This is a genomic window from Rhizobium tumorigenes, assembly GCF_003240565.2.
Lineage (GTDB): Bacteria > Pseudomonadota > Alphaproteobacteria > Rhizobiales > Rhizobiaceae > Rhizobium > Rhizobium tumorigenes.
The window spans coordinates 1,238,494-1,353,422 of the sequence record NZ_CP117255.1; the positions used below are offsets into that span (position 1 = coordinate 1,238,494).

The window sequence follows — 114,929 nt, forward strand, 5'->3', positions numbered from 1 at the left end:
GCCCGACAGGCAGGCGAAAACCCTGTAATCGTCGTATTGAAGGACGAGGTTCTCCGCGACTGGAGCGGCTACGACCACGCGCTGCTCGGCGTCGGCGATTTCAAGGGCTTCGAGGCGCTGTTCGATCGCTACGATGTGCGCCGTATCGTGATGTCGGGAAGCGTGGCTCGGCGCCCGGAATGGCGCGAGATCCGGCCAACCTGGCAGTCGATGGTGAAAATGCCGGGCGTCGTCAAGACGCTTCTGTCCGGCGGCGACGATACCGTGCTGAAGATGGTGATCGGCCTGCTCGAGGTCAAAGGCCGCAAGGTCATCGGCGCGCACGACATCGCACCGGATCTGCTGGCAACAACCGGCACGCTTGGCAGCCATGTGCCGTCCGAGGATGACATGCGGGACATAAGACAGGCAGCCAGGGCCGCCGATGCGCTCGGCATGCTGGATGTCGGACAGGGCGCCGTCAGCGTCGGCGGACGCATCGTCGCGCTCGAGGGCGTCGAGGGCACGGACCAGATGATCGAGCGCGTCGCAGGCCTGCGAGCAGCGGGGCGCATATCGCACCGCCGCCGGGGCGTGCTGGTGAAGCTCTGCAAGCCGCAGCAGGACCTGCGTGCCGATCTGCCCTCCATAGGCGTATCGACCATCCTCAACGCCAAGGCTGCTGGCCTTGGTGGCGTCGCTGTCGAGGCCGGGCGTGCGCTTATACTGGAGCGCAAGGCAACCATCGATGCAGCCAACGAAGCCGGCCTGTTTTTGTACGGCATCGACCGCGGCCTGCCTGCCGGAGGCCTCCAGTGAATACATCGCCCCTCAAGGTCGCCATCATTGCCGGTGAAGTCTCCGGCGATCTGCTGGGCGCCGATCTCGTTGCCGCCCTGCGCCTGCAGACGACGCGACCGCTCGAACTCGTCGGCGTCGGTGGCGACGGACTGGAGGCGCAAGGGTTGAAGTCGCTTTACGATTTCTCCGAACTGTCGCTGATGGGGTTCACCCAGGTGATCGCCAAGTTGCCCCGCCTGATTGCCCTTATCGGCGAAACGGCAAAGGCCATCATCACTTCACGGCCCGATGTCCTGATCATCGTCGACAGTCCCGATTTTACCCACCGGGTCGCCAAGCGGGTTCGCAAGGCGCTGCCCGGCTTGCTGATCGTTAATTATGTATGCCCGAGCGTCTGGGCCTGGAAAGAATATCGCGCCACAGCGATGCTTGGCTACGTCGATCACGTGCTGGCCGTCCTGCCGTTCGAGCCGGAAGTCATGAAACGTCTTGGCGGGCCACCGACGACCTATGTCGGTCACCGGCTGGTGACGGATGCCGGTCTAGTCGATGCGCGCCGGCAGCGGGCAGCTCGTCCACCCCTCGATGCGAACGACACGCGGACCATAGTATTATTACCCGGCTCACGGTCGTCCGAAATAAATCACCTGATGCCGTTCTTTCGTCGAACTGTCGATGAACTTAGCCGGCGTAATAAATCCATGCGATTCGTAATGCCGACGGTTGCCCGGCGCGAAGATCTGGTTCGCACGCTGGTTGCCGAATGGGAGATCAAGCCCGAAATAGTCGTCGGGACTGCTGCGAAGTGGCAGGCCTTCGCGATATCGGATGCGGCGATGGCGGCGTCGGGGACGGTGATTCTGGAACTCGGTTTGACGGGCGTGCCGGTCATTTCGACCTACAGCACGGATTTCATCGTCAAGCTGCTGCACAAGCGGATAAAGACCTGGACCGCTGCGCTGCCCAATCTGATTGCCGATTATGTCATCGTGCCGGAGCAGATCAACGAGATGCTTCTGCCTGGCCTGCTGTCCCGCTGGCTGGAGCGCTTGTCGAGCGCCACCCAGCAGCGCCGTGCGATGATCGAGGGTTTCGACCTCGTCTGGCAGCGAATGCAGACCGAGATACCGCCCGGCGAAAAAGCAGCTTCCATCGTGCTTGAACTTCTGGACAACAAAAAACCCGCCCATTCCTGAGCGGGTTTTTTTATGAAGTCGAAGGCGCTTTAGCGGCCGTCGACCGATGTGTAGTCGCGCTTTGGTTCGCCGGTGTAGAGCTGACGAGGACGGCCGATGCGCTGCTGCGGATCTTCGATCATCTCGTTCCACTGGGCGATCCAGCCGACGGTACGCGCGAGTGCGAACAGGACGGTGAACATTTCCGTCGGGAAACCGAGTGCCCGCAGGGTAATGCCCGAATAGAAATCGACGTTCGGATACAGCTTCTTTTCGATAAAGTAGGGGTCGTTCAGAGCGATCTTTTCAAGCTCCAGGGCAACCTGCATCAGCGGATCGCCGGCATTGCCGGTGGCTTCCAGCACTTCATACATCGTCTTCTGCATGATCTTGGCGCGCGGATCGTAGTTCTTGTAGACGCGGTGGCCAAAGCCCATCAGGCGGAAAGGATCGTTCTTGTCCTTGGCGCGGGCGATGTACTCAGGGATACGATCGACGGTGCCGATTTCCTGCAGCATCATCAGTGCAGCTTCGTTGGCGCCGCCATGGGCAGGGCCCCAGAGGCAGGCGATGCCGGCCGCGATACAGGCAAACGGGTTTGCGCCCGAAGAGCCGGCAAGGCGGACCGTCGATGTCGAGGCATTCTGCTCGTGGTCGGCGTGCAGGATGAAGATACGGTCCATGGCGCGGGCGAGAACCGGATTGACTTCGAACTCTTCGCAAGGAACCGCAAAACACATGCGCAGAAAATTCGACGCATAGTCGAGATCGTTCTTCGGATACACGAAAGGCTGGCCGATATGATACTTGTATGCCATCGCGGCAAGCGTCGGCATCTTTGCGATCATCCGAAGGCTCGCCACCATGCGCTGGTGCGGATCCGTGATGTCAGTCGAATCGTGATAGAAGGCCGACAGCGCGCCAACGCAACCGCACATCACAGCCATGGGATGTGCATCGCGACGGAAGCCGGTAAAGAAACGCGTCATCTGTTCATGCACCATAGTGTGGTGAACGACGCGGTCGTCGAAATCCTTCTTCTGCGCAGCTGTCGGCAGTTCGCCGTAGAGAAGCAGGTAGCAGACTTCCAGGAAGTCACCCTTTTCGGCCAGTTGCTCGATAGGGTAGCCGCGATGCAGCAGAACGCCTTCGTCACCGTCGATATAGGTGATCTTGGATTCGCACGATGCGGTAGAGGTGAAGCCCGGGTCGTAGGTGAAGGAAGCGGTATTTTTGTAGAGTGCGCCAATGTCGAGGACGCTCGGGCCGATGGTACCGACCTTCACCGGCAGATCGACAGTCTTATCACCCCAGGTCAGTTTCGCGCTTTGTTCCGTCATGAGAGCCTCCAAGATTTGGCGGGTTGGTGCCTTAAAAAAGCACCAAAGGGTTAAGCGTCTAAAGATTAGCTATATGATCAAGAGGCTAATGCCAAGTTACCCTGACCGGTATTTGTGCATCGCGGTATCAACTTTTGGGCAGCGCCTCCGCCGTGACTGCCATGCCTTTGAAGCACGATCTGCGGCATTCCAGAAGCGACCTTCCCACGACAGCCATTTCAATCGATTTTAGTTGAACTATTCGATCAAAGGTTGCAAAAATACCGGGAGCTTGACGATTGCGGGCGGGGCTGACGGGCGAATGGCAGAGTTGGACGCGCGAGAGAGGCAAGGTCACCGCCAGGCATTTCTTGGCCTCGCCGAGCGTTCGCGCGCCACGGTCAACGCCGTTGCCAAGCTTGCGCGAATGCCTGCCCGCACTCAACACGCCGTGCCGTTGCCAAAGCGCGCTGCCCTTGCGTTCGAGAGGTGGCGAATCGTCACCGCCGGCATGCTTGCAGAAGAAGCAGCCCACGGTCGCGCAACGCTGTTTGCCCCCATCTACATCGGCTGCGGCGCCATAGTCTGGTTCGAGCTTCCGGGCAATCCGCCAGTGACGGGCATTGCGGCGAGCTTCCTCGTGCTTGCCGCCGTCTGCGTCCTGAAACACAATTTAAGCCCGGCGCTCCGGCACCTGTCTTTCGCTGTGGCGCTGGGCCTGCTCGGCATGCTTCTCGCCGAATGCGAGACGTGGCGGGCCTCGACGATCATGCTGGACACCCCGGTGACCACCACCATTACCGGCCAAGTTCAGCGCCGTGAAGTGGACGCCAAGGGGCGGTGGCGCTACGTGCTCGATCTGCTGGCGACAGACGCTCCAGTCGTTCGCCGGCCACCGGAGCAGATATCGGTGCTCGTGCGCGGCCAGGATGTGCCGTTCGAACTCGGAGATGTCGTGGAAGGCAGGGCGCGGTTGAGCCCGCCAGCTGGTCCTGCGCTGCCCGGCCTCCACGATTTTGCCTTCACTGCCTATTTCGAAGGCACCGGCGCCAACGGTTTTTTCTACGGCACGCCGCAACTGATAATGGCCAGCGCCGACGACACCAGCGAGCGAACCACGCTCCAAAAGATCGACCGCTGGCTGACCGGGCTGCGAGGCAGTATCGGCGACCGCATCCGCTCGATCCTGCCAGGCGACACCGGCGCCTTCGCAGCTTCGCTGGTCAACGACGAACGTCGGGCAATTTCGCCGGAAACCACGGATGCCCTAAGGGTTTCCGGTCTCGCCCATATCATCGCCATCTCGGGACTGAACATGGCCTTGTCCGCCGGCATCTTCTATGTCGGCCTCCGGCATGCGCTGAGCCTGTTTCCCGGGCTGGCGCAGGCTTTTCCGACCAAGAAAATTGCAGCTGTCGGTGCGCTGATCACGGTCACCGCCTATTATTTCATTTCCGGCTTCGGTGTATCGGCCGAGCGGGCCTTCATAATGATGGCAATCATGCTGGTCGCGGTGCTGTTCGACAGACCATCCTTCAGCCTGCGAAATGTGGCCCTGTCGGCCATCGCCATCCTGGTGCTCTCGCCGTCGCAGATCCTCGGCCCGAGTTTCCAGATGTCCTATGCGGCCACCATCGCACTTGTTTCAGGCTATTCGCTGTGGAAGCGGCGTCCGCCCCGGGAGCGGCGGTTTGCAGCTTTCCGGGCACCGATGCCGGTGCGGGCGGTCAGCCGCTTTTTCACAGGCATCGCCATGACGTCGTTTATCGGCGGCGCGTCGACGGCGATCTTTTCGATCGAGCATTTTCACAGACTGGCGACCTATGGCCTCGTTGCCAATCTTGCCGCCATGCCGGTGGTGTCATTCATTGTCATGCCGGTCGGCATGCTCGCCATGCTGATGATGCCCTTCGGCCTGGACGGCGTATTCTGGCTTATCACCGGCTGGGGACTCGATATCGTGATGGTCATCGCGAAGACGGTGGCGGCATGGGGCGGCAATGTCCCGTTCGCGCGCCTGCCTGCCGGGCTTTTCCAGACCATCATTGCCGGATTCCTGCTGATGACGGTGCTGCGAACGCCCATGCGCCATGCCGGCGCGCTGCTGATCGCAGCCTCTGTGACTTTTGCCGCCTTGCAGCCTTCTCCCCAGAGATCGGAATTGCTGATTTCAGAGGATGGCGAACTCGTAGCCCTGTTCCGGAAAGGTCGTCTCGAGCGCAACCGCGAACGCCCCCCGGATTTCATCTATCAGCAATGGCAGCGAGCCCTGCCGGTGTCCGAAGATACGCCGCCGCAAATGCTGCCGCCGGACAATTCGACCCCGCCCCACTCCGTTCGTGGCCAGCCCTTGAACCGTATGGATGCGGAGCACCAGGCAACGCTGCGACTGGCAATGGAGACGGCGCTGGACAGTGCCGTCGACGGCGGCTTTGCCTGCCATGGTCGCGATTGGTGCGTTGCCATGCTCGAAACGGGCGCAATGCTCGTGACTATATCCGATGCCGCCTATCTGGGTCCGGCCTGCGATACCGCCGATATCGTCATCACGCCGGTAAGGATTCGCCTCGATCGATGTCGGTCCGGTGCGGCCCTCTATACGGGTGCATCGCTGCGCAAAACAGGCTCCATCGAGGTCGACCTGAGCGCTCCTCAGCCCGAGGTCATCACTGCGTTCAGCGCCCTTGATCGTCCGTGGGAAAGGCATCGAGCCTACGACTGGCGAAAGCCGGCTTTCATCGGTACCGACGCCACGTCACCGGTCAGTGATACCGGCGGATGAGCCCGACAAGCCGCCCCTGGATCTTAACCCTGTCCGGGCCGAAGATGCGGGTCTCGTACGCCGGGTTGGCTGCCTCGAGCGCAATGGAGGCACCCTTGCGTCGAAAGCGCTTGAGCGTTGCCTCCTCGTCATCGACGAGGGCGACGATGATGTCGCCGGGGCTCGCCGTACTGGCATTGCGGATGATGACGGTATCGCCGTCGAAGATGCCGGCCTCGATCATCGAGTCGCCTCGCACTTCGAGCGCGTAATGCTCGCCGGCGCCGACCATGTCGGCGGGAACCATGATGTCGTGGGTATTGTTCTGGATTGCGGCGATGGGAACACCGGCGGCGATGCGGCCCATGACCGGCAGCGAGACTGAGCCGCTGCGGTCCTCGACTGCGGGCTTTGTCGGCGCTGCGGCAATAGCCGGCGTCTTGCCGAGGCTGCCTTCGATGACGCTGGGCGAAAAGCCGCGCCGTGGCTGTGCATTGGGGTTATAGGCCTCTGGAAGCTTGATGACCTCGATAGCGCGTGCCCGGTTCGGCAGGCGGCGGATGAAGCCGCGTTCCTCCAGCGCCGTGATCAGCCGATGGATGCCTGATTTGGACGCAAGGTCCAGCGCATCCTTCATTTCATCGAAAGAAGGCGGGACGCCGGACTCTTTCATTCGTTCGTGAATGAAGAGAAGCAGTTCCTGTTGCTTGCGCGTCAACATCGTTTTTCGTGCTCCAAGTGCGAAACAAAGCCAGAACGGACACTATATGTTCCATATGTGTTCCGCAAGTGACTAAATCTTTGTGAACGCCGTTGGAATAATCGCTTTTTTGGAAGATCATGTCGCGTTGCCGTCGCTGACGGTGTTGCAGGACGGAGTCAAACCATGACAGCAGCCTACCCGATCGACCATCTGGTTCTGCCGACCTGCGATATAGCCTCTGCGCGCCAGCGGCTGAGCAAGCTCGGCTTTACTGTCGCCGCCGATGCACGGCATCCCTTTGGTACTGAAAATGCTTGCGTTTTCTTCGCCGACAAGACCTATCTAGAGCCGCTCGGCATTGCCAGTCTCTCGGAGTGCGAGGCATCTGCGCTGGCCGGCAATGTCTTCGTTGCGCGCGACCAGGCCTTCCGGTTTCGCGTCGGTGACGATGGATTTTCCTCCGTTGCCTTTGCAACCGGCAATGCTGAAAGCGACCAGCAGCGCTTTCGAGACAGCGGGGTCTCGGCCGGGAAGATTCTCGAGTTCGAAAGACCGATGCGCATGCCGGACGGGTCCGAATCGATCGCCGGCTTTCGACTTGCCTTCGCTGCAGATTCGCGTGCCCCGGATTTCTTCGTTTTCACCTGCGAGCGCATCAATGCGATGCCGACGGATCGCAGCGCGCTGGAGAGGCATCCGAACGGCGTGCTCGGCATCTCGCGTCTCGTGCTGTCCTGCGCCAGTCCCAAGGCGTTTTCCGGGCTCATCAGCCAAGTTGGCAATGGTGCCGCAATCGTTCCGCATTCCTTTGGCATCACAGCATCGGCGGCCAATGTCGAAATCGACATCTTGAGCGGCGAGGGGATGGAGGCCTTCTATGAGGCGGCGCCATCTGGTGAGGATGCGGGCCTGCGGGGTCGGGCGATCGTCTTTGCCGTTCGCGATCTTTCCGTGACAGAAGCGCATTTGGCTGGTAACGGCGTGACCTACACGCGCAAGAGCAACACTATTCTGGTGAAGGCCGCTCCCGGGCAGGGGGCATTGTTCGCCTTCGAGGAGACAGCATGAGCCATTCGACAAATTCGGACGTGGTCGCCGGCGAAGGCCCCGGCAGGGTCACTTTCTCCAACAGCAAACGCCTCTCGCTGATTGCCGGCCCCTGCCAGATGGAGAGCCGCGATCATGCCTTCACGATAGCCGGCAAGCTCAAGGAGCTCTGCGCCTCGCTTGGCATCGGGCTCGTCTACAAGTCATCCTTCGACAAGGCAAACCGCACGTCGCTCTCAGCCCAGCGCGGCCTGGGGCTGGAAGCGGCTCTGGAGATATTTGGCGACCTGAAGAAGGAATACGGTTTCCCGGTGCTCACCGACATCCACACGGAAGAGCAGTGCGCCCTTGTCGCCAAGACCGTGGATGTGCTGCAGATCCCTGCCTTCCTGTCGCGCCAGACCGATCTTCTGGTTGCTGCCGCCAAGACCGGCCGCATCATCAACGTCAAGAAGGGTCAATTCCTCGCCCCCTGGGACATGAAGAACGTGCTGGCCAAGCTCAACGACAGCGGTAACCCGAACATCCTGCTCTGCGAACGCGGTGCCTCCTTCGGTTACAACACGCTGGTCTCCGACATGCGCTCGCTGCCGATCATGGCGGCGATGGGCGCTCCCGTGATCTTCGATGCTACCCACTCCGTTCAGCAGCCCGGCGGCCAGGGCGGATCGTCCGGCGGCCAGCGCGAATTCGTGGAAACCCTTGCCCGCGCGGCCGTTGCCGTCGGCGTCGCCGGCGTGTTTATCGAAACCCACGAGGATCCCGACCATGCGCCGTCCGATGGCCCGAACATGGTGCATCTGAAAGACATGCCGCAGCTGCTCGAAAAGCTGCTGGCATTCGATGCCATCGCCAAGGCCTAGCATCTGCGGGAGCGTTAACAGGCTGACATGATCTTGGTTTAGTCGGCTGTGACGTTCCCTCATTCGAAGCGCGTGATGGCATTGTAATTGTCACGCCTTCGATTTAGAGATTTCAATCGATTATAACCAGCGAGCAGGAACCAGCCATGACCGCAATCACCGACATTATCGCCCGCGAGATTCTCGACAGCCGCGGCAACCCGACTGTCGAAGTCGACGTATATCTTGAAGACGGCAGCATGGGTCGTGCCGCAGTCCCGTCGGGCGCCTCGACAGGTGCCCATGAGGCAGTCGAATTGCGCGATGGTGGCTCGCGTTACCATGGCAAGGGCGTCGAAAAGGCAGTTGAAGCCGTCGATACCGAAATCTTCGAAGCCATCGGCGGTCTCGATGCCGAAAACCAGATCCAGATCGACAACCTGATGATCGAGCTGGACGGGACGGCCAACAAGTCGCGCCTCGGTGCCAACGCTATCCTCGGCGTATCGCTCGCAGTCGCCAAGGCAGCCGCCCAGAGCGCTGACCTGCCGCTGTATCGCTATGTCGGCGGCGCCTATGCCAGCCTTCTGCCGGTTCCGATGATGAACATCATCAATGGCGGTGCCCATGCCGACAACCCGATCGACTTCCAGGAATTCATGATTCTTCCAGTCGGCGCCGAAACATTCTCCGATGCCGTCCGCATGGGCTCTGAAGTTTTCCACGTGCTGAAGAAAGAATTGTCTGCCCAGGGTCATAACACCAATGTCGGCGACGAAGGCGGTTTTGCACCGGGCTTGAAGAGTGCGCCGGAAGCCCTGGACTTCATCATGAAGTCGATCGAGAAGGCCGGCTATCGCCCAGGCGAAGACATCTACCTCGGCCTCGATTGCGCCGCGACAGAGTTCTTCAAGGACGGCAAGTACGTTCTCGAAGGCGAAGGCCGCACGCTGGAATCAGGCGCCATGGCCGAATACCTTGCCGAGCTCGCTGCCAAGTATCCGATCCTGTCGATCGAGGACGGCATGTCCGAAGACGATTGGGAAGGCTGGAAGACGCTGACCGAGCTTGCCGGCAAGACCACCCAGCTGGTCGGCGACGACCTGTTCGTCACCAACTCCTCGCGCCTTCGCGACGGCATCAAGATGGGCGTTGCCAACTCCATCCTCGTCAAGGTCAACCAGATCGGCACGCTGACCGAAACGCTCGACGCCGTCGAAACGGCCCACAAGGCCGGCTACACCGCCGTCATGTCGCACCGCTCCGGCGAAACCGAAGATTCGACGATTGCCGATCTCGCGGTTGCCACCAACTGCGGCCAGATCAAAACCGGCTCGCTGTCGCGCTCAGACCGTCTTGCCAAGTACAACCAGCTGATCCGCATCGAGGAAATGCTCGGTCCCCAGGCCCGCTACGCCGGCACGTCCATCCTGCGCGGCTGATACCAGACGCATCCGCTTTTCTAGCAACCGCGCCTTCGGGCGCGGTTTTTTAATGGATCCTGCAACAAGGTCAACGGACGGTTAATCTCTACCAACTAGTCTGGTTCACACGGGTAGAGCGTATGGGCAAACGGCATGTGGACAAAATATCATAAGAAGAAGCGACTCGGTCACCTGGTGCTTCCAGCCATCACCGTCGCTTTCGTATCTTATTTCGGCTACCACTGCGTCCATGGCGACTACGGCCTGCGGGCGACCGAAGTCTTCGAGCAGCAGCGACTGGCTCGCTCCAAGGATCTGGCCGATCTCGTCGCCAAGCGACAGCACCTTGAAAAGGAGGTTGCCCTGCTCAGCGACGGATCGCTCGACAAGGACATGCTGGATGAAAAGGCCCGCTACCAGCTTGATTATTCCAAGGCCGACGAAATCGTGATCTTCAATAAATGAGGTGATTAACTGAATTTCAGTTAATCAAAAATTTTATTTGTTTTTCAGTGACTTATATCGAATACTAGCCATGCGTTTATGGCATTGCTGCATCTGTTAATCTTCCCTATGTTACGCGTCACCATTGATCGATGCTTATCACACAGGGGAGGGTTGAATGGCGCCGAAAATCGCGTCCGTTTCCAACCGGAAAACGTCCAAGTCAGCACGTATTGAAACCAACGGCGGTCCTATCGCCGATTTCGATCGCGACGAAGAGCTGAAAGCCTACCGCGAAATGCTGCTCATCCGGCGTTTCGAGGAAAAGGCCGGACAGTTGTACGGCATGGGGTTCATCGGCGGATTCTGTCACCTCTACATCGGCCAGGAAGCTGTCGTCGTCGGCATGCAGATGGCCCAGAAGGAAGGCGATCAGGTTATAACAGCCTATCGCGACCACGGACATATGCTTGCTTGCGGCATGGAAGCGCGTGGCGTCATGGCCGAACTGACTGGTCGCAGCAGCGGCTATTCGCACGGCAAGGGCGGCTCGATGCACATGTTCTCGAAAGAGAAGCATTTCTACGGTGGTCACGGTATCGTCGGTGCGCAGGTTTCGCTCGGTACCGGGCTCGCTTTCGCCAACAAATACCGTGGCAATGACAGCGTCTCTGTCGCCTATTTCGGCGACGGTGCGGCCAATCAGGGCCAGGTCTACGAGAGCTTCAACATGGCTGCTCTCTGGAAGCTTCCAATCGTCTATATCATCGAGAACAACCACTACGCCATGGGCACCTCCTCGGCGCGCGCGACGGCGCAGTCCAACTACTCGCTGCGCGGTTCGGGCTTCGGCATTCCCGGTATTCAGGTCGATGGCATGGACGTGCGCGCTGTCAAGGCGGCAGCCGACGAGGCGCTCCAGCATTGCCGTTCTGGCAAGGGCCCGATCATTCTCGAAATGCTGACCTACCGCTATCGCGGCCATTCGATGTCCGACCCGGCGAAGTATCGCTCCAAGGACGAAGTGCAGAAGATGCGCTCAGAACATGATCCGATCGAGCAGGTGCGCTTGCGCCTGGTCGGAAAAGGCTGGGCATCCGAAGACGATCTGAAGGCGATCGACAAGGATGTTCGCGATATCGTTGCTGACAGTGCCGATTTCGCCCAGTCCGAGCCGGAGCCGGATGCATCCGCGCTCTACACAGACATTCTGCTCTGATCGGGGAGGGAACCCATGCCTATCGATATCCTGATGCCCGCCCTCTCTCCGACGATGGAAGAAGGCACACTCTCCAAATGGCTGAAGAAGGAAGGTGACAAGGTCACTTCCGGCGACGTCATTGCCGAAATAGAGACCGACAAGGCGACGATGGAAGTCGAAGCCGTCGACGAAGGCACGATTGGCAAGCTCCTGGTCGCCGAAGGCACCCAGGGCGTCAAGGTCAATGCCAAGATCGCGATCCTGCTGGCCGAAGGCGAAAGCGCCGACGCCATGAACGCCGGTCCGGACGCCGAAAAGGCTGCCGCCCCCAAGGCCGATGCCGATACGCCGGCTGCGGCCAGCAACGACGCTGGCGGCAAGGCGCGCCAATCTGCCGACGAGCCGACAGCCCGCGCCGACAGCAAGGTACCGGCCCAGCCGAAGGCCCACATCGCTGCCGATCCGGACATCCCGGCCGGCACCGAAATGGTCTCGACGACCGTGCGCGACGCACTCCGCGACGCCATGGCGGAAGAAATGCGCGCTGACGACAACGTCTTCGTCATGGGCGAGGAAGTGGCCGAGTACCAAGGCGCCTACAAGGTGACGCAAGGGCTGCTTCAGGAATTCGGCGCCCGCCGCGTGATCGATACCCCGATCACCGAGCACGGCTTTGCCGGTATCGGCGTCGGTGCCGCCATGTCCGGCCTGAAGCCGATCGTCGAGTTCATGACGTTCAACTTCGCCATGCAGGCCATCGACCAGATCATCAACTCTGCCGCCAAGACGCTCTACATGTCCGGCGGCCAGATGGGTGCGCCGATCGTCTTCCGCGGCCCGAATGGCGCTGCGGCCCGCGTTGGCGCCCAGCACAGTCAGGACTACTCGGCCTGGTACAGCCAGATCCCCGGCCTCAAGGTCGTCATGCCGTACACGGCTGCCGACGCCAAGGGCCTGCTGAAGGCTGCGATCCGCGATCCGAACCCGGTGGTCTTCCTTGAGAACGAAATCCTCTATGGCCAGCATTTCGATGTGCCGAAGATGGACAACTTCGTGCTGCCTATCGGCAAGGCCCGCATTCATCGCACCGGCAAGGACGTGACGATCGTCTCGTTCGGCATCGGCATGACCTACGCGGTCAAGGCTGTCGCCGAACTCGAACAGCTCGGCATCGACGTCGAACTGATCGACCTGCGCACGCTGCGTCCGATGGACCTGCCGACCGTCATCGAATCGGTGAAGAAGACCGGTCGCCTCGTCACCGTCGAGGAAGGCTATCCGCAGAACTCGGTCGGCACCGAAATCGCCACCCGCGTCATGCAGCAGGCTTTCGACTACCTCGATGCGCCGATCCTGACGATCGCCGGCAAGGACGTTCCGATGCCCTACGCCGCCAATCTCGAAAAGCTGGCCCTTCCGAACGTCGGCGAAGTCGTCGATGCGGTGAAAGCCGTCTGCTACAAATAAGGGGAAGGTCTTTCGATGCCTATCAACATCACCATGCCTGCCCTGTCGCCGACCATGGAAGAGGGTACGCTCTCCAAGTGGCTGGTCAAGGAAGGCGATCAGGTCAAGTCCGGCGACGTGCTGGCCGAGATTGAAACCGACAAGGCCACCATGGAAGTCGAGGCAATCGACGAGGGCACTGTTGCCAAGCTCGTCGTTGCCGCCGGTACCCAGGGCGTCAAGGTCAACGCGTTGATCGCCGTGCTTGCCGCCGATGGCGAGGATGTCGGTGCTGCTGCCAGCGGTGCCGGATCCGCCGCTTCGGCTGCAGAACCTGCAGCCAAGCCTGAAGCAGCGCCCGCTGGCAAGGCAGAGGAACAGGTCAAGGCGGATGCGCCGGCCGTGGCCCCCGCAGCACCTGCCGCGCCAAAAGCAGCGCCGGTCTCTGCCAGTGGGAACAAGACCTTCTCTTCGCCGCTCGCCCGTCGCCTTGCCAAGGAAGCCGGAATCGATGTGTCGGCAGTGGCCGGCTCCGGCCCGCATGGTCGTGTCGTCAAGAGCGATATCGAGGCTGCGGTTGCCGGTGGTGGTGTCAAGGCGGCATCCGCGCCTTCGGCAACCCCTGCATCTGCACCGGCCGCAAGCGCCCCCAAGGGTGCGTCGGACGAAGCGGTCATGAAGCTGTTCGAAGCCGGCTCCTACGATCTCGTGCCGCATGACAACATGCGCAAGATCATCGCCAAGCGTCTGGTCGAATCCAAGCAGACCATTCCGCATTTCTATGTGACGGTGGATTGCAATCTCGATGCCCTGATGACGTTGCGCGCGCAGCTCAACGATGCCGCACCGCGCAAGGACAGCGCGCCGGCCTACAAGCTGTCGGTCAACGACATGATCATCAAGGCCATGGCGCTTGCGCTCCGCGATGTGCCGGATGCCAACGTGTCGTGGACCGAGAACGCCATGGTCAAGCACAAGCACGTGGACGTGGGCGTCGCCGTCTCCATCCCGGGCGGCCTGATCACGCCGATCATTCGCAAGGCCGAGCTGAAGACGTTGTCTGCCATCTCCAACGAGATGAAGGACCTCGGCAAGCGGGCCAAGGAACGCAAGCTGAAGCCGGAAGAGTTCCAGGGCGGCACGACGTCGGTCTCGAACATGGGCATGATGGGCGTCAAGGAATTTGCCGCCGTCATCAACCCGCCGCACTCGACCATCCTGGCCGTGGGCGCAGGCGAGCAGCGCGTAATCGTCAAGAAAGGCGAAATGGCTGTTGCCACCGTGATGAGCGTGACGCTGTCGACCGACCACCGCAGCGTCGACGGTGCCCTTGGGGCGCAGCTGCTGGGCGCCTTCAAGGGCTACATCGAGAACCCGATGGGGATGCTGGTGTGAGCGAATTCCCTCCCCCTTGCGGGGAGGGTGTCCGCGTCAGCGGACGGGTGGGGGTGGTTCCATAGTGGGGGCTTTGAATGGCATGGAATCGGGACAAGCCAAATTCACCCAGCGCCTCAGCTGCTCGGAATGCTCACAAGCTGCGCAAGCTCATGACCGACGCAGAGCGCCGTCTTTGGACCGCCCTTCGCCGAGAGATGACGGAATTAAAAGATACACATTTCCGTAGGCAAATGGCTATCGGGCCCTACGTCGCGGATTTTGTATGTCTCGGACGCCGATTGATAATCGAGGTTGACGGCAAGATTCATGACGATAGGGATCAGCGCTTGCGTGATGCCGTACGTGATACTTATCTACGAGGCGAAGGCTTTCGCGTGATGCGGTTCTCGAATACGGACGTGATGTTGGACATGCCATTGGTGCTGAGACGAATCGTAGCGGCGATTGCCACCCCCACCCCTAGCCCCTCCCCGCAAGGGGTAGGGGAACCGGAGGCATTGCCATGAAAACTGTTCTTTGCTACGGCGACTCCCTGACCTGGGGCTACGATGCAGACACGCTCGGTCGGCATGAATTCGAAAACCGCTGGCCGAGCGTGCTGCAGGAAGCACTCGGCGGCAAGGTTCGCGTCATTGCGGAAGGTCTGAATGGCCGCACCACGGCCTTCGACGATCATCTGGCCGACGGCGATCGCAATGGAGCGCGGATCCTGCCGACCATCCTCGAGACGCATGCGCCGGTCGATCTCGTCGTCATCCTGCTCGGTTCCAACGACATGAAGCCAGTGCTGTCGGGGTCCGCCTTTGCCGCCTGCCAGGGAATGGCGCGGCTCGTGGGCCTGATCCGACACCACGACTGGGCGTTTGACTACGACGCCCCGGAAATTTTAATCGTCGCGCCGCCGATCATCTGTGACACGGCGAATGCGCCATTCGCTGCAATGTTTGCCGGTGGCGTGGAAGAATCGCCGAAGCTGGCGACGATCTACCGCGACCTGGCGGACGAGATGGGCTGCGGCTTCTTCGACGGTGCCTCGGTTGCGGTCACCACACCGCTCGACGGTGTTCATCTCGACGTTGAAAATACCCGGGCACTCGGGCGCGGCCTTGAGCCGATGGTGCGGATGATGCTCGGGCTTTGATTGATCTCTCGGCTGGCCCTGGTGTTCGTGAGGCCGGCAACGACAAGAAACGACAAGACAGGAATTAAAATGGCAGACAACTACGACGTCATTATCATCGGCTCCGGTCCCGGCGGTTACGTGGCGGCGATACGCGCGGCCCAGCTTGGCCTCAAGACGGCGATCGTCGAGCGCGAGCATCTCGGCGGCATCTGCCTGAACTGGGGCTGTATCCCGACCAAGGCGCTGCTGCGCTCGGCCGAGGTGATGGACCACGCCAACCATTTCAAGGATTACGGCCTTGTGCTCGAAGGTACCGTCAAGCCAGACGTGACCGCTGTCGTCGCCCGCTCGCGCGGCGTTTCTGCGCGGCTGACCGGCGGCGTCGCCTTCCTGATGAAGAAGAACAATATCGACGTTATCTGGGGTGAAGCGAAAATCACCAAGCCGGGCGAGATCGTCGTCGCCAAGTCGAAGAAGCCTGCCGTTCAGCCGCAGAACCCGCTGCCGAAGAACATAAAGAGCGAAGACGGCACCTATAACGCCAAGCACATCATCGTCGCCACCGGCGCCCGTCCGCGTGCGTTGCCTGGCATCGAGCCGGATGGCAAGCTGATCTGGACCTATTTCGAGGCAATGAAGCCCCAGGCTCTGCCGAAGACGCTTCTCGTTATGGGTTCCGGCGCCATCGGCATCGAGTTCGCCAGCTTCTACCGCTCCATGGGCGTAGACGTCACCGTCGTCGAGGTCATGTCGTCGATCATGCCGGTCGAAGATGTCGAGATCTCCGCCATTGCCAAGAAGCAGCTCGAGAAGCGCGGCCTCAAGTTCATCCTTGACGCCAAGGTCACCAAGGTCGAAAAATCGGCCGACAGCATCACCGCCACCATCGAGACCAAGGATGGCAAGAGCCAGCAGATCACTGCCGACCGGATGATTTCGGCAGTCGGCGTCGTCGGCAATATCGACAATCTCGGCCTCGAAGCGCTCGGCGTGAAGACCGATCGCGGCTGCGTTGTCATCGACGGCTACGGCAAGACAAACGTCCCAGGCATCTATGCGATCGGCGATGTCGCGGGTGCTCCGATGCTTGCCCATAAGGCCGAGCATGAAGGCGTCGTCTGCGTCGAAAAGATCGCCGGCCTGCCGAACGTGCATGCCACCGACAAGAGCAAGGTTCCCGGCTGCACCTATTGCAATCCGCAGGTAGCCTCTGTCGGCCTTACCGAAGTTAAGGCCAAGGAACTCGGCCGCGACATTCGCGTCGGCCGCTTTCCTTTCGCTGCCAACGGCAAGGCCATTGCGCTCGGCGAAGACCAAGGGCTATGCAAGGTCATCTTCGACAACAAGACGGGCGAATTGCTTGGCGCGCACATGGTCGGCACCGAGGTCACCGAACTGATCCAGGGCTTTGTCATCGCGATGAACCTGGAGACGACGGAAGAAGAGCTGATGCACACCATCTTCCCGCATCCGACCGTGTCGGAGACGATGAAGGAAGCATCGCTGGACGCCTACGGTCGCGCGCTGAACGCTTGATAGACCGCTGAGCCGCGCTCTATTGGAGCGGATCAATGCAAAGGAGATTATCATGGAACTTCTATCGCAGCCTTGGGTCGTATTCCTGCTGATCGGCCTCGTCGCCGGCTTTCTCGCCAGTCTGGTTGTCGGCGGCGGCGGTCTCCTCAGCTGCCTGCTGAGCGGCGTCATCGGTGCATTCGTCGGTGGGTTTCTGTTTCACGCGCTGGGCATCTCGCTCGGCATCCAAAATCTGCTGGTCGTGCAGATCATTCATGCGACCGTCGGCGCCATCATTGTGGTGTTGCTGGCGCGAGCGATAGCCTGGGGCTAAGGGCAAATCATGGGCGTAGGTTGGATTGGCGCTATCATCATCGGCGGACTTGCCGGCTGGCTGGCCGGCAAGCTGATGGAGGCGCGTTATGGCATCCTCTTGAATATCGTGCTCGGCATTGTCGGATCGGTTGTGGCGAACGCCATCCTGACCCAGTTCCACATCGCCGTGGCGGACACGCGCATGGGCTTTTTCATCACCGGTTTCCTCGGTGCCTGCATACTGATATTTCTCGCCCGGCTCGTCCAGCGATAGCTTTGTCGCTCTAGGCGGCAGAAAGAACGTTATGGTCACGATTCTCGACACCATCAATCCATCTGCCTTGCGCATCCGTCACCCGGAAAAGGCCCACAAGCCCGATACCGAAGTGCTGCGCAAGCCGGACTGGATCCGCGTCAAGGCCCCGACCTCGAGGGGCTACGCGGAAACGCGCGCCATCGTCAAGGAACACAAGCTGGTCACCGTCTGCGAAGAAGCAGGCTGCCCGAACATCGGCGAGTGCTGGGACAAGAAGCACGCGACCTTCATGATCATGGGCGAGATCTGCACCCGCGCCTGCGCCTTCTGCAACGTCTCGACCGGCAAGCCAAATGCCCTCGACATGGCCGAGCCTGAAAATGTCGCCAAGGCCGTCAAGGAAATGGGCCTCAGCCATGTCGTCATCACCTCCGTCGACCGCGACGACCTCGCGGATGGCGGCGCCGAGCATTTCGAGAAGGTGATCTGGGCGATCCGCGCCTCGTCTCCGCTGACCACCATCGAGATCCTGACGCCTGACTTTTTGAAGAAGCCCGGTGCGCTCGAGCGCGTCGTCGCCGCCAAGCCTGACGTCTTCAACCACAATATGGAAACGGTGCCCGGCAACTACCTGACGGTGCGCCCAGGTGCGCGCTATTTCCACTCTATCCGCCTGCTACAGCGCGTGAAGGAACTCGACCCGACGATGTTCACAAAGTCCGGTATCATGGTCGGCCTCGGCGAAGAGCGCAACGAAGTGCTGCAGCTGATGGACGACCTGCGCACCGCCGATGTCGACTTCCTGACCATCGGCCAATATCTGCAGCCGACCCGCAAGCACCATGCCGTGATGAGCTTCGTCACGCCGGACGAGTTCAAGTCCTATGAGACAGTTGCCTACACCAAGGGCTTCCTGATGGTGGCGTCCAGCCCCTTGACGCGGTCCTCCCATCACGCCGGCGATGATTTCGCGCGGCTTCGTGCGGCACGCGAGCGAAAGGTGCTGATGGCGGCCGAGTAGGCGGCATTACAGGAGTGAGGCTGTTCTGTCCGACCAACTGTTGTTTGGAATGGTGATCTCCCGCTGTCATCCGCCGGTCATCGAAGCGGTTTAGGGCGTCGTCCGCGAATAACAGCCCCGGTCTCTGAGGTTCGATGAGGGCAGGGCAATCAACGCGGAGGCAGGCGATGACTGCATTAACGAAGCCCGAGGCCCCGAACTACCTGACTGATATCGCAGATGTGGCCGAGCGCATTGGGAAAGCCAGTCGCATCATGGTGATCGGTTGCTCCGGCGGCGGCAAATCGACCTTGTCGCAATATCTGGCCGCACGCTTCGGCCTCACCTATGTCTCGATCGATCGTGATATTCTCTGGCTCCCTGGCTGGGCTCAGCGCGACAGGCAGGAACAGCGGCGGCTGATGGCCGAAAAGGCGCAGGAAGAAAGATGGGTCTTCGACGGCACCGGTCCGTCCACATTCGATATCCGCCTTCCACGCACCGATCTCGTCATCTGGGTGCGCATGCCTCGCCTACTGTGTATTTGGGGTGTGACGCAACGCTGGCTCCGCTGGATCGGCCGGACGCGACCCGAGATGGCACCTGGTTGCCCCGAGAAGATCGATTGGGAGTTCCTGCGCTATGTCTGGACGTTCGATGATCGCTTTGCGCCCCAGGTCGTTGCTTCACTCGTCAAGAACGGCCCCGATGTTCCCGTTTTCCAACTAAATTCGCGCCGCCAGATGCGCAGGCTTCTTGATCTTCTGGGCCCGCCCGCTTAATTGCGGCTCATGCCAAAATTCGAAACCCATCGTCCGGTTCCCCACACGCCCGATCAGATGTTCGACCTCGTCGCCGATGTCGTGCGCTATCCGGAATTCCTGCCGCTCTGCAACGGCCTCGTGGTGCGCAGCCGCAAGGAGCGCGATGGCAAGACCTTGCTGGTTGCCGACATGACGGTGGGCTACAAGGCCATCCGCGAAACCTTTACAACGCAGGTGCTGCTGAACAGGGCGGAGCACGCCATCGACGTGCAGTACATCGACGGCCCGTTCAAATATCTCGACAACCGCTGGCGCTTCCAGCCGACCGCCGACGGCGGTTGCACAATCGATTTTTTCATCGACTACGAATTCAAGAGCCGCATCCTCGGTGCGCTGATGGGGTCGATGTTTGACCGCGCCTTCCGCATGTTCACGGAAGCCTTCGAGACCCGGGCCGGCAAGATCTACGCCTGAGCCAGGTCCAGCAGCATCTCCAGCGCAGTCGCCACCGTTCCAAGCCGTACGGCATCACGGCCAAGATCGCCATAACGCATCTCACGATGAACGATCGCGCCGCTGCGGGCACGGGCGGCGAGGTGAACGAGCCCGACCGGTTTTTCGGCAGAACCGCCTCCCGGACCGGCAATACCGGTGACAGCAACGGCAAGCGCCGCATTTGACCGGAAGAGGGCACCCTGAACCATCTGCAGCGCGGTCTCTGCAGATACCGCGCCATAGGCCACAAGCGTCGCTTCCTGCACCCCTAGCATCTCCATCTTCGCAGTGTTGGTATAAGTGACGAAGCCGCGGTCTACCACTGCAGACGACCCGGCGACATCGGTGAGCGAGCCGGCAATCAGGCCGCCCGTACAGGATTCCGCCGTGGCCACCATCAAGCCGCGCGACTTGCAAAGCGTGACAAGCCGGGCCGCGAGCGTCGCGATCGGATCCGTAAAGGTGTTCATGGCTTGCTACTCCTGTAGACCACTGTTGCCGTCGCAATCGCCGCAATGCCCTCGCGGCGGCCGATAAAGCCGATTTCCTCGTTCGTGGTCGCCTTGACCGAGCAGCGGTCGAGACTGATGCCGAGGCATTCCGAGAGCTTCTGGCGCATTTCGAGCCGGTGAGGGCCGATCTTCGGCGCTTCGGCGATCAGCGTCACATCGGCGTTCATGATCGTCCCGCCCGCATCGCGGACGATCCTTGCGGCATGCTCGATGAAGATCCGTGACGCGGCCCCCCGCCACTGCGGGTCGCTTGGCGGGAAGTGATCGCCGATGTCGCCGGCACCGCAGGTAGCAAGCAGGGCGTCTGTGAGGGCATGCAGCGCCACGTCGGCGTCCGAATGGCCTTTCAGCCGCTGGTCGTGGGGCAGGAATATGCCGCAGAGAGTGACACCGTCGCCGGCCTCCAGTTGGTGCACGTCGTAACCGTTGCCTGTCCGCACGTCGGGAAGGTTTGCCGACATTCGCTCATCTGCCATGCTGATATCCCTTGCGATCGTCAGTTTGATGTTGTCCGGGCTGCCGGCCACGAGTTGGACCGGCAGGCCTGCCCATTCGGCAATCGATGCATCGTCGGTGAAATCCGACCTGCCGTCGAGCGCGGCCTTTTCATGGGCGGCAAGAATAGCGGTAAGCTCGAAGGCCTGCGGCGTCTGGGCAGCGTAGAGCCCGACGCGGGCAACGGTTTCAACCACGAGACCCTCAGACCCGAGCCGCTTCAGGGTATCGGCGACCTGTATCGCAGGCAGAACGGCCGCGGCGCCGTTGTCGAGCGCGGTCATGATCTCGTCGAGTAGGGTATGGTTAAAAAACGGGCGGACCGCATCGTGGATCAGCACATGGGTGACGTCGGCAGCCTCCAGCGACCTCAGGCCGGCCAGCACGGATTGCTGGCGCGTCTCGCCGCCAAATACGGTGGCGACCGATGCCGCTTCGCTGGTTTCCCCAAGCGCCTTCGCCAGCAGCACTTCGTCATCGCGATGAATAACCACGACTATTTGCAAAGGTTGGCGCCACGTCATAAAGCCTTCAAGCGTATGGGCGATAATCGCCCTGCCGCCGATCGGACGATACTGCTTCGGCCCCTCTTCCGGTGAACCTGCCCGCTCGCCCCGCCCGGCCGCAACGACGATAATTCCGATCCTGATCGGTTGCTTTGCGTGCATTTGCGTCCTAAACCCCGGATTGTCAGTCAAGTTCTGAAAGCGGGTCTATCGTCTCCCCCCGGGCTTTTCCAGCATTTGCCCAAAAAATATCGAGCACCTCCGAAAGCGCTTGGCAAGCATCGTAATTGTGGCTAAAAATAGTGCAAATTCCTCGCGTGCCCGAAAGATAACCGATTGTCAGCCATCGACATTGCATCCCCTTTGTCCATCGGGCCTGTCCAGATTAGAAACCGGGTGGTCCTTGCGCCGATGTCCGGGGTCACGGATCTGCCCTTTCGCCAACTGGCAATGCGCTTCGGTGCGGGCCTTGTCGTAACTGAAATGGTGGCGAGCCGCGAGCTCGTTCAGGACACGGCAGAATCCTGGTCGCGCCTCAAGCATGCAGGTTTGAAGCCCCATATGGTGCAACTTGCCGGTCGCGATGCCTACTGGTTGGCGGAGGCTGCGAAGATTGCCGCCGGAAACGGCGCAGATATCATCGACATCAACATGGGTTGCCCGGCCAAGAAGGTGATCGGCGGCTATGCCGGTTCGGCCCTGATGCGCGAGCCCGATCATGCTCTTGCTCTGATCGAGGCAACAGTGAAAGCCGTCGACGTGCCAGTGACGCTGAAAATGCGCCTTGGATGGGACGAGAATTCCATCAACGCTCCCGATATCGCACGTCGTGCCGAGCAGGCCGGCATCAAGCTGGTCACCATTCACGGCCGAACGCGCATGCAGTTCTATCAGGGTCGCGCCGACTGGGATGCGATCCGCGCAGTGCGCGACACTGTCTCCATTCCTCTGGTTGCCAACGGCGATGTCGAGACATCCGAGGACGTTGCCGAGATACTCCGCCGCTCTGGCGCCGACGCTGTCATGGTGGGACGCGGATGCCAGGGGCGACCCTGGCATGCCGGGTTCCTTGCCGGCCATGCAGCCCCTGCAGCAAGTGAGATCGCCGACATCGCTGTAGACCATTATCACGCCATGCTCGAATTCCATGGTGCTCAGGTCGGCTTGCGTCATGCGCGCAAGCACCTGGGCTGGTATCTCGATCGCCATGCGCCGGGTTTCGACAAATCGGGCATCATGACATCGACAGATGCCGGGCAGGTGGCATCGCTTTTACACGAGGCGCTGTCCGGTCAATCGGGCGGCTCCCAACTGACGCAGGAGGCAGCATGACTTCCGGGTCAAAACACGAGCCCGCCGGCCATACGGTTGCCATGGCGGTGCTCAACGCCATCCAGAACCCCGTCGTCATGGTCAGTGAGGCCGGCTTGATGGTGTTTGCCAACTGGGAGGCCGAAGCATTCTTCGGTGCCAGTGCCTCGCATCTGGCGCGCTACAATATCTCGACCTTCATTCCTTTCGGCAGCCCTTTGATCGGACTGATAGACCAGGTGCGCGAACGCCGCGCGCCGGTCAGTGAATACCGCGTCGATCTGAGTTCGCCGCGCCTCGGCCAGGACAAGCTTGTCGACATCTACGTGGCGCCGGTGGTGAGCGAGCCCGGCTGCGTCGTGATTGTCTTCCAGGAACGCTCGATGGCCGACAAGATCGATCGTCAGCTGACGCACAGGGCCGCAGCCCGTTCCGTTACCGGTCTCGCCTCGATGCTCGCCCATGAAATAAAGAACCCGCTTTCCGGTATTCGCGGCGCCGCACAGTTGCTCGAGCAATCGGCTGCGGATGACGACCGCGCTCTGACCCGGCTGATTTGCGACGAGACCGACCGGATCGTCTCGCTGGTCGACCGCATGGAAGTGTTCTCCGACGAGCGTCCGGTCGACCGGACGCCGGTTAACATCCACTCCGTGCTCGACCGGGTGAAGGCCGTCGCCAAGGCGGGCTTCGGGCGCAACATCAAGATCACCGAGAACTATGATCCGTCGTTGCCGGCCGTCTACGCCAACCGGGACCAGCTTGTGCAGGTCTTTCTCAACCTCATCAAGAATGCCGCTGAGGCCGTTGCCGACCGCCCCGATGGCGAGATCGTGCTGACCACTGCCTATCGGCCGGGCATCCGCCTGTCGGTCGCAGGCTCGCGCGAGAAGATTTCGCTTCCGCTGGAGTTCTGCGTCATCGACAATGGACCGGGTGTGCCGGCCGATCTGCTGCCGCACCTGTTCGATCCGTTCATCACCACCAAGACCAACGGCACCGGCCTCGGACTTGCGCTGGTCGCCAAGATCATCGGCGATCACGGTGGCATCGTCGAATGCGACAGCCAGAACCACAAGACCACCTTCCGCGTTTTGATGCCGGCTTCCAAGGGTACTACTCCCGAAGACTCCCTTCCCGCGAACACCACAGGATCTTCCAGATGACTGCTACGATACTTGTCGCTGACGACGATGCGGCCATTCGCACAGTTCTCAACCAGGCCCTCAGCCGGGCAGGGTACGATGTGCGCATCACGTCCAATGCCGCCACGCTGTGGCGCTGGATTTCCGCCGGGGAGGGCGATCTCGTGGTCACCGACGTGGTGATGCCCGACGAGAACGCCTTCGACCTGCTGCCGCGCATCAAGAAGGCAAGGCCTGAACTGCCTGTTCTGGTGATGAGCGCCCAGAATACGTTCATGACGGCGATCAAGGCCTCGGAGAAGGGTGCCTACGACTACCTGCCGAAGCCGTTCGACCTGACCGAACTGATCGCCATCATCGGCCGCGCGCTGGCAGAACCGAAGCGTCGCCCGATGAAGATCGAGGACGACATGCAGGACGGAATGCCACTCGTCGGCCGTTCGGCGGCGATGCAGGAAATCTACCGGGTGCTCGCACGCCTGATGCAGACCGACCTGACGCTGATGATCACCGGCGAATCGGGCACCGGCAAGGAGCTCGTCGCCCGCGCGCTTCACGACTACGGCAAGCGCCGCAACGGCCCCTTCGTTGCCATCAACATGGCAGCTATTCCGCGGGACCTGATCGAATCGGAACTGTTCGGCCATGAAAAGGGAGCCTTCACCGGCGCCCAGAATCGCTCGACAGGTCGCTTCGAGCAGGCCGAGGGCGGCACTTTGTTCCTGGACGAAATCGGCGACATGCCGATGGATGCCCAGACCCGATTGCTGCGCGTTCTGCAGCAGGGGGAGTACACCACAGTCGGTGGTCGCACGCCGATCCGCACCGATGTTCGCATTGTCGCGGCCACCAACAAGGATCTGAAGCAGGCGATCAACCAGGGCGTTTTCCGTGAAGACCTGTATTACCGCCTCAACGTCGTGCCGCTGCGCCTGCCGCCGCTGCGCGACCGCGCCGAGGACATTCCCGATCTGGTCCGCCACTTCATCCAGCAGGCCGAAAAAGAAGGCCTCGGTACCAAGCGATTCGACACCGAAGCGCTGGAGCTGATGAAAGCCTATCCGTGGCCCGGCAATGTCCGCGAGCTGGAAAACCTCATCCGACGCCTGATGGCGCTCTATCCGCAGGAAGTCATCACCCGCGAGATCATCGATTCGGAACTCCGCGCCGATGTGGCCGACAGCCCGATCGACAAGGGTCCCGTGCGCACGGGAACGATGACCATCGCCCAGGCGGTGGAAGAAAACATGCGCGCCTATTTCACCAGCTTCGGCGAGAACCTGCCGCCGCCCGGCCTCTACGATCGCGTCCTCACGGAGCTCGAATATCCGCTGATTCTGGCCGCACTGACGGCCACCCGGGGTAACCAGATCAAGGCGGCCGATCTCCTCGGTCTCAACCGCAATACTTTGCGCAAGAAGATCCGGGAACTGGGCGTCTCCGTGTACCGCAGTTCGCGCACGGCTTGACAACCGCCTCGCAACCGTTGCATTTTCGCCACAATGCGTTGCTTAAAGGTCACGCAGCCGGTGGAGGATTTTCCAAGGCGGTCTTGCGACAATCGCTATGCATCGAAGCTGTCTGAAGGTTGACGCACTCACGAGTGTGCTGAAACTTCGCCAGTTCGATGTTGTGACGGGTGGTTTACCCTCGTGGTTGCAGATTGCCGAACGCTGCGTCCTGCAAACCCGGTTTATCCAGTGGGCCAAGCGCTTCCGAGCGCCGGTGCCGGGAGACGAATGTATGAACGAGGACGCTGTAGCGCCGTCTGCCAGCGGCCAGGCGATCGTCAAGGTCACCGACCGCCGTGCGAGCTTTGCCTTGCCCGGCCTAGTACTGGCAGGCGGAGCTTTGCTCTGCGCCGGCGTGACGCTGTTCATATTGCTCGGCCTTACACCCGTTCCGCCCACCTCCCATGTCGTCGTCGCCTCCGTTATCGTCAATTCGCTGTTCGTGGCGGCGCTGATCATCCTGATCGGTCGCGAAGTGTTCCGGCTTTTCAAGGCGCGCAGCCGCGGTCGTGCCGCAGCCCGGCTGCATATCCGCATCGTCGTGCTGTTCTCCATCGTCGCCATAACGCCCGCCATCCTCGTGGCGATATTTGCCAGCCTTACGCTGAATGTCGGTCTCGATCGCTGGTTTGCGTTACGAACCCAGCAGATCATCCGCTCGTCGCAGAACGTCGCGCAGGCCTATCTCATGGAAAATGCGAGCTACCTGCAGGGGCAGACTGCGTCGATGGGCAATGACCTCGAGCGCAACCACACGCTCTACAGCCTGGACAGGACGGGCTTTGCCGACCTGATGACCCGTCAGGCAAAGGGGCGCGGTCTGCTCGGCGCCTTCCTGGTGCGTGGCGACGGTTCGGCCATCGTGCAGGCAGACATCAAGACGGAGAGGCCGCTGCCGGCCATTCCCAAGGATGCGCTGGAAGCCTCGGCCGGCGGACAGCCGACACTCATTCCCCCGGGCGTAACCAACCTCGTCGGCGCCATCATCAAGCTCGACGAAATTCCCGGCGCTTTCCTGTACACCGTTCGGGCCGTCGATCCGCGCGTGATGAATGCCATGCGCATGGTCGAGGAAAACACCGCGGAGTACAAAGGCATGGAAGAGGGGCGCATGTCCCTCCAGATTGCCTTTGCGGTTCTCTACATCGGCTTTGCCCTGATCGTCCTGCTGGCGGCAATCTGGACCGCCATCGCGGTGGCGGACCGGATCGTCCGGCCGATCCGGCTGCTGATCAGCGCTGCCGACAACGTCGCCTCCGGCAACATGAATGTGCTGGTGCCGGTGCGTGCGGCCGATGGCGACGTCGGCAGCCTTTCGCGGACGTTTAACAAGATGATTTCCGAGATACGCACCCAGCGTGACGAGATCCTCGAGGCCAAGGACGAGGTCGACGACCGTCGCCGCTTTATCGAGGCCGTACTGTCGGGCGTTACCGCAGCCGTCATCGGCGTCGAGCACGATCGCCGCATTACCATCGTCAACCTTTCCGCAGAAGTGCTGCTGACGCTTTCAAGCAACGAACTGCTAGGCAAGAGCCTTGCCGAGATTGCCCCCGAAGTCGATCAGGTCGTGACGGAAGCGACCGCCCGCCATCGCAACGATTTCCGCAAGCAGATCAGCCTGGTGCGCGGTGGAACCGTGCGCACGCTGAGTGTCCAGGTGACGCGCGAGGAAACGCGCGACATGAAGGAGTCCTATGTCATCACGCTCGATGACATCACCGACCTCGTCATCGCCCAGCGCTCGACGGCCTGGGCGGATGTCGCCCGCCGCATTGCCCACGAGATCAAGAACCCGCTGACGCCGATCCAGCTTTCCGCCGAGCGTATTCGCCGGCGCTACGGCAAGCAGATCGACGAGAACGACCGGGCGGTGTTCGACCAGTGTACCGACACGATCATTCGCCAGGTCGGCGACATCGGCCGTATGGTCGACGAATTCTCCTCCTTTGCCCGCATGCCGAAGCCCACCATGGAGCCCACGGATCTGCGCAGCATCATCCGCGATGCCGCCTTCCTGCGGGAAATGGGCAACAACCACGTCAAGTTCAAACGCGAACTCGGCAGCGAACCGCTAGTCGGCATGTTCGATACCCGCATGCTCGGACAGGCGTTCGGCAATATCATCAAGAATGCCGTCGAGGCGATCGATGCGGTTGGTGCCGGGGAGGAACGGGGCGAGCCGACCATCCTCGTCAGGGCGTCGCTGGATCGGGAGCGCGACCGCTTCACCGTCGATGTCATCGACAACGGTCGCGGCCTGCCGGTGGAAAACCGCCACAGCATCCTTGAGCCCTATATGACGATGCGGGAAAAGGGCACGGGCCTCGGCCTGGCAATCGTCAAGAAGATTATAGAAGACCATGGCGGGCAGCTCGAACTGCACGATGCTCCCGCCGAATTCGACCAGGGAAGGGGAGCCATGATCCGCGTGCATCTGCCACGCCGCGAACTGGCGACCATCGCTCCCGAGGCAAACGACAAGGAAGCAGCTTATGGCATCTGATATTCTGGTGGTAGACGACGAGGAAGACATTCGCGAGATTGTTTCCGGCATTCTCTCCGACGAGGGCCACGAGACCCGCACGGCGCATGACAGCGACAGTGCGCTTGCGACCATCGCCGAGCGCGTGCCGCGCCTGATATTTCTCGATATCTGGATGCAGGGGAGCAAGCTCGACGGGCTGGCGCTGCTGGACGAGATCAAGATCCGTCACCCGGATCTGCCGGTGGTGATGATCTCGGGTCATGGCAACGTCGAGACCGCCGTTTCCGCCATCAAGCGCGGCGCCTTCGACTTTATCGAGAAGCCGTTCAAGGCGGACCGCCTTATCCTGATCGCCGAGCGGGCGCTCGAAAACTCCAAGCTCAAGAAGGAAGTTGTCGACCTGAAGCGGCGCACCGGCGACACGATCGAGTTGATCGGTACCTCGGTCGCTGTGTCGCAGTTGCGCCAGACCATCGACAAGGTGGCGCCGACCAACAGCCGCGTCATGATCTTCGGCCCGTCCGGCTCCGGCAAGGAACTTGTCGCGCGCATGGTGCACAAGAAATCGACCCGTGCCAACGGCCCGTTCGTCGCCCTCAACGCGGCCAATATTACCCCGGACCGCATGGAAGTGGCGCTGTTCGGCACCGAAGGGTCGCCCGGGCAGGCGCGCAAGATCGGCGCCCTCGAGGAAGCCCATCGCGGCATGCTCTATCTGGACGAAGTCGGCGAAATGCCGCGCGAGACGCAGAATAAGATCCTGCGGGTTCTGGTCGATCAGCAGTTCGAGCGCGTCGGCGGCTCCAAACGCGTCAAGGTCGATGTCCGTATCATTTCGTCAACGGCCTACAATCTCGAAAGCCGGATTGCCGAAAACCTGTTCCGCGAGGACCTCTATCACCGGCTCGCCGTGGTGCCCGTCCGCGTTCCGGCGCTTGCCGAGCGGCGCGAGGACATTCCGTTCCTCGTAGACCAGCTGATGCGGCAGATCTCCGAGCAGGCCGGTATCCGCCAACGCCGCATCGGCGACGACGCCATGGCGGTGCTGCAGGCCCATGACTGGCCAGGCAATATTCGCCAGCTGCGCAACAACATCGAGCGGCTGATGATTCTCGCCCGCACCGACGGACCGGACACGCCGATCACCGCAGAGATGCTGCCGACCGATCTCGGCGATATGCTGCCGAAGGTGTCGGCGCAGAACGACTATCACATCATGACGTTGCCACTGCGCGAGGCCCGCGAAATGTTCGAACGCGATTACCTGATCGCCCAGATCAACCGTTTCGGCGGCAACATCTCGCGGACTGCCGAGTTTGTCGGCATGGAGCGATCTGCGCTGCATCGCAAGCTGAAGTCTCTGGGCGTGTGAGTCGCCGGGCAGGCAGACGGTAGCCGGCTGGGGCCACATGCTGCGAGGGAGAGATGTCTTTTTATCGGTCTCTGGCGGGATATATAAGCAATTGCCAGCGGTTAGGGGGTGACGTCTGCCGAAATTCCGGCATAGCCTTTTCGACATTGCGGAAAAGACTGCGATTTGATACCAAGATTTGCTGGAGGAGAGGCGAGGGTATCTCCTGCCGCATCCCATAGTCTATGATGATATTGCACCGGCCGAAATGGTCGGCAAGAAAGAAAGAAGCGGCGCCATGGCGGAACGTTCTCAGAATTTGCAGGACTTATTTCTCAATACGGTTCGCAAACAAAAGATTTCACTGACGATTTTTTTGATTAACGGTGTAAAACTCACGGGCGTTGTTACGTCCTTCGACAATTTCTGCGTCCTGTTGCGTCGTGACGGCCATTCTCAGCTTGTCTACAAGCACGCTATCTCTACGATTATGCCAGGCCAGCCCATGCAGATGTTCGAAAGCGAAGAAGCCGCTTCCTGACTGCATCCCCGATAGGATTTCTGACATCACAACACGCGATACCAAAAATGACAGCATCATCCCGGAAGCTGAAAAGCACAGGGATGACATGCGGGCCGTCGTCATCGTTCCTGTTCTGAAGCAGGCGCGCGGCAGGGCTTCCAAACCCGATGGCACCGTTACCACGACACGCACGCCGGAAAGCCGGCTGGAGGAAGGCAGGGGTTTGGCCCATGCCATCGACCTCGAAGTCATGTATGGCGCCATCGTTCCGGTCAACGAACCCCGTCCTGGGACGTTGCTCGGCAGCGGCAAGATCGAGGAGATCGGCGCACTGCTCGACGAGTTCAATGCGGGCCTGGTCATCGTCGACCATCCGCTGACGCCGGTGCAGCAGCGCAATCTGGAAAAGGAATGGGGCGCCAAGGTCATCGACCGCACAGGTCTCATTCTCGAAATCTTCGGCCGCCGCGCTTCCACCAAGGAAGGCACGCTGCAGGTCGATCTCGCTCACCTCAACTACCAGAAGGGCCGCCTGGTCCGCAGCTGGACCCACCTTGAACGCCAGCGCGGTGGCGCGGGCTTCATGGGCGGCCCCGGCGAAACCCAGATCGAAGCCGACCGTCGGCAACTACAGGACCGGATCATCAAGCTCGAGAAAGAACTCGAGCAGGTGGTGCGGACGCGCCAGCTGCATCGCGCCAAGCGCCGCAAGGTGCCGCATCCGATCGTAGCACTGGTCGGCTACACCAATGCCGGCAAGTCGACGCTGTTCAACCGCATCACTGGCGCCGGCGTGCTGGCCGAGGACATGCTGTTTGCGACGCTTGACCCGACGCTGCGCCGCATGAAGCTGCCGCAGGGCCGCACCGTCATCATGTCCGACACCGTCGGCTTCATCTCCGACCTGCCTACCCATCTCGTGGCAGCCTTCCGCGCCACGCTGGAAGAGGTCCTCGAGGCCGACCTGATCCTCCACGTCCGCGACATGGCGGATGAGGACAATGCTGCCCAGAGCGTCGACGTCATGCGCATCCTGGCCGACCTCGGTATCGACGAGGCCGAGGGCGAAAAGCGTATCATCGAGGTCTGGAACAAGATCGACCGGCTCGAGCCCGAAGCCCATGACGCGATAATGCAGAAGGCCTCGACGGCGAAAAACGTCATCGCCGTGTCGGCAATCACCGGCGAGGGCGTCGACACGCTGATGGACGACATCAGCGGCCGGCTCTCGGGCGTGCTGGTCGAGGCAACGATCACGCTGCCGCTCGACAAGCTGGCCCTTTTGCCCTGGCTCTACAGTCACGGCATCGTCGACGGCCGCGAAGATCATGAGGACGGGACCGTGTCGCTCGACGTCCGCCTTTCGGAAGCCGAAACCGCAGAACTAGAACGGCGCATGGGTAACGGCCAGAAGGCGCAAAACGCCGACTGGTGAACTATTCGGGACGGCAGCTCAGGTCAGCTGCCGCTCGATTGCCTTCGCCGCTTCCCAGAGTTCTTCCATTCTCTCCAGGGTCGCTGCCTCCAGCGTTTCGCCTTCTGCCTGAAGCGTGCGCTCGATATGGCCGAAGCGGCGGCGGAATTTGGCGTTGGTGCCGCGCAGCGCCTGCTCCGGATCGGCATCGACATGCCGACCGACATTGACGACGGCAAAGATGAGATCGCCGAGCTCGTCGCGGACCTTGGCCTGATCGCCCTCTCTCAGCGCCTCGCGCAATTCTCCGATTTCCTCCTCGATCTTGTCGAGGATAGGTTCTGCCGTAGACCAGTCGAAGCCGACCTTGGCGGAGCGTTCCTGCAGCTTGAGGGCCTCCGTCAGGGCCGGAAAGCTGCGCTGCACCGAACCGAGATAACCGGCGTCCGGATCGGCCTTCGATCCGCGCTTGGCGCGCCGTTCTGCCCGGAGCCGCTTCTCCTCGGTCTTGATCTGATCCCATTGCAGCTTTACGGCGCCGGGCGTGGATGCGTCGGACACGGCAAAGACATGCGGATGGCGCCGCACCATCTTGGCCGTGATGGCTTCGACCACGTCTCCGAACGAAAACTCCCCGGCTTCTTCCGCCATGCGGGCGTGAAACACGACCTGCAGCAGGAGGTCGCCGAGCTCGTCGCAGAGATCGTCCATATCGTTGCGCTCGATCGCGTCCGATACTTCGTAGGCCTCTTCGATAGTGTAGGGCTTGATGCTCTCGAACGTCTGGACGATATCCCACGGGCAGCCAATCTGCGGGTCGCGCAGTGCTGCCATGATCTCGATCAGGCGCGAAATGTCCTTGGAAGCTTCCATCACGATGTCTCGGTCACTTTTCGGTCGTCAGTTGAGGGGAATGGCGTTGTCGTCTTTCGTCGCCTGATAGCTGTCCGAAAGTTGATCGTAGACGGCTTTGATCCTCGCTGTCTGTGCCTCGAGCGCCGCCTTGACTGGCTCCGGTTCGATGGTGACGAGGTCGGCGATGGCAAAGGAATTCCAGAAGGCGTTCTGCTTGCGGTAACCGCCGGGTTCGAGACCGAAAACCTCGCTCAGGATCTTCAAGTCGTGGGGTATGGCGAAGGCATCGCGCGAATCCTCGTGGCTGAAGAAATAGTAGAAATTGTCGAACCCCGCCCACGTGATTGCCGACATGCACATACTGCAGGGTTCGTGAGTCGACAGGAAGATCAGATCCTTGGTGTCAGGTGTCTCACCCATCTCGTAGAACCGCTTCAGCGTGTGCACCTCGCCGTGCCAGAGCGGGTTTTCCAACTCGTTATTGGTGGCGGCAACGACGAGCGATAGGTCGGACTTGCGCAGAATGGCCGCGCCGAACACCTTGTTGCCGTCGGCAACGCCTTTTTCCGTCAGGGGAAGGATGCTCTGCTCGATGACGTCGAGGAGACGGGCGACAATAGTGGGTGACACGCGGGGGATCTCCTTGGGCGATGTTTCCGGACCTTAGCCGCACAAAACCCCCGGATGAAAGCGAAAATGGCGAATGGACATTCTTTGTCACAGAGAATAAAAATCGCCGATCTGGTCAGGGCGGCCGGTGAGTTTTACTCCAAGGCGGTGCTTGTCTGGTAAAAGAATACGCAGGGCTTCCGCTATTGGAATTTCTGTTTCTTCAATTTCCCGCTGACAAGAGCCATATTCGGGCACTCTCGAAGTGGATTGATAATGCTTTCCTGGAATGAGCAGCTTTCGGTGTTTCCGGCTTTCATGCGCGTGGAAGGACGGATTACGGCCGTGTTTGGCAATGGTGACGAGGCTTTCGCCAAGGCGAGGCTTCTATCGAACACCCGTGCCAAGATCGTCGCCTATGCCGACGATCCGGCGGAAGACTATGCCGCCTTTCTCGAATCGAACGCCATCGAAACCCATCGGAAGCCCTTTGCGCCAGAATTGATGGAGGGGGCCGTGCTCGTCTTTGCGGCCACCGGCGATGCCGCGCTCGACAGACACATCGTTGCTGCCGCGCGTGCGGCAAGAATTGTGGTAAACGCCGTCGACCAGCCGGATCAGTGCGACTTCTATACGCCGGCCATCGTCAATCGTGCCCCGCTTGCCGTTGCCATAGGCACGGAAGGGGCGGGTCCGGTGCTGGCGCAGATGGTCCGTGCCCAGGTCGACCAGCTGCTGTCCCCATCTCTCGGCCGGCTCGCCCAACTGGCGATAAGCTATCGCAAGGCTGTGGAAGAACGCATCCCGAAGGGCGTGGCGCGCCGCATCTTCTGGCGTCGTTTCTTTTCAGGCGGCGTCGCCGATGCCATGGTCACCGGCGATGTCACGCAGGCACAGCATGCCGCCGACGGGCTGCTCGCACAATCCGGGCGCGCCGAGGGGCACGTCTGGCTGGTTGGCGCAGGACCCGGTGCCGAAGACCTGCTGACGCTGCGTGCCCAGCGAGTGATGATGGAAGCCGATGTGCTGGTCTATGACGCACTTGTTCCGCAGGCCATCGTCGACATGGGCCGCCGCGATGCAGAGCGCCTGTCGGTGGGCAAGCGCAAGGGCTGCCATTCGAAGTCGCAAGCCGAAATCAACGATCTGCTGGTACAGCTCGGTCGCGATGGCAAGCGGGTCGTCCGCTTGAAATCGGGCGATCCGCTGATCTACGGACGTGCCGCCGAAGAAATGGGAGCACTTCGAGCAGCAGGCATTTCCTATGAAATTATTCCCGGCATCACCTCGGCTTTGGCTGCGGCTGCAGATTTCCAGCTGCCGCTGACATTGCGCGGCGTTGCCTCGTCGCTGGTCTTCACGACAGGCCACGACCTCACCGGCGACACCCTGCCGGATTGGGCGAGCCTGGCGATATCGGGCGCCACCATCGCCGTCTACATGGGACGCACCGTGGCCGCCTCGGTCGCAGGCCGGCTGATGGAAGCGGGACTTCCGGCGGAGACGACGGTCGCCGTCATCGAGAACGCCAGCCGCGTCGATCGCCGCCTGTTGCACGGAACGCTGAAGGATCTTCCGGATCTGGAGTTCCGAGACGAACTTACCGGTCCGGTCATGGTCATCATCGGCGAAGCCGTGGCGGGCGCCAATTTCGATCACTCCGAGCCGCTGGTGCACCGGCAGTCCGTGGCTCAAGAACGTGCGAGGAACTGAGATGGCAGACAAGGTCCTGACCGCTAACCGCCTGACTGACGGCATTTCCGTCTGGCTTGACGCCAACGGCCAATGGGCCACGTCTCTGCAGGAAGCGCTTGTTGCACGCCATGCCGAGGCTGTCGCTGCCCTCGAGGCGATCGGCAAGCAGTCCTACGCGGATAACAAGGTCGTTGACGTGAATGTCATCGACGTCCAAGAAACGGACGGTGTCCTGTGGCCGCTGCGCCTTCGCGAGCGCATTCGGGCTGAAGGTCCGACCATGGAATACGCGCCGGGCTATCCGGTCGCCGATCCCAAATTTATTGATGCCTGAGGAAGACGATGTATCGCTACGACGAATTTGACCATGCCTTTGTCGCCGAACGCGTCGCCCAGTTTCGCGATCAGGTCGAGCGCCGGCTGTCCGGCGAGCTGACCGAGGATGCCTTCAAGCCCCTGCGCCTGATGAACGGCGTCTATCTGCAGCTCCACGCCTACATGCTGCGCATCGCCATTCCCTACGGCACGCTGAGTTCGAAGCAAATGCGCATGCTCGCCCATGTGGCGCGCACCTATGACCGCGGCTATGGCCACTTCACCACGCGCCAGAACCTGCAGTTTAACTGGCCGAAGCTTTCCGACATGCCGGCGGTGCTCGACGACCTGTCGAAGGTTGAGATGCATGCCATCCAGACATCCGGCAACTGTATTCGCAACGTCACGGCAGACCATTTTGCCGGTGCCGCGGCCGACGAAGTTGCCGATCCGCGGCCCTATGCGGAGATCCTAAGGCAGTGGTCGTCGGTTCACCCGGAATTCTCGCTGCTGCCGCGAAAGTTTAAGATTGCTGTGACCGGCGCAGAGCGCGACCGCGCCGCCATCCAGGTGCACGACATCGGCCTGCATCTGAAGAAGAACGAACAGGGCGAGATCGGTTTCGCGGTCTATGTCGGCGGTGGCCAGGGCCGCACGCCGATGATCGCCAAGCTGATCCGCGAATTCCTGCCGGAAGAGGACCTGCTGTCCTACACGACCGCCATCATGCGCGTTTACAATCTGCACGGTCGTCGCGACAACAAGTACAAGGCGCGCATCAAGATCCTGGTGCACGAGACCGGTGCCGAGGAGCTTGCCCGCCAGGTGGAGGTCGAGTTCGCGCAGTTGAAGGACACGGAACTGAGACTTCCGGAAGCGGACGTACAGGCAATAACATCCTATTTCGCACTCCCTGACATGCCGGAGCGGTCCGAGGGGTGGGAAAGCCTGGCGCGCTGGAAGAAGGCCGACCCGGATTTTGCCCGCTGGGTCCAGCAGAACGTCCAGCCGCACAAGAACCCCGACTATGGCATGGTGACGATCTCGTTGAAGCCGATCGGCGGCATACCGGGCGATGCGACGGACGCACAGATGGAAATCGTCGCTGACATCGCAGAGGAATTCGCCTTCGACGAGATCCGTGTCAGCCATGAGCAGAACCTGATCCTGCCGCACGTGGCGCTTGCCGATCTGGAATCCGTCTATCGCCGACTGCAGGGCACCGGTCTCGAGACCGCCAATGCAGGGTTGATCACCGATATCATTGCGTGTCCCGGGCTAGACTACTGCGCGCTGGCAAATGCCCGTTCGATCCCGCTGGCGCAGGAGATCTCGACGCGCTTCGGCTCGTTCGAGCGTCAGGCGGAAATCGGTGAATTGAAGATCAAGATTTCCGGTTGCATCAACGCCTGCGGCCATCACCACGTCGGTCATATCGGCTTGCTTGGAGTCGAGAAGAAGGGCGCGGAGCTCTACCAGATCACGCTCGGCGGCTCCGGCGACGAAAACACATCCATCGGAGAAATCATCGGTCGCGGTTTCGATCCGGACAAGGTGACCGACGCCATCGAGACGCTGGTCAATACCTATCTCGGTCTGAGGCTGGATCCGTCAGAGATCTTCCTCGCCGCCTACAGGCGTGTCGGGCCGCAGCCCTTCAAGGATGCGCTTTACGGCTCGGCAGCGGAAGCCGCATAGGGGATGACCATGACACGTATCTGGAAAGAGACCGGCTTTGTCGACAACGATCCCTGGGTCGTCGAAACCGAAGAAGTCCAAGCGACGGAAAGCCAGACCCGGTTGCTCGATATCGACACCCTGGTGGCACGGGCAGAGGAAAGCAATGACGTCGGTCTCGGCGTGCTGCTGAAGCCTGCCGATGACGTCCTGCGGCTGGAGCCGTATCTCGATCGTCTGGACATCGTTGCGGTATCGTTTCCGGCGTTCAACGATGGCCGTGGCTTCAGCCAGGCCTCGCTGCTTCGCCAGCGACTGGGTTACGCCGGCGAGGTTCGCGCCATCGGAGACGTGCTGATCGACCAGGTGCCGCTGATGCTGCGTTGCGGCTTCGACAGCTTTGCCGTGACGAATGCGACTGCCTTGAAGCGCCTCTCGGAAAACAGGCTGCCCGGGATCCAGTACCACTACCAGCCCACGGCCCAGCCGGCAGAGGCAGGGCAGGGCTACAGCTGGCGCCGGATTTCGCCGAAGACGGCCTGATATTGGTCTCGGTTCACCGTATCGCGGTATCCTGCAGGCTTGAAACCTGACAAGTAGGTGCATATTTCCGTTCCTCGCTGCATTGCGGAACGGCATGCCTTCAAATTGCGGGCATTGTGGAATATCAGCCTGCGATCGATAGAAGTCGCACACGCATTATGGGATCTGAAATCGCATGAACGCCCCCACGACGACAGATGAATTTGCCTCAACCGTACCCGCCGGCGTCTTCGCCGAGACGGTTTTGAGTGTCACTCACTACACCGATCGCCTGTTCCGCTTCACCATGACGAGGCCGCAGGGCTTCCGCTTTCGCTCCGGCGAGTTTGCGATGATCGGTCTGATGGTCAACGGCAAGCCGATTTACCGGGCCTATTCGATCGCCAGCCCTGCTTGGGCCGACGAACTCGAATTCTTCTCCATCAAGGTACCGGACGGTCCCCTGACGTCGCACCTGCAGGGCATTAAGCCGGGCGACCAGGTGCTCATGCGCAAGAAGCCAACGGGCACGCTGGTGCTGGACGCGCTCACCCCCGGAAAACGCCTCTACATGTTTTCCACCGGTACCGGCATCGCGCCGTTCGCGAGCCTCATCCGCGATCCCGAGACCTACGAAAAGTTCGACGAAGTCATCCTGACGCACACCTGCCGCGAAATCTCGGAGCTGAAATACGGCTTCGATCTCGTCCATGAGATTCAACACGACGAGTTGCTGAGCGAGATCGTCGGGTCGAAGCTTCGCCACTACGCGACCGTCACGCGCGAAGATTTCGAGTATCGCGGCCGGATAACGGATCTCATTTCTTCCGGCAAGCTATTCACCGACCTCGGCGTGCCGCCCATCGATCGCGCCATCGACCGCGGTATGATTTGCGGATCTTCGGAGATGTTGAAAGAGACGAAGGAAATTCTGGAGAGGGCCGGTCTCGACGAAGGCGCCAACAACAAGCCGGGCGAATTCGTCATCGAAAGGGCATTCGTCGGCTGATGCTGGCGTAACCGCACAGCAAAGGGCCGTGCGACGAACGCACGGCCCTTTCTAGGACGCAAAACGCTATACGTTCAATCCCTTAGCGATCTACCGTCGTATCGGTAGCCGGCGGCCGTCTCTTGGCTGCCATCAGCAGGTCCAGTTCCGTGGAAGAAGGACCGAACTTGGTGAAGAGGCGTTCCGCCTCTTCTGCTTCGAGACTGTACTTCTCTGCAAACTCACCGACACTGTAAGGGCGACCTCTGGTGACTTTGCGGTTGGTTGAAGCGAGCGATATTTCCGTCATTTCGTTCTCCCCACAAAACGAAGTGCGTCAGATTAGCGGCGAATAAGACGTCCAACAGCGATCAGAATGCATGCGCCGATGAAGCCGGCAATCAAGTATGCGATCCAGCCGGTGCCGAGGCTGATGTGAAGTGCGCCGAGGATAAAGTTCGCGACGATTGCGCCGACGATACCCAGAATGATGTTCATGATAATGCCGGTGTTGCTCTTCATGAACATTTCGGCCAGCCAGCCTGCGAGGCCACCGATAACAATCGCTGCGATCCAACCAATTTGTGCGTCTTGCATAATATTCTCTCCGGTTAAGTAAAATCCCACATAGAATGCACTTCACGCAGATTTGTTCCAGGAGCCGGGCGAATAAAATGCGTTTATTCAACTCTGTAGCCGAATATATTTGTTACATCGCCAACGCCGATGCAGCGACACCTCGCGTGACCGACTCGGAGATCGATTGCGGCGATCAAGCAGGATCGATAGATCGCTTCATCACTTGTTTCGGCGGCCAAGCGAAGTGCCACTTCTCGGAATGTAAATTTGCTGGGGTGGTGGGCGGGATGGGACTCGAACCCATGACCATTCGATTAAAAGTCGAATGCTCTACCAGCTGAGCTACCCGCCCCACCGTTGGCCTTGGGTCTCTGAAACGACCCTGCCGGAAGTGCGCGGAACATAGGCAGACGTCCCGATGCGGTCAACCCGGAAAATCGTGCTTTTTCGTCGCACAAACCGGTTTTCTTTTCCCGTCCTCAAAAGGTGATTGGCTTTGGGGTAATGCCAGCGATAGGTAAGCGATCTCGCTGGATCTGGAGTGTTTCGTGTCGATTGCCGATATTTCGCTGCTCAGTGCTCTGCTGGCTGGTGCGTTGTCCTTCCTGTCGCCTTGCGTCCTGCCGCTGGTGCCGCCGTACCTCTGCTACATGGCGGGCATCTCGGTCGAGCAGTTTCGTGGCGGCGGTGCGGTTGTCACGGATAAGTCGCAGGTGCGCGGCGGCGTGTTGCTGTCGGCGCTGTTTTTCACGCTGGGTTTTTCCACCGTCTTCGTGGCCCTCGGCGCCGGGGCCTCGACTGTCGGCCTGATGCTGCGTCAGCATCTTGATCTGCTGGCCCAGGTCGGTGGCTTCATCATTATCGTCATGGGCCTGAATTTCCTGGGCATCCTGCGGTTCGGCCTGCTGTCGCGGGAGGCGCGGTTCCAGGGGGGCGGCAAGCCTGCGACCTGGACCGGCGCCTATGTCATGGGTCTGGCCTTCGCCTTCGGCTGGACGCCATGTATCGGCCCGGTGCTCGGCGCCATCCTCGGAGTTGCCGCCTCGCGCGAAACAGTCGGTGCCGGAGCAGGGCTACTTGCCGTCTATTCGCTAGGCCTTGCCGTGCCATTCTGGATTGCCGCAGGATTTTCCGGCGCCTTTATGGGCTTTCTGGCACGCTTCCGTCGTCATCTCGGCCTGGTCGAAAAGGTGATGGGAGCTTTCCTGGTGCTGACCGGGCTGGCCTTCATGTTCGGTTTTGTCAGTCAAGCCGCAATCTGGTTCCAGCAGACCTTTCCCATCCTCATGCAAATCGGGTAGCAAGGCGAACTAATATTCTCCCGCTTTTCGAATCGGAAATGCCTGATGGCTGACATTGTCGGTCTGCTTTTACCGTTTTTCGGCCTGATCCTGATCGGCGCGATTGCGGCGCGCATCACGAAGCAGCCGGCCGAGGCGCTTGGCTGGCTCAACACCTTCATCGTTTATGCCGCGCTCCCGGCGCTTTTCTTCAAACTGGTGTCGCAGACGCCGATCGAACAATTGACGCGCCTGGGATTCATCGGCACCGATCTGGCTGCGACCTACTCAATCTTTGTTATGCTTCTTTTAGTCGGGCGTTTCGTGCGACGGAACTCGCTGCCGGAAAGTACGATGCAGGCCTTCGCCGGTGCCTATGGCAATATCGGCTATATGGGGCCTGCCTTGGCGCTGCTGGCCCTTGGCGAGAAGGCTGCCGTCCCGGTGGCACTGATCGTCTGCCTGGAAAATGCGCTGCATTTCATCGTCGCGCCGGCGCTGATGGCAATCGAGGGGAAGGACGATAGAACGAAGCGGCGTCTTGCTTTCGACGTCGCACGAAAGGTCCTGCTGCACCCCTTTATCCTGTCCACGGCGCTAGGGTTTGTCGCTGCCGCGACGGCTATGGATCAGCCATTGGCGTTCCGCCGCTTCGTCGACTATCTCGCGCAGGCTGCAGCGCCTTGCGCCCTGTTTGCGATGGGTGTCACCCTGGCGTTGCGGCCACTGCGACGTATTCCGGCAGAGATCGGCTACATCGTGCCGGCCAAGCTCATTCTTCACCCGCTTGTCGTATACCTGGCACTGGAGGCGGTCGGCGGCATCGAGCCGATCTGGATCTATTCCGCGGTGCTGCTCGCCGCGTTGCCGACGGCCACCAACGTCTTCGTCATGAGCCAGCAATATGGTGTCTGGCAGGAGCGAGCATCGGCGACCATCCTTATCAGCACGGCAGCCTCTATCGTATCGGTCTCGGCAATACTCTACGTGATCCGCTCAGGAAGCCTGCCGGCGCAGCTTTTCCATTAGGAACGAGGGGATAAAGCGCAACCCTTTGCCGGGCTCGATCCCTTCGCGCATAACGATGTTGCGCAGTGGAGTCAGCGAGGCGAGCACGTGCAATCCGGCTGCGCGAAGCACTTGCACCGGAAGAAAATCCGACAGCAGCGACCGGTTCAGCAAATCGACGCTTGCCGTCCGGCTAAGGATGTCGGCACGCCGCTTGCGGTCGAAGCGGTCACCCGAAAGCGCAGAGATAGCCTGCTGCGGATTGTCGCAAAGAATGTCGGCGAGCGCCATGATATCGCGCAGGCTGAGGTTGAGGCCCTGCGCGCCGATGGGCGGAAACACATGGGCGGCTTCGCCGATAAGCGCTGCGCGGCCCTTGCCGAAATGCGCAGCGGTCATCCCTGAAAGTGGCCATACCTGCACGCCGTCCGCGACCGTTACCTTGCCCAGCAGCGATTGCATCCGTTCCTCGACGAGGACGCTAAGATCTTCAGGCGTCCTGGCTGCATTGCGCGCAGCCTCGTCCGGCTTCTGGACCCAGACAAGGCTCGATCGGTTGCCGGGAAGGGGCACTTGCGTGAATGGCCCGCTCTCGGTGTGGAATTCGGTCGAGACGTTCCGATGGGGAAGGGAGTGCTCGAAATTCAGCACCATCGCGGACTGCGGGTAGGACCAGGCCTTTACCGAGATGTCGGCAGCTTCTCTCACCATCGAACTCCGGCCATCGGCGCCGACGACGAAATCGGATCGCACGGTCTCGCCGGTGTCGAGCGTCACGATGACACCCTCATCGCGGATGTCGATGCCAGCGGCTGTGGCCTCTATCGACGCAATGTTGCGTTCCTCACTGACAGCCTTGGCAAGCGCGGCCAGCAACACCGAGTTGGGCATATTGTACCCGAACGCTTCGAGGCCGATCTCGGCTGAATGAAAGGCGACGGTCGGTGCGCGCAGGAGACGAGTGGTGCCGTCGATGATCTGCATGGTCGTCAAGGCAGCGGTGGACGGTGCAATCTCCTGCCACACGCCGAGCCGCTCCAGAAAGCGAATCGACTGGTCCATCAAGGCCGTGGTGCGTCGGTCGGTTTTAGCCGGCGCCGGCGCGACGAAGGCAACCCGCCGCCCACCGCGGGCAAGCGCAATGGCGGCGATCATCCCGGCAGGGCCACCCCCGACAATCGTGATATCCATCTGCTCCATAGGTACCGTCCTCGTGTTCCAGCCTTCAGAGTTAGTCTGTCGCACCGGTGAAATCCATGGGATGAAATGGCGCAGGTAGCGAAAATCAGCGGGCACAACGGTTATTAATTGTGCTTTTGCGCTGGCAGCGTTGAACAAAGGATGCATATTGGGCAAAACACGCCTGCCGGGACAGGCTGATAGGGTGGCGATACGGGGACGCATGAAAATCTTTAAGTACAGGCGGGTGCCTTATGCGGAGATCCGTGCGTTCTCCGTCCATATCCTGACAGCCTCCGGCTCGTTTCTGGCGTTCCTCGGCGTCGTCGCGGCGGCGGAACATCGCTTCGTTGTGATGTTCTGGTGGCTCGGCCTGGCACTGCTGGTGGACGGTATCGACGGCCCGATCGCCAGAAAGGTGCGCGTCAAGGAAGTCCTGCCGAACTGGTCGGGCGATACGCTCGACAACATCATCGACTATGTGACCTATGTCCTGTTGCCGGCCTTTGCGCTCTACGAGAGCGGCATGATCGGCGAGCCGCTTTCTTTTGCCGCTGCCGGCATGATCGTAGTCTCCAGCGCGATCTACTACGCCGACACCGGCATGAAGACGGAGGAGTATTTCTTTTCCGGCTTCCCCGTAGTCTGGAACATGGTGGTGTTCACGCTGTTCGTCATCCAGCCGGGCGCGACGACCGCCATGGTCATCGTCAGTTTCTCCGTGGTGCTGACTTTCCTGCCGATCAATTTTCTTCATCCGGTGCGCGTCAAGCGGCTGCGACCGCTCAATCTGTTCGTGTTCCTGCTGTGGTCGGCGCTCGGTATATATTCGCTTCTGAGGGACTTCGTGATGCCCCAGTGGGCGCTCGTGCTGTTCATCCTGAGCGGCATCTATCTCTATTGCATCGGTGCTGTGTTGCAGTTCTTTCCGTCACTCGGTCGCCGCTGACGGGAAGTTCATCCACAGGATGAGCTACAAGCCATTATTTGCTGTTGTGCAAAGCAACAAAGTCGGTATCAATATCAACCGGACGTCGCCGGGGCTGATGCTTGCGGTTGCATGAAAACAGAGTGGAACGAGACTGCTGAGGCCTAGAAGATCCTGAGAGGACGGGGCTGCAGAGAAATGAGGAATCCGTGTCGTCATCCGATGCGTCGCCGAACGGCGCGTTACTGTCGGTCCGAAAGCTGACGAAACTGTTTGGCAGTTTTGCTGCCTGCAACGAAATCGATCTCGACATCCAGCCCGGCGAAATCCATGCGCTGCTTGGGGAAAACGGCGCTGGCAAGTCGACGCTCGTCAAAATGCTGTTCGGAGTGCTGGAGCCCAGCGATGGCGACATTGTCTGGCAGGGTAAGCCTGTGTCGATCCCTTCGCCGGGCGACGCCCGCAGGCTCGGCATCGGCATGGTATTCCAGCATTTTTCCTTGTTCGAGGCACTGACTGTGGCCGAGAACATCGCGCTGTCGCTGGACGACAATATCCCGATTGCCAAGATCGCCGAGGAAGCCGCCGCCCTGTCGGAGGCGTATGGCTTGCCGCTCGATCCCTATGCCCATGTTGCCGATCTCTCCGTGGGCGAACGCCAGAGGATCGAGATCGTCCGGGCGCTGCTGCAGAACCCGAAACTGATCATTCTCGATGAACCGACCTCGGTGCTGACGCCGCAGGAGGCCGATCGGTTGTTCGAAACGCTGTTCAAGCTGCGCGCGGAAGGTCGCTCGGTGCTTTACATCAGCCATCGCCTCGAAGAAGTGCAGCGTATCTGCGACCGTGCCACGGTGCTCCGCCATGGGCGCGTCACGGGCGCCTGCGACCCGAGGCAGGAGACGACGGGCTCGCTGGCGCGCATGATGGTCGGCAGCGACGTTGCCAGCATCAAGCACGGCGATCGCGGCGAAAAAGGCGAGATCCAGCTCGAGATCGCAGGCCTTTCCGTGGCCGCGCGCACGCCGTTTGCCATTTCGCTGAGCCAGGTGTCGCTCCGCGTCCGCGCCGGTGAAATCCTTGCAATCGCCGGGGTCGCCGGCAACGGCCAGGGCGAACTTTTCGACGTCATCTCCGGCGAGTTCCCGGTGGTCTCCGACGACCTGATTTTCGTCCGCGGCGAGCCGGTGGGGACAAGGGGCATCACCGCCCGCCGCCTGCTCGGCGCCGGTTTCGTGCCCGAGGAGCGCCACGGCCACGCTGCCGTCACGACCCTAAGCCTTTCCGACAATCTGGTGCTGGCCCGCAGCCAGTCCGACCGCAAGGCGTTTCTCGGCGGAGGCGCGTTGCAGATCATTCGCCGCGCTGCGGTGACGCTGGCGACAAAGCGGATTTCCGAGGCTATGGACGTGCGCAAGAGCGGTGAAGACCCGATGGCCGGCTCGCTCTCCGGCGGCAACCTGCAGAAATTCATCGTCGGCCGTGAGCTCGACCGCCAGCCGGACGTGCTGGTTGTCAACCAGCCCACCTGGGGTGTCGACGCCGGCGCTGCGAGCCGTATCCGCCAGGCCTTGGTCGATCTCGCCAAGGCCGGATCGGCGGTACTGGTGATCAGCCAGGACCTCGATGAAATCTTCGAGGTCGCCACGGAGATCGCCGTCATTTCGGACGGGCGTCTGTCCCCATCCTATCCGGCCGGCGAGATGACACGTGAAAAAATAGGCTTGTTGATGGGCGGCACCCACGGCGTGTCGACAGAGGCGGAGCCTGCCCATGCGCATTGAACTCGAGAAGCGCGGCGAAGTCTCGAGGCTGTTCGGCCTGTTGTCGCCGCTTCTGGCCCTGCTGCTCACCTTGGTTGCCGGCGGCATCATGTTCCTGCTCCTCGGCAAGGACCCGCTCGGTTCGCTCTATGCGTTGGTGGTGGAACCGCTGTTCGATCCTTGGTCGCTCAACGAGCTTGCCAAGAAGGCCGCACCGCTGATCCTGATCGCCGTTGGCCTGTCTGTCTGCTACCGCTCGAACAACTGGAACATTGGCGCGGAAGGCCAGTACAGCGTCGGTGCCATCGTTGGCTCGATGATCCCGGTTTATTTCTACGACTGGCAGTCACCGCTAGTCCTGCCGATGATGTTGGTCATGGGCGCGCTCGGCGGCGCCCTGTTCGCGACGATCCCGGCACTGCTGAAGACGCATTTCAACACCAACGAAATTCTCACGAGCCTGATGCTCACCTACATCGCCCAGCTGTTTCTCGACTGGCTGACGCGCGGTCCCTGGCGCAATCCCGATGGCCACGGCTTTTACGGAACGCGCGACTTTACACCCGATCAGGTGCTGCCGCCGATCTGGGACGATATCGTCACGGCTCATTGGGGACTGATATTCGCCATCGTTGCGGCGGTGCTGATCTGGTTCATGATGCGCTTTACCCTGAAGGGCTTCGAGGTGGTGGTACTCGGCCAATCCGAACGGGCAGGGCGGTTTGCCGGCTTCTCGCCGCGCAAGATGGTGTGGTTTAGCTTCATCCTCTCGGGCGCTCTGGCGGGCCTTGCGGGGATCTCCGAAGTTTCCGGCTCCATCGGCCACCTGCAGCCTGACATCTCGCCCAGCTACGGCTTCACGGCCATCATCGTCGCCTTTCTCGGCAGGCTCAATCCGCTCGGCATCATTGCATCAGGCTTCGTCCTGGCGCTCACCTACATCGGCGGCGAGGCGGCACAGTTGTCGATCGGGGTGTCGGACAAGGTGACGCGCGTCTTCCAGGGCTTCCTGCTGTTCTTCGTGCTCTCCTGCGATACGCTGATCTACTACAAGGTGCGCATCGTCTGGTCGCGCGTCCGGGGCCGGACAGGAGCCGCATCATGACCTTTTTCGAAGCCGTCCTGCTGACCATCATCACCGCATCGACGCCGCTCGTCATTGCCGCCATCGGCGAACTGGTGGCGGAGCGCGCCGGTGTCCTCAATCTTGGCGTCGAGGGCATGGTGGTCATCGGCTCCGTCAGCGCCTTCGCCGCAGCACAACTGAGCGGCTCCGCCTATATCGGACTGCTGGCAGGGATTGCCGGCGGCGCATTGTTCTCTCTGCTGTTCAGCTTCCTGACCCTGACGCTGGTGGCAAACCAGGTGGCGACGGGGCTGGCGCTGACGATCATGGGCCTCGGTGCCTCCGGGATGATCGGCGAGTCCTATGTCAGCGTTCCCGGTATCCGGCTGCTTCCGATAGAGATCCCGCTGCTGTCGCAGATACCCTACATCGGCACCGTGCTGTTCAAGCAGGACATCGTCTTCTACCTGTCCATCGCGCTCGTCATCGCCGTCAACTGGTTCCTGTTCCGCAGCCGGGCGGGGCTCAAACTGCGCGCGATCGGTGACAGCCACGGATCGGCCCATGCCCTCGGCATTCCTGTCATCAGGACGCGCTATCTGGCCGTGATGTTCGGCGGCGCCTGCGCCGGTCTGGCCGGCGCGCAGCTGTCGCTGATCTACACGCCGCAATGGACGGAGAACATGTCCGGCGGCCGTGGCTGGATTGCCTTGGCGCTGGTGGTGTTCTCGTCCTGGCGTCCGTGGCGCATATTGGCGGGCGGATATCTGTTCGGGGCGGTGACGATCCTGCAACTCCATGCCCAGGCATTCGGCATCGGTATTCCAGCCCAGTTTCTGTCGATGCTTCCCTATGCGGCGACAGTGATCGTGCTTATCATCATTTCTCAAAATCGGCGTATGACTCTCATCAATACGCCGGCATCGCTCGGCAAATCCTTCGTGCCGGACCGGTGATAAAATGCCAGAAGACGGGCTCTCGCCAACTTTACAAACAACAGGGGTTCTTATGAAAAAAATTGCAATTGCACTGGCAGCGACCGCCGCCGTGATCATCGGTTTCGGCTCGGCGGCCGAAGCGGCAGGCAAGACCAAGGTCTGCTTCGTCTATGTCGGTTCCCACACCGACGGCGGCTGGTCGCAGGCCCACGACATGGGCCGCCTTGCGGTCGAAAAGGAATTCGGCAGCAAGGTCGAGACCGCCTACCTCGAAAACGTTGCCGAAGGCCCGGACTCCGAGCGCGCCATCGAGCGCATGGCCCGTTCGAATTGCTCGATCGTCTTCACGACGTCGTTCGGCTTCATGGACTCCACGGTCGCGGTTGCCAAGAAGTTCCCGAAGGTCAAGTTTGAACACGCGACCGGATTCAAGGCTGCCGACAACCTCGCGACCTACAATTCGCGCTTCTACGAAGGCCGCTACATCAACGGTCAGATCGCCGGCAAGATGTCGAAGAAGGGTATCGCCGGATACATCGCAACCTTCCCGGTTCCGGAAGTCGTCATGGGCATCAACGCCTTCGAGCAGGGCGCCAAGTCGGTCAACCCGAATTTCAAGATGAAGGTCATCTGGATCAACACCTGGTTCGACCCGGGCAAGGAAGCCGATGCGGCGAAGGCGCTGATCGACCAGGGCGTTGACGTGCTGACCCAGCACACCGATACCACGGCACCGATGCAGGTCGCCGAACAGCGCGGCGTCTATGCTTTCGGTCAGTCCTCGGACATGATCAAGGCCGGCCCCAAGGTACAGCTGACGGCGATCGAAGACACCTGGGGTCCGTACTACATCAAGCGCGTCAAGGCGCTGATGGACGGCACCTGGAAGTCCGAGCAGTCCTTCGACGGACTGAAGGCCGGCAACCTCACCATGGCGCCCTTTACGAACATGCCTGACGACGTAAAGAAGATGGCCGAAGACACCGAAGCCAAGATCAAGTCCGGCGAACTTGCACCGTTCACCGGCCCGATCAACAAGCAGGACGGTACGCCTTGGCTCAAGGCTGGCGAGAAGGCCGACGACGGCACCCTGCTGGGCATGAACTTTTACGTCGAAGGCGTCGATGATAAACTGCCGAAGTGAACAGTATATTCCAATGAGCTAACAGAAAGGGCGCCGATTTGGCGCCCTTTTTGCTGCAGTGCGTCACACTATCCGCATTTACAAAAGTATTACTATATGATTTTTTGACGTTGGCCGCGTGGAGGCGGCCCAATGGGAGGAAATCATGAGATTGAATACCGCACTCGCGAGTGCAACGATTCTTGCTGCCTGCATGTTTAATTCGGCCTACGCCAAGCCATTGGTTGTCGGCTTCTCGCAGATCGGCTCCGAATCGGGCTGGCGCGCCGCCGAGACGACGCTGACGAAGAACGAAGCCAAGAAGCGCGGCATCGATCTGAAGTTCGCCGATGCACAGCAGAAGCAGGAAAACCAGATCAAGGCCATCCGTTCCTTCATCGCCCAGGGCGTCGATGCCATCCTGATCGCACCGATCGTTGCAACAGGCTGGGACGCTGTCCTGAAGGAAGCCAAGGAAGCCAAGATCCCGGTCATCCTGCTCGACCGTGACATTGACGCACCCAAGGACCTGTACCTGACTGCCGTTACCTCCGACCAGGTTTACGAAGGCAAGGTTGCCGGCGACTGGCTGGTAAAGACGGTCGGCACGAAGAAGTGTGATATCGTCGAGCTTCAGGGCACCACAGGTTCATCGCCTGCCATCGCCCGCAAGAAGGGCTTCGAGCAAGCCATTGCCGGCCATGACAACCTCAAGATCGTTCGCAGCCAGACTGGCGACTTTACCCGTTCCAAGGGCAAGGAAGTCATGGAAAGCTTCCTGAAGGCCGAAAATGGCGGCAAGGACATCTGCGCCGTCTACGCACACAACGACGACATGGCTGTCGGCGCTATCCAGGCAATCAAGGAAGCCGGCCTGAAGCCAGGCAAGGACATCCTCACAGTGTCGATCGACTCGGTGCCGGATCTGTTCAAGGCAATGGCAGCCGGCGAAGCCAATGCCACGGTCGAGCTGACGCCGAACATGGCGGGACCAGCCTTCGACGCTCTCGAAGCCTACCTGAAGGACAAGAAAGAGCCAAAGAAGTGGATCCAGACAGACTCCAAGCTCTACACGCAGGCTGACGACCCGCAGAAGGTCTACGAAGCCAAAAAGGGCCTCGGCTACTGATTTGAACCATAGAACCGCACCGGCCCATCATGGGCCGGTGCGGAACAGCCTTGGCATCGTATCGGACATCATGTCCGCCGCCGTGGCCTGAACGCTCAATATCAGGAAACATATCCTTCCATGGCTCACGATTTCGAGAACATTCTCGCGGCCACCGATTTCTGCAAATATTTCCCCGGCTCAACCGCCCTCGATCACGTCAATTTCACATTGCGACGCGGCGAAGTGCATGCGCTGCTCGGCGAAAACGGCGCAGGCAAATCCACGTTGATCAAATGCATGACCGGCGCTTACCGTCCCGATGCCGGCACCCTCGTTCTCGATGGCGCTGAAATCCAGCCGCACGACACGCTGTCGGCGCAAAAGCTCGGGATCGGAACCGTGTATCAGGAAGTCAACCTGCTGCCCAACCTGAGCGTCGCCGAAAACCTGTTTCTGGGGCGTCAACCGCGCAAGTTCGGCATGGTCAGCACCCGCAAGATGAACGAGCAGGCCCGCACGCTGCTGGCGCAATACGGCATTGATCTCGATGTCGGCCGGCAGCTCGACCGCTTCTCGGTCGCCATCCAGCAGGTCATCGCCATTGCCCGCGCCGTCGATCTTTCCGGCAAGGTGTTGATCCTCGACGAGCCGACCGCCAGTCTCGACACCCAGGAAGTCGCGATGCTTTTCGGCATCATCAAGAACCTGAGGACTCGTGGCCTAGGCATTATATTCATTACGCATTTTCTCGAACAGGTCTTCGAGATCAGCGACCGCATCACTGTTCTTCGCAACGGCAAGCTGGTCGGTACACGTGACCGCGAGGGACTGGAGCGCCAGGCGCTGATCGAGATGATGCTTGGCCGTGAGCTGGCCGCAGCCGAGGCTGCCGTCCGGATGGATCAGGACGCTGCCGGGCCGGTCAAGTTCCAGTTCAGGAATTTTGGCAAGCGCGGCAAGATCATGCCGTTCGATCTCGATGTTCGCGCCGGCGAAGTGGTCGGCGTTGCCGGCCTGCTCGGCTCTGGCCGGACGGAGACGGCGGAGGTCATGTTCGGCGTCGAACGGGCCGATAGCGGCGAGGCAACTTCAGACGGCAAGCCCTTGGCGCTGTCCACGCCACGCGCTGCCATCAAGAGCGGCTTCGGCTTTTGCCCGGAAGACCGCAAGACCGATGGCATCATCGGCGACCTGTCGATCCGCGAAAATATCGTCGTGGCGCTGCAGGCACGTCGCGGCTGGGCGCGGCCTCTGGCGCGCAGCGAACAGAACGCCATCGCCGACCGCTACATCAAGGCCCTCGATATCCGCACGACCGACCGCGAAAAGCCCATCCGGCTTCTGTCTGGCGGCAACCAGCAGAAGGCCATCCTTGCCCGTTGGCTGGCGACCAACCCGAGCTTCCTCATACTCGACGAGCCGACGCGCGGCATCGATGTAGGCGCGCATGCCGAGATCATCCATCTCATCGAGGATCTCTGCGCCCAAGGTATGTCGCTAATCGTCATCTCGTCCGAGCTCGACGAACTCGTCGCCTACAGCTCGCGCGTCGTCGTCTTGCGCGACCGCGAACACATCGCCGAACTGACCGGCGCCGAAATCTCGGCCAACCGCATCGTCGAGGCAATTGCCGGCACATCCAGCAAAAAGGTGGATGCATGACTTCCGCATTCAAGCCGCTGCTGATCAGGCTGGCTCCGCAGCTGATCGCACTCGCTCTCATTCTTCTATTGAATTTCATCATGTTCCCGCAGTTCTTTAATCTGGAAATTCAGAATGAGAGGCTTTACGGAAGCCTGATCGACGTCCTCAATCGCGGCGCACCGGTGGCGCTGTTGGCAATTGGCATGACGCTGGTGATTGCGACAAAAGGCATCGATCTGTCGGTCGGTGCTGTCATCGCCATCTGCGGCGCGGTCGCGGCATCCTCGATCGTCTCTGGCAATTCCGTCGGCTACACGCTGGTGCTGGCGCTCGGTACAGGCGTGCTTTGCGGCATCTGGAATGGCTTCCTCGTGGCCGTCCTCGACATACAGCCGATCATTGCCACCCTGGTGCTGATGGTGGCGGGCCGTGGTATCGCTCAGCTGGTGACCGAAGGCGTCATCATGACCTTCAACAATGACGGTCTGATCTTCTTCGGCAGCGGCTCGGTCGCAGCCCTGCCGATGCCGGTCGTCATCTGGATCGTCGCCGGCATCGCCATCACGCTGCTGGTGCGTCGGACAGCTCTCGGCATGCTGGTCGAGGCCATCGGCATCAACAGGCGGGCAAGCACGCTGTCGGGCATCCAGACACCGGTGCTGCTGATGGCTGTCTATGCGCTGAGCGGCCTTTGCGCCTCGGTCGCAGGCGTCGTCGTCGCTGCGGACATCAAGGGTGCCGATGCGAACAACGCCGGCCTCTGGCTGGAGCTCGATGCGATTCTTGCTGTGGTCGTCGGTGGAAACTCGCTTCTGGGTGGCCGGTTCAGCATCGTCGGCTCGCTGCTGGGCGCCATGATCATCCAGTCCGTCAATACCGGCATTCTGCTGTCGGGGTTTCCGCCGGAGTTCAATCTGGTGATCAAGGCGGTCATCGTGATCGTCATCCTCGTCATCCAGTCGCCATCTCTGAAATCCGTCGGTATTTTCTTCACCCGCCGCCCGGAGCGGCAGGTCGATATGCCCAAGCCCGATAGCCAGAGGGAGCCGGCCAAGTGAACTCAAAATACCTGCCCTTGCTGGCCACCATCATCATCTTCATCCTGGCCTACGCGCTCTGCGCGGTCCAGTATCCGACCATCCTGTCGACCCGTGTCGTCGGCAACCTCTTCACTGACAATGCTTTCCTCGGTATCGCTGCCGTCGGCATGACCTTCGTCATCCTTTCCGGCGGTATCGATCTGTCGATCGGCTCGGTGATCGCCTTTACCGGCGTGTTTCTGGCAGTCGTGCTGCGCGATACGTCGATCCATCCGCTGGTCGCATTTACGATCGTGCTCGTCATCACCAGCACCTTCGGCGCCGCGATGGGGGCGACCATCCACTATCTGCAAATGCCGCCCTTCATCGTCACGCTTGCCGGCATGTTTCTGGCCCGCGGCATCGCCTTCGTGGTTTCGATCGACAGCATTCCGATCAACAACGACTTCTACACGCAGCTCAGCGATTTCTACCTGCTTCTGCCCGGCGGCGGCAGGTTGACGTGCATCGGATTCATTATGCTCGTCGTCTTTGCCGTCGGCATGCTGCTCGCCCACCGCACGCGTTTCGGCGCAAACGTCTATGCGCTGGGCGGCGGAGTGCAGACGGCAGCGCTGATGGGCGTTCCGGTGGCACGCACGACCATTCTGATCTACGCGCTCTCGGGTTTCCTGGCAGGTCTTTCGGGAATCGTCTTCTCGCTCTACACCTCAGCCGGCTATTCGCTGGCAACGGTCGGGGTGGAGCTGGATGCCATTGCCGCCGTGGTGATCGGCGGCACGTTGCTCACCGGCGGTGCCGGCTTTGTCGGAGGCACGCTGATCGGCATCCTCATCCAGGGCCTCATCCAGACCTACATCACCTTCGACGGCACCCTGTCGAGCTGGTGGACCAAGATCCTCATTGGCTTTCTGCTTTTTGCCTTCATCCTGCTGCAAAAGGGCCTGCTCCTGCTGTCACGCTACAACCGGCGTTTTGCTTGAGAGGATAACACGTTGCGCAGCCGTTTGATCGAGAGACAACAGCCGAACGGCAAATCGCGGAATAGCCATTCCCAGGTGGTCGACGATCTCGGCAAGGCCATTGTCGGTGGCTCGTTTGCAGTCGGCGAAATCCTGCCCGGCGATGGCGATCTGCTGCAGCGCTTCAAGGTGTCGCGCACCGTACTGCGGGAAAGCATGAAGACTCTCGCGGCCAAGGGGCTGGTCGTGCCGCGCGCGCGCGTCGGCACCAAGGTCACCGAGAAGATCCACTGGAACATGTTCGACAGCGAGGTGCTGACCTGGCATTTCGACAGCGGCGTCAATCGTGAATTCCTGTTGCATCTCTACGATATACGGCTTGCTTTTGAACCTTTTGCTGCAGGTCTTGTTGCCGAGCGCGCCGTCGAGTCGGAGATCGAGGATCTGCGGCTGCTGGCAACCGAGATGGCAGCCACGAACCACACGAGAGACAGTCTCGCCGTCGCCGACCTCAAGTTCCACATGGCCATCGCCGATATCTCCCACAACCCCTTCATGCGGACGCTCGGAAGCCTGATCGAGGCTGCGCTGGTCGGAATGTTCCGTATGAGCACGCCGCCTTCGAGCGAGGGCTTCAGCAACATTTCAGTCACCCACATGCAGATCGTCGATGCTATCAGCGCCCGCGATGTAAAGGCGGCCCGCGCGGCCATGGAGTATGTCATTCTCGATGGTCGCGGCCATGTGCTGGAGGCTTTCGAGGCGTTGCGCAAACCCTGATCGGCGATCGCTTTTTGCTCTTGGTGCCGCTCCGGTCTAGCTGCTATGAGACGCCCAAGCGGTGTTGACCGCACCAGATCCAGTCGCCGGAGCTCGCCATGGAACGCACCTGCCTTGCCGTCATTCTTGCTGCCGGCGACAGCACACGCATGAAGTCGTCGATGTCCAAGGTGCTGCATCCCATCGCCGGCCGCCCGATGATCGCCCATGTGATGGAGGCCATCGCCAGGACCGATATTGGAGCGACAGCGCTGGTCGTCGGGCGCGATGCCGAGGCTGTCACCCGGGCAGCCCGGCGCGACGGCATGGAGATCCAGGCTTTCCTCCAGAAGGAGCGACGCGGAACCGGCCACGCTGTGCTGGCCGCGAAGGAGGCGATTGCATCCGGCTACGACGATATCCTGATTGCCTATGGCGACGTCCCGCTGATCACCGATGGACCGCTCCGGGCAGCGCGGGCAGGGCTTGCTGCCGGCAACGATGTTGTCGTGATTGGCTTTCACACCGACAAGCCGAGCGGTTACGGCAGGCTTCTGGTCAGGGACGACGAGTTGATCGCGATCCGCGAGGAGAAGGACGCGTCCGATGAAGAGCGCGCCGTGACCTGGTGCAACAGCGGCCTGATGGCGATCAACGGTGCCAAGGCGCTGGACCTGCTGTCGCGCATCACCAATGAAAATGCCAAGGGCGAATATTATCTGACCGACCTTGTCGAGATCGCCCGTTCCGAGGGCGGCCGCGTCGTTGCCGTCGATGCACCCGAATCGGAAGTCATTGGTTGCAACAATCGCGCCGAACTGGCCGTCATCGAGCACCTCTGGCAACAGCGACGCCGCTACGAGGTCATGCTGTCGGGCGTGACGATGATCGCCCCGGAAACCGTGTATCTCGCCTACGACACGATCATCGGCCCGGATGCGCTGATCGAGCCGAATGTCGTCTTCGGCCCCGGTACTGTCGTCGAGGGTGGGGCGGTGATCCACGCTTTTTCCCATGTTGAAGGTGCCCGTATCAGCGAGGGCGCGAGTGTCGGACCGTTTGCGCGCCTGCGTCCCGGCGCCGATCTGGCGGCAGGCGTAAAGGTCGGCAATTTCGTCGAGATCAAGAACGCGAAGATCGGCGAGGGCGCCAAGGTCAGCCATCTCACCTATCTCGGCGATGCCACCGTTGGGGCTGACAGCAACATCGGCGCAGGCACCGTGACCTGCAATTACGATGGCATCAACAAGCACCACACGACTATCGGCGCCGGCAGCTTCATCGGCTCGAACTCGTCCCTCGTCGCCCCGGTCACCATCGGCGATGGCGCCTATGTGGCATCCGGCAGCGTGATCACTGCCGATGTGCCGGCCGACGCCCTGGCGCTCGGACGCGCGCGGCAGGAGATCAAGCCGGAGCGAGCGCGGCTGATCCGCGAACGGTCGCGCGCGCTGAAGGCGGCAAGGTCGGCAAAATCCTGAAAATCGGCTGCGTAACGGTCGGAAATTCAATGTGACCGCCGGTCCGATTGAGTAACCCCGAAGAACCGCTAGAAGTCGTTGCATCGAAGAGTTGAGACGGAGAAGTTCATGTGCGGCATTGTCGGTATCGTAGGAGCCAAGCCTGTGGCCGTCCGTTTGGTCGATGCGCTGAAGCGTCTCGAATATCGCGGCTACGATTCGGCCGGCGTCGCCACCATCCATGACGGCATTCTCGAGCGCCGCCGCGCCGAAGGAAAGCTGTTCAATCTCGAAAGCCTGCTCGACCGCGAGCCGCTGGAAGGACCGATCGGCATTGCCCATACGCGGTGGGCGACCCACGGCGTTCCGAACGAAACCAATGCCCATCCGCATTTCGTCGACGGCGTCGCTGTCGTCCACAACGGCATCATCGAGAACTTTTCCGAGTTGCGCGAAGAGCTGAAAGGCGAGGGCGCCGTCTTCGTAACCCAGACCGACACGGAGGTGGTTGCCCATCTGTTGGCGAAGGCTATCCGGGAAGGCCTGGCACCGCAGGAAGCAATGCTCCGCATGCTCAACCGCGTCACCGGCGCATACGCGCTGGTGGTGATGTTCAAGGATCACCCCGATGTGCTGATGGCTGCCCGCTCCGGCCCGCCGCTTGCCATCGGCTATGGCCGCGGCGAGATGTTCCTAGGCTCGGACGCCATCGCGCTGTCGCCGTTCACCAACGATATCGCCTATCTCGTCGATGGCGACTTCGCCATCGTGACGCGCGAGACTGCCGAGATATTCGATTTTGCCGGCAAGCCGGTCCAGCGTGCCCGGCAGATTTCGCAAGCGACCGCCTTCGTCGTCGACAAGGGCAATCACCGACATTTCATGGAAAAGGAAATCTATGAACAACCGGAAGTCATCTCCCATGCGCTGGGCCAGTATGTCGACTTTGCCAGCAACCGCATCAATGCCAATGCGTCGGCGATCGATTTCAGCAATGTGACCGGCCTTGCGGTATCTGCCTGCGGCACTGCATTTCTTGCAGGCCTGATCGGGAAATACTGGTTCGAGCGCTATGCGCGCCTTCCAGTCGAAATCGATGTCGCATCCGAGTTCCGTTACCGCGAGATGCCACTTTTGCCGAGCCAGGCAGCCCTCTTCATTTCGCAGTCCGGCGAGACGGCAGATACGCTGGCTTCGCTCCGCTACTGCAAGGAAAACGGCCTGAAGATCGGCGCTATCGTCAACGTCTGCGAATCGACAATTGCCCGTGAATCCGATGCCGTCTTCCCGATCATGGCGGGCCCCGAGATCGGCGTCGCTTCGACCAAGGCCTTCACCTGCCAGCTCGCCGTCCTGGCGGCGCTGGCAATTGGAGCCGGTCGCGCGCGCGGGACTGTCAGCGCCGAGGAGGAGGTAACCCTGGTCCGCCATCTGGCAGAGATGCCGCGCATTATGAGCCGGGTGTTGAACCTGATCCAGCCGCAGATGGAAAGCCTTGCCCGCGAAATCGCCAAGTTCAAGGACGTGCTCTATCTCGGCCGCGGCACAAGCTACCCGCTGGCTATGGAAGGCGCGCTGAAACTGAAGGAAATTTCATACATTCACGCCGAAGGCTATGCGGCAGGCGAGCTTAAGCACGGTCCGATTGCCTTGATCGACGAAAACATGCCGGTCATCGTCATCGCGCCCTACGATCGCTTCTTCGAAAAGACCATTTCGAACATGCAGGAGGTTGCCGCACGCGGCGGGCGCATTATCTTCATCACCGACGAGGCAGGCGCTGCGGCATCGAACCTGCCGACCATGGCGACTATCGTCCTGCCGGTCGTCGATGAAATCATTGCACCGATGATCTTTTCCATGCCAATCCAGTTGCTTGCCTATCACACCGCCGTCTTCATGGGCACCGACGTCGATCAGCCGCGCAATCTGGCCAAATCGGTCACGGTTGAGTGATCCGAAGCACTATGCTGTCGATTGCGGTGTCCTGATACATTAACGGCTTGGTGGCAAGCGATGCCGCGGGTTGTGCGCCGCAGCAACTTCTGGCAATTTCAACTCTGTCGGCGATGGGGATTTTGCTGACGAGGCGGCAGGCTGAACGGAGTTCAGAAAAGACAGATGGCGGAAAATCCCGAAAAGACGACGACGCGACTGTCTGTCGCGGCACGCATCCGCAACAATTTTCTGACGGGGCTCATCATCTGCGCGCCGATCGCCATTACGTTGTGGCTGACTTGGTCCGTCGTCCACTGGGCTGACAGCTGGGTTGAACCCTACATTCCCGCCCGCTACGACCCCGAAAGCTACCTGAACTTTGCTGTCCCCGGAACCGGGCTCGTCATGGCGATGATCTTCATCACCATCATCGGCTTTCTCGGCAAGAACCTGATCGGCCAGAGCATCGTTCAGTTCGGCGAGTCCCTGGTGCGCCGGGTGCCGCTGGTCCGCACCATCTACAAGAGCCTGAAGCAGATCTTCGAGACGGTGCTGAAGGAGAAGAGCAATTCCTTCAAGCAGGTCGGGCTGATCGAATATCCGAGCCCGGGCCTCTGGTCGCTTGTCTTCGTCGCCACAGATGCCAAGGGCGAGATTGCATCCAAGTTCAACGCAATGGGCATGGACATGGTCAGCGTCTTCCTGCCACCGACGCCAGTTCCGACCGCAGGCTTCCTGGTGTTCGTGCCGCGCGAAAAAATCGTCATTCTCGACATGAGCCCGGAGGACGGAGCGAGGCTGCTCATTTCGGGTGGACTGGTGACGCCGGATCACGTCGATGCTTTGCCCACATCGGAACTCCACACGGCGTACAAGGCAAAGCGCCTAGCCCGCGCGGAGAAAGCGGATCGCCTCATCACGCCGGAATAGATAGAGCAGCGTCCTGACGGCCTGGCCGCGATCGCTGACGAGATCTGCGTCCCTCTCGATGAGATAGGCGGCGTCTTTCCGGGCAATTTCCAGAAGATCGGCATGGGCTTCGATGCTGGCGATGCGAAAGCCCGGGGTGCCCGACTGACGGGTGCCCAGAAGCTCGCCCTCGCCGCGCAATTTCAGGTCTTCCTCGGCGATGCGAAAACCGTCCTCGGTGTCGCGCATGATCGATAGCCGCGCATGGCCGGTTTCGCTGAGCGGTCCCTTGTAGAGAAGGATGCAGCTCGACGCCTCATCGCCGCGTCCGACACGACCGCGCAACTGGTGCAACTGCGCCAGGCCGAAGCGCTCTGCGTGCTCGATGACCATGATCGTCGCATCCGGTACGTCGACGCCGACTTCCACCACAGTGGTGGCCACCAGCAGCCTGGTATCGCCGTTCTTGAAAGCCTGCATCGCGGCATCCTTTTCCGGCCCGCTCATCCGCCCGTGGATGAGCCCGACCTTGGGCCCGAAGAAATGGGCAAGCGTCTCGAAGCGTTCCTCGACCGACATCAGGTCGGATTGCTCGGACTCTTCCACCAGCGGGCAGATCCAGTAGGCCTTCTTGCCATCGGCAAGGGCGCTGCGCAGCCGCTGGACGATATCGCCGACGCGTTCCGTGGGAACGGTCACGGTATGGATCGGCTTGCGGCCGGCCGGCTTTTCCGTCAGCTTCGAGACATCCATATCGCCGAAGGCGGCCAGTACCAGCGTTCTGGGGATCGGCGTCGCCGTCATCACCAGCATATGCGGTGAGACCCCCTTGGCCGTCAGGCGCAGCCGCTGGTGGACGCCGAACCGGTGCTGCTCATCGACGACAGCCAGCATCAGGTTTGCATAGGAGACGCTGTCCTGGAACAGCGCATGGGTGCCGATGACGATCTTGGCCTGACCGGACGCAATGCGCTCGAGAATGCCGTCGCGCTCCTTGCCCTTCGTGCGGCCTGTGAGGACTTCGATAGAAAGTCCTGCAACGGCAGCGAATTTTGAGATCGTGCTATAGTGCTGGCGGGCGAGGATTTCCGTTGGCGCCATCAGCACCGCCTGTCCGCCGTTCTCGATCACAGCGGCAATCGCCATCAATGCCACCAGCGTCTTGCCGGCACCTACATCCCCCTGCAGCAGGCGCAGCATGCGGTCGCTGCCCGCCATGTCCTTCAGGACGTCGGCGATTGCAGCCGTCTGGCTGCCGGTCAGCGAGAAAGGCAGCGCGCCAAGAATCCGGCTGCTGATCTTACCGGTCGCATGAACGGGCTGGCCCGGCACGCGTCGCAGCCTCTGGCGAACGAGCGCCAGAGACAACTGGCCGGCCAGGAACTCGTCATAGGCGAGGCGGCGGCGGGCAGGTGCCTGCGGGTCGATGTCTTTCGCATCGCGCGGATCGTGCAGCATCCGGAAGCTCGTCGCGAAATCGGAAAAGCCCTGCTTCGTCACCAGCGCTGCGTCGTCCCATTCCGGCATATCCGGCATGCGCAGCAGTGCCGCCTCGATCGCCTTGCGGACGGTGCGCAACGTCAGGCCGGCGGTCAGCGGGTAGACGGGCTCCACCAGCGGCAGCGTCTCGCCTTCGCTTTCGCGCACGATGTAATCCGGATGCACCATCGACGGACGGCCGTTGAACCAGTCGACCTTGCCGCTGACGGTGACGGTCTCGCCGAGCGGCAGCTGCTTTTCCAGCCACTGTGCCTTGCCCCGGAAGAAGACGAGGCCGAGTTCGCCGGTCTCGTCGTGCAGGAACACGCGGTACGGCTGGCTGGTGCGCGGCGGCGGAGCCTGATGGCGGTCGACCCGGCCGGTGATGGTGACGATGGTCCCCTGTGGCGCCCGTGCGATTCCCGGCTGCTCGCGCCGGTCGACGATCGACGAGGGGGCATGGAACAGCAGGTCGACGACCCTGGTGTCCTCAAGATTTTCGCGGCCAAGCAGCTTCACCAGCAGGTCGGCCACTTTTGGCCCGACGCCCGGCAGCGAGGAAATGGAAGCAAACAGCGGATCGAGAATGGCAGGGCGCATGATGGCGGCAAAATGCGACGGCGGACACCGCTTTGGCAAGGCCGGATGATGCGATCCGCCGACAGTTCTCGACATGCCCCCGGAAAAATCCCCGGCAGCGTCTTTTTTCCGAAAAACCGGTTCCCACATTTCGAAGCGATGCTTTATAGAGACGCAGCAACAAGAAGGTGTGTGAGATGACAGGCGTAACACTGAGCAGCGCGCTCCTCGATCCACGCCGCAAGCGGATTCTGTTTCGTTGCTGGCATCGCGGTCTCCGGGAAATGGACCTCGTGTTCGGTCAGTTCGCCGACGCAGAGCTGCCGACACTGTCGGAGACCGAGCTCGACGAGTTCGAGATCATCATGGACGAGGAAGACAACGATCTGAACCGGTGGATTCTCGGCACGCTGCCGGTGCCAGAACGATTCCAGACGCCTCTGTTTGCCCGTATCGCCGCCTACGCACCGGACTTCGAGCAGATGACCGCCGACTTGCGCAGGGTTGCGGAATGATTGCAGGTATCGACGTCAGGAAACTTGCAGCGGCGCCCGTGCCGCTGACGATCGGCAACGTTCCGGCCGGCCTCGATCCGTTTATCATCGCCGAATTGGCGCGGTCCGGCGAACCGGTTGCCTACGTGCTGTCGGACGGACAGCGCATGGCTGACATCGAGCAGATGCTGTCCTTCATTGCGCCTGAAATCCCGGTGCTGACCCTTCCGGCCTGGGACTGCCTTCCCTATGACCGCGTTTCCCCAAGCTCCGACACATCTGCACGCAGGCTGGCGGCGCTTGGCGGGCTGATCGCTTACCACAAGAAGCCGCATGCGGCGATCGTGCTCGTGACCGTCAACGCCCTGCTGCAGAAGGTCGCCCCGCAGGACGTCATCGAAAGCCTGGCCTTCTCGGCAAAGCCCGGCAGCCAGCTGCGCATGGACGATATCGCAGGCCGCCTGGAGCGCAACGGTTTCGACCGGGTCGCGACCGTCCGGGAGGTCGGTGAATACGCGGTGCGCGGCGGCATCCTCGATGTCTTCGTGCCCGGCTCGGAAGAGCCCGTGCGCCTCGATTTCTTCGGCGATACGCTGGAGAGCATCCGCAGTTTCGACCCCGCAAGCCAGCGAACGACAGGGCAGGTGCGCTCGCTCGATCTCAATCCGATGAGCGAAGTGACGCTGACGCCGGATACCATCAGCCGCTTCCGCACAAATTACCTGGCGACCTTCGGCGCTGCCACCCGCGACGACGCTCTATATGTCGCCGTCTCCGAAGGCCGGCGTTATCCCGGCATGGAGCACTGGCTGCCGCTGTTCTATGAAAAGCTCGATACGATCTTCGACTACCTGAAGGGCTTCCGCTTCATCACCGACCATACGGTGCGCGAGGCTGCCGAGGAGCGCTCGAAGCTCGTCCGCGACTATTACGAGGCGCGCCAGCAGTCTGGCGAGCAGCGCAAGGGAGCGATGACGCAGGGCACGCCCTACAAGCCTGTGGCACCCGGCGAGCTTTACCTCGACGGCAAGATGTTTGGCGCGACGCTCGATGCCTTCAACGCTATCCGGATGTCGCCGTTCAACGAGCACGAGGGTGCAACCCGGCTGGTTGTCAATGTCGATGCGCGCCAAGGGCCGCGCTGGGCCCGAAGCGCCACCGAACAGGTCGATGCCGAGCGCGTCAACGTCTTCGATGCCGTCGTCAAGCATATCGCAGATCGTCGCGCGGCCGGTGGCAAGGTACTCGTCACGGCCTGGACGGAAGGCTCGCTGGAGCGCCTGCTGCAGGTGCTCGCCGAGCACGGGCTGCAACGCGTCAAGACTATCGAAGCGATGAAGGACGTCGATGCGCTGGCCAAGGGTGAGGCGGCGGCTGCCGTGCTCAACCTCGAAAGCGGCTTCGAAACCGGCAATCTGGTCGTCATCGGTGAACAGGACATTCTCGGCGACCGCATGGTCCGCCGCTCCAAGCGCGGCAAGCGCGGCGCCAACTTCATCTCGGAAGTCGCAGGCCTCGACGAAGGCGCGATCGTCGTCCACGCCGAACACGGCATAGGCCGCTTCGTCGGCCTTCGGACCATCGAAGCTGCCGGCGCGCCGCACGCCTGTCTCGAGCTGCTCTATGCCGACGACGCAAAACTGTTTCTACCAGTCGAAAACATCGACCTCCTGTCGCGGTACGGCTCGGAAACGAGCGACGCGCAGCTCGACAGGCTCGGCGGCGGCGCCTGGCAGATGCGCAAGGCCAAGCTGAAAAAGCGGCTGCTGGATATGGCCGGATCCCTGATCCGTATCGCGGCCGAACGCCTGACGCGCCATGCGCCGGCGCTGATCGCACCCGATGGCATCTACGACGAGTTTGCGGCTCGCTTCCCCTACGACGAGACCGAGGATCAGGCGAACGCCATCGACGCCGTGCGTGACGATCTCGCCGCCGGTCGGCCGATGGATCGGCTCGTGTGCGGCGACGTCGGGTTCGGCAAGACCGAAGTGGCGTTGCGCGCCGCCTTCGTGGCGGCGATGAATGGCGCCCAGGTGGCGATCGTGGTGCCGACGACGCTGCTGGCCCGGCAGCATTTCAAGACGTTCTCCGAGCGTTTCCGTGGTCTGCCGATCCGCGTCCAGCAGGCCTCGCGCCTGGTTGGCGCAAAGGAACTGGCACTGACCAAGAAGGAAGTCGCCGAAGGCAAGACCGACATCGTCGTCGGTACGCACGCGCTGCTCGGCAACGGCATCAAGTTCGCCAATCTCGGCCTGCTGGTCATCGACGAAGAGCAGCATTTCGGCGTCAAGCACAAGGAGCGGCTGAAGGAGCTGAAGAGCGACGTCCACGTCCTCACCCTGTCGGCAACGCCGATCCCGCGCACGCTTCAATTGGCCATGACCGGCGTGCGGGAACTGTCGCTGATCAAGACGCCACCGGTAGACCGCATGGCGGTCCGCACCTTCATTTCGCCCTTCGATTCGCTGGTGATCCGAGAAACGCTGATGCGCGAGCATTATCGCGGGGGGCAGAGCTTCTATGTCTGCCCACGGCTCGCCGACCTTGCCGATATCCACGCCTTCCTGCAATCGGATCTGCCGGAACTGAAAGTCGCCGTCGCCCATGGCCAGATGCCGGCGAGCGAGCTCGAAGACATCATGAATGCCTTCTACGAGGGCCGCTACGATGTGCTGCTGTCGACCACCATCGTCGAATCCGGCCTCGACGTGCCGACCGCCAACACCCTGATCGTCCACCGCGCCGACATGTTCGGGCTTGCCCAGCTTTACCAGTTGCGCGGTCGTGTCGGACGTTCCAAGGTGCGGGCTTTCGCGCTGTTCACGCTGCCCGTCAACAAGGTGCTCACCTCGACGGCAGAGCGCCGCCTGAAGGTGCTACAGTCCCTGGATACCCTCGGCGCCGGCTTCCAGCTCGCCAGTCACGATCTGGATATCCGAGGCGCCGGCAATCTGCTGGGCGAGGAACAGTCTGGCCATATCAAGGAGGTCGGCTTCGAACTCTACCAGCAGATGCTGGAAGAGGCCGTGGTCGAAGTGAAGGGCATCGACGAGATCCAGGATACCGGCTGGTCGCCGCAAATTTCGGTCGGCACGCCGGTGATGATCCCCGACGACTATGTGCCCGACCTGCACCTGCGCATGGCGCTCTACCGCCGGCTCGGCGAGATCACCGATCTCAAGGAAATCGACGGTTTCGGCGCCGAGATGATCGACCGCTTCGGACCCATGCCGATCGAGGTGCAGCACCTGCTGAAGATCGTCTACATCAAGTCGCTCTGCCGCATTGCCCATGTGGAGAAGCTCGATGCCGGTCCGAAGGGCGTCGTCGTCCAGTTCCGCCACAAGGAGTTCCCGAACCCTGCAGCCCTCGTCGGCTATATCGCCAGGCAGGGCTCGATGGCGAAGATCAGGCCCGACCACAGCGTCTTCCTCACCCGCGATCTCCCGACACCCGCCAAGCGCTTGGCGGGTGCGGCAGTTGTCATGACTCAGCTGGCGGAACTGGCAAAATAAAAGGCTGCGTGCCCCTATGGAGCGCGCAGCCTGTTTTACAGGGTAAATGTAAGAGATGCTGCGCTAGTTGAGTGCCGCGCGGGCCTCGCCCTTCGTTTTGGCGATGTCGCGCAGCGCATTGGCAATCACATCCGGCGTCTGGGCGCCGCTGACTGCATATTGCTGGTCGAAGATGAAGAAGGGCACGCCGTTTACGCCCATCTGCCGTGCCGACTCGATTTCCGCGACGATCAGGTCGCTGTCGGCATCGGAGGCGAGGAGGGCCTCGATGACCGCGCGATCCAGTCCTGCCGCTTCGGCGATGTCGAGAAGCACGGCGTGGTCGCCGATATTTCTGCCTTCTTCGAAATTCGCCTTGAAGAGGCCGTCAACAACCCGGTTCTGGAGTTCGCGGTCTTCGGTCACAGCCCAGTGGATCAGTCTGTGGGCATCGAGCGTGTTCGGGCCGATGGTGATGGCATCGAAGTTGAATGCAATGCCGACCTCGCGGCCAAGACCTGTGAGCATCGCGTGAGCGCTGGCCACCTTGTCTGCACCGCCGAGCTTTTCAGCCAGCTTCTGCTTCTGGTCGACGCCTTCAGGCGGATAATCTGGATTGAGGCGGTAAGGGCGCCAGTTGATGTCGACACCAACTTCGTCTTGCACTTCGGCAATCGCCAGTTCGAGCCGCGCCTTGCCAAGGTAGCACCACGGGCAGACGACGTCCGAGACGATATCGATTGTGATGCGTTCCATGGTCATTGCCCTTTCCTGTTGATCGGACCGAAATAGTCTCTTTGCCGCCCGGCTTCAACAAGGCACGAAAAAGGAACCACCTCACTGCACCGAAGCATCCCACCACACAGGCAGCTGATAGCCGTACAAGGGAGTGACATCCGGATGCCCTATCCGCTTGTGCCGTGCTACATATTGCTGGTCGATATGATAGAGCGGCACGAAGTAATGGCCGGAAAGCAACAGCCTGTCGAACGAACGGACGGCATCGCGAAAATCCTCAACGCCGCGCGCCGATAGGATGTGGCTGATCAACGCATCCACATCGGGATCGGCAACGCCCGCAAAGTTCTCGCTGCCCTGTCGATCGCGCGCCACCGAGCCCCATCGGCCGACCTGCTCGATGCCCGGCGAGAGGGAGGATGTGAACGATTTGATGATGATGTCGTAGTCGAAGCTGATTGTCCGGCGCTGATACTGCGAATCGTCGACGGTGCGGATCGCCACCTCGATACCCAGCAGGTTCAGCGTTCTCCGGTAGGCGATGGCCAGTCTCTCCTGGTCGGCATTCTGTGTCATGATCTCGAACGCCAGCTGATGCCCGCCGGCATCGACCATCTTGCCATCCTTGATCGTGTATCCACCTGCCTTGAGCAGATCCACGGCCCGGTGAAGGACTGTACGGTCGCGGCCGGAGCCGTTGCTGACCGGCAGTTTATAGGTGCCATCGAGCACGGCCGGATCGATGCGTTTGCTGATGGGACCCAGCATTTCGAGCTCTCGGGCATCGGCTGGCACGCCGAAAGAAGATAGGTCGGAGCCCTGCCAATAGCTCTCCGTTCGCGTATAGGCGCCTGACGAGAGGTTCTTGTTGACCCACTCGAAATCGAAGGCCAGCGATAGGCCCTCGCGGACTTTCACATTGGCAAAGATTGGCCGCCGCGTGTTGAAGACGAATCCGAACATGCCGCTGGGAAGCTTGGGATTGAAGACATCCTTCACAACCTCGCCGGAGCGCGCCGCCGGAAAATCATAAGCGTTTGCCCAGTGGCCGGGGCTGCCATCCGCATAGATGTCGACATCGCCCTTCTTGAATGCCTCGAACAGCGTGTTTTCCTGCAGGAAATAGTGAACGGTCAACAGGTCGTAGTTGTCGACCCCGACCTTGGCCGGAATATCCTTGCCCCAATAATCGGGGTTGCGCGCGAAGACGATGCTGTCGCCGGGGTTCACCGTTTTCACCCGGTAAGGCCCGGACCCGATGGGTGCTACCAGCGTCGTCTGGTCGAATCTATCCGGATCGATCGCATGCTGCGGCAGGATTGGCGTCGAGCTGGCGATGATCATCGGCGTCTCGCGGTCGGCCTTGTCGTTGAAGGTGAAGCGCGCACTGTGCTCGCCGACCTTCTCCATCTTGGCAACGGCATTCAGCCGGTTCGAGTAGGGCACGCGGCCCTTGTCCCGCAAAAGGTTGAAGCTGAAGATCACATCATCCGGCGTCACCGGCTGGCCATCCGACCACTTGGCGGCAGGATTGAGGTTGAACTGGATATAGGACCGTTTGTCGTCCCATTCTGCCGTCTGTGCAAGCAGACCGTAGAGGGTGAATGGCTCGTCGCGCGAGCGCTGCATCAGCGTTTCGTAGACGATGTTGCCGTAGTCCGGATCCCACATGCCGCGCGCTGTCGTCCGCATGCTTTTGAGGATGAACGGGTTGAGATTGTCGAAGGTGCCGACCACCCCGTAGCTGATATGGCCGCCCTTCCTGACGGTCGGATTGACGTAAGGGAGGGCCTTGAAGTCGGCGGCCATCGCGGGATCGCCGTGCATGGCAAGGCCGTGCACGGGGTCCGCCTGAGCGGTCTTGCAAAGCATTGCCGCAGCTAGATAAATCGCGACCCGGAGCGCTCGCATGGCATCCTTTCCCATAAGGGCATGATTCGTGACAGCGACCTTATCATGGCCTCCCCGATCCAAGACATAGGCATCGGATTTGTCCATCCTGCGGCCGAAACATGCAAAGAAAAGCTGGATATCCGAAGCAACGCCATGTAACAGGTGATCCACAGTTCGGAGTCATGCATTTGCCTTATTCTTTCGACAGGTGGACAGCAGTTTGACCCGAAAGGCATGAGGTGGCAGAAGGCTGCTTTGCATCGGATTTCAGGAGGCGGATTTCGCTATGACGTTCAAAACTGACAAAACAATTCGCGCGGCTCTGTCTGCACTCGCACTCGTGATCGGCGCTGCCGCGCCCGCTTTTGCGCAGGATGCACCGGCTGCTCCGGCCGATGGCGCCGCTCAGACCCCGCGTCTCGGCTGGTACAAGACATGCGCCAAGCAGGATGACAACGACATCTGCATCGTCCAGAACCTGATCATGGCCAACAGCGGCCAGCTGGTGACGGCAATCGGCCTGATCTCCATCGATGGCAAGGTCAATCGCAAGATCCTGCAGATCTCGGTGCCGACGGCGCGCCTGATTGGACCCGGCATCACCATGCAGATCGATGGCGGCAAGGGACAGAAGGTCGATTACGCCGTATGCCTCCCGGACAAGTGCACGGCTGAAATTCCCCTGACGGATGCCACGATCGCATCGCTGAAGAAGGGCACGGACGTGACCTTCACATCGATCAACTTCCGCCGCGCTCCGAACCCGATCAAGGTGTCCCTGACCGGCTTCGGCGCCGCCTATGACGGCCCGGCGATCTCCGATACCAAGCTCGCAGAAAGCCAGCGCAGCCTGCAGGACAGCATGCAGAAGAAGGCTGAAGAAGCTCGCAAGAAGCTTGAAGACGCCCAGAAGGCAGCGAAGTCCCAGTAAGCACGACACTTAACTGCCTTAAAAGCCCGGTTCAGCCGGGCTTTTTTATGCCTCACAGTCGAGCGGCAATAAAAAAGGAAGCCGGTTTCTCGGCTTCCTTTGCAGGCGTATCTTTTGGGATCAGTGGGCGAAGCTCATCTTGGGCTTGAGTTCGCCGGTCGTCTTGCGGTCGAAGATCTGGTAGACCTGCGGGTTGCGGAGCGGTTCTCCGCTGTCGTCGCTGACGAGGTTCTGCTCTGAAACATAAGCGACATATTCCGTCTCCTCGTTTTCAGCCAGCAGGTGATAGAACGGCTGGTCCTTGCTGGGACGAACCTCGGTCGGAATGGCATTCCACCATTCTTCCGTGTTCGCGAACTCCGGATCGACGTCGAACACGACGCCTCTGAACGGAAAGACCCGATGCCGGACCACTTCGCCGATATTGAATTTTGCATCTTTTTGTTTCATGGTGCGACTTCCTTTCACGCAACTATGTGGGACGATGCGCCACATTTTTCAAGCCTTTCGCCGCCGTTGCCCCACACCGCTGCCATAGTCGGGCAGGCGGACAAGACCAGTAAAGCACGCCGCGCTGGCTTGGCGCAGAAAAAAAGTCCCGGCAATGACCGGGACTTTCTGGTTGATGACTAGGCCGAGTAGTACATGTCGAATTCGACCGGATGGGGTGTCATTTCGTAGCGCATGACCTCCACCATCTTCAGCTCGATGAACGAATCGATCTGGTCGTCGTCGAATACGCCGCCGGCGGTCAGGAACTTGCGGTCCCGATCGAGGTTTTCCAGCGCTTCACGCAGCGATGCGCAGACGGTCGGGATCTTCTTCAGTTCCTTCGGCGGCAGGTCGTACAGATCCTTGTCCATCGGCTTGCCGGGATGGATCTTGTTCTTGATGCCGTCGAGGCCGGCCATCAGCATGGCGGCGAACGCCAAGTATGGGTTGGCAGTCGGATCCGGAAAGCGAACTTCGACGCGCTTCGCCTTCGGGTTGGAGCCGAAGGGAATACGGCAAGAAGCCGAACGGTTACGAGCCGAATAGGCAAGCAGGACCGGAGCCTCGTAGCCCGGGACGAGACGCTTGTAGGAATTCGTCGACGGGTTTGTGAATGCGTTGATAGCCTTCGCGTGCTTGATGATACCGCCGATGTAGTAGAGGCAGGATTCCGACAGGCCGGCATATTCGTCGCCCGCGAAGGTTGGCTTGCCACCCTTCCAGATCGACTGGTGCACATGCATGCCCGAGCCGTTATCGCCAAAGATCGGCTTCGGCATGAAAGTCGCCGTCTTGCCATAGGCATTGGCGACCTGATGGACGACGTACTTGTAGATCTGGATCTTGTCGGCGTTGCGCACCAGTGTATCGAACTTGACGCCGAGTTCATGCTGTCCCGCAGCCACTTCATGGTGGTGCTTTTCAACAACGACGCCCATTTCGCCGAGAACGGTCAGCATCTCGGAGCGCATGTCCTGGCAGCTGTCGATCGGCGGAACCGGAAAATAGCCGCCCTTGACGCGGGGACGGTGACCGAGGTTGCCGGTCTCGTAGTCCGTGTCGTCGTTCGACGGCAGTTCGCTGGAATCGAGCTTGAAGCCGGTGTTGTAGGGATCGGCCTTGTACTTGACGTCGTCGAATACGAAGAACTCAGGCTCCGGGCCAACGAAGATCGTGTCGCCGATGCCGGAAGCCTTGAGGTAGGCTTCTGCCTTCTTGGCGGTGCCGCGCGGATCACGATTGTAGGATTCACCGGAAACCGGGTCCAGGATGTCGCAGAGGATGACCATGGTCGACTGCGCGAAGAACGGGTCCATGTGAACCGTTTCCGTGTCGGGCATGAGCACCATGTCGGATTCGTTGATGGCCTTCCATCCGACGATGGAGGACCCGTCGAACATGACACCATCGGCGAACATGTCTTCATCGACGCAGGAAACGTCCATCGTAACGTGCTGCAGCTTGCCCTTCGGGTCCGTAAAGCGCAGGTCGACGAACTTGACGTCGTTGTCCTTGATCTGCTTCAGAATTTCGTTTGCGGTCGTCATGGGATGCTTCCTCGGTTTTTTATGACGATTTTGCCCTGGCCACCGGCGAGGACTTAGATGGCATCGATACCCGTCTCTCCCGTACGGATTCGGATGACCTCTTCGATATTGGAAACGAAGATCTTTCCGTCGCCAATTCGTCCGGTCTGCGCCGCCTTGCGGATCGCGTCAATAACCGCTTCGGCATTTTCGTCTGCCAACACAACTTCGACCTTCACTTTCGGAAGGAAATCGACGACATATTCGGCACCACGGTAGAGTTCCGTGTGACCTTTCTGGCGACCGAAACCCTTGGCTTCCGTGACAGTGATACCCTGCAAGCCGACTTCCTGAAGGGCTTCCTTCACTTCGTCCAGCTTGAATGGCTTTATGATCGCTTCGATCTTTTTCATGAGAAAATGTCTCTCCGCTTCTCCCGTTAAAGCGGACATTGCCCGCTCGCCCTTGTTGATGCACGTATCATGCCACATTATCCAGAGATGTTTCGGTAAATGTTGCAGTTTTGAGCAATTTTGAGGCTGATACAGGGTTGTTTGACATATCGTGCCCCGAATTGAATATGCGCAGACGCGTTTCGGACGATATCCGGAATAGAGGGCGGACCGCAACGGTTGGAACGGCCTACGCGCCCCGAATTTGACTGATTAAAAGGCGGGCTTTTGCTGAAATTTAAGTCGGTAGCGCGCGGGATTTTTTGATTGTTTTTCAGGCGTCATTGCGATCATTATCGTCCATGACACACACCATAGCTGAACTCCTCCTGACACCCCAATCGATGGCGGCGGTCGACAAGGCCGCTGCGGCTTCAGGAATTGACTCTTTCGGATTGATGCAGAAAGCCGGCCGGGCGGTGGCGGCTGCTGCCTTGCGGGATTATCCGGAGGCGCTGCGATACGCGGTCCTGTGCGGCCCCGGCAATAACGGCGGCGACGGCTATGTCGCTGCCCTGGCGCTGCACGAGTGTGGTGCCGAGGTTGCCGTATATCACCTCGGAGATACAGCCGTGCTGAAAGGCGATGCGGCACGCGCCTTTGCCGCCTGTCCGGTTGCGGGCTCGCCGCTCGGTGCCTATCTGCCCCGGGCCGGCGACCTCGTCATCGATGCGATTTTCGGTGCCGGCCTCGCGCGCGCCGTACCTGGCGCCGTCGCAGCCGTGATCGAACGGACACATGCGGCTTCCATCCCGGTGATCGCCGTCGATCTGCCGTCGGGCGTCAACGGCGCGACCGGCATGGTTTTGGGAGCCGCCTTCCGCGCTTCCCATACGGTGAGCTTCATGACGCGCAAACCCGGTCATCTGCTGATGCCGGGCAGGGAACTGTGCGGCACGCTCGAGATCTTCGACATCGGCATCCCGGCCCGCCTCGTCCGGGAAAACGCCGACGGGCTGATCGCCGAGAACACGCCGGAACAGTGGCGGTCGGCCGTGCCTGAGGCTTTGGTGGAAACCCACAAATACAAACGCGGGCATCTTGTCGTCTTTTCCGTCAGCGAGACGGCGACGGGTGCTGCCCGCATGTCGGCCATGGCGGGTCTGAAAGCTGGGGCAGGGCTGGTCACCATCGCCTCTTCCAAAGCCGCGCTCAAAGTCAATGCCGGGGCGTTGACGGCGATCATGCTGCGCGAGATCGATGACAGAGCCGCTCTCGAGGAGTGGCTCGACGATGCGCGGCTATCGACTTTCGTTCTCGGCCCGGGTTTTGGCACAGGCGAAAAAGCACGGCAGTTCGTGGCGGCGCTGGTGGATCGCCATCTCGTGCTCGACGCGGACGGCATCACTTCCTTCAAGGACGATCCATCTGCGCTCTTCGATGCTTTTGCGGCAGGGCCGACGCATCTGGTGCTGACGCCGCACGAAGGCGAGTTCGGCCGTCTTTTCCCGGATATCGCCGGGGATGAAGCTCTCGGCAAGGTCGAGAAGGCAATCGCAGCCGCAAGGCGCTCGCATGCGGCAATCGTCTACAAAGGCGCAGATACGGTCATTGCCTCGCCGGACGGGCGGGCGCTGATCAACTGCAATGCACCGCCATGGCTGGCAACTGCCGGTTCCGGCGATGTCCTGGCGGGGATCATCGGCGGACTTCTGGCGCAGGGCATGCCGGCCTTCGAGGCCGCGGCCGGCGGTGTCTGGCTGCACGGCGAAGCGGGAAGCCGGGCCGGCAAGGGGCTGACGGCAGAAGACCTGATGGGCCAAGTCCGCCCGCTCTGAGTAATGCTATAATTGGGCCAGTACCCCCTGCAGGGCAATGGCGCCCTGCGGTGCGTTGACCTTTCCATCGTGGATCATGAAGGCGAACACATCCCGTGGCTGGACCTTCACCTCGCGCTCGCTATCGATCAACGGCAGGTCGGCGGGCACCTTGCCCTTTGCCCAGGTTTCAAGGCGCTCCGCCCACTCTTTAAGTTCCTTCGGCGGATAACAGGTCTTGATCTCGTCGGAGCCCTTTTGCAGGCGGCTGTAGACGAAATCGGCGGTGACATCGGCGATCATCGGATAGTCGTGATGGTCGGCACAAACCGGGGCCACGTGGTATTTCTCCAGCAGCGCGACGAACTCCGGCACCTTGAAGGAATCGTGGCGCACCTCGACGACGTGCCGCAGCGGTAGTCCGTCTTGCTTCTGCGGCAGGAGCTTCAGAAAGCCTTCGAAGTCATCGGCATCGAATTTCTTTGTTGGTGCAAACTGCCACAGCAACGGACCGAGCCGGTCGCCGAGCTCGCTGATCCCGGACTTCAGAAACCGGTCCATCGATTCCCCGGCTTCCGCAAGTATTTTGCGATTGGTAACGTAGCGCGTCGCCTTAAGGCTGAATATGAAGCCATCCGGCACCTCGGAGGCCCATTTTGCGAAGGTCGCCGGTTTCTGAGTCGCATAGTAGGTACCGTTGACCTCAATCACCTTCAGCTTGCTGCTGGCGTAGCGCAACTCGTCCTTCTGCTTGAGATCGTCCGGGAAGAACGTCCCGCGCCAGGGCTCGAACGTCCAGCCGCCAATGCCGGTCCGAATGGTGCCTGACGCTGTCATATGCTTTCCCCGTTCATTTATAATGCCGGTATCCGGCGCTTCGAGTGCCCGTTCGCCGGGAGATCACTCTGCCGCAGCGACGACCTTCTTGACGGGCCGCCGCTCCAGCAATTCCTTGAGGAAATGTCCGGTGTAGGACCGCTTCTCCTTGACGATTGTCTCAGGCGTGCCAACTGCCACGATCTCGCCGCCGCCGTCGCCACCTTCGGGGCCGAAGTCGAGCACCCAGTCGGCGGTCTTTATGACCTCGAGATTGTGCTCGATGACGACAACCGAGTTGCCCTGGTTGACCAATTCGTGCAGCATTTCTAGCAGCTTGGCGACATCGTGGAAATGAAGCCCTGTTGTCGGCTCGTCGAGGATATAGAGCGTGCGCCCGGTCGAGCGCTTCGACAACTCCTTGGCCAGCTTGACGCGCTGCGCCTCGCCGCCGGAGAGCGTGTTGGCCTGCTGGCCGACCTTGATATAGCCGAGACCGACATCCTTCAGCGATTGCAGCTTGTCACGCACCGCAGGCACCGCTGAAAAGAAATCGACGCCTTCTTCGACAGTCATGTCGAGCACGTCGGCAATCGACTTGCTCTTGAAGGTGACATCGAGCGTCTCGCGGTTATAGCGCTTGCCGTGGCAGACATCGCAGGTGACGTAGACGTCGGGCAGGAAGTGCATCTCGATCTTGATGACGCCATCGCCCTGGCAGGCCTCGCAGCGTCCGCCCTTGACGTTGAACGAGAACCGGCCCGGCTGGTAGCCGCGCGCCTTGGCTTCCGGCAATCCGGAAAACCAGTCGCGGATCGGCGTGAAGGCACCGGTATAGGTGGCCGGGTTGGAACGCGGCGTCCGGCCAATCGGCGATTGGTCGATATCGATGACCTTGTCGATGTGCTCGAAGCCATCTATGCGGTCGTGTTCCGCCGGCGTTTCGCGGGCGCCCATGACGCGGCGGGCTGCCGACTTGTAGAGCGTCTCGATCAGGAAGGTGGACTTGCCGCCGCCCGACACGCCGCTGACGGCCGTGAAGACGCCGAGCGGAATCGCAGCCGTGACGTTCTTCAGATTGTTGCCGCGGGCGCCGAAAATCTTGATTTCCTTGCCCTTCTTGAGCTTGCGTCGCTCTGCAGGCACGGGCACGCCGAGATCGCCGGACAGGTAGCGGCCGGTCAGAGAATTCGGGTTCGCCATGATCTGCTGCGGCGTGCCATGGGCAATGACCTCGCCGCCATGGATACCGGCTGCCGGACCGATATCGACGACATCATCTGCCTGCATGATGGCATCCTCGTCATGCTCGACGACGATGACCGTGTTGCCGATGTCGCGCAGATGCTTCAGGGTTTCCAGCAGGCGCGCATTGTCGCGCTGGTGGAGGCCGATGGAAGGCTCGTCGAGGACGTAGAGGACGCCCGTAAGGCCGGAGCCGATCTGCGAGGCAAGCCGGATGCGCTGGCTCTCGCCGCCCGAGAGCGTTCCTGAGTTGCGCGAAAGGCTCAGATATTCCAGCCCGACATCGTTGAGAAACCGCAGCCGGTCGCGGATTTCCTTGAGGATGCGGACGGCGATTTCGTTCTGCTTGGAGGTAAAGAGGGCCGGCAGCGTCTCGAACCAGTCGCGGGCGTTGCGAATCGACATTTCCGAGACTTTGCCGATATGCAGCGTGGCGATTTTCACCGCCAGCGCTTCCGGCTTCAGACGGTAGCCGGCGCAGACGGGGCAGGGCGCCGCAGACATGTAGCGCTCGATCTCCTCGCGGGCCCAGGCGCTGTCGGTTTCCTTCCAGCGGCGCTCGAGATTGGGCACGATGCCCTCGAAATTCTTGTGCGTCGTATAGGCCCGAGCGCCGTCGGCATACTGGAACTCGATCTTGTCTTCCGTTCCGTGCAGGATGACGTCCTTGGCATTGGCTGGCAGGTCGCTCCAGCGGCTCGAGAGCTTGAAGCCGTAATGCTTGCCGAGCGCTTCCAGCGTCTGGTTGTAATAGGGCGACGTCGACTTGGCCCAAGGTGCAATCGCGCCATCGCGAAGGGTGCGCTCATGCTCGGGGACGATCATCTCGGGATCGATCTTCTGCAGCGAGCCGAGACCGTCGCAGGAAGGGCAGGCGCCGGCCGGGTTGTTGAACGAGAACAGCCGCGGTTCGATCTCGGGAATCGTAAAGCCGGATACCGGGCAGGCAAATTTTTCCGAAAACAACACCCGCTCGTGTGTCTCGTTCAGGGACTTGTTGGCCGAACCGCCGGCAGAGGTTTCCTCAGGCGGCAGGGGCTTGTCGGCAAACTCCGCAACAGCCAGTCCGTCCGCCAGCCGCAGAGACGTCTCGAAGCTGTCAGCCAGACGCGCCGCGACATCAGCGCGCACGACAATGCGGTCGACGACCACGTCGATGTCGTGCTTGTACTTTTTGTCGAGGGCAGGCGCATCGGCGATCTCGTAGAACTGTCCGTCGATCTTGACGCGCTGGAAGCCCTTTTTCATGAGCTCGGCAAGCTCCTTCTTGTATTCGCCCTTACGCCCGCGCACCATCGGCGCCAGAATATAAAGGCGGGTGCCGTCACCGAAGGCCAGCACGCGGTCGACCATCTGGCTGACGGTCTGGCTCTCGATCGGCAGGCCAGTCGCCGGCGAATAGGGCACGCCGACGCGCGCAAACAGCAGGCGCATGTAGTCGTAGATTTCCGTAACAGTGCCGACCGTCGAGCGCGGGTTGCGCGACGTCGTCTTCTGCTCGATGGAGATCGCCGGAGACAATCCCTCGATAAGGTCGACGTCGGGTTTCTGCATCATCTCGAGGAACTGGCGCGCATAGGCCGACAGGCTCTCGACATAGCGGCGCTGCCCTTCCGCATAGATCGTATCGAAGGCAAGCGACGACTTTCCCGAGCCCGACAGGCCGGTCATGACGATCAGCTTGTTGCGCGGCAGATCGATGTCGATACCCTTGAGATTGTGCTCACGCGCACCCCGGATGGAGATGGTCTTCAGTTCGCTCATCGTTTTCCGCTAAATCCCTGTTCAGCCCTTATCTAGTGATGAAGGCCGGCGAGTCGAGGTTGAAATGCGACTCTCCGCCCGCTTTTCGATTCGGTTGACAAAATCATAGCTGCTGACTAGAACAAAGAAAGAACAAAATTCCTTGTGGATGAACGCCGCTTAGATCGCACCGGGCGGGGCCGATGGTTTAAGGTGCGAGCAATTATGTTCCAGGGCCGCCGGTGGGCGCGGCGAGCAGGGTGATCGGCATGGCGGGTAGCGTAAACAAGGTAATTCTGATCGGGAACCTCGGGGCTGATCCGGAAATCCGCCGGACCCAGGATGGTCGTCCGATCGCCAATCTGAATATTGCAACTTCCGAAACTTGGCGGGACAAGTCGTCCGGCGAGCGCAAGGAAAAAACCGAGTGGCACCGCGTCGTGATCTTCAATGAAGGCCTGTGCAAGGTTGCCGAGCAGTATCTGAAGAAGGGTGCCAAGGTTTACATCGAGGGCGCCCTGCAGACCCGTAAGTGGACAGACCAGGCCGGCATCGAGAAATACTCGACCGAAATCGTCCTTCAGGGCTTCAACTCCACTTTGACCATGCTGGACGGTCGCGGTGACGGCGCCGGCGAAGGCGGCGGTCGCGGCATGCAGCGCAGCGGCGGTGGCGGCAATGATTTCGGCGGCGGCGGTTCCGGCTACGGCGACGACTACAACCAGTCCTCGCCATCGTCATCATCCGGTCGCGGCAATGCCGGTAACGCCGGCAATAGTGGCGGCGGCGGAAACTTCTCGCGCGAACTCGATGACGACATTCCCTTCTGAGATAGAACCATCCGATGCACCCTGCGGGGTGCATCTTTCGTTTTGCGGCCGGAATAACAGGGAACTTCAGTAATGTCAGACGCACTCGTGCCAAGAAATCCATCGACATGGAGACGCGTGCTGGCGCTTATACTCGACTTGATTGCTGCTTTTTTCTGCCTTGGATACCTCGTGGCTCTGCTGACGGGCGGAATGACTGACGATGGGTTCCAGCTGAATGGCTGGCCTGCACTGCTGTTGTTTGCGCTGGTCATCGCCTATTTCGTCATCGCCAATCGATTTTTCGGCGGCACGATCTGGAAATACATCTTGAAGGCGCGCACCTAACCCGCGCGCTTCCGGTCAGATCGCAAAAGCCGACCGGATACCGTCTACAACGAACTGTGCGGCGAGCGCTGCCAGGATAACGCCGAGGAGGCGCGTCAGGATCGCGCGTCCCGTCATGCCGAGGAAGCGGTCGAGACGCTCGGCAATCAGCAGGGCTGCAAATGTCAGCACGAGGCAGGCCGCGATCACCACGATCAGCTGCGAGCGGTCGACGGAGCTCTGCAGCGAGCCAGAAAGCAGGATCGTCGCGGAGATGGCGCCAGGTCCCGCGATCAGCGGCAATGCCAGCGGGAAGACCGAGATGTTATGGATATGATCCCGGGTGATTGCCACCTCGGCGGTCTTCTCCTTGCGGTCCTGGCGTTTCTCGAAGACCATCTCGAAGGCGATCCAGAATAGCAGCAGTCCGCCGGCGATCCTGAATGCACCGATCGAGATCCCAAGCACGCCAAGCACGCTAGAGCCGAACAGCGCGAAGGCGGCGAGGATGCCGAAGGCTATCAGCGAACCGCGCAATGCGACCTGCGTCCGCTGGCTGCGGTTCATGCCTGTCGTCAGCGCCAGGAACAGCGGTGCCAGCCCGGGCGGGTCGATGGTCACCATCAATGTGGTGAAGGCATTGATGAGACTGTCTACGCTCGCCATAATTTCCCCCGGATCGTCAACTTCACTTATGAAACTGACCCTTAAGCGCTGATCGCCGTTTGGCAAAGCGTTCGCAGCGACGAGCTTTTCCCACATGTCGCAAAAATGTGCTATTGAAACGTTCCAGAGGCTAAAAGCCTGTTCAAAACCGTTGGCGAAATTAGCGCCTTTGTCCGCTTTCCGCTATAAATTCCACAGTGATTCTTAAAGAGATCGTGATCTGTTTTGACTGAGCAATCCACACCCGGTGGCGGGAAGCTCCCGCCTGGTATCGAGCCAATTTCCATCATCGAGGAAATGCAGCGGTCCTACCTCGATTACGCCATGAGCGTTATCGTCAGCCGCGCGCTTCCGGATGTCAGGGACGGTCTCAAGCCTGTTCATCGACGCATCCTTTTCGGCATGTCCGAACTCGGGATCGACTGGAACAAGAAATACGTAAAGTGCGCCCGCGTGACCGGGGACGTGATGGGTAAATTCCATCCGCACGGCAACTCGGCCATTTACGATGCGCTGGCCCGTATGGCGCAGGACTGGTCGCTTCGATTGCCGCTCATCGACGGCCAGGGCAATTTCGGCTCCGTCGACGGCGATCCGCCCGCAGCCGAACGCTACACCGAGTGCCGGCTGCAAAAGGCCGCTCACGCGCTGCTCGACGACCTCGACAAGGATACGGTCGATTTTCGCGAGAACTATGATGGCACGCTCAGCGAGCCTGTCGTGGTGCCCGCGAAGTTCCCGAACCTGCTGGTCAACGGCGCCGGCGGCATCGCCGTCGGCATGGCCACCAATATTCCGCCTCACAATCTGATTGAAGTGATCAACGCTTGCATCGCGCTGATCGACGACCCGGCCATCGAGCTCGCCGATCTGATGCAGATCATTCCCGGCCCCGATTTCCCGACCGGTGCCAAGATACTCGGTCGTGCCGGCATCCGCTCTGCCTATGAGACCGGCCGCGGTTCTGTCATCATGCGCGGCGTCGCAGCCATCGAGCCGATGCGCGGCGATCGCGAACAAATCATCATCACCGAAATTCCCTTCCAGGTGAACAAGTCGACGATGATCGAGAAGATGGCCGAGCTGGTGCGCGAAAAGCGCATCGAGGGCATCTCCGACCTGCGCGACGAATCCGACCGCCAGGGCTACCGCGTCGTCGTCGAGCTGAAGCGCGATGCCAATGCCGAGGTCATCCTCAACCAGCTCTATCGCTATACGCCGCTGCAGACGTCATTCGGCTGCAACATGGTGGCTCTGAACGGCGGCAAGCCGGAACAGATGACGCTGCTCGACATGCTGCGCGCGTTCGTTTCGTTCCGCGAGGAAGTCGTTAGCCGGCGTACGAAATACCTGCTGCGCAAGGCCCGCGACCGCGCCCACGTCTTGGTCGGTCTCGCTATTGCGGTTGCCAACATCGACGAAGTCATCCGCGTTATCCGCCAGGCTCCCGATCCGCAGTCTGCCCGCGAAGAGCTGATGACGCGCCGCTGGCCTGCATCGGATGTCGAAAGCCTGATCCGGCTGATCGACGATCCGCGCCACCGTATCAATGAAGACCTGACCTACAATCTGTCGGAAGAGCAGTCACGCGCCATTCTCGAATTGCGCCTTGCCCGCCTGACAGCCCTCGGCCGCGACGAAATCGGCGACGAACTGAACAAGATCGGCGACGAGATCAAGGACTATCTCGACATCCTCTCTTCCCGCGTTCGCGTCCAGACCATCGTCAAGGACGAACTGACGTCTGTGCGCGATGAATTCGGCACGCCGCGCCGCACCGAGATCATCGATGGCGGCCTCGAGATGGATGACGAGGATCTCATCTCCCGCGAAGACATGGTCGTCACGGTCTCGCATCTCGGCTACATCAAACGCGTGCCGCTGACGACTTATCGCGCCCAGCGCCGCGGCGGCAAGGGCCGCTCCGGCATGGCGACCCGCGACGAGGATTTCGTCAACCGGCTTTTCGTTGCCAACACCCACACGCCGGTGCTTTTCTTCTCCTCGCGCGGCATCGTCTACAAGGAAAAAGTCTGGCGTCTCCCCATCGGCACGCCGCAGTCTCGCGGCAAGGCGCTGATCAACATGCTGCCGCTCGAAAAGGGCGAACGCATCACCACGATCATGCCGCTGCCCGAGGACGAGGCGAGCTGGGAAAACCTGGACGTCATGTTCTCGACAACGCGCGGTACGGTTCGCCGCAACAAGCTGTCGGACTTCATCCAGGTGAACCGCAACGGCAAGATTGCCATGAAACTGGACGAGGACGGTGACGAAATTCTGTCCGTAGAGACCTGCTCGGAACATCAGGATGTTCTGATGACCACGGCGCTCGGCCAGTGCATACGCTTCTCCGTATCCGACGTCCGCGTCTTCGCAGGCCGCAACTCCATCGGCGTGCGGGGCATCACCATGGCCGAAGGCGACCGCATCATCTCGATGACGATCGTCAGCCATGTCGACGCCGAACCGTGGGAGCGGGCTGCCTATCTGAAGCGGGCCGCCAACGACAGACGCCTGACCACGGGCGAAGCCGAAGAGATCGCACTTGTCGGTGAGGAAGTCGTTGAGGAAGGCCAGTTGAGCGATGAGCGCTACGAGGAACTGAAGGCGCGCGAGCAGTTCGTGCTGACGGTTTCCGAAAAGGGCTTCGGAAAACGCTCGTCTTCCTACGATTTCCGAATTTCGGGCCGAGGCGGTAAGGGCATCCGTGCCACCGACACGTCAAAGACCGGCGAGATCGGCGAACTTGTCGCGGCCTTCCCGGTCGATGACGGAGACCAGATCATGCTTGTCTCAGACGGCGGCCAGCTCATCCGTGTCCCCGTCGGCGGCATCCGCTTCGCCAGCCGCGCTACAAAGGGCGTGACGATTTTCTCCACCGCCAAGAACGAAAAGGTCGTGTCGGTCGAGCGCATCAACGAGCCAGAAGACGATGAGGAAATCGTCGATATCGCAGAAGATGGCACCGTAGCGCCTCTCGATACTGAAACTCCAGACAGCGAGACGCCGCCAGTCGGTTCGACGGGTGAAGACAGTCCCGAATAGCAGCCGACAAGGTATGCCACCAATATTAAAAACCGGGCGCAGTTGTTGCGCCCGGTTTTTCGTTGGGGAAGGGCAATAAAACAATGAAGCCGAACGATGGGAGGATCGTTCGGCTTCATTGTTTGGTGATTATTGATGATGAGAGCGTGTAGTAAATTACTGCAGTAAACAGTCAGAATGCACTGTGCTGTTTGGTGATCTGCTTCATTTCTTCGCTCTCGCGCCGCAGTGCCGAGACGGTTGAAGCCACGGACACGACGAACATGACGCTGATAACGGCAGTGAGCAATGTCAAAATCGTGAACATGGGTTTTTCCTTCTTCGCAACTCCGTGCGATCAGATCCTAATATTGGCTCGCCACGTAAGAGTGAGCCGATGCATACGGACCATAGACAGGAGACTGATCGGCCTTTTGACCGTAGAGAGCAACCGTGAAAGCAAGCATACCGGTGATGACTGTCATCCAAACGACGTTGATAAGGATGACCTTGTCCGGCATGGCTTTTTTCCTTCGTGTTACTGTGTTCATGTCTGTGTTCCGATCTGATAACGTGGCCTTTGGAAATTAGTTCCGCCGGATGTTGACAACTATTTAACGAAGGTTCGCTGAAGCAACTTTGAATAGGGCGTTCATTTACCGTTCATGTTCGACGCCGCGCGCCGAAGTGTCGCCACGACGTCCAGGGCGAGTGCATTTTCCGGCGCCGGAGCCGCCACTGGCCATTCGATTTCGTAAGTGGAGTTGAACCGGCGAACGAGCACCTCGACGATGAGCGAACCGATGATGGTGGCGGTAGCGAGAAGGATCAGCATGCTCTTCAGCCTCGAAACGGAGCGTTGAACTCACCGTCCTCGTTGCTTTCGACGGTATGCCCTCTTTAATCACAGCCTGTCTGAAACGGTCTTGAACACCGCATTCATCTTCCGTTCAGCCGCCGGTTGCGTAGCCGCAAATGACTTGCGATAGCGCCCCATCCATGACAAAAGGCCAGCGAAACAACCGGCCGGTAGAGAATGACGATAGCTTTCTATCCCGGATCCTTCGATCCGATGACAAACGGACATCTCGACGTTCTCGCCCAGGCGTTGAACGTCGCGTCGACGGTGATTGTCGCGATCGGGGTGCACCCGGGAAAGACACCGATGTTCTCCTTCGAGGAGCGCGCCGAACTGGTCCGGCAGTCGCTTGCCGCTGCTATTCCCGGCAAGACGGACGCCATTTCGGTGGTGTCGTTCGACAATTTGGTGATCGACGCCGCTCGCAGTCATGGTGCATCGCTGCTGGTGCGCGGCCTGCGCGATGGTACAGATCTTGACTACGAAATGCAGATGGCCGGCATGAACCGCCAGATGGCGCCTGAGCTGCAGACCATCTTTCTGCCGGCCGGCACGGCATTCCGGCCGATAACGGCCACATTGGTTCGCCAGATTGCAGCCATGGGCGGTGATGTCAGCGCGTTCGTGCCCGCACCGGTTCTTGTCGCCCTGAAGGCCAAGGCGAAACGCTAGGCCCCAACGATTTTCCCAACGGAGCATTCCATGAAGTTCATCCACATCGCTTTCGCCGGACTTATGTGCCTGGCATCCTTGACAGGCGCTGCCTCCGCTGCCGACGACAACGACATCACTATCCAGCTAAAAGACGGCCCTGTCGTCATCCAGCTGATGCCGGAAGTGGCGCCGAAGCATGTCGCCCAGATCAAGGCGCTGGTCGCCAAGGGCGCCTATGACAATGTTGCTTTCCACCGCGTCATCGACGGCTTCATGGCCCAGACCGGCGACGTCAAGTTCGGTAACATGGCCAAGGGCTACAACGCCCAGCAGGCCGGCATGGGCGGCTCCGACATGCCCGACATCAAGGCCGAATTCTCCAAGACGCCTTTCGTGCGCGGTACGGTCGGCATGGCCCGCTCGCAGGATCCTAATTCGGCAAACTCGCAGTTCTTTATCATGTTCAAGGACGGACCTTTCCTTAACGGCCAGTATACGGTCGTCGGTAAGGTCATTTCCGGCATGGACCTCGTCGACAAGATCAAGAAGGGCGAGGGCGACAGCGGTTCCGTTACCGACCCTGACCGGATGATCAAGGTCACCCTGGGCAAGAAGTAAGAAGTTCAAAAGAGGAAAACACAATGGCTGAGATCAAAGATCCGGAAAACACCATCATCCTGGAAACCACCAAGGGCAACGTCGTTATCCAGCTGCTGCCGGAAGTGGCACCAGAGCACGTTGCGCGCATCAAGGAACTGGCTCGCGAAAAGGCCTATGACGGCGTGGTCTTCCATCGCGTCATCAACGACTTCATGGCCCAGACCGGCGACGTCAAGTTCGGCAAGTCAGGCGGCGCAGAGTTCAACCCGGCCCGTGCCGGCATGGGCGGCTCGGAAAAGCCGGACCTGAAGGCTGAATTCTCAGCCACCAGCCACGTTCGCGGCATCTGCTCGATGGCCCGTTCGCAGGCTCCGAACTCGGCCAATTCGCAGTTCTTTATCTGCCTTGCAGATTCACCCTGGCTCAACAAGCAGTACTCGGTCTGGGGCCAGGTCATCGAGGGCATGGATAACGTCGACAAGATCAAGAAGGGCGAGCCCGTCAAGGATCCGGATTCGATCGTCACCATGCGGGTTGCCGCCGACGTCTGATCGTGATTACTCCTGAAGCCCGCCCTTCGCGCTCCGGCGCGGGGGCGGGTTTCACTTTGTCTGGAATTGCCCATGCGCGTAGACCTATTCGATTTCGACCTCCCGGATGAGAGCATTGCGCTGCGTCCCGCCGAGCCGCGCGACAGCGCCCGGCTGCTGATTGTCGATCCCCACGCAACACCCGAATTGTCCGACCATTTCGTCCATGACCTGCCATTGTTCCTGCGGGCTGGAGACGCCGTGGTGTTCAACGACACCCGGGTCATTCCGGCCCAGCTCGAAGGCATTCGCCACCGCGACGGTGCGACGAGCCAGCAGGTTTCCGCCACGCTTCACATGCGAATGTCGCCCGGCAGCTGGAAAGCCTTTGCCAAACCGGGCAAGCGCATCAAGACCGGCGACCGCATCCAGTTCGGCAGCGAAACCGCCGAGATCGCCCTTGAGGCAGCTGTCGGCGAGAAAGGTGAGGGTGGTGAAATCACCCTGCATTTCGATCTCTCAGGTCCAGAGCTGGACGCAGCCATTGCGGCGGTAGGCCACATCCCGCTACCGCCTTATATCGCCGCCAAGCGTCACGAGGACGAGCGCGACAGCACCGATTACCAGACGATCTATGCCCGGGAAAAAGGAGCGGTCGCGGCACCCACGGCCGGGCTTCATTTTACCCCGGAACTGTTCGATGCCCTCGACCGGATGGGCGTGGAGCGGCATTTCGTGACGTTGCATGTCGGCGCCGGAACGTTCCTGCCGGTCAAGGCCGACGATACCGAAGACCACAAGATGCATCTCGAAATCGGCCACGTCAGCGCCGCGACGGCTGAAGCGCTAACTGCGGTCAAGGCGCGCGGAGGCCGGATCGTCTGCGTCGGCACGACATCGCTTCGGCTGATCGAGAGTGCGGCTGCCGACGACGGCACCATCGATCCTTGGTCCGGGCCTACCGGCATTTTCATCACCCCAGGCTACCGCTTCAAGGCGGTCGATATCCTGATGACCAATTTTCACCTGCCGCGCTCGACGCTGTTCATGCTGGTTTCTGCTTTCGCCGGCTTCGAAACGATGCACGCGGCCTACGCCCATGCGATCGGAGCCGGCTACCGTTTCTATTCCTATGGCGATGCCAGCCTCCTGTTCCGGAAAGACTAGATGAGCCAGACCTTTCAGTTCCAGTTGAAGAAGACCGATGCGGGCGCCCGTCTCGGTGAAGTCTCGATGCCACGCGGTTCGATTCGCACACCGGCCTTCATGCCGGTCGGCACCGTCGGCACGGTCAAGGCGATGTATCTCGACCAGGTGCGCGACAGCGGCGCCGACATCATCCTCGGCAATACCTACCACCTGATGCTGCGTCCGGGTGCTGAGCGCGTCGCCCGTCTTGGCGGCCTTCACGAATTGATCCGCTGGCCCTTGCCGATCCTCACAGATTCGGGAGGCTTTCAGGTGATGTCGCTGTCGGGGCTGCGCAAGCTCGACGAGCAGGGGGTCACCTTCAAGTCCCACGTCGACGGCAGTACGCATTACATGTCGCCGGAACGCTCGATCGAGATCCAGGGCCTGCTGGACAGCGACATCCAGATGCAGCTCGACGAGTGCGTGGCGCTGCCGTGCGAGCCGAAAGAGATCCAGCGCGCTATGGAAATGTCGCTCCGCTGGGCGGAACGTTGCAGGGTGGCTTTCGGCGAACAGCCCGGCAAGGCGATGTTTGGCATCGTACAGGGCGGTGACATTCCCGATCTTCGCATCCGCTCGGCGCAAGGGCTGACCCAGCTGGACCTGAAGGGTTATGCCATCGGCGGCCTCGCCGTCGGCGAGCCGCAGGACGTCATGCTGAAGATGCTGGAGACGACCTTGCCGGTGTTGCCGACGGACCGGCCACGCTATCTGATGGGCGTAGGCACCCCCGACGACATCCTGAAGTCGGTGGCACGCGGCATCGACATGTTCGACTGCGTCATGCCGACGCGCTCAGGGCGCCACGGCCTCGCCTTTACCCGGCGGGGTAAGGTGAACCTGCGCAACGCACGCCATGCGGAAGATATGCGCCCGCTCGACGAACAATCGAATTGCCCGGCATCGCGCGACTATTCCCGCGCCTACCTTCACCACCTGACGCGCACTGGCGAAGCGCTGGGCGGCATGCTGCTGTCATGGCATAATCTCGCCTACTACCAGGAACTGATGCAGGGCATCCGGCAATCGATCAAGGAGGGCCGCTTTGCCGATTTCATGGCGGAAACGCAGGAGAACTGGGCAAAGGGCGACCTCGAGCGGATCTGAATATCAGATGCCCTTGCTGGTCGTATTCGGCACGATCTGCACGCCGTTGATCTTGTAGCTGCCGTCAGGCTGACGAGCCAGCTGGTAGATCGCCGACCAGTCCTGACCGTCGCTGCCGGTGATCAGCACTTCCTGATAGAGAACGGCATCGTCGCTTTCCGATTTGCTGCGACCGAAGGCATAGTTACCGGGATGATAGACCGGCTGGTAGCTTTTCTTCACCATGGCGAAGAAGGAGTCCTTATCCGGAAATTTAGCGGCAATGCCCGGCGCTGCAAAAGAGTAGGCCGCGTCCGCATCGTCGTGGAGAAAGGCCTGTATCTGCTTCTCGATGACCTGCTGGGCCGCGAGCGCGGAATCTGCCGCCGAAGCAGGCGTCAGACCGAGGCAAAAGAGGATGGCGACGAAAGCGTAAGGTAGCGTGCGCATGCAAGGTCCTCCTGTGGCGGAAACCCTGAGAATAGCGCGTTCCGGGTATTTTGAAAGGGAACATACGCTGTTGCTCACTTACCCATGTCGAGGCAGAGCGCAACAATCAACAGGTGCTGCGCTGCGTCCCGTTGAAGGAAGTGGCGAGTGACGGCATGCACAAAGGCAGGTCGTCACCCTTCAGTCACTTTTTCGGGCTTTGGTGCTTAGTTCTGGCAGTCCGATACGATAACCCGGCAGTTCGGGCAGTCTTGCATCGCCTTCTTTTCGGCTTCGCGCTTGGTGTCGCCGTAACCGATACCGTAGTTGACCTTGTCGCCGACATAGGCGCCGCAGGTCTCGAACCAGACGGCAATTTCACAGCTGTCATTGCCGGCATCCTTGCAGGACTTCATCGCATCCCGCTCGGCTTCCTTGCGGGTCGAGCCCCAGCCCGTTCCATAACCGACATCGCTCGCCGACGTACCCTTGCTGTCGTTGACGGCGAAAGCGCCGAATGCAAATGCAGTGCTGGCCTGAACCGAAAGCAGAAGCGCGATCGACATGCCAAGTGCAGCTTTATAACCCATGATGAACCCCTACAAAAATGGTAACCGCCCTCTCGCGGCGGGGTATCATAACATCTCATGTGTCTCAGAGAACCGAGCCTATACTTCCGGGACGGCCCATTTTTGGTAGGGTTTATTAACCTTATACAAACTGCAAATATGATCTTTTTCCAAAATCTCTTCAGGAAACGTGAGTGGTCACAGGCTTTTCGTTTTCTGTTTGCCGCGAGAAGTAATTGGCAATCAATGCTCCGGAAATATTGTGCCATACGCTGAAGATTGCGCTCGGGACGGCTGCGATCGGCGAAAAATACGCATTGGCAAGTGCTGCACCCAATCCGCTGTTCTGCATGCCAACCTCGATGGCCAGTGCCTTGCGTTTCGGCAGCGAAAGTCCAAAGACCTTGGCGGCGAAGAAGCCGAAAAGGTAGCCCAGCCCGTTGTGGAGGACGACGACCGCAAAGATCAGCAGCCCGGACTGCGCGATTGCTCCCTTGCTGGCCCCAACGACGGCACTGACGATCAAAACGATGCCGACAACGCTGACCAGCGGCAGCACCGGAATGGCAGCGCGCACCAGCGACGGCATGAATTTCTGGAACAGGAGCCCAAGCGCCAGCGGCAGCAATATGACCTGGACGATGCTGAGAAACATCGCGATGGGATCGACAGGCAGGTATTGGCTGGCAAACATCCAGACCAGGAACGGCGTGACGATCGGTGCCGCCAGCGTCGTCACGCTTGTGCAGGCAACGCTGAGGGCGACATCGCCCTTGGCCAGATACGTCATGACATTGCTGGAGGTGCCGCCAGGGCAGCAGCCGACGAGGATAACGCCGGCTGCGACCTCCGGCGGCATCGGGATGATCCGTGTCAGCAGAACGGCAAGTGCCGGCATGATGATGAAGTGCGCAAGGACACCGATCGCGACTTCGAGCGGACGCCTGACGAGTGCCTGGAAGTCATCCAGTGACAGCGTCAGCCCCATGCCGAACATGATGATGCCGAGCAGGATGACGATGTAGGGCGCTATCAGCTTGAACGTGTTTGGAAACAGAAATCCGAGGACCGCGAACAGGATGACCCAGAGGGCAAACGTCCTGCCGACGAATGCAGACAGCGATACGAGTGTTTTCACGAGAAGCCTCCCAAATAGCAGGGTCTGGCTTTATCGGCCTGCCTCCGTCTGTCAAGGTCAGGCCTGGACGGGTTGGTTCCGAAGCAGTACAGGCGACAAATTATGGGCCGATCAAAGCTTCATGCACAAAGCCTGTGGCAGCGCTCAGATCCGGAAGTCAGTCAGGGACGTATTTGTTTTCGTAGCGGACACGGAAATTACGCCGGTGGAAATCCTCGCGGAAACAGATGAAGACCAGCTCAAGATCGCCATCGTCATGATTGTGGCCAAGCAGGCTGAGGGCGATGACGACCGTGCCGCTGTAGCCCCGCGTCAGGCGGATGGCGGCATTGCGGATCTCGTTGGCTGTTACCGGGTCGCTCTCGGTCCGGCGATACACGAGCCAGAAAGGAGCGGTTTGTTTGGCTTCCGCCAGCGCAACGTCCACCTGGTCGCGGAATTCGCCGGTATGCCGTCCTCTTTCCGAAGCTGCCGCCCGCTCCATATCCTCGGTCATGACGTTCAGGTAGCCATCCCGGTCGCTTCCATCCAGGATCGTGGTTTCGACTTTCTCCAACGCCTTGTCTTCACTTAACGCGGTCTTGAACAGGATCGCCATCGAATCGCCTATACTGAATATACGGGGTCAAATTAGTCAGTCTTATGGACCCGGGCCACCGCGAAGCACGAGGTCAGCCGCTCCGTGGACCTTATAATGAATACAATGGTTCTCGCAATGCAAGGTGTGAGCAAGTCCTACCAGACGGTCGAGGGACCGCTGGAAGTGTTGCATTCCATAGATCTCAATCTGGACGCTGGCCGCAGCTTGGCGCTCACGGGCGAATCGGGCAGCGGCAAGAGCACGTTGCTGCATCTGGCAGCCGGTCTCGACAGCATCGATGCCGGTAGCATTGCTATCGCCGGCAACGACGTGACGCATCTGCGCGATGTCGGCCGCGCCGCGCTGCGCCGCACCGTGGTCGGTCTCGTGTTCCAGCAGTTCAATCTCATTCCCTCGCTCGACGTCGAAGCCAATCTTGCCTTCCATGCCCGACTTGCCGGACGGCACGACACAGGCTGGCAGAAAGAGTTGACGGAGAGGCTGGGGCTGGCGGGTTTGCTGAAACGCTACCCGGAGCAACTCTCCGGCGGCCAGCAGCAGCGTGTTGCCATCGGCCGTACGTTGGCGGCACTACCAAAGCTGGTGCTGGCCGACGAGCCGACCGGTAATCTGGATGAAGCGACGGGCGACGCGGTGCTCGACCTGATGCTGTCGCTGGTGGCCGAGACGGGAGCCGCGTTGCTGATGGTCACGCATTCGCTGCGCCTCGCCGAACGCCTCGATGCACGCATCCATCTGCGCTCGGGGCGGATTGCCTGATGCTGGCAGTCAACCTATCCGCACTTTTGTCACACTGGCGCCGCCGACCGATGCAACTCGCCATGCTGCTGCTCGGCCTGTCCTTGGCCACGGCCTTGTGGTCGGGCGTGCAGGCGATCAACGCCGAGGCCCGCGCCAGCTACGACCGCGCCGCGGCCATGCTTGGCCAGGACCGTTTGCAGCAGATCGTCTCCGCCGATGGCGAACTCATGCCGCAAGCCGATTTCGTCGCTCTCCGGCGTGCCGGCTGGCTGGTGTCTCCCGTTATCGAAGGCGACCTCAGGTTCGGCACCGTCAGGATACACGTCATAGGCCTCGATCCGGTCAGCCTTCCCGCAGAGGCGCAACAGGTGAACGTCAGTGCAGGCAATGATATCCTGAGCTTCATTACGCCGCCGGGCCGCATGTATGTTGCGCCGGCCACTGCCAAGCAACTGACCGGCCAGCCGACGCCGCCGCTGGAGATTGCCGATGGCCTGCCGCCGGGCACAGCGCTTGTCGACATCGGCATCGCCCAGTCCCTTCTGGACAAACACGGACAGGTCAGCCGCCTGATCCTCGACCCCCACCAGCCGGCCGGGCTCGCACCGCTGGCGTCGATAGCACCAGGTCTCGTCATTCACGCGCCGGACCCGCAGGGCGATCTCGTCCGGCTGACCGACAGCTTCCATCTCAACCTGACCGCTTTCGGGCTGCTGGCCTTCGCCGTCGGGCTGTTCATCGTCTATTCGGCCATCGGTCTTGCCTTCGAGCAGCGTCGCCAGACATTCCGGACGCTCCGCTCGCTCGGCCTGTCGGCCCGGGCCTTGATCGCCCTGTTGCTGGCCGAATTGCTCATCCTCGCGCTCGTTGCCGGCCTTGGCGGCGTGGTGCTTGGCTATTTCGTCGCATCCGCCCTGCTGCCGGACGTGGCTGCCACATTGCAGGGGCTCTATGGTGCCGCAGTGCCGGGCACGCTGACGTTGCGGCCGGAGTGGTGGGGTACGGGTATGGCCATTGCGGTCCTCGGCACGCTCGTGTCGTCGGCACAGAGCCTCTGGCAGGTCTGGCGACTGCCGCTGCTGGCGCCCGCGCAGCCGCGCGCCTGGGCGAGGGCGTCGGAGGCAGCTCTCCGGGTCCAGTCGGGTCTGGCGCTCTGTTTTTTCGCGGTCGGTCTGATGCTGGCGTTCTGGGGCTCTGGTCTGGTGGCTGGGTTTGCGGTTCTGGCCGGCCTGCTGCTCGGCTCGGCGCTGCTTTTGCCCGTGCTCATGACCTTGATGCTGGCGGTCATGCAGCGTCTGGCACGCGGTCCCCTGACGCAATGGTTCTGGGCCGATACCCGCCAGCAACTGCCCGGACTTTCGCTGGCGCTGATGGCGCTGCTGCTGGCCCTGTCGGCGAATGTCGGCGTCGGCACGATGGTGGCGAGTTTTCGCCTGACCTTCATCGGCTGGCTCGATCAGCGGCTGGCCGCTGAACTCTACGTCACTGCGCGCAACGAGGGCGAGGCCGCAGCTTTGCGCACATGGCTCGCCCCCCGCGTCGACGCCGTGCTGCCGATCTGGAATGTCGAAGGCACAGTTGCCGGTCGCCCGGCGCAGGTCTTCGGAGTCGCCAACGATCGCATATACCGGGACAACTGGCCGATGCTGCAAGCCGTCCCCGGCGTCTGGGATCGCATCGCGGCGGGAAACGCGGCGCTGATCAACGAGCAGATGTCGCGGCGCGAGAAACTCAGGGTCGGCGACCCCCTGGTCCTGCCGGGCAACTGGAAGACCACCATCGTCGGCGTCTACTCCGACTACGGCAATCCGATCGGCCAGGCCATTGTCGGTATCGATGGACTAACGAGCCACTATCCGAACGTGTCTCGGCTCCGCTACGGGCTGCGTCTCGATCCGGCCAAGACGCCGGCGCTTATCGACGCTCTCGAGGCGCAGTTCCACCTGCCGTCGCAGTACGTCGTCGATCAGGCGAGCATCAAGGCCAAGTCGCTGGAGATCTTCGAAAAGACATTTGCCGTCACCGGCGCCCTCAATGTGTTGACGCTGGGTGTCGCCGGTCTCGCGATGTTTGCCAGTCTCATGACCCTGTCAGGCATGCGCTTGTCACAGATCGCGCCGGTCTGGGCTATGGGGCTGACACGCCGCCATCTGGTGGCGCTCGAAGTGGCGCGCACCATGGTGCTGGCGGTCATCACCCTCATTGCGTCTCTGCCGGTCGGCATCGGTCTGGCGTGGGTGCTACTTGCCATCGTCAACGTCGAGGCATTCGGCTGGCGCCTGCCGATGCACCTGTTTCCATCGGACTGGCTGCGGCTGGCTGTCTTTGCGCTGGTTGCAGCGTTGCTGGCGGCGCTCATCCCACTCCGCCGACTGGCGACGCTTTCGCCGTCCGATCTGCTAAAGGTTTTCGCTAATGAGCGTTAGAGCATCGCTGTTTTGCCTCGCACTCGCCGTCGGTTTTCAAGGCGGGATGGTCAACGCCCAGGGGTTTGCCGGTCTCGGCACCAGCGCCGACGGCTTTGCCGTGCCCAAGCCAGGTGTCCCCTTCAGCTTTCCGGCAGACCATGGACCGCATCCGAACTACCGCATTGAGTGGTGGTATCTGACCGCCGACCTCAAGGGGGCAGACGGCAAGGACTATGGCGTGCAGTGGACGCTTTTCCGCTCGGCGCTGTCGCCCGGCGCAAAGACGGACTGGTCCAGTCCGCAGATCTGGATGGGCAACGCCGCCGTCACGACGCCGGCCCAGCATTTCGTAGCCGAAAAGTTTTCGCGCGATGGTTCAGGCGTTGCCGGTGTTACCGCAACGCCCTTTGCGGCATGGATCGATGACTGGCAGATGAGGACGCGACCGGGTAATTCGGCCGGTGGAGACGCGCTGTCCCACATCGATCTCAGCGCCACCGGCGCCGATTTTCGTTACGATCTCATTCTCGACGCGAAGGGTCCCATCGTGGCACAGGGCGATGGCGGCTATTCGGTGAAATCGGCCGGCGGCCAGGCCAGCGAATACTATTCTCAACCGTTCTACGCGGCGAAGGGCACGCTGAAACTGCCGGGTGGCGATGTCGCCGTGACAGGCGATGCGTGGCTTGATCGGGAGTGGTCGTCTCAGCCGCTATCGGCCGACCAGAAGGGTTGGGATTGGTTTTCTCTGCATCTGGAAAACGGTGAAAAGCTGATGGGTTTCCGGCTGCGCGACAGCGGCGCGGGTTTTACCTCGGCCACCTGGATTGCCGCCGATGGCAAGCCGACGCCGTTGCCCAACGGCGCGCTGACCATGACGCCGCTCAAGACGACGAAAGTTTCAGGCCATACTGTGCCGACCGAATGGCGCCTGGACATCCCGTCTCGCAATTTCAGTGTGACCACCAGTCCACTGAATCCGCAGGCCTGGATGGCAACGCGCTTCCCATACTGGGAAGGGCCGATCAGCTTCGAGGGAACGCAGACAGGCCGCGGATATCTGGAAATGACCGGTTACGACTAACGGACGGCGCTGGCATCCAGATCGGCCTTCGGCACGTCGCGGTGAATGCGTAGCGGCTGTTCGGCGTCGTTGTATTCCTGCTCGTCCTCTGCAAGCTCGACTTCGCGGATCCATTCGCGCCAGATCGCAACGATGATCGCCATCAGAACCGGGCCGATAAACAGCCCGAGAAAACCCATCGTCTTGACGCCGCCGACAAGGCCGAAAAACGTCGGCAGGAACGGCAGCTTGATCGGGCCGCCGACCAGCCGCGGCCGCAGCGTCTTGTCAACGATGAAAAGCTCGACCGTGCCCCAGACGAGAAGCGCAACGCCGGCGACTTGCGCACCACTGCCGAGCAAATACAGGGAGACCAGCGTAAACGACAGCGGCGCGCCGCCGGGAATGAGCGCCATTACGCCGGTGAGCACGCCGAGCGTCACGGGCGAGGGGACGCCGGCGATCCAGTAGGCGACACCGAGCACGATGCCTTCACCGATGGCAATGACAGTCATACCCATGACAGTCGAACTGATGGTGATCGGTACGACCCGTGAAATGCGCGCCCAGCGATTGGGGAAGATGCGCTCGCCGATCAGATCCAGCTGCCGCACGAAGCCGATGCCGTCGCGATAGACGAAGAATAGCGCGATCATCATGAAAAGCAGCGTCAGGATGACATGGAATGCGCCGCCGCCCGCCGCAAGCACCGCGCGGTAGATGTTGCCGATATTCGCGCCGCTGACGACCTGCGCCATTTCGCCGATGGCACCGGGAACGCCGACATAGTGCGTCCATTGTTCATTGAGCCACGGTCCGGCAATCGGCAGGTCCATGATCCAGAGCGGCGTCGGCGCGCCGAAGCGATTGACGTGCAACGCCCAGGTGAACCATTCCTTCACCTCGCCCGAAGTGTAGATCACAGCGAAGACGATCGGAAGCACGAGGAAGGCGATGATCAAAATAATGGCGATGGAGGCAGCGATCGTGCGGCGATTGCCGGTGCGGCGTAGGATATCGCGATAAATCGGCCAGGTCGCAAAGCCGATGACGAGTGCTGCCAGCACCGGAACGATGAAGCCATAAAAGAAGTAGATAGCGGCAAGCGCGATGAGCAGCAGCAACCAGCGCGCGGCGGAGATCGACGGGATCAACGCCATCCGTGCCTGTGTCGCTGGTCCCAGCCAGCTCGGTTCCCCCGGCTTTTGACGTTCGAACATACCCACCCGGACTTCTGTCTTCATTTCAGTTCAATTGGTTATGGGGCATGAACCAGGCTGATTCAAGGGTAAGGCCCGCAATGGCCTATATTACACCGCCGTGACAGCGATGCGACCGCAAGTGGTTACGGAGGAGAAAAAGTCTACCTCACGTCACTCCCCTATATCGATCCTAGATATCGAGGTTTTCCGCAAAGGCTGCGCGTTCCTGGATAAAGCGGAAGCGGGCATCGGGCTTTGTGCCCATCAAGGCATCCACCGCATCCCGGGTCCCCTCGAAATCGACATCGTCGATCGCGACCTTCAGCAGCGTCCGCCGCGCAGGGTCCATCGTCGTTTCCTTGAGCTGTGCCGGCATCATCTCCCCAAGGCCCTTGAAGCGTCCGATTTCGACCTTCTTGCCCTTGAACACCGTGTTCATGATCTCGGCACGGTGCGCGTCGTCCCGGGCATAAAGGGTTTTTGCACCCTGGGTCAGCCGGTAGAGCGGCGGCACGGCAAGGAACAGATGGCCGCCCCGGATCAGGTCCGGCATTTCCTGGTAGAAGAAGGTGATCAGCAGCGACGCAATGTGGGCGCCGTCAACATCGGCGTCGGTCATGATGATGATGCGCTCGTAGCGCAGATCCTCGTCGCGATATTTCGCACGCGTTGCGCAGCCGAGGGCCTGGATCAGGTCGGAGATCTGCTGGTTGGCCGACAGCTTTTCGCGGGTGGCGCTGCCGACGTTCAGGATCTTGCCGCGCAACGGAAGAATCGCCTGGTTGGAGCGATTGCGGGCCTGCTTGGCCGAGCCGCCGGCCGAATCGCCTTCGACGATGAAGAGTTCGGCGCCGGCAGCCGTATTCTGCGAGCAGTCGGACAGCTTCCCCGGCAGTCGCAGCTTGCGGACTGCGGTCTTGCGGTTGACCTCTTTTTCCTTGCGGCGACGCAGTCGCTCTTCGGCGCGTTCGATCACCCAGTCGAGCAGCTTTTCCGATTCTGCTGGATTGTCGGCGAGATAGTGGTCGAAGGGGTCGCGCAAGGCATTTTCGACAATGCGCTGGGCTTCGGCGCTGGCCAGCCGATCCTTGGTCTGGCCGACGAATTCGGGCTCGCGAATGAACACCGACAGCATGCCGACGGCTGAAATCATCACGTCGTCGGTGGTGATCGCGGCAGCGCGCTTGTTCTGCGTCAACTCCGCATAGTTCTTCAGACCCTTCAGCAGCGCAATGCGCAGGCCTGCTTCATGGGTGCCGCCTTCGGCGGTCGGAATGGTGTTGCAATAGGAATGCACCTGCGGATCGCCGCCGTACCAGCTGATAGCCCATTCCAGAGAGCCGTGGCCGCTGGCCTTCTCCGACTTTCCGGCGAAGATCTCGCGGGTGACGGTGAACTCCTTGCCCATCGTCGCCTGCAGATAGTCTTTCAGGCCGCCCGGAAAATGGAAGACTGCCTTGTCGGGAATATCGGAGCCTTCCGGCAGCATTCCGGCATCGCAGCTCCAGCGGATCTCGACGCCACCGAACAGGTAGGCCTTGGAGCGGGCCATCCGGAAGACACGGGCCGGATCGAACTTGGCGTGATCGCCAAAGATCTGCGGATCGGGATGGAAGCGCACGCGCGTGCCGCGACGATTGTGGATATCGCCGAGTTCCTCGAGCCCGCCCTGCGGAATCCCTCGTGAAAACCGCTGGCGGTAGAGCTTCTTGTTGCGGGCAACCTCGACTTCCATGTCGTCGGAAAGCGCATTCACCACGGAAACGCCGACCCCATGCAGACCGCCTGAGGTCTCGTAGGCCTTGCCATCGAACTTGCCGCCGGCGTGCAGCTTGGTCATGATCACTTCGAGTGTCGACTTGCCAGGCACCTGCGGATGGTTTTCCACCGGTATGCCGCGGCCGTTGTCGCTGACGGTCAGGTAGCCCTCGACGTCGAGATGGACCTCGATGAAATTGGCATGGCCAGCGACCGCTTCGTCCATCGAATTGTCGATGACTTCGGCGAACAGATGGTGAAGCGCCTTTTCGTCGGTACCACCGATATACATGCCGGGACGCATGCGGACGGGTTCGAGGCCTTCAAGCACGCGGATGGCCGAGGCATCGTAGCCGTCGGAGGACGATTGCGTCGGCGGCGCCGGGCGAGGGGCGGCTTCAGGCTTCTTCGGGGCATCTGCCTTCTTGGCGACTTCCGGTGCTGCGGCGATCGTCGAGACTGCGGAAAAGAGATCGTTGCTGTCATCCATAAGCGTGTTCAAATCTTAAGTGAGAGTTATCCCCGCGAGCGGTGGCAGGCCAGAGCGAATCGAATGGCGCTGCACGCTCGACTGATCCGGATTCTGGCAGAAATCTTGCAAAAAAGCGACGCAGGCAGATTCCGGGACCAATGGGAAAAAAGATTTGCGTCGGCCATCGCCGAATGGCAAGCCACAGTTCTTCAAAGGGTCCCATCGGCATGCCAATGTCCACAGTTCATTTCTTCAAGATCGCTGCCACCGTCGCGTTTATCGCCTTCCTGTCCACGAACGCGTCTGCCGTGCAACTGAAGCCGTTCAAGGACGAGCTGTTTTCCAGCCAGGCCGTCGTCGAGAGCCACGATGACGGTGCGTTCGAAACCATCGACTACCAGGAGATGCGCGACATCAACGGCCGGGACATCGTTCCGGAGCGCCGCGTCAAGCCGGCCTATCTCGGGCTTGGCGTACGCTGGAAGCAGACCGACGAGACACTGGCTCTCGATGCGCGCAAACTCGATGTCACCAGGGTTGGACCTGCGACCGGCCAGGCCTTCACGGTGATCTTCGTCCACGGTCGAGCCGGCGACCGGCGGCTGGGCTCGAACGACTATATGTTCGGCGGCAACTTCAACCGGCTGAAAAACCTCGTGGTCGACAATGGCGGCAGCTACTATGCGCCGACCATCAGGACGTTCGATGCCGAAGGCGTAGCCGATGTCGCGGCGCTGATCCGGGTAGCCTCCGAACAATCGGGCGGCAAGCCCGTCATCCTCTCCTGCGCCTCGATGGGCAGCATCGTTTGCTGGGGGATCACGCGGGATGTCGAGAGCGTCAAGCGGCTTTCCGGGATGGTGATGATGTCAGCCGTGACCGACCCGACCTTCGCCAAGAGCCCGTTCTACAAGGCGCGGTTGCCGATCTGGTTTGCCCATGGCAGCGCCGACAAGGTCTATGCGGCCGCAGACCAGCAGGCACAGTTCGAAAAGCTTGCCAAGGCAAAGTATCCGGCCCGCTTCACGCTCTATACCAACGGCACCCACGGAACGCCATTGCGCATGCTGGACTGGCGCAAGGCCCTCAACTGGCTGTTTTCACCCGCGCGTCGAACGTGATTATCGCTTCCATCTGGAGCGACGAACGCCAATCGGGATGGCGCACTGGCGCGCAACTTTCATTTTGCCGATACTTTTGCTAGGTCCGCATGCAAAAGCGACGGGAGGAGAGGCGCCATGACACAGAAGATACGTCCGCTATTGGCGGGCAACTGGAAAATGAACGGCACGCGAGACAGCCTGACGGAGATCAAGGCTATCGCGGATGCGATCGGTGAGGCGCAGGCGGAGAAGGTCGAGGCACTGCTCTGCCCACCGGCAACGCTGCTTTACGTCGCCACCGCGCTCTGCGACGATAGCCCTCTGGCGATCGGTGCCCAGGATTGCCACCAGCACCGCGCCGGCGCCCACACCGGGGACATTTCCGCTGAGATGATTGCGGATTGCTTCGGCACCTATGTGATCGTCGGTCACTCCGAGCGGCGCCGGGACCATGGCGACAGCAGCGAACTCGTGCGGGCCAAAGCGGAGGCCGCACATGCGGCAGGACTGACCGCCATCATCTGCGTAGGCGAAACCGCCGAAGAGCGTCAATCCGGCCATACCATCGATGTTCTGAAGCGGCAGATCGAAGCATCGGTCCCGCGCGGCTCGACGGCGGACGATACCGTCATCGCCTATGAGCCGGTCTGGGCCATCGGAACCGGCCTGGTGCCGCAGGAAGAAGAGATTGCCGCCGCCCATGCTTTCATGCGCGCCGATCTCGTGGCCCGGCTGGGACGGACGGGCAAAAACATGCGGCTCCTCTACGGCGGTTCCGCGAACCCTGCCAACGCCGCTGTTCTCATCGGCATCGATAACGTCAATGGCTTGCTGGTCGGCGGCGCAAGCTTGAAATCGGTCGATTTCATCGCGATATACAACGCATATCTGAAACACACGGCCTGACGTCGACCGCCTCCTGCCGTTTTTCAGCTGCTGGGGCGAGCTACGATGAAAAGGCTTGGAATAGGCGATAGGCTCATGTAAAGAGCCGCGAGCTTTTCTTCTTATGCCCGTATACGCGGGCGGGACTGGACCTATGCAGACCGTATTGATTGTCATTCATCTCATGATCGTGCTTGCGCTGGTCGGAGTGGTTCTTATTCAACGCTCCGAAGGCGGCGGCCTTGGCGTCGGCGGTGGGTCGGGCTTCATGTCCGCTCGTGGCGCTGCCAATGCGCTGACCCGGACGACGGCGATACTTGCGACGCTGTTCTTCATCACGTCGCTCGGTCTCGGCGTCCTGTCGCGCTATGAAGGTCGCCCGACCGACATTCTCGACCGGATCACGCCAGCTGCACAGACGAAGAGCGGCGGCATTCTCGATTCGCTCGGCGGCGCAAAGCCTGCGACAGGCACTGCGCCTGCGGGGACTGCACCGGCAGGAACGGCACCAGCAGGGACGGCACCCGCTTCGCCTTCCGGCCAGGCTGCCCCGGCAACGCCAGCACCGGCGCCGACCGGTGTCCCCACGGGTCAGTAACAGACCCTGAAATAATCCTCCGGCAGGTCTCAAAACCTGCCGGTTTTATTTTGTCCATCCTCCGCCTCGGCTTCAAAAGTTCTGGAAAAGAATTTTGGGGCTGGCGGAATCATTTGTTAAAAGGTAACCGGTGGCTCCCATGGCGCGATATGTATTCATCACCGGCGGCGTGGTTTCCTCTCTAGGCAAGGGAATTGCGGCCGCTGCTCTCGGAGCACTCCTGCAGGCCCGCGGTTATAGATGCCGCCTGCGCAAGCTCGACCCCTATCTGAACGTCGATCCGGGCACGATGAGCCCTACACAGCACGGCGAAGTCTTCGTCACGGATGACGGCGCAGAGACCGACCTCGATCTCGGGCACTACGAGCGCTTTACCGGCCGCTCCGCCACGAAGACCGACAACATCACGACCGGTCGTATCTACAAGAACATTATCGACAAGGAACGCCGCGGCGATTACCTCGGTGCCACCGTCCAGGTCATTCCGCACGTGACCAACGAGATCAAGGATTTCGTCACCGAAGGCAACGACGACTACGACTTCGTCATCTGCGAAATCGGCGGTACTGTCGGAGATATCGAGGCGATGCCCTTCATGGAGGCCATCCGCCAGCTCGGCAACGACCTGCCGCGCGGCGCGGCAGTCTACGTCCACCTGACGCTGATGCCGTATATTCCGGCTGCCGGCGAGTTGAAGACCAAGCCGACCCAGCATTCCGTCAAGGAGCTGCAGGCGCTCGGTATTCACCCCGATATCCTGCTCGTCCGTGCCGATCGCGAGATCCCGGAAGCCGAGCGCAAGAAGCTTTCGCTGTTCTGCAACGTCCGCCAGTCCGCTGTTATCCAGGCGCTGGACGTTGCCAATATCTATGATGTGCCGACGGCCTACCACAAGGAAGGCCTCGACAACGAAGTGCTGGCTGCCTTCGGCATCGAACCGGCACCGAAGCCTCGTCTCGAAGCGTGGGAGGAAGTCTGCAATCGTATCCATACGCCTGAGGGCGAGGTGACCATTGCCATCGTCGGCAAGTACACCGGCCTCAAGGATGCCTATAAGTCGCTGATCGAGGCGCTGCATCACGGCGGCATCGCCAACCACGTCAAGGTCAAGCTCGAGTGGATCGAATCGGAGGTCTTTGAAAAGGAAGACCCGGCTCCCTATCTCGAAAAGGTGCACGGCATCCTCGTGCCCGGCGGCTTCGGCGAGCGCGGTTCGGAAGGCAAGATCCACGCGGCCCGCTTCGCTCGCGAGCGCGCTGTTCCCTATTTCGGCATCTGCTTCGGCATGCAGATGGCGGTCATCGAGGCGGCCCGCAACCTGGCCGGCATCGAGCATGCCTCGTCGACGGAATTTGGCGCGACCAGCGAACCGGTCGTCGGCCTTATGACCGAATGGATCAAGGGCAACCAGCTGGAGAAGCGCGCGGCCTCAGGTGACCTCGGCGGTACGATGCGCCTCGGCGCCTACAAGGCGGCGCTCAAGAAAGGCACGAAGATTGCGGAGATCTATGGGTCTTCGGATATTTCCGAACGCCATCGCCATCGCTACGAGGTCAATGTCGATTACAAGGACCGGCTGGAAAGCTGCGGCCTGGTATTCTCCGGCATGTCACCGGACGGCGTGCTGCCGGAGACGATCGAGTACCCGGATCATCCGTGGTTCATCGGCGTCCAATACCATCCGGAACTGAAGTCCCGTCCTCTCGACCCGCATCCGCTGTTCGCAAGCTTCATCGAGGCAGCACTCGAACAGAGCCGCCTGGTTTGAGGCGAGAAGGACATTACGGACAACATTCGGAGCCCGGCGAAAGCCGGGTTTCTTTTTGAGCTGCGTCAGACGGCAACCTACCCGAACGCTTCCAGACCCCGGCGGCGTAACGGACTATTTATGCGAATGGCGATGGTGCAGGTCAGGGTAGTGTGCATGCTTGTGGCGCAGTGGCTCATGGCGATGCCAATGCGAATGAGGTTCACCGGATGGCTCGGCGTGTAGGTGCTGATGGTGCTCGTCATGGATATGCGAGTGGTCGTGCTCCAGCGCTTCATGTTGATGTTCGTGTTCGTGGCGCTCTGCAAGGTGAAACCACAGGCCTATGCCCATAAGGACACCCGAGGTGACGAGTTGCACGGAAATCGCTTCATCGAACAGAATAACAGCCAGTGCTGCGCCAATAAAAGGCGCTAACGAGAAGTAAGCGCCCGTTCGGGCCGTCCCGAGATGGCGAAGCGCAAGCACGAACATCACGAGGCTGACGCCTATGCCGAGAAATCCAACCAGAGAACCTGCGCTAACCAGGACAGCATTCGGCAACGACGCACCGAATGTCATCGCTAGTGCAAGATTTGTCGTACCTGCAACGAGCCCCTTGATCATCGCGATTTGAACTGGGTCGGAGGATGACAGCTTGCGCGTCAGGTTGTTGTCGATGCCCCATGACACGCAAGCGGCTGCGATGAACAGGCTACCCAAACCGAGTTGAAGTCTCTCACCGTTCCACGATAAAACGACCGCGCCAGCGATGATCGCCGCCGCGCCGAATAGCAGTCGCCGGTCGACATTCTCACGAAAGAAAAGCCACGCGATCCCCATTGTCGCCAATCCCTCAAGATTGAGGAGCAGCGATCCTGACGATGCCGAGGTCCGGGAAAGTCCCAGCATCAGAAAAAGTGGGCCAAGCACGCCACCGAACAAAATCACGAGGCCCAGCCAGGGAACATCTGCCCTTTGGAGGGGAGCCTCGACGTTCGGAAGGCCAATCAGGCGGCGGATCAAGCTGAATGCAGCGAGCCCAAGGCCGGCTCCAACATATAGGATACCTGCCAACAGCCAAGGGTCGACTGACCCCAAAAGTAGCTTGGAAAGCGGCGCGGATGCCCCGAACAAAATTGCAGAGCCAAGAGCAAGAGGGACGCCGGGCCAAAGGTGCTGGTGTTTGCCTGTCATGTCCAAAGAACTATCACAGGGGACGAAGCAACAGCTATCACATTCCAATCAATCCACCACAGCCGGTAGGCCAGCCAACGGCTTGCTACCTTCCTTGATGATGGCCAAGCGTTCCGGTCACTTAGGCCTCCGGGTCGACGGCGCAGAGCTTGCAAGTCGCGACGAGCGAGGTGATAGTCAGCCGGTTCTCCGCTCCGGCCTCACGGCGTTCAAAGGGTGCATGCTTCTGATGAGGTTAGCTGGCCGGATGGTTTTTTCGACGCGGTTGTATTGCTCGCGATGCGGCCACTGGCCAGAAGTGAAGTTTGATGCCCAATCCGTTTGACGACCTGAAAGACCAAGCCGGGGCGAAGATCACCATGACATATGTTCTGCTGATAGGTTTCAATATCGGTGCGTGGGTCTGGGCGTGGACTGCTTTTTCAGACCGTCCCGCCTTGCTCGGCACGGCGTTCCTTGCCTACATGCTCGGCTTGCGGCATGCGTTCGATGCCGATCATATTGCGGCCATAGACAACGTCGTGCGCAAGCTGGTGCAGGACAACAAGTCACCTGTCTCCGTTGGATTCTTCTTTTCGCTCGGTCATTCCAGTATCGTCGTGCTGGCGTCGATCGCCATCGCGGCCACTGCTTCGATGATGCCGCTCAGCGCTTTCCGCGATGTCGGCGGCATCGTGGGGACATCTGTTTCTGCGCTGTTCCTGGTCGTCATCGGCGTTGCCAATTTCTTCGTACTGCGCGGTATCTGGACAGCGTTCCGTCGTGCAAGACTCGGCGAAACGATCGTTGAGGAAGACCTAGATGCGCTGTTGTCGAACAGCGGCTTCCTCGCGCGCATCTTCCGGCCGATGTTCAAGGTCGTCACGCGCTCATGGCACATGTACCCCATCGGCTTCCTGTTCGGCCTCGGCTTCGACACGGCGACGGAAATCGGCCTGCTCGGGATATCGGCGACACAAGCAGCGCAGGGCATGTCGTTCTGGACGATCCTCGTTTTTCCCGCCCTTTTCACGGCCGGCATGTCGCTGCTCGACACCACCGACAGCGTCCTGATGACCCGTGCCTACGGGTGGGCCTTCATCAATCCGGTCCGCAAGCTCTGGTACAATCTGACGATCACCGCAGCGTCCGTCGCCGTGGCGATCTTCATCGGCGGCATGGAGGCACTTGGCCTTATCGTCGATAAGCTCGGGATCGAGGGCGGCATCTGGCGCACCATCGCCGACCTCAACGATAATCTCGCCAATTTCGGCTATGCCGTCGTCGGCATCTTCGCCGCTAGCTGGCTGATCTCGACGTTGGTCTACAAACTGCGCGGTTATGACGAAGTGACCCTAAACCTTGTCCCGGGGCAATCCACCACGACCTGACAGATCTGCTGCCTTGCGGATCAACCAATATCGGCGGATCCGGGTTTATCGACCGACGGTCAGGCGGCCTTGGGCAATGGTCCTGTATAACGCGACTGAGGGCGGATAAGCCGGCCGTCCATCACCTGCTCGCGGGCGTGGGCAATCCAGCCGACCACGCGGCCGATGGCGAATACGCCGGTGAATGCCTCGCGGGGGAAACCGAGCGAATCGAGCAGCAATGCCGTGTAGAATTCGACGTTGGTCTCGATGGGCCGATCCGGCTTGCGTTCGCGCAATAACGACAACGCGGTTTGCTCCACCGCTTCCGCCAGCGCCATCCGCCGTCCATCCACCTGTCCGGCGGCAACGATCGGCTTCAGCGCCGTCTTCAACGCATCGGCGCGCGGATCGCGCACCCGGTAGATGCGGTGGCCAAACCCCATCAGCCGCTCGCCCTTGTCGAGTTCGGCAGCGATCCACGCACGCGCGTTGGCAGGCTCGCCGATGGCGTCCAGCATGTCGAGCACCGGCCCCGGCGCGCCGCCATGCAGCGGTCCTGTCAAGGCTCCGAGCGCACCGAGCACGGAGGAAGTGAGCCCGGCCTGGGTCGAAGCGATCACACGGGCTGCAAAGGTCGAGGCGTTCAATCCGTGGTCGGCGATGGTGACCAGATAGGCATCGAGTCCCGCCGTCTGTTCTGCGGTGGGCATGATGCCGGTTAGCATTCTCAGAATATCCTCGGCCTGAGAAAGGCCGGGATCCGGGCGTATCGGCGGCTTGCCGTCCCGAAGCCGCAGCACTGCCGGAAGGAATACGGCAGGTGCTGCCATCAGCCTCACCGCAGTGGCATGGTCCGCACCATCCGGTACGCGGGCAAGCAGCGCCCTGATGGCTTCGACCGGCGGCATGCTGAACACGCCTGGTTCGCTCTCGGTTACGATATCGAACATTGAGACCCGCGCGTCACCGATAAGTGACTTTAGCCCATCGACATCGGTCGTCTCCGGAAAAAGCCCCGTAATCAACAGCTGGGCAACGTCCTCATAGCGGCTCGTTGCCACGAGGTCGTCCAGCGACACGCCACAGATCACCAGGCGACCGGCAAGCCCGTCGACATCGGACAACCGGGTTTCTGCGGCAATGACATCGTCCAATCCACTTTTCATCGTCTTCTCCTTTGACTATGCGCAAGGATCAGCGCCATTTGTATTGACGTCAATCTTGATGCTTTCGATCAATATGAGGATGCCATGTCGTGGCTGACTGCAGAGGAGGCGTTGGAACTGCTCGGGACGAAACAGCAGACCTTGTACGCCAATGTCAGCCGGGGCCGGATCCGCGCCAAGCCCGACCCGGCCGAGGGCCGCCGCAGCCTCTATTTTCGCGATGACGTGCTCCGGCTTGCGAACCGTCAGGCCGGACGCCGCAAGAGCGAGACTGTTGCTGCCGAAGCAATCCAATGGGGCGATCCCATGCTGCCCTCGGCTGTCTCGACCGTTGCCAATGGCCGGCTGTTCTACAGGGGCAGGGATGCCGTAGCGCTGTCGGAGAATGCGACGCTTGAGGAAGTTGCAGCCCTTCTCTGGGATATGCGCCGTCCGCTGTCTTCCCTGGCGCAGAACGATGCCTCGAAAGACAGCGCTACAATCGCATCGGCGCTGGTTGCACTGGCAGCTCGGGCGACGCGGGATCTACCGTCCATGGAGAGATTCCAGCCCGCGCTGCAGGGCGACGCGCAGAGCGTTCTCGCCACCGTCGCAAATGTGCTTGCAACCGGGTCCGGCGACCAGCCCCTGCATAGTCGTCTGGCGGAAAGCTGGGGTCGCCCTGCCGCAGCGTCGATCCTTCGCCGCGCGCTGGTGCTGTTTGCCGATCACGAACTGAATGCCTCGACCTTTGCCGCCCGCGTCACAGCCTCGACAGGCTCCTCGCTGTCTGCAGCGGTCCTGTCCGGACTGGCAACGTTGACGGGACCGCTGCATGGTGGCGCGTGGCAGGCTGTCAGGGTGCTCGTCGGCAACGCTGAGGAGCTTGGTGCCCACGAGGCGGTGGGCCGCTATCTGGCTCAGGGGCGGAAGCTTCCAGCCTTCGGGCATCGCCTTTATCCGCACGGCGATATCAGGGCCATCACGCTGCTCCGACATTTCGACCTTCCTTCGCATTTCGCCGATCTGCAGGAGGCCGCCGAGGAAATCGTCGGCGATCGCGCCAATGCCGATTTTGCCTTGACGGCGCTTGCCGTCGCTTACGACCTGCCGCACGATGCGCCGATGATCGTCTTTGCATTGGCGCGGACGGTCGGGTGGCTGGCACATGCAATGGAGCAGGCTACCGGTGGCCAGCTGATCCGACCGCGGGCTCGTTACATCGGCCCCACATTGGAGGCTTGAGCCTGCGCCCCAATGGCAGTAGGAAGATGTAATTCAAACGATTAGGGTTGCTCACGTATTCTTGATCTTTCGCAGCTACGCTTGCCTGCTAACCCTCGAAGCCGTAATTTGCGAGCACTAAGGCCTGTCGCAAAATCACCTTATACACTTGACCGGAGCGACCGCTCCAAAACCGTCCCAAGGAGACGTGACTATGCAGATTGGTATGATCGGCCTCGGCCGCATGGGCAGCAACATGGTGCAGCGGCTGATGAAAAACGGCCACACGGCCGTCGTTTTCGACGCCCGCGCCCAGAGCGTCGAGGACCTCAAGGGCATGGGTGCCACTGGCAGCTCCAGCCTTGAGGATTTTGTCGCCAAGCTGGATAAGCCACGCGCGATCTGGATGATGCTGCCGGCCGCCATCGTCGACAACGAACTGACCAAGCTGGTGCCGTTGCTGGAAGAGGGCGACATCATCATCGATGGAGGCAATTCCTATTACCACGACGACATCCGTCGTGCGGCAATGCTGAAGCAAAAGGGCATCCACTATGTCGACGTCGGCACCAGCGGCGGCGTGTTCGGCCTGCAGCGCGGCTATTGCCTGATGATCGGCGGCGAAACGCCGACCGTCCAGCATCTGTCGCCAATCTTTGCAACGCTTGCGCCCGGCATGGGCGACGTCAAGTCGTCTGCCCAGCGCAGCGAAGTCGCGGCGGCCAAAAGCACGGCAGAGCAGGGCTTCCTGCATTGCGGTCCGCACGGCGCCGGTCACTTCGTCAAGATGGTCCACAACGGCATCGAATATGGCCTGATGGCTGCCTACGCAGAAGGCTTCAACATCCTGCGCCACGCCAATATCGGCATGCAGCAGGCCGAGGCGGACGCCGAGACAGCGCCAATGTCGAACCCGGAATTCTATCAGTACAACCTCGACATCCCGGAAATCGCAGAAGTCTGGCGTCGCGGCAGCGTCATCACCTCCTGGCTGCTCGATCTGACGGCAGATGCGCTGCACGAAGATCCGGCCCTGTCGCAGTATGCCGGCCGCGTTTCGGACTCCGGCGAAGGCCGCTGGACGATTTCGGCCGCTATCGATGAAGGCGTTCCGACACCTGTCCTGAGCGCGGCCCTCTTCAGCCGCTTCTCTTCGCGCGGCAATGACGGCTTTGCCAACCAGGTCCTGTCCGCCATGCGCGCCGGCTTCGGCGGCCACCACGAAAAGCCACCCGTCAGGTAAGCGGGTCAGCAACAGAAGAACTTCCATCGGGCGGCGAAAGTCGCCCGATGTGATTCTGGCAGTTGCTTGGTAAGGGCGTCAGCCCTGCAGGTCGGGCCGCAGCAGGAGAATGGGGCAGGGCATGCCGGCAGGCATCGCCGGCGCATTTGGCGGCCGGACGATCAGGCAATCCGCCTGGGCAAAGATCTTCATCATCGACGAATCCTGCTTGCCGAAAGGCTCTGCAGACCAGCCTCCATCCGGCGATCTGGAAAGCGTTGCGCGCAGATAGTCCTGACGCTGATTGTTCGCGGCGAGCGGTGTCGCCGTCAGCGAAGTTGCCGCGCGCTGGATCGGCGGCAGACTGGCAAGTTTGCGGATGAGCGGCTCCAGGAACAGGATGCCGCAGACAAGGCTCGATACCGGATTTCCGGGCAGGCCGAGCACATGTGCCAATCCGAGGCTGCCGACCATTAGCGGCTTGCCGGGCCGCATGGCGATCCGCCAGAAGTCGAGCTGCATGCCTGCTGCCACGAGCGTCGCCTGCACGAGGTCGTGGTCTCCCACGGAGGCCCCGCCGAGCGTGACGATGACATCTGCACCGGCGTCGCGCGCACGTTCAACAGCCGCCGTAATTGCCGCGCTGTCATCCGGCGCAATGCCGAGGTCGAGGATATCGGCTCCGGCTTGTCGAGCGAGCGCTGCAATGCCGAAGGTGCTTGAGGCCAGGATCTGCGATGGACCGGGGATTGCGCCGGGCGGCAGCAGTTCATCGCCGGTGGCAAGGATCGCGACAAGCGGTCTGCGGAAGACGGTCAGCGTCGCATGGTTCATGGCTGCTGCCACCGTAAGCCGGGTGAAGTCCATGACTGTGCCGTGCGGCAGCACGATCTCGCCGTCGACGAAATCCTGGCCCCGTCGCCGCATATGCTGGCCGGCGCGGACCGGATAGGTCGAGCGGATGCTGCCGTCGCCGGTCGCCTCGACATCCTCCTGCAGAAGCACACTGTCGGCACCCTCAGGCAGAGGTGCGCCGGTGAAGATGCGAACTGCTTCTCCCTCGGCAACAGACCCATCGAACGCGTGACCGGCGGCCGAGACACCGATGACTTTCAAACTGGTATTCGGTGCAGAGAGATCGGCGTGCCGGATCGCGTATCCGTCCATCGCCGAGGCGTTGAATGGTGGCTGGGTAAGACGGGCTGGAAGGTCTGTCGCCAGTACGCGACGGGAGGCGTCGCTGAGCGTCACGGTCTCGTAGTCAGCGACTGGCCGGACCTTGACCAGCAGCCGCGCCTGCGCCTCGGCAACGGGCAGCAGGCTCATGAGGATGGGCCTGCAAGGCGGAAGTCGCCGGATTTGCCGCCGGACTTTTCCTCGAGCCGGATGCCGCCGATTTCCATCAGCCGATCGGCGGCCTTGGCCATGTCGTAGATCGTCAGGCAGGCAACGGAGACGGCGGTCAAGGCTTCCATTTCGACGCCGGTGCGTCCCGTGAGCTTTGCGGTCGCCGTAACCCGAAGTCCGGGGAGGCTAGGGTCCGGCGTGATCTCCACACCGATCTTGGTGAGCATGAGCGGATGGCAAAGCGGAATGAGGCTCGACGTCTGCTTGGCGCCCATGATCCCTGCCAGGCGCGCCGTGCCGATGACGTCGCCTTTCTTGGCGTTACCCTCGAGGATCAGCCGGAGTGTCTCCGGTTGCATCTTCACATGGCCCGAAGCCGTGGCACTTCGTATGGTCTCCGCCTTGTCGCCGACATCGACCATATGGGCTTCGCCGGACGCGTCGATGTGCGTGAGAGCGCCGTGCTCCGCTGCCATGCTATTCGGCCGCCAGCGAGGCGGCTTCGCCCGTCAGAAGGGTCCGCGTTGCCGCCTCCACATCGTCCTTGCGCATCAGGCTTTCGCCGACCAGGAAGGTATTGATGCGGCAGGCCTGCAGCCTGACGCAGTCGGCGTGGGTGAAGATGCCGCTCTCGCCGACGATCATCCGATCCGCAGGCACCATCGGTGCCAGCCTTTCGCTGGTGGCAAGGCTGACCTCGAAAGTGCGCAGGTCGCGGTTGTTGATGCCGATCAGCGGCGACGACAATTTCAGCGCACGCTCCATTTCCGGCTCGTTATGCACCTCCACAAGCACATCCATGCCAAGCCCGAAGGCCTCGTCCTGCAGGCGCTGCGCATCTTCGTCCGAAAGCGATGCCATGATCAGCAGGATGCAGTCGGCACCCCAGGCGCGGGCTTCTTGGACCTGGTAGGTCTCGAACATGAAATCCTTGCGCAGGGCCGGCAGGTTGCAGGCGGCGCGGGCAGCCGTCAGGAACGCCGGGGAGCCCTGGAAGCTCGGGGCATCGGTCAGCACGGAAAGGCAGGCAGCCCCGCCCGTCTCGTAGGCCGCAGCCAATGCCGGCGGATCGAAGTCAGCCCGGATCAACCCCTTGGACGGGCTTGCCTTCTTGATCTCTGCAATAAGGCCGAACAGGCCAGCCTCATGCTTTGCCACGAGGGCCCGGTGGAAGCCGCGCGGCGGCGTCTGGTCCGCCTGCATGGCCTTGAGGTCGGCAAGCGACACCGATGCCTTTGCGGCCTCGATTTCCTGGCGCTTGTAGATTTCGATTTTTTTGAGAATGTCGGTCATGGCGAGAGCCCTTCCTTCAGTCGCCGTCGTTGGAGACGGCAATCAGCCTGTCGAGAGCGGCAGCCGTAGCGCCACTGTCGAGCGATTTTGTGGCCAGCCGCATGCCGTCGATGACGGTCCCGGCCTTGCCGGCTACGACGAGCGACGCAGCGGCGTTGATCAGCGAGATATCGCGATAGGCATTTTTTTCGCCGGAGAGCACGGCACGCAAGGCTACCGCATTGGCAACGCCGTCGCCGCCCTTGAGGTCGGCCAGAACAGCATGCTGCACGCCAAAATCGCCGGGGCCAAGTTCAAACGTCCTGATCTTGCCGTCTTCGAGTGCCGCGACCTGCGTCATCCCCGTCGTGGTGATCTCGTCGAGGCCGTCGCCATGGACGACCCACACGCGTTCGGCACCGAGATCGCGCAGCACTTCGGCAAGCGGCACCACCCATTGCGGCGCATAGACGCCGAGCAGCTGCCGACGCGCACCTGCAGGGTTCGACAGGGGCCCTAGAAGATTGAAGATCGTCCGGGTGCCGAGTTCCACCCTGGAAGGACCGACATGCCGCATCGCGGAATGGTGCATCTGGGCGAACATGAAGCCGATACCTGCCTCCCGGATACAGCGGCCTATATGCTCCGGCGAGATGTCGAGCTTGACGCCCAGCGCCGAAAGGCTGTCGGCAGCACCGGACTTCGAGCTCAGCGCCCGGTTGCCATGCTTTGCTACCGGCACGCCGCAACCGGCGACGATCAAGGCGGCGAGTGTGGAAATATTATAGGTGCCGGTCCCGTCGCCGCCGGTGCCGACGATATCGATGGCATCGGCCGGAGCTTCCACCGGAAGCATCTTGGCGCGCATCGTGGTGACGGCGCCGACGATCTCGTCGACGGTTTCGCCTTTCATCCGCAGCGCCATCAGGAAGCCGCCGATCTGCGACGGCGTGGCTTCGCCGGACATCAGGATCTCGAAAGCCTGCCGCGCCTCGTCGCGCGTCAGACTTTCATGGCCAGCGACTTTGGCAAGCAGTGGCTTCAGATCGGCCATAGACGTCGGTTCCCTAGCTTAGCGCTGCACGGCCTGAGCCGCGGCCTCGCGGTTTACGGTCACGCCGTATTTCGTCTGCAACTCGGCAACCATCTGGTCGAGGATATCGTCACCGGCAGCGTCTGCAATCCTGGAAATCTGCTGATCCTGGTTGGCAAGGACATCCGTGGCTGGCGGCGTCGTGTTGACGTCCGTTACTTTCAGCAGGATCTGCGTCGTGTCGTCGCCGCCGACGGCGCTGGCAACGGTATCGACAGGTCCGGAGAACGCTGCGGATACGCCAGCGCGGCCAAGGACGCTGTCGTCCATGTTGCGCGTCACGTTGGTCTTGTTCTCAACGGCAATGCCGAGCGGCGCGGCAATATCGGCGAGCGACTTGCCCTTCTTGGCCTCATCCTTCAGGGCGGTGGCCTTGGCGGCGAGGGCGACCTTCTGTTGTTCTGCAGTCCAGTCGGCAGCCGCCTTGTCATGCACCTCCGCAAGCGGACGATCGTGCTCGGGCGTCACGTCCAGCACGTCGAACCACACATAGCCGTCGCTGCCGATGGGAACGGGAAGTGCCTGGACGCCGACATCGGTCTTGAAGGCTTCCGTGAGCAGCTTCTGGCGCTCGGGAATATCCTTGACCTCGTTGCCGGCTTTGTCGAGGCCGGTGGCGTCGACGGAATCGACCGTCACGGGCTTCAGTTTCAGTTGCTGCGCTGCTTCGACCAGTGTCGCGCCGGAGCCGCGTGCATCTTCGAACTTGTCGTGCAGGTCGGCGATCTGCGAAGACGCTGCAGCAATCGCCATCTGCTTGCGCAGGTCTTCCTTGACGTCCTCGAACGACTTGGCGCTTTCCACCTTGATGTTGGTGACGCGCAGGATCACAGGTCCGAACGATCCCTCGATGACGCCGGTCGTGCCGCCGTCCTTGGTCACAGCGAAAGCCGGCTCCGCAATGGCTGAATCCGGAACGCTTGCCTTGTTGAATGTGCCGAGCATGACGTCGCTGGCGGTCTTGCCCTGATCGGTCACGAGCTGGTCGAAGGTCGTGCCGGTTTTAAGGGCGACGGAAGCCGCGTCCGCCAGGTCCTTGTTGGCAAAGCTCAGCTGTTCGATGGTCCGGGTTGCCGGGGTCGTGAAGCTTTCCTTGCGCTTTTCGAATTCGGCGCGCACCGCATCGTCCGTGATGGCGGCGGTATCGGCAATGTCGGCTGCCTGCAGCTTCACGTAGGAAAGTTTGCGATACTCCGGCGCGCGGTACCGCGACTTTACGCCCTCGAACCACTTTGCAAGCACATCGTCGGCCGGTGCCTTGACCGGATCGATGTTCGCATTGGTGAGGATCAGGTAGTCGATGCTGCGGCTCTCGTCGTGAAACTCCTTAAGGCCGGCAACCAGCGTTTGCGGTGCCTTGAAGCCGTTGGAGATGGAATCGACGATCTGGCCGCGTACGGCGACCTTGCTACGCTCGTTGATATAGTCGTCCTGGCTGATGCCTGCATTGGCGAGGCGGCTTGTGAACAGCCCGCGGTCGAATTGACCAGTGTTCGACTTGAATGCCGGGTCCTCGCCGATCAGCTTGGCGAGCCGGTCCTGCGACAGGCCGAGGTTCATGTCAGCAGCCAGTTGGTCCAGCGAGGCACCGGCGACGAGCTGGGAGTTGGTCTGCTGTTCGAGCCCGAAGGCGCGGGCCTGCTCCGGCGACAGCTGCGTGCCGAACTGCTGGCTCAGCGCCGAGAGCTGGCGTCGATAGGCGAGGCGATATTCCGCGGCGCCGATCTGCTGGTCGCCGACAGTGATGACGGTCGATCCGGTGCTCCCGCCGATCAAGGACCGCGACACGCCCCAGATCCCGAAGGATGCCACAAGCAACAGCATCAGGCCTTTGGCGACCCAGGTGCGGGCCAATTTTCTCAGCAGTTCAAACATCGGAATGCTAACCTCAATACGGAACGGCCTCGCAAATCAGGCGAAGCATTGGCTGTTCCTTAGAGCAATCCGCACGGGAATTGAAGAGCATCCGCCGAAATCGCAAAATGCGCGGAACCAATGCCGATACTCGGCGTTTATCGGGCACAAACAAAGGAGCTGAAAAATGGCTGAACTGAAAACCGCTTCCATCCAATCCGCAGCAGCACGCGTCGAAACTGAAGCAGCAGCGCAGGATCTTTCCGCGCAGATCGCCGCACTCAAGGAAGATCTAGCCAAGCTGTCGGACAGCGTTGTGGCAATCAGTCAGGGTGCCAAGACGGTCGTTACAGAAGAAGCCGCCCTGGTTACCTCGCGCGTCCGCGACAAGGTCCGGGAAGAGCCGCTTTTCGCTCTCGCAGTGACCGCCGGTATCGCCTACGTGGTCGGCCTTCTCAGCCGCCGCTGATACCACCAAATCTGAACTAAAAATAAAGCCGGCGATCATCGCCGGCTTTATTGCGTTTATGGCTCGCATACAGCCATAGCGATATAGAACGTTTGACTTATTATGTATTGGGGTATAGTAAGCATGCTAACGAATGGCAGGCTTTATGCCCATGACGATTTTCTCTTTCCACGCTTTACCTGAAGACGTCCCAGCGCGCCGCCAATTATGCGAGCCTGCTGTCGGCCTGACGCCCTCTCACAGGCTGTCTGTTCACAACAGACCGGTGGAGAAGGGCCATCGCAGGCATTCCCCTCTCGTCCCCACATTCGTCAATAGTTCCCGCCCCAACCACGTTGCCAGCGGCCGTTTTGCCCTGTGCCAGCAAGAGACCTCACATGGCTGAACGACTGCCTCTCCCCAGGTCCGCTAGATCCGAAAAGACCATCCGTGTCGTTACGACGGACGAGATTGCCGAGGGACCCTCCGGCAATCCGACAGCGGCGCCGGCGGCCATCGTTCCGCCTGCTGCAGCGCCCGTCGCACCGCGCAAACGTCGCGGCGCAACGCGACTGATCCTGTTCGCCGCGCTCCCCATCGTCTTGGTCATCGGCGGCTATTTCTACGTCACGGGCGGGCAGGTGATGTCCACGGACAACGCCTATATCGGCGCCGACATGGTTGGGGTTTCCACCGATGTCAGCGGCTTTGTTGCCGCCATAGAGGTGCATGAAAACGAACAGGTGAAGAAGGGCCAGGTCCTGTTCAGGCTGAAGCCCGATTCCTTCCAGATTGCGCTGGAGGGGGCGAAGGCCCAGCTCGGCGTTGCTCGTAACCAGATCCTCAACCTGCAGGCCAGCTACCAGCAGACGCTGGCTGAGATTGCCCAGGCCGAGGCGGATCTGCCCTTTTACCAGACCTCGTTCGATCGCCAGCAGAGCCTGATAAACAGCTCAGCAGCCTCCAAGGCCGTGTTCGATTCGGCCAAGCACGACCTTGACGCCGCCAAGCAGAAAGTGGCCGTCGCCAAAGCACAAGCCGCCAGTACACTGGCCCAGATCGGCGGTGACCTTACCCAGCCGCTCGAGCAGAACCCCACTTACCTGCAGGCCAAGGCCGCCGTCGACGACGCACAGCGGCAGCTCGACGATACCGTGGTTCGAGCGTCCTTCGATGGCACCGTCACCAACGTCGACAGCCTGCAAGTCGGCGGTTATCTCGCGGCTGCGCAACAAGGCTTTTCCCTGGTGTCGTCCAACGACATGTGGATCGCCGCCAGCCCGAAGGAAACCGAACTCACCTACGTCAAGCCGGGCCAGACCGTCTCCATCTCCGTCGATGCCTATCCCGGCGTGGTCTGGAGTGGCACCGTCGCCAGCATCAGCCCTGCCTCGGGCTCCAGCTTCTCGTTGCTGCCGGCGCAAAACACCACCGGCAACTGGGTGAAGGTGGTCCAGCGCATCCCGATGCGGGTGAACATCGACGATGCCGCCGGCAAGCCGCCGCTCCGAGTCGGCATGAGCACGGAAGTGGACGTCGATACGGGCCACGCCCGCGGCTTGCCGGATTTTGTCGCAAAGTTGCTGGGCCGTTCAAATGGCAAGGGTCATGAGTAACCCATCCGACGGCGCCCCGCCCGTCATAGCCAACCGTGGCGCAATCACCGCCTGCGTCATTCTTGCGGTCATCATGCAGGCGCTGGATACGACCATTGCCAATGTCGCACTGCCCTACATCCAGGGCAGCGTCGCCGCCAGCTCCGACCAGATCAACTGGGTATTGACCTCCTACATCGTCGCCGCTGCCATCATGACGCCGCCATCGGGCTTCCTGTCCGCCAAGTTCGGTCGCAAACGTGTGCTGCTGACGGCAATCTCCGGGTTCGTGGCTGCGTCGGTGCTCTGCGGTTTTGCCCAGTCGCTGGTGCAGATCGTCGGCTTCCGCTTGCTCCAGGGCCTTTTCGGCGCGGCTCTAGTCCCCTTGTCGCAAGGTATCCTGCTGGACATCTACTCCGTCGAGGAGCGCGGCAAGGCCATGGCGCTGTTCGGTGTCTCTGTAATGGTTGGCCCGGTGCTCGGTCCCGTCATCGGCGGCTGGCTGACGGACCATATCAGCTGGCGTTGGGTATTCTACATTAACGTGCCGATCGGCCTTGTCGCCTTCATGGGCATCGTCGTCTTCGTCAAGGAGACGAAGGTCGATGCGCTGGCCAAGCTCGATGTTTTCGGCTTCAGCATGCTCAGCCTTGGGATAGCCTCGTTGCAGCTCTTCCTCGACAGAGGCGAGCAACTGGACTGGTTTTCATCCGGCGAGATCATCGTCGAAGCGCTGGTCTGCTTCTGCGCATTCTACCTGTTCGTTGTCCACACTTTCACCACCGAGAAATCCTTCGTCAATCCCCGTCTCTTTCTCGATCAGAATTTCTCCGTCAGCATGTTTTTCATCTTTATCGTCGGCGTCACCTATCTGGCATCGCTGGCGCTGATGACGCCCTACCTGCAGACCCTGATGGGCTATCCCGTCGTCACGGCCGGCATCGTCATGGGACCGCGCGGCCTCGGCACAATGGTCTGCATGTTTCTTGTCGGACGCCTGATCGGCAAGGTGGATACGCGCTGGCTCTTGCTGCTGGGGCTCGGCCTGACGGCGTGGGCGATGTACGAGATGACCGGCTGGACACCCGACGTCTCGCAAACGACGATCATCGTCGTCGGCTTTGTACAGGGCGCCGGCCTCGGCTTCCTGTTCGTGCCGCTGACCACCGTCGCCTTCGCGACCCTGCCGGCGCACATGCGCGGCGAGGGGACAGGGCTCTACAATCTATCGCGCAATATCGGCTCCAGCGTCGGCATCTCCATCGTCTCGGCGCTGATCATCCGTAATACCCAGAGCAACCACGAATCGATTGCCGCCTATGTGACGCCGTTCAACCACGCATTCGACGCGCCCGCCGCCCAAGGCCTCAGCCCGCTGACAGCGATCGGCCGCGCCAGCCTGGACAGTATCGTTACCCTTCAGGCGACGATCATCGCCTATATTGACGACTTCAAGCTGCTGA

General features: G+C 60.9%; 104 protein-coding genes and 1 tRNA gene (2 of these 105 only partly in view). 70 read left to right on the forward strand and 35 right to left on the reverse strand.

The window, feature by feature from the left end:
* Both PR017_RS06215 and lpxB read left to right on the forward strand, forming a co-directional pair.
* Positions 1–798: the 3' portion of an LpxI family protein gene (locus PR017_RS06215; protein ID WP_111215533.1), read on the forward strand. The gene continues 84 nt to the left of window position 1, outside the view; 798 of the gene's 882 nt are visible here — the last part of the coding sequence; its start codon lies off the left edge, out of view; its stop codon occupies positions 796–798.
* A complete protein-coding gene (gene lpxB, locus PR017_RS06220; protein WP_111215535.1) occupies positions 795–1,976 on the forward strand; it encodes a lipid-A-disaccharide synthase in 1,182 nt (393 codons plus the stop codon). The genes PR017_RS06215 and lpxB overlap by 4 nt, the downstream gene beginning before the upstream one ends.
* Positions 1,977–2,005: 29 nt before the next feature.
* Here the strand turns inward: lpxB and gltA are convergent, their stop codons facing one another.
* The gene (gene gltA, locus PR017_RS06225) at positions 2,006–3,295 is read right to left on the reverse strand and encodes a citrate synthase (protein WP_111215537.1); all 1,290 of its coding nucleotides are present in this window, start codon (positions 3,293–3,295) and stop codon (positions 2,006–2,008) included.
* A gap of 301 nt (positions 3,296–3,596) precedes the next feature.
* Here gltA and PR017_RS06230 point away from each other — a divergent pair, with 301 nt between their 5' ends.
* Complete coding sequence (locus tag PR017_RS06230; protein ID WP_111215538.1) at positions 3,597–6,056, forward strand: ComEC/Rec2 family competence protein; 2,460 nt, start codon at positions 3,597–3,599, stop codon at positions 6,054–6,056.
* Here PR017_RS06230 and lexA read toward each other — a convergent pair.
* The gene (gene lexA / locus PR017_RS06235; protein ID WP_111215540.1) at positions 6,037–6,756 is read right to left on the reverse strand and encodes a transcriptional repressor LexA; all 720 of its coding nucleotides are present in this window, start codon (positions 6,754–6,756) and stop codon (positions 6,037–6,039) included. The genes PR017_RS06230 and lexA overlap by 20 nt on opposite strands.
* A 165-nt stretch (positions 6,757–6,921) precedes the next feature.
* On the opposite strand from lexA, the gene PR017_RS06240 reads away from it, so the two are divergent.
* From PR017_RS06240 to PR017_RS06305, 15 genes are all read left to right on the forward strand, one after another.
* The gene (locus tag PR017_RS06240; RefSeq protein WP_111215542.1) at positions 6,922–7,806 is read left to right on the forward strand and encodes a VOC family protein; all 885 of its coding nucleotides are present in this window, start codon (positions 6,922–6,924) and stop codon (positions 7,804–7,806) included.
* Positions 7,803–8,648, forward strand: coding sequence for a 3-deoxy-8-phosphooctulonate synthase (kdsA, locus tag PR017_RS06245; protein WP_111215543.1), 846 nt, complete (start codon positions 7,803–7,805; stop codon positions 8,646–8,648). Before PR017_RS06240 ends, kdsA begins: the two co-directional genes overlap by 4 nt.
* 146 nt (positions 8,649–8,794) lie before the next feature.
* Positions 8,795–10,069 (forward strand): phosphopyruvate hydratase, encoded by a 1,275-nt coding sequence (gene eno / locus PR017_RS06250; RefSeq protein WP_111215545.1) that lies wholly within the window; start codon positions 8,795–8,797, stop codon positions 10,067–10,069.
* A gap of 135 nt (positions 10,070–10,204) precedes the next feature.
* Positions 10,205–10,516 (forward strand): FtsB family cell division protein, encoded by a 312-nt coding sequence (locus tag PR017_RS06255; RefSeq protein WP_111215546.1) that lies wholly within the window; start codon positions 10,205–10,207, stop codon positions 10,514–10,516.
* Positions 10,517–10,673: 157 nt separating this feature from the next.
* Complete coding sequence (gene pdhA / locus PR017_RS06260) at positions 10,674–11,714, forward strand: pyruvate dehydrogenase (acetyl-transferring) E1 component subunit alpha (RefSeq protein ID WP_111215548.1); 1,041 nt, start codon at positions 10,674–10,676, stop codon at positions 11,712–11,714.
* Between the two features lie 15 nt (positions 11,715–11,729).
* Positions 11,730–13,163, forward strand: coding sequence for a pyruvate dehydrogenase complex E1 component subunit beta (locus PR017_RS06265; RefSeq protein WP_111215550.1), 1,434 nt, complete (start codon positions 11,730–11,732; stop codon positions 13,161–13,163).
* A gap of 15 nt (positions 13,164–13,178) precedes the next feature.
* Positions 13,179–14,537, forward strand: coding sequence for a pyruvate dehydrogenase complex dihydrolipoamide acetyltransferase (locus tag PR017_RS06270; protein ID WP_111215552.1), 1,359 nt, complete (start codon positions 13,179–13,181; stop codon positions 14,535–14,537).
* A 77-nt stretch (positions 14,538–14,614) separates the two neighbouring features.
* Positions 14,615–15,046, forward strand: coding sequence for an endonuclease domain-containing protein (locus tag PR017_RS28405; protein WP_111215554.1), 432 nt, complete (start codon positions 14,615–14,617; stop codon positions 15,044–15,046).
* Positions 15,043–15,681 (forward strand): SGNH/GDSL hydrolase family protein, encoded by a 639-nt coding sequence (locus PR017_RS06275; RefSeq protein ID WP_111215556.1) that lies wholly within the window; start codon positions 15,043–15,045, stop codon positions 15,679–15,681. Before PR017_RS28405 ends, PR017_RS06275 begins: the two co-directional genes overlap by 4 nt.
* A 69-nt stretch (positions 15,682–15,750) precedes the next feature.
* Positions 15,751–17,199: a dihydrolipoyl dehydrogenase gene (gene lpdA, locus PR017_RS06280; protein ID WP_111215557.1), complete on the forward strand. Its 1,449-nt coding sequence runs from the start codon at positions 15,751–15,753 to the stop codon at positions 17,197–17,199.
* A gap of 52 nt (positions 17,200–17,251) precedes the next feature.
* On the forward strand, positions 17,252–17,512 hold the full coding sequence (locus PR017_RS06285; protein WP_111215559.1) for a GlsB/YeaQ/YmgE family stress response membrane protein: 261 nt from the start codon (positions 17,252–17,254) through the stop codon (positions 17,510–17,512).
* A gap of 6 nt (positions 17,513–17,518) precedes the next feature.
* Positions 17,519–17,767, forward strand: a complete 249-nt coding sequence (locus PR017_RS06290) for a GlsB/YeaQ/YmgE family stress response membrane protein (protein WP_111215561.1) — start codon at positions 17,519–17,521, stop codon at positions 17,765–17,767.
* A 31-nt stretch (positions 17,768–17,798) separates the two neighbouring features.
* Positions 17,799–18,770 carry a lipoyl synthase gene (lipA, locus tag PR017_RS06295; RefSeq protein ID WP_111215562.1) on the forward strand — a complete coding sequence of 324 codons (972 nt, stop codon included), beginning with the start codon at positions 17,799–17,801 and terminating at the stop codon, positions 18,768–18,770.
* A gap of 167 nt (positions 18,771–18,937) precedes the next feature.
* Positions 18,938–19,531, forward strand: a complete 594-nt coding sequence (locus PR017_RS06300) for a P-loop NTPase family protein (RefSeq protein WP_111215564.1) — start codon at positions 18,938–18,940, stop codon at positions 19,529–19,531.
* A gap of 9 nt (positions 19,532–19,540) precedes the next feature.
* Positions 19,541–19,987 carry a type II toxin-antitoxin system RatA family toxin gene (locus PR017_RS06305; protein ID WP_111215768.1) on the forward strand — a complete coding sequence of 149 codons (447 nt, stop codon included), beginning with the start codon at positions 19,541–19,543 and terminating at the stop codon, positions 19,985–19,987.
* Here the strand turns inward: PR017_RS06305 and PR017_RS06310 are convergent.
* Both PR017_RS06310 and PR017_RS06315 read right to left on the reverse strand, forming a co-directional pair.
* Entirely contained in the window at positions 19,978–20,478 is a 501-nt protein-coding gene (locus tag PR017_RS06310; protein WP_111215566.1) for a CinA family protein, read from the reverse strand. The two genes, PR017_RS06305 and PR017_RS06310, sit on opposite strands and share 10 nt — an antisense overlap.
* Positions 20,475–21,683 (reverse strand): bifunctional 2-C-methyl-D-erythritol 4-phosphate cytidylyltransferase/2-C-methyl-D-erythritol 2,4-cyclodiphosphate synthase, encoded by a 1,209-nt coding sequence (locus PR017_RS06315; protein ID WP_111215567.1) that lies wholly within the window; start codon positions 21,681–21,683, stop codon positions 20,475–20,477. Before PR017_RS06315 ends, PR017_RS06310 begins: the two co-directional genes overlap by 4 nt.
* Before the next feature lie 174 nt (positions 21,684–21,857).
* Here PR017_RS06315 and dusB point away from each other — a divergent pair, with 174 nt between their 5' ends.
* The 7 genes from dusB (at position 21,858) to hflX (ending at position 31,285) form a co-directional block, all read left to right on the forward strand.
* Positions 21,858–22,853 (forward strand): tRNA dihydrouridine synthase DusB, encoded by a 996-nt coding sequence (dusB, locus tag PR017_RS06320; RefSeq protein WP_111215569.1) that lies wholly within the window; start codon positions 21,858–21,860, stop codon positions 22,851–22,853.
* Complete coding sequence (locus PR017_RS06325; RefSeq protein ID WP_111215571.1) at positions 22,850–23,998, forward strand: two-component system sensor histidine kinase NtrB; 1,149 nt, start codon at positions 22,850–22,852, stop codon at positions 23,996–23,998. Before dusB ends, PR017_RS06325 begins: the two co-directional genes overlap by 4 nt.
* On the forward strand, positions 23,995–25,446 hold the full coding sequence (ntrC, locus tag PR017_RS06330) for a nitrogen regulation protein NR(I) (protein ID WP_111215573.1): 1,452 nt from the start codon (positions 23,995–23,997) through the stop codon (positions 25,444–25,446). Before PR017_RS06325 ends, ntrC begins: the two co-directional genes overlap by 4 nt.
* A gap of 274 nt (positions 25,447–25,720) precedes the next feature.
* Positions 25,721–27,994 carry a sensor histidine kinase NtrY-like gene (locus tag PR017_RS06335; protein WP_111215575.1) on the forward strand — a complete coding sequence of 758 codons (2,274 nt, stop codon included), beginning with the start codon at positions 25,721–25,723 and terminating at the stop codon, positions 27,992–27,994.
* Positions 27,984–29,348 (forward strand): nitrogen assimilation response regulator NtrX, encoded by a 1,365-nt coding sequence (gene ntrX / locus PR017_RS06340; protein ID WP_111215576.1) that lies wholly within the window; start codon positions 27,984–27,986, stop codon positions 29,346–29,348. Before PR017_RS06335 ends, ntrX begins: the two co-directional genes overlap by 11 nt.
* 277 nt (positions 29,349–29,625) lie before the next feature.
* On the forward strand, positions 29,626–29,868 hold the full coding sequence (gene hfq, locus PR017_RS06345) for an RNA chaperone Hfq (RefSeq protein ID WP_003539403.1): 243 nt from the start codon (positions 29,626–29,628) through the stop codon (positions 29,866–29,868).
* Positions 29,869–29,884: 16 nt separating this feature from the next.
* The gene (gene hflX / locus PR017_RS06350; protein ID WP_111215770.1) at positions 29,885–31,285 is read left to right on the forward strand and encodes a GTPase HflX; all 1,401 of its coding nucleotides are present in this window, start codon (positions 29,885–29,887) and stop codon (positions 31,283–31,285) included.
* Between the two features lie 18 nt (positions 31,286–31,303).
* Here hflX and mazG read toward each other — a convergent pair whose 3' ends face one another.
* Entirely contained in the window at positions 31,304–32,137 is an 834-nt protein-coding gene (gene mazG / locus PR017_RS06355; RefSeq protein WP_111215578.1) for a nucleoside triphosphate pyrophosphohydrolase, read from the reverse strand.
* A gap of 27 nt (positions 32,138–32,164) precedes the next feature.
* On the reverse strand, positions 32,165–32,749 hold the full coding sequence (locus PR017_RS06360) for a deaminase (protein ID WP_111215580.1): 585 nt from the start codon (positions 32,747–32,749) through the stop codon (positions 32,165–32,167).
* 255 nt (positions 32,750–33,004) lie between these two features.
* Here PR017_RS06360 and cysG point away from each other — a divergent pair, with 255 nt between their 5' ends.
* The 5 genes from cysG (at position 33,005) to PR017_RS06385 (ending at position 37,946) form a co-directional block, all read left to right on the forward strand.
* The gene (gene cysG, locus PR017_RS06365) at positions 33,005–34,441 is read left to right on the forward strand and encodes a siroheme synthase CysG (RefSeq protein WP_111215582.1); all 1,437 of its coding nucleotides are present in this window, start codon (positions 33,005–33,007) and stop codon (positions 34,439–34,441) included.
* Between the two features lies 1 nt (position 34,442).
* Positions 34,443–34,757: a DUF2849 domain-containing protein gene (locus PR017_RS06370; RefSeq protein ID WP_111215583.1), complete on the forward strand. Its 315-nt coding sequence runs from the start codon at positions 34,443–34,445 to the stop codon at positions 34,755–34,757.
* A gap of 8 nt (positions 34,758–34,765) precedes the next feature.
* On the forward strand, positions 34,766–36,436 hold the full coding sequence (locus tag PR017_RS06375) for a nitrite/sulfite reductase (protein ID WP_111215585.1): 1,671 nt from the start codon (positions 34,766–34,768) through the stop codon (positions 36,434–36,436).
* Between the two features lie 9 nt (positions 36,437–36,445).
* Complete coding sequence (locus tag PR017_RS06380) at positions 36,446–36,958, forward strand: DUF934 domain-containing protein (protein WP_111215771.1); 513 nt, start codon at positions 36,446–36,448, stop codon at positions 36,956–36,958.
* A gap of 175 nt (positions 36,959–37,133) precedes the next feature.
* On the forward strand, positions 37,134–37,946 hold the full coding sequence (locus tag PR017_RS06385; protein WP_111215586.1) for a ferredoxin--NADP reductase: 813 nt from the start codon (positions 37,134–37,136) through the stop codon (positions 37,944–37,946).
* Between the two features lie 82 nt (positions 37,947–38,028).
* On the opposite strand, the gene PR017_RS06390 is transcribed toward PR017_RS06385, so the two are convergent.
* The 3 genes from PR017_RS06390 to PR017_RS06400 form a co-directional block, all read right to left on the reverse strand.
* Complete coding sequence (locus PR017_RS06390; protein WP_111215588.1) at positions 38,029–38,235, reverse strand: hypothetical protein; 207 nt, start codon at positions 38,233–38,235, stop codon at positions 38,029–38,031.
* Between the two features lie 32 nt (positions 38,236–38,267).
* Positions 38,268–38,522: a GlsB/YeaQ/YmgE family stress response membrane protein gene (locus PR017_RS06395; protein ID WP_111215590.1), complete on the reverse strand. Its 255-nt coding sequence runs from the start codon at positions 38,520–38,522 to the stop codon at positions 38,268–38,270.
* Positions 38,523–38,780: 258 nt separating this feature from the next.
* Positions 38,781–38,856 (reverse strand) — tRNA-Lys (locus PR017_RS06400).
* Positions 38,857–39,052: 196 nt separating this feature from the next.
* Here PR017_RS06400 and PR017_RS06405 point away from each other — a divergent pair.
* Together PR017_RS06405 and PR017_RS06410 are read left to right on the forward strand one after the other, a co-directional pair.
* On the forward strand, positions 39,053–39,805 hold the full coding sequence (locus tag PR017_RS06405) for a cytochrome c biogenesis CcdA family protein (protein WP_111215591.1): 753 nt from the start codon (positions 39,053–39,055) through the stop codon (positions 39,803–39,805).
* A 45-nt stretch (positions 39,806–39,850) separates the two neighbouring features.
* Positions 39,851–40,813, forward strand: a complete 963-nt coding sequence (locus tag PR017_RS06410; RefSeq protein WP_111215593.1) for an AEC family transporter — start codon at positions 39,851–39,853, stop codon at positions 40,811–40,813.
* Here PR017_RS06410 and PR017_RS06415 read toward each other — a convergent pair.
* Entirely contained in the window at positions 40,781–41,992 is a 1,212-nt protein-coding gene (locus tag PR017_RS06415) for a UbiH/UbiF family hydroxylase (protein WP_111215595.1), read from the reverse strand. The two genes, PR017_RS06410 and PR017_RS06415, sit on opposite strands and share 33 nt — an antisense overlap.
* Before the next feature lie 202 nt (positions 41,993–42,194).
* Between PR017_RS06415 and pcsA the strand changes: the two genes are divergently transcribed.
* The 13 genes from pcsA to PR017_RS06480 all read left to right on the forward strand — a co-directional run bounded on the left by pcsA (position 42,195) and on the right by PR017_RS06480 (position 57,633).
* Positions 42,195–42,920 (forward strand): phosphatidylcholine synthase, encoded by a 726-nt coding sequence (pcsA, locus tag PR017_RS06420; protein ID WP_111215597.1) that lies wholly within the window; start codon positions 42,195–42,197, stop codon positions 42,918–42,920.
* Positions 42,921–43,108: 188 nt separating this feature from the next.
* Positions 43,109–44,683, forward strand: coding sequence for an ABC transporter ATP-binding protein (locus tag PR017_RS06425; RefSeq protein ID WP_111215599.1), 1,575 nt, complete (start codon positions 43,109–43,111; stop codon positions 44,681–44,683).
* A complete protein-coding gene (locus tag PR017_RS06430; RefSeq protein ID WP_111215601.1) occupies positions 44,673–45,767 on the forward strand; it encodes an ABC transporter permease in 1,095 nt (364 codons plus the stop codon). The genes PR017_RS06425 and PR017_RS06430 overlap by 11 nt, the downstream gene beginning before the upstream one ends.
* Positions 45,764–46,684, forward strand: a complete 921-nt coding sequence (locus PR017_RS06435) for an ABC transporter permease (RefSeq protein ID WP_111215602.1) — start codon at positions 45,764–45,766, stop codon at positions 46,682–46,684. The genes PR017_RS06430 and PR017_RS06435 overlap by 4 nt, the downstream gene beginning before the upstream one ends.
* Before the next feature lie 52 nt (positions 46,685–46,736).
* On the forward strand, positions 46,737–47,810 hold the full coding sequence (locus PR017_RS06440; protein ID WP_111215604.1) for a BMP family ABC transporter substrate-binding protein: 1,074 nt from the start codon (positions 46,737–46,739) through the stop codon (positions 47,808–47,810).
* 145 nt (positions 47,811–47,955) lie between these two features.
* Entirely contained in the window at positions 47,956–48,918 is a 963-nt protein-coding gene (gene ytfQ / locus PR017_RS06445) for a galactofuranose ABC transporter, galactofuranose-binding protein YtfQ (protein WP_111215606.1), read from the forward strand.
* Positions 48,919–49,038: 120 nt separating this feature from the next.
* The gene (gene ytfR, locus PR017_RS06450) at positions 49,039–50,562 is read left to right on the forward strand and encodes a galactofuranose ABC transporter, ATP-binding protein YtfR (RefSeq protein WP_111215608.1); all 1,524 of its coding nucleotides are present in this window, start codon (positions 49,039–49,041) and stop codon (positions 50,560–50,562) included.
* A complete protein-coding gene (locus PR017_RS06455; RefSeq protein ID WP_111215610.1) occupies positions 50,559–51,602 on the forward strand; it encodes an ABC transporter permease in 1,044 nt (347 codons plus the stop codon). Before ytfR ends, PR017_RS06455 begins: the two co-directional genes overlap by 4 nt.
* Positions 51,599–52,567, forward strand: a complete 969-nt coding sequence (gene yjfF, locus PR017_RS06460; RefSeq protein WP_111215612.1) for a galactofuranose ABC transporter, permease protein YjfF — start codon at positions 51,599–51,601, stop codon at positions 52,565–52,567. Before PR017_RS06455 ends, yjfF begins: the two co-directional genes overlap by 4 nt.
* 12 nt (positions 52,568–52,579) lie before the next feature.
* The gene (locus tag PR017_RS06465) at positions 52,580–53,326 is read left to right on the forward strand and encodes a FadR/GntR family transcriptional regulator (RefSeq protein WP_111215614.1); all 747 of its coding nucleotides are present in this window, start codon (positions 52,580–52,582) and stop codon (positions 53,324–53,326) included.
* A 98-nt stretch (positions 53,327–53,424) separates the two neighbouring features.
* Positions 53,425–54,786 (forward strand): bifunctional UDP-N-acetylglucosamine diphosphorylase/glucosamine-1-phosphate N-acetyltransferase GlmU, encoded by a 1,362-nt coding sequence (glmU, locus tag PR017_RS06470; RefSeq protein WP_111215616.1) that lies wholly within the window; start codon positions 53,425–53,427, stop codon positions 54,784–54,786.
* A gap of 108 nt (positions 54,787–54,894) precedes the next feature.
* Complete coding sequence (gene glmS, locus PR017_RS06475) at positions 54,895–56,721, forward strand: glutamine--fructose-6-phosphate transaminase (isomerizing) (protein ID WP_111215618.1); 1,827 nt, start codon at positions 54,895–54,897, stop codon at positions 56,719–56,721.
* Positions 56,722–56,886: 165 nt separating this feature from the next.
* Entirely contained in the window at positions 56,887–57,633 is a 747-nt protein-coding gene (locus tag PR017_RS06480; RefSeq protein ID WP_111215619.1) for a DUF502 domain-containing protein, read from the forward strand.
* Here the strand turns inward: PR017_RS06480 and recG are convergent.
* Complete coding sequence (recG, locus tag PR017_RS06485) at positions 57,589–59,691, reverse strand: ATP-dependent DNA helicase RecG (protein WP_111215773.1); 2,103 nt, start codon at positions 59,689–59,691, stop codon at positions 57,589–57,591. The two genes, PR017_RS06480 and recG, sit on opposite strands and share 45 nt — an antisense overlap.
* Before the next feature lie 176 nt (positions 59,692–59,867).
* Between recG and PR017_RS06490 the strand changes: the two genes are divergently transcribed.
* Both PR017_RS06490 and mfd read left to right on the forward strand, forming a co-directional pair.
* Positions 59,868–60,185: an FAD assembly factor SdhE gene (locus PR017_RS06490; RefSeq protein WP_111215621.1), complete on the forward strand. Its 318-nt coding sequence runs from the start codon at positions 59,868–59,870 to the stop codon at positions 60,183–60,185.
* Entirely contained in the window at positions 60,182–63,682 is a 3,501-nt protein-coding gene (mfd, locus tag PR017_RS06495) for a transcription-repair coupling factor (protein WP_111215623.1), read from the forward strand. Before PR017_RS06490 ends, mfd begins: the two co-directional genes overlap by 4 nt.
* 63 nt (positions 63,683–63,745) lie before the next feature.
* Here mfd and PR017_RS06500 read toward each other — a convergent pair whose 3' ends face one another.
* Positions 63,746–64,417, reverse strand: coding sequence for a DsbA family oxidoreductase (locus tag PR017_RS06500; protein ID WP_111215774.1), 672 nt, complete (start codon positions 64,415–64,417; stop codon positions 63,746–63,748).
* 81 nt (positions 64,418–64,498) lie between these two features.
* Positions 64,499–66,310, reverse strand: a complete 1,812-nt coding sequence (locus PR017_RS06505; RefSeq protein ID WP_111215776.1) for an extracellular solute-binding protein — start codon at positions 66,308–66,310, stop codon at positions 64,499–64,501.
* A 268-nt stretch (positions 66,311–66,578) separates the two neighbouring features.
* Between PR017_RS06505 and PR017_RS06510 the strand changes: the two genes are divergently transcribed.
* Positions 66,579–67,223 carry an invasion associated locus B family protein gene (locus PR017_RS06510; RefSeq protein ID WP_111215624.1) on the forward strand — a complete coding sequence of 215 codons (645 nt, stop codon included), beginning with the start codon at positions 66,579–66,581 and terminating at the stop codon, positions 67,221–67,223.
* A gap of 120 nt (positions 67,224–67,343) precedes the next feature.
* Here PR017_RS06510 and hspQ read toward each other — a convergent pair whose 3' ends face one another.
* The 3 genes from hspQ to PR017_RS06525 all read right to left on the reverse strand — a co-directional run bounded on the left by hspQ (position 67,344) and on the right by PR017_RS06525 (position 69,654).
* On the reverse strand, positions 67,344–67,673 hold the full coding sequence (gene hspQ, locus PR017_RS06515; protein ID WP_111215626.1) for a heat shock protein HspQ: 330 nt from the start codon (positions 67,671–67,673) through the stop codon (positions 67,344–67,346).
* A 179-nt stretch (positions 67,674–67,852) separates the two neighbouring features.
* Entirely contained in the window at positions 67,853–69,262 is a 1,410-nt protein-coding gene (glnA, locus tag PR017_RS06520; protein ID WP_111215628.1) for a type I glutamate--ammonia ligase, read from the reverse strand.
* A 53-nt stretch (positions 69,263–69,315) separates the two neighbouring features.
* Positions 69,316–69,654, reverse strand: a complete 339-nt coding sequence (locus PR017_RS06525; protein WP_003579240.1) for a P-II family nitrogen regulator — start codon at positions 69,652–69,654, stop codon at positions 69,316–69,318.
* 341 nt (positions 69,655–69,995) lie between these two features.
* Here PR017_RS06525 and PR017_RS06530 point away from each other — a divergent pair, with 341 nt between their 5' ends.
* Positions 69,996–71,471, forward strand: a complete 1,476-nt coding sequence (locus PR017_RS06530; protein ID WP_111215630.1) for an NAD(P)H-hydrate dehydratase — start codon at positions 69,996–69,998, stop codon at positions 71,469–71,471.
* Positions 71,472–71,477: 6 nt separating this feature from the next.
* On the opposite strand, the gene PR017_RS06535 is transcribed toward PR017_RS06530, so the two are convergent.
* Positions 71,478–72,287 (reverse strand): DUF72 domain-containing protein, encoded by an 810-nt coding sequence (locus PR017_RS06535; protein WP_111215631.1) that lies wholly within the window; start codon positions 72,285–72,287, stop codon positions 71,478–71,480.
* Positions 72,288–72,350: 63 nt separating this feature from the next.
* Positions 72,351–75,275 (reverse strand): excinuclease ABC subunit UvrA, encoded by a 2,925-nt coding sequence (gene uvrA, locus PR017_RS06540; protein ID WP_111215633.1) that lies wholly within the window; start codon positions 75,273–75,275, stop codon positions 72,351–72,353.
* Positions 75,276–75,523: 248 nt separating this feature from the next.
* Here uvrA and PR017_RS06545 point away from each other — a divergent pair, with 248 nt between their 5' ends.
* Both PR017_RS06545 and PR017_RS06550 read left to right on the forward strand, forming a co-directional pair.
* The gene (locus PR017_RS06545; protein WP_111215778.1) at positions 75,524–76,084 is read left to right on the forward strand and encodes a single-stranded DNA-binding protein; all 561 of its coding nucleotides are present in this window, start codon (positions 75,524–75,526) and stop codon (positions 76,082–76,084) included.
* A 72-nt stretch (positions 76,085–76,156) separates the two neighbouring features.
* Complete coding sequence (locus PR017_RS06550; RefSeq protein WP_111215635.1) at positions 76,157–76,411, forward strand: RDD family protein; 255 nt, start codon at positions 76,157–76,159, stop codon at positions 76,409–76,411.
* 15 nt (positions 76,412–76,426) lie between these two features.
* Here PR017_RS06550 and PR017_RS06555 read toward each other — a convergent pair whose 3' ends face one another.
* Positions 76,427–77,056 carry a MarC family protein gene (locus PR017_RS06555; RefSeq protein WP_111215636.1) on the reverse strand — a complete coding sequence of 210 codons (630 nt, stop codon included), beginning with the start codon at positions 77,054–77,056 and terminating at the stop codon, positions 76,427–76,429.
* A 225-nt stretch (positions 77,057–77,281) separates the two neighbouring features.
* Between PR017_RS06555 and gyrA the strand changes: the two genes are divergently transcribed.
* A complete protein-coding gene (gyrA, locus tag PR017_RS06560; protein WP_240538805.1) occupies positions 77,282–80,104 on the forward strand; it encodes a DNA gyrase subunit A in 2,823 nt (940 codons plus the stop codon).
* A 172-nt stretch (positions 80,105–80,276) separates the two neighbouring features.
* Here the strand turns inward: gyrA and PR017_RS06565 are convergent, their stop codons facing one another.
* From PR017_RS06565 to PR017_RS06575, 3 genes are all read right to left on the reverse strand, one after another.
* Positions 80,277–80,411, reverse strand: coding sequence for a hypothetical protein (locus PR017_RS06565; protein ID WP_275113002.1), 135 nt, complete (start codon positions 80,409–80,411; stop codon positions 80,277–80,279).
* 37 nt (positions 80,412–80,448) lie between these two features.
* Entirely contained in the window at positions 80,449–80,634 is a 186-nt protein-coding gene (locus PR017_RS06570; RefSeq protein ID WP_133255529.1) for a hypothetical protein, read from the reverse strand.
* Between the two features lie 101 nt (positions 80,635–80,735).
* Positions 80,736–80,918: a hypothetical protein gene (locus PR017_RS06575; protein ID WP_111215638.1), complete on the reverse strand. Its 183-nt coding sequence runs from the start codon at positions 80,916–80,918 to the stop codon at positions 80,736–80,738.
* Positions 80,919–81,119: 201 nt separating this feature from the next.
* Between PR017_RS06575 and coaD the strand changes: the two genes are divergently transcribed.
* From coaD to tgt, 5 genes are all read left to right on the forward strand, one after another.
* Positions 81,120–81,614, forward strand: a complete 495-nt coding sequence (coaD, locus tag PR017_RS06580; RefSeq protein WP_111215640.1) for a pantetheine-phosphate adenylyltransferase — start codon at positions 81,120–81,122, stop codon at positions 81,612–81,614.
* 30 nt (positions 81,615–81,644) lie between these two features.
* Positions 81,645–82,214, forward strand: coding sequence for a peptidylprolyl isomerase (locus tag PR017_RS06585; protein WP_111215641.1), 570 nt, complete (start codon positions 81,645–81,647; stop codon positions 82,212–82,214).
* A gap of 23 nt (positions 82,215–82,237) precedes the next feature.
* Positions 82,238–82,747 carry a peptidylprolyl isomerase gene (locus PR017_RS06590; RefSeq protein ID WP_111215643.1) on the forward strand — a complete coding sequence of 170 codons (510 nt, stop codon included), beginning with the start codon at positions 82,238–82,240 and terminating at the stop codon, positions 82,745–82,747.
* A gap of 72 nt (positions 82,748–82,819) precedes the next feature.
* Positions 82,820–83,893: a tRNA preQ1(34) S-adenosylmethionine ribosyltransferase-isomerase QueA gene (queA, locus tag PR017_RS06595; RefSeq protein WP_111215644.1), complete on the forward strand. Its 1,074-nt coding sequence runs from the start codon at positions 82,820–82,822 to the stop codon at positions 83,891–83,893.
* Positions 83,894–85,024 (forward strand): tRNA guanosine(34) transglycosylase Tgt, encoded by a 1,131-nt coding sequence (tgt, locus tag PR017_RS06600; protein ID WP_111215646.1) that lies wholly within the window; start codon positions 83,894–83,896, stop codon positions 85,022–85,024.
* Positions 85,025–85,027: 3 nt separating this feature from the next.
* On the opposite strand, the gene PR017_RS06605 is transcribed toward tgt, so the two are convergent.
* The 4 genes from PR017_RS06605 to PR017_RS06620 all read right to left on the reverse strand — a co-directional run bounded on the left by PR017_RS06605 (position 85,028) and on the right by PR017_RS06620 (position 87,737).
* Positions 85,028–85,453: a DUF4864 domain-containing protein gene (locus PR017_RS06605; protein WP_111215647.1), complete on the reverse strand. Its 426-nt coding sequence runs from the start codon at positions 85,451–85,453 to the stop codon at positions 85,028–85,030.
* A gap of 206 nt (positions 85,454–85,659) precedes the next feature.
* A complete protein-coding gene (locus tag PR017_RS06610; protein ID WP_206423097.1) occupies positions 85,660–86,022 on the reverse strand; it encodes a DUF4189 domain-containing protein in 363 nt (120 codons plus the stop codon).
* Between the two features lie 160 nt (positions 86,023–86,182).
* On the reverse strand, positions 86,183–87,139 hold the full coding sequence (locus PR017_RS06615; protein WP_111215649.1) for a bile acid:sodium symporter family protein: 957 nt from the start codon (positions 87,137–87,139) through the stop codon (positions 86,183–86,185).
* A 157-nt stretch (positions 87,140–87,296) separates the two neighbouring features.
* On the reverse strand, positions 87,297–87,737 hold the full coding sequence (locus PR017_RS06620) for a hypothetical protein (RefSeq protein WP_111215650.1): 441 nt from the start codon (positions 87,735–87,737) through the stop codon (positions 87,297–87,299).
* Positions 87,738–87,842: 105 nt separating this feature from the next.
* Here PR017_RS06620 and PR017_RS06625 point away from each other — a divergent pair, with 105 nt between their 5' ends.
* From PR017_RS06625 to PR017_RS06635, 3 genes are read left to right on the forward strand one after another with little or no spacing between them, the layout of a single operon-like run.
* The gene (locus PR017_RS06625; RefSeq protein WP_111215652.1) at positions 87,843–88,499 is read left to right on the forward strand and encodes an ABC transporter ATP-binding protein; all 657 of its coding nucleotides are present in this window, start codon (positions 87,843–87,845) and stop codon (positions 88,497–88,499) included.
* Positions 88,499–90,907: an ABC transporter permease gene (locus PR017_RS06630; RefSeq protein ID WP_111215653.1), complete on the forward strand. Its 2,409-nt coding sequence runs from the start codon at positions 88,499–88,501 to the stop codon at positions 90,905–90,907. Before PR017_RS06625 ends, PR017_RS06630 begins: the two co-directional genes overlap by 1 nt.
* Positions 90,897–91,973: a lipocalin-like domain-containing protein gene (locus PR017_RS06635; RefSeq protein ID WP_111215655.1), complete on the forward strand. Its 1,077-nt coding sequence runs from the start codon at positions 90,897–90,899 to the stop codon at positions 91,971–91,973. The genes PR017_RS06630 and PR017_RS06635 overlap by 11 nt, the downstream gene beginning before the upstream one ends.
* On the opposite strand, the gene PR017_RS06640 is transcribed toward PR017_RS06635, so the two are convergent.
* Complete coding sequence (locus PR017_RS06640) at positions 91,970–93,178, reverse strand: AI-2E family transporter (protein WP_202617119.1); 1,209 nt, start codon at positions 93,176–93,178, stop codon at positions 91,970–91,972. The genes PR017_RS06635 and PR017_RS06640 overlap by 4 nt on opposite strands.
* A gap of 166 nt (positions 93,179–93,344) precedes the next feature.
* A complete protein-coding gene (parE, locus tag PR017_RS06645) occupies positions 93,345–95,402 on the reverse strand; it encodes a DNA topoisomerase IV subunit B (protein ID WP_111215659.1) in 2,058 nt (685 codons plus the stop codon).
* A 209-nt stretch (positions 95,403–95,611) separates the two neighbouring features.
* Between parE and PR017_RS06650 the strand changes: the two genes are divergently transcribed.
* The 4 genes from PR017_RS06650 (at position 95,612) to PR017_RS06665 (ending at position 99,738) form a co-directional block, all read left to right on the forward strand.
* Entirely contained in the window at positions 95,612–96,505 is an 894-nt protein-coding gene (locus PR017_RS06650) for an alpha/beta hydrolase (RefSeq protein WP_111215781.1), read from the forward strand.
* Positions 96,506–96,622: 117 nt separating this feature from the next.
* Complete coding sequence (tpiA, locus tag PR017_RS06655) at positions 96,623–97,393, forward strand: triose-phosphate isomerase (protein ID WP_111215660.1); 771 nt, start codon at positions 96,623–96,625, stop codon at positions 97,391–97,393.
* Positions 97,394–97,526: 133 nt separating this feature from the next.
* Positions 97,527–97,970, forward strand: a complete 444-nt coding sequence (secG, locus tag PR017_RS06660) for a preprotein translocase subunit SecG (RefSeq protein WP_111215662.1) — start codon at positions 97,527–97,529, stop codon at positions 97,968–97,970.
* Between the two features lie 139 nt (positions 97,971–98,109).
* Entirely contained in the window at positions 98,110–99,738 is a 1,629-nt protein-coding gene (locus PR017_RS06665; protein ID WP_111215663.1) for a CTP synthase, read from the forward strand.
* 114 nt (positions 99,739–99,852) lie between these two features.
* Here the strand turns inward: PR017_RS06665 and PR017_RS06670 are convergent, their stop codons facing one another.
* Positions 99,853–100,914 (reverse strand): DMT family transporter, encoded by a 1,062-nt coding sequence (locus PR017_RS06670; RefSeq protein WP_111215782.1) that lies wholly within the window; start codon positions 100,912–100,914, stop codon positions 99,853–99,855.
* A 308-nt stretch (positions 100,915–101,222) separates the two neighbouring features.
* On the opposite strand from PR017_RS06670, the gene PR017_RS06675 reads away from it, so the two are divergent.
* Positions 101,223–102,284, forward strand: a complete 1,062-nt coding sequence (locus tag PR017_RS06675; protein WP_425070017.1) for a HoxN/HupN/NixA family nickel/cobalt transporter — start codon at positions 101,223–101,225, stop codon at positions 102,282–102,284.
* A gap of 59 nt (positions 102,285–102,343) precedes the next feature.
* On the opposite strand, the gene PR017_RS06680 is transcribed toward PR017_RS06675, so the two are convergent.
* Positions 102,344–103,432: a citrate synthase/methylcitrate synthase gene (locus PR017_RS06680; protein ID WP_111215666.1), complete on the reverse strand. Its 1,089-nt coding sequence runs from the start codon at positions 103,430–103,432 to the stop codon at positions 102,344–102,346.
* An 84-nt stretch (positions 103,433–103,516) separates the two neighbouring features.
* Between PR017_RS06680 and PR017_RS06685 the strand changes: the two genes are divergently transcribed.
* Positions 103,517–104,656 carry a citrate synthase family protein gene (locus PR017_RS06685; RefSeq protein WP_111215668.1) on the forward strand — a complete coding sequence of 380 codons (1,140 nt, stop codon included), beginning with the start codon at positions 103,517–103,519 and terminating at the stop codon, positions 104,654–104,656.
* Positions 104,657–104,849: 193 nt separating this feature from the next.
* On the forward strand, positions 104,850–105,878 hold the full coding sequence (gnd, locus tag PR017_RS06690) for a phosphogluconate dehydrogenase (NAD(+)-dependent, decarboxylating) (protein WP_111215670.1): 1,029 nt from the start codon (positions 104,850–104,852) through the stop codon (positions 105,876–105,878).
* 78 nt (positions 105,879–105,956) lie between these two features.
* Here the strand turns inward: gnd and PR017_RS06695 are convergent, their stop codons facing one another.
* The 5 genes from PR017_RS06695 to PR017_RS06715 are packed head-to-tail and all read right to left on the reverse strand — an operon-like array spanning position 105,957 to position 111,444.
* On the reverse strand, positions 105,957–107,183 hold the full coding sequence (locus tag PR017_RS06695; RefSeq protein WP_111215671.1) for a molybdopterin molybdotransferase MoeA: 1,227 nt from the start codon (positions 107,181–107,183) through the stop codon (positions 105,957–105,959).
* Entirely contained in the window at positions 107,180–107,680 is a 501-nt protein-coding gene (gene moaC, locus PR017_RS06700) for a cyclic pyranopterin monophosphate synthase MoaC (RefSeq protein ID WP_111215673.1), read from the reverse strand. The genes PR017_RS06695 and moaC overlap by 4 nt, the downstream gene beginning before the upstream one ends.
* Position 107,681: 1 nt before the next feature.
* Entirely contained in the window at positions 107,682–108,497 is an 816-nt protein-coding gene (trpC, locus tag PR017_RS06705; RefSeq protein ID WP_111215674.1) for an indole-3-glycerol phosphate synthase TrpC, read from the reverse strand.
* Between the two features lie 16 nt (positions 108,498–108,513).
* Positions 108,514–109,530, reverse strand: coding sequence for an anthranilate phosphoribosyltransferase (gene trpD, locus PR017_RS06710; protein WP_111215676.1), 1,017 nt, complete (start codon positions 109,528–109,530; stop codon positions 108,514–108,516).
* Between the two features lie 18 nt (positions 109,531–109,548).
* Positions 109,549–111,444 carry a peptidylprolyl isomerase gene (locus PR017_RS06715; RefSeq protein WP_111215677.1) on the reverse strand — a complete coding sequence of 632 codons (1,896 nt, stop codon included), beginning with the start codon at positions 111,442–111,444 and terminating at the stop codon, positions 109,549–109,551.
* Between the two features lie 166 nt (positions 111,445–111,610).
* Between PR017_RS06715 and PR017_RS06720 the strand changes: the two genes are divergently transcribed.
* From PR017_RS06720 to PR017_RS06730, 3 genes are all read left to right on the forward strand, one after another.
* Complete coding sequence (locus PR017_RS06720) at positions 111,611–111,892, forward strand: hypothetical protein (protein ID WP_111215679.1); 282 nt, start codon at positions 111,611–111,613, stop codon at positions 111,890–111,892.
* Between the two features lie 377 nt (positions 111,893–112,269).
* A complete protein-coding gene (locus PR017_RS06725) occupies positions 112,270–113,487 on the forward strand; it encodes an HlyD family secretion protein (RefSeq protein WP_111215680.1) in 1,218 nt (405 codons plus the stop codon).
* Positions 113,480–114,929, forward strand: the 5' portion of a protein-coding gene (locus PR017_RS06730) for a DHA2 family efflux MFS transporter permease subunit (RefSeq protein ID WP_111215682.1). The gene runs 92 nt beyond the window's last position; the window shows 1,450 of its 1,542 coding nt (coding positions 1–1,450); the start codon lies at positions 113,480–113,482; the stop codon falls past the right edge of the window. Before PR017_RS06725 ends, PR017_RS06730 begins: the two co-directional genes overlap by 8 nt.

Excerpts from the sequence above, each read along its gene's own strand:
- gltA (WP_111215537.1), bottom strand. The coding sequence starts at position 3,295 with ATGACGGAACAAAGCGCGAAACTGACCTGGGGTGATAAGACTGTCGAT.
- PR017_RS06230 (WP_111215538.1), top strand. The coding sequence starts at position 3,597 with ATGGCAGAGTTGGACGCGCGAGAGAGGCAAGGTCACCGCCAGGCATTT.
- lexA (WP_111215540.1), bottom strand. The coding sequence starts at position 6,756 with ATGTTGACGCGCAAGCAACAGGAACTGCTTCTCTTCATTCACGAACGA.
- PR017_RS06240 (WP_111215542.1), top strand. The coding sequence starts at position 6,922 with ATGACAGCAGCCTACCCGATCGACCATCTGGTTCTGCCGACCTGCGAT.
- kdsA (WP_111215543.1), top strand. The coding sequence starts at position 7,803 with ATGAGCCATTCGACAAATTCGGACGTGGTCGCCGGCGAAGGCCCCGGC.
- eno (WP_111215545.1), top strand. The coding sequence starts at position 8,795 with ATGACCGCAATCACCGACATTATCGCCCGCGAGATTCTCGACAGCCGC.
- PR017_RS06255 (WP_111215546.1), top strand. The coding sequence starts at position 10,205 with ATGTGGACAAAATATCATAAGAAGAAGCGACTCGGTCACCTGGTGCTT.
- pdhA (WP_111215548.1), top strand. The coding sequence starts at position 10,674 with ATGGCGCCGAAAATCGCGTCCGTTTCCAACCGGAAAACGTCCAAGTCA.
- PR017_RS06265 (WP_111215550.1), top strand. The coding sequence starts at position 11,730 with ATGCCTATCGATATCCTGATGCCCGCCCTCTCTCCGACGATGGAAGAA.
- PR017_RS06270 (WP_111215552.1), top strand. The coding sequence starts at position 13,179 with ATGCCTATCAACATCACCATGCCTGCCCTGTCGCCGACCATGGAAGAG.
- PR017_RS28405 (WP_111215554.1), top strand. The coding sequence starts at position 14,615 with ATGGCATGGAATCGGGACAAGCCAAATTCACCCAGCGCCTCAGCTGCT.
- PR017_RS06275 (WP_111215556.1), top strand. The coding sequence starts at position 15,043 with ATGAAAACTGTTCTTTGCTACGGCGACTCCCTGACCTGGGGCTACGAT.
- lpdA (WP_111215557.1), top strand. The coding sequence starts at position 15,751 with ATGGCAGACAACTACGACGTCATTATCATCGGCTCCGGTCCCGGCGGT.
- PR017_RS06285 (WP_111215559.1), top strand. The coding sequence starts at position 17,252 with ATGGAACTTCTATCGCAGCCTTGGGTCGTATTCCTGCTGATCGGCCTC.
- lipA (WP_111215562.1), top strand. The coding sequence starts at position 17,799 with ATGGTCACGATTCTCGACACCATCAATCCATCTGCCTTGCGCATCCGT.
- PR017_RS06300 (WP_111215564.1), top strand. The coding sequence starts at position 18,938 with ATGACTGCATTAACGAAGCCCGAGGCCCCGAACTACCTGACTGATATC.
- PR017_RS06305 (WP_111215768.1), top strand. The coding sequence starts at position 19,541 with ATGCCAAAATTCGAAACCCATCGTCCGGTTCCCCACACGCCCGATCAG.
- PR017_RS06310 (WP_111215566.1), bottom strand. The coding sequence starts at position 20,478 with ATGAACACCTTTACGGATCCGATCGCGACGCTCGCGGCCCGGCTTGTC.
- PR017_RS06315 (WP_111215567.1), bottom strand. The coding sequence starts at position 21,683 with ATGCACGCAAAGCAACCGATCAGGATCGGAATTATCGTCGTTGCGGCC.
- PR017_RS06325 (WP_111215571.1), top strand. The coding sequence starts at position 22,850 with ATGACTTCCGGGTCAAAACACGAGCCCGCCGGCCATACGGTTGCCATG.
- ntrC (WP_111215573.1), top strand. The coding sequence starts at position 23,995 with ATGACTGCTACGATACTTGTCGCTGACGACGATGCGGCCATTCGCACA.
- PR017_RS06335 (WP_111215575.1), top strand. The coding sequence starts at position 25,721 with ATGAACGAGGACGCTGTAGCGCCGTCTGCCAGCGGCCAGGCGATCGTC.
- ntrX (WP_111215576.1), top strand. The coding sequence starts at position 27,984 with ATGGCATCTGATATTCTGGTGGTAGACGACGAGGAAGACATTCGCGAG.
- hfq (WP_003539403.1), top strand. The coding sequence starts at position 29,626 with ATGGCGGAACGTTCTCAGAATTTGCAGGACTTATTTCTCAATACGGTT.
- mazG (WP_111215578.1), bottom strand. The coding sequence starts at position 32,137 with ATGGAAGCTTCCAAGGACATTTCGCGCCTGATCGAGATCATGGCAGCA.
- cysG (WP_111215582.1), top strand. The coding sequence starts at position 33,005 with ATGCTTTCCTGGAATGAGCAGCTTTCGGTGTTTCCGGCTTTCATGCGC.
- PR017_RS06370 (WP_111215583.1), top strand. The coding sequence starts at position 34,443 with ATGGCAGACAAGGTCCTGACCGCTAACCGCCTGACTGACGGCATTTCC.
- PR017_RS06375 (WP_111215585.1), top strand. The coding sequence starts at position 34,766 with ATGTATCGCTACGACGAATTTGACCATGCCTTTGTCGCCGAACGCGTC.
- PR017_RS06380 (WP_111215771.1), top strand. The coding sequence starts at position 36,446 with ATGACACGTATCTGGAAAGAGACCGGCTTTGTCGACAACGATCCCTGG.
- PR017_RS06385 (WP_111215586.1), top strand. The coding sequence starts at position 37,134 with ATGAACGCCCCCACGACGACAGATGAATTTGCCTCAACCGTACCCGCC.
- PR017_RS06390 (WP_111215588.1), bottom strand. The coding sequence starts at position 38,235 with ATGACGGAAATATCGCTCGCTTCAACCAACCGCAAAGTCACCAGAGGT.
- PR017_RS06395 (WP_111215590.1), bottom strand. The coding sequence starts at position 38,522 with ATGCAAGACGCACAAATTGGTTGGATCGCAGCGATTGTTATCGGTGGC.
- PR017_RS06410 (WP_111215593.1), top strand. The coding sequence starts at position 39,851 with ATGGCTGACATTGTCGGTCTGCTTTTACCGTTTTTCGGCCTGATCCTG.
- PR017_RS06415 (WP_111215595.1), bottom strand. The coding sequence starts at position 41,992 with ATGGAGCAGATGGATATCACGATTGTCGGGGGTGGCCCTGCCGGGATG.
- pcsA (WP_111215597.1), top strand. The coding sequence starts at position 42,195 with ATGAAAATCTTTAAGTACAGGCGGGTGCCTTATGCGGAGATCCGTGCG.
- PR017_RS06430 (WP_111215601.1), top strand. The coding sequence starts at position 44,673 with ATGCGCATTGAACTCGAGAAGCGCGGCGAAGTCTCGAGGCTGTTCGGC.
- PR017_RS06435 (WP_111215602.1), top strand. The coding sequence starts at position 45,764 with ATGACCTTTTTCGAAGCCGTCCTGCTGACCATCATCACCGCATCGACG.
- PR017_RS06440 (WP_111215604.1), top strand. The coding sequence starts at position 46,737 with ATGAAAAAAATTGCAATTGCACTGGCAGCGACCGCCGCCGTGATCATC.
- ytfQ (WP_111215606.1), top strand. The coding sequence starts at position 47,956 with ATGAGATTGAATACCGCACTCGCGAGTGCAACGATTCTTGCTGCCTGC.
- ytfR (WP_111215608.1), top strand. The coding sequence starts at position 49,039 with ATGGCTCACGATTTCGAGAACATTCTCGCGGCCACCGATTTCTGCAAA.
- PR017_RS06455 (WP_111215610.1), top strand. The coding sequence starts at position 50,559 with ATGACTTCCGCATTCAAGCCGCTGCTGATCAGGCTGGCTCCGCAGCTG.
- glmU (WP_111215616.1), top strand. The coding sequence starts at position 53,425 with ATGGAACGCACCTGCCTTGCCGTCATTCTTGCTGCCGGCGACAGCACA.
- glmS (WP_111215618.1), top strand. The coding sequence starts at position 54,895 with ATGTGCGGCATTGTCGGTATCGTAGGAGCCAAGCCTGTGGCCGTCCGT.
- PR017_RS06480 (WP_111215619.1), top strand. The coding sequence starts at position 56,887 with ATGGCGGAAAATCCCGAAAAGACGACGACGCGACTGTCTGTCGCGGCA.
- recG (WP_111215773.1), bottom strand. The coding sequence starts at position 59,691 with ATGCGCCCTGCCATTCTCGATCCGCTGTTTGCTTCCATTTCCTCGCTG.
- PR017_RS06490 (WP_111215621.1), top strand. The coding sequence starts at position 59,868 with ATGACAGGCGTAACACTGAGCAGCGCGCTCCTCGATCCACGCCGCAAG.
- mfd (WP_111215623.1), top strand. The coding sequence starts at position 60,182 with ATGATTGCAGGTATCGACGTCAGGAAACTTGCAGCGGCGCCCGTGCCG.
- PR017_RS06500 (WP_111215774.1), bottom strand. The coding sequence starts at position 64,417 with ATGGAACGCATCACAATCGATATCGTCTCGGACGTCGTCTGCCCGTGG.
- PR017_RS06505 (WP_111215776.1), bottom strand. The coding sequence starts at position 66,310 with ATGCGAGCGCTCCGGGTCGCGATTTATCTAGCTGCGGCAATGCTTTGC.
- PR017_RS06510 (WP_111215624.1), top strand. The coding sequence starts at position 66,579 with ATGACGTTCAAAACTGACAAAACAATTCGCGCGGCTCTGTCTGCACTC.
- hspQ (WP_111215626.1), bottom strand. The coding sequence starts at position 67,673 with ATGAAACAAAAAGATGCAAAATTCAATATCGGCGAAGTGGTCCGGCAT.
- glnA (WP_111215628.1), bottom strand. The coding sequence starts at position 69,262 with ATGACGACCGCAAACGAAATTCTGAAGCAGATCAAGGACAACGACGTC.
- PR017_RS06525 (WP_003579240.1), bottom strand. The coding sequence starts at position 69,654 with ATGAAAAAGATCGAAGCGATCATAAAGCCATTCAAGCTGGACGAAGTG.
- PR017_RS06530 (WP_111215630.1), top strand. The coding sequence starts at position 69,996 with ATGACACACACCATAGCTGAACTCCTCCTGACACCCCAATCGATGGCG.
- PR017_RS06535 (WP_111215631.1), bottom strand. The coding sequence starts at position 72,287 with ATGACAGCGTCAGGCACCATTCGGACCGGCATTGGCGGCTGGACGTTC.
- uvrA (WP_111215633.1), bottom strand. The coding sequence starts at position 75,275 with ATGAGCGAACTGAAGACCATCTCCATCCGGGGTGCGCGTGAGCACAAT.
- PR017_RS06545 (WP_111215778.1), top strand. The coding sequence starts at position 75,524 with ATGGCGGGTAGCGTAAACAAGGTAATTCTGATCGGGAACCTCGGGGCT.
- PR017_RS06550 (WP_111215635.1), top strand. The coding sequence starts at position 76,157 with ATGTCAGACGCACTCGTGCCAAGAAATCCATCGACATGGAGACGCGTG.
- PR017_RS06555 (WP_111215636.1), bottom strand. The coding sequence starts at position 77,056 with ATGGCGAGCGTAGACAGTCTCATCAATGCCTTCACCACATTGATGGTG.
- PR017_RS06565 (WP_275113002.1), bottom strand. The coding sequence starts at position 80,411 with ATGTTCACGATTTTGACATTGCTCACTGCCGTTATCAGCGTCATGTTC.
- PR017_RS06570 (WP_133255529.1), bottom strand. The coding sequence starts at position 80,634 with ATGAACACAGTAACACGAAGGAAAAAAGCCATGCCGGACAAGGTCATC.
- PR017_RS06575 (WP_111215638.1), bottom strand. The coding sequence starts at position 80,918 with ATGCTGATCCTTCTCGCTACCGCCACCATCATCGGTTCGCTCATCGTC.
- coaD (WP_111215640.1), top strand. The coding sequence starts at position 81,120 with ATGACGATAGCTTTCTATCCCGGATCCTTCGATCCGATGACAAACGGA.
- PR017_RS06585 (WP_111215641.1), top strand. The coding sequence starts at position 81,645 with ATGAAGTTCATCCACATCGCTTTCGCCGGACTTATGTGCCTGGCATCC.
- PR017_RS06590 (WP_111215643.1), top strand. The coding sequence starts at position 82,238 with ATGGCTGAGATCAAAGATCCGGAAAACACCATCATCCTGGAAACCACC.
- queA (WP_111215644.1), top strand. The coding sequence starts at position 82,820 with ATGCGCGTAGACCTATTCGATTTCGACCTCCCGGATGAGAGCATTGCG.
- tgt (WP_111215646.1), top strand. The coding sequence starts at position 83,894 with ATGAGCCAGACCTTTCAGTTCCAGTTGAAGAAGACCGATGCGGGCGCC.
- PR017_RS06605 (WP_111215647.1), bottom strand. The coding sequence starts at position 85,453 with ATGCGCACGCTACCTTACGCTTTCGTCGCCATCCTCTTTTGCCTCGGT.
- PR017_RS06610 (WP_206423097.1), bottom strand. The coding sequence starts at position 86,022 with ATGGGTTATAAAGCTGCACTTGGCATGTCGATCGCGCTTCTGCTTTCG.
- PR017_RS06620 (WP_111215650.1), bottom strand. The coding sequence starts at position 87,737 with ATGGCGATCCTGTTCAAGACCGCGTTAAGTGAAGACAAGGCGTTGGAG.
- PR017_RS06625 (WP_111215652.1), top strand. The coding sequence starts at position 87,843 with ATGGTTCTCGCAATGCAAGGTGTGAGCAAGTCCTACCAGACGGTCGAG.
- PR017_RS06630 (WP_111215653.1), top strand. The coding sequence starts at position 88,499 with ATGCTGGCAGTCAACCTATCCGCACTTTTGTCACACTGGCGCCGCCGA.
- PR017_RS06635 (WP_111215655.1), top strand. The coding sequence starts at position 90,897 with ATGAGCGTTAGAGCATCGCTGTTTTGCCTCGCACTCGCCGTCGGTTTT.
- parE (WP_111215659.1), bottom strand. The coding sequence starts at position 95,402 with ATGGATGACAGCAACGATCTCTTTTCCGCAGTCTCGACGATCGCCGCA.
- PR017_RS06650 (WP_111215781.1), top strand. The coding sequence starts at position 95,612 with ATGCCAATGTCCACAGTTCATTTCTTCAAGATCGCTGCCACCGTCGCG.
- tpiA (WP_111215660.1), top strand. The coding sequence starts at position 96,623 with ATGACACAGAAGATACGTCCGCTATTGGCGGGCAACTGGAAAATGAAC.
- secG (WP_111215662.1), top strand. The coding sequence starts at position 97,527 with ATGCAGACCGTATTGATTGTCATTCATCTCATGATCGTGCTTGCGCTG.
- PR017_RS06665 (WP_111215663.1), top strand. The coding sequence starts at position 98,110 with ATGGCGCGATATGTATTCATCACCGGCGGCGTGGTTTCCTCTCTAGGC.
- PR017_RS06670 (WP_111215782.1), bottom strand. The coding sequence starts at position 100,914 with ATGACAGGCAAACACCAGCACCTTTGGCCCGGCGTCCCTCTTGCTCTT.
- PR017_RS06675 (WP_425070017.1), top strand. The coding sequence starts at position 101,223 with ATGCCCAATCCGTTTGACGACCTGAAAGACCAAGCCGGGGCGAAGATC.
- PR017_RS06680 (WP_111215666.1), bottom strand. The coding sequence starts at position 103,432 with ATGAAAAGTGGATTGGACGATGTCATTGCCGCAGAAACCCGGTTGTCC.
- PR017_RS06685 (WP_111215668.1), top strand. The coding sequence starts at position 103,517 with ATGTCGTGGCTGACTGCAGAGGAGGCGTTGGAACTGCTCGGGACGAAA.
- gnd (WP_111215670.1), top strand. The coding sequence starts at position 104,850 with ATGCAGATTGGTATGATCGGCCTCGGCCGCATGGGCAGCAACATGGTG.
- PR017_RS06695 (WP_111215671.1), bottom strand. The coding sequence starts at position 107,183 with ATGAGCCTGCTGCCCGTTGCCGAGGCGCAGGCGCGGCTGCTGGTCAAG.
- moaC (WP_111215673.1), bottom strand. The coding sequence starts at position 107,680 with ATGGCAGCGGAGCACGGCGCTCTCACGCACATCGACGCGTCCGGCGAA.
- trpC (WP_111215674.1), bottom strand. The coding sequence starts at position 108,497 with ATGACCGACATTCTCAAAAAAATCGAAATCTACAAGCGCCAGGAAATC.
- trpD (WP_111215676.1), bottom strand. The coding sequence starts at position 109,530 with ATGGCCGATCTGAAGCCACTGCTTGCCAAAGTCGCTGGCCATGAAAGT.
- PR017_RS06715 (WP_111215677.1), bottom strand. The coding sequence starts at position 111,444 with ATGTTTGAACTGCTGAGAAAATTGGCCCGCACCTGGGTCGCCAAAGGC.
- PR017_RS06720 (WP_111215679.1), top strand. The coding sequence starts at position 111,611 with ATGGCTGAACTGAAAACCGCTTCCATCCAATCCGCAGCAGCACGCGTC.
- PR017_RS06725 (WP_111215680.1), top strand. The coding sequence starts at position 112,270 with ATGGCTGAACGACTGCCTCTCCCCAGGTCCGCTAGATCCGAAAAGACC.